This is a genomic window from Endozoicomonas sp. 2B-B (assembly GCF_053470045.1).
Window position 1 is genome coordinate 1,916,885 of record NZ_JBLZMU010000001.1, and the last position, 115,343, is coordinate 2,032,227.

Below are 115,343 nucleotides of genomic sequence, written 5' to 3' on the forward strand. Positions count from 1 at the left end.
CTGAAAGTAGCAGAGTTGGTCGCGGCTATCTCCAAGTCCCATCGTCTCTCAAAAGGTAGATTCTCCACCAATCGGCAGTGGCAACTTTTACCCGGGTGCCACTGGTGTCTAACCACGGGTGGTCGCTATCACCGGTTTTCGCTACAGCTGCAACGACCCGATCCTTAAGGTAAATAGTAGCTTTTGCTTCCTCTGATCCATCGGCTCGCAGACAATAGATTGTCACGCTGTTGTCATAAATGCCAGTACCGATAGCAGCCCTTGGGCCGAAAGCACCTTGTTGTGCGTTTTGCGGAGCTTGTTGTGAGGTTGACTCTGAAAACCCAAAAGCGCCGGTAGTGGTGTTATTATTTACGTTATGCATATTAAGTTCCTCTAATTAAATAAGTATCATCCTTGATTGCAAGGGCTTTGATTTGAAGGACATTCAATACTGATGTCCTATGATAGGTTAGAACGGGTTTCAGATTGAAAGTTCATAACATGGATGGCAGCGTGACTAACAAGAAAACAGGACCCTGATAAACCGCGTTGAGCCTGTTATTTTGCTGAAGTAGAGATTTTGAGTATGCAGCAAATAACCCCCGAAGCTCTGAATGAATCCTCGCTATGGAGGCTTTAGTCCGAAAGGCTCCAAAGAGCTGCATCATGGTCGATATGCTGCCGTCTGCAGGGCAGCCATTATGGACAAAATACGCCTCCGACTCAGCCGGAGGCCATTGAACAATCCCTTCTTAGTTCAGTGATTTTCAACGTTTTTCGCCACTTGCAGTAAACAGATGGCAGTCACCGCAATGAAGAAGCGTAGTTGATCACCTCTCCATAGAAGTGTCTTGTAAGAACCATAACCCATCAGCATCCTTAGCGTAGGTTTTCGCCACTCCATCAGTGGTGATCTCCGCTCGGGTGCCATCGTCCCTTAAGTCGGCCGGAGCAATCGAATCCTGTAAGAACCATACTCCATCAGCGTCCTTAATGTAGATTTTCGCCACTCCATCGCGATTGTTAATCACCGCCCGGTTGCCATCGGCACTTAAGTTGTCTGGAGTGATATGATCCTGTAAGAACCAGAAGCTATTAGCAGACTTAACGTAGGTACTCGCCACTCCATCGCGAGTGTTAACCACCGCCCGGGTGTCATCGGCACTTAATTTGGCTGAAGTGATCATATCATCCGTGCTAAAGGTGACTTTTATTTCGCCTCCTTCTAAGATTGACGCACTGTTACCAAAATTGTCATGTTTATTAATGACGATAACACTCCTCCCAAAACAGGTACCTTCTGGTGTGTTTTCCGGAGCTTGTGGCGTGGGTGAATACCCAGTAGCGCCGCTAATGTTGCCATTATTTACGTTCATATTATGTTCCTCGAATTAAATAGGTATTTTCCTTGATTGCAAGGATTACGGTTTGAAGGGCATTCAACATTGATGTCCTTTGATGGGTTAGAACGGGTTTCTGGTTGAAAGTTCATAACATTGTTGTCAGCATAACTAACAAGAAAACAGGACTCTGATGTAAGCTTTTTTGAGCCAGTCATTTAACGAAATACGCCTCCGACTCAGCCGGAGGCTATTGAACAATCCCTTCTTGGTTCAGTGATTTTCAACGTTTTGTCGCTACTTAAGTACTCAGCCATACGGAATCGAATATTTCTGGCTTATTGGGCAGGTGCTCTGCAAGGCGCAACGACTGGAACATAGCAAGCTATGTGGCCAGAGTTGCAACGCAGTCAGAGTGCCTGAACAATAAGCCAGAAAATATGATTTCGTATGGTTGAGTACTTACAGTGCACTGATGGCAGTCACCGCACTGAAGAAGCGTAGTTGATCACCAATCCCCAACCCTGGAAGAGTGATGAAAGAGCCATATCCCCTCAGCATCCTTGGTGTAGGTTCTCGCCACTCCATCGTCAGTGACCACCGCCCGGGTGCCATTGTCCCTTAGGTCAGCTTGAGTGATCGAATCCTGTATGTACCAGAACCCGTCAGTCTTAGAGCAGACTCGCGACACTCCATCGCGAGTATTAATCATCGCTCGGGTGCCATCGGCAGTTATTTCGGCTGAAGTGATCATATCATCCGTGTGAAAGGTGGCTTTTATTTTACCTCCTTCTAAGATTGACGCACTGTTATCAAAATTGTCATGTTTATCAATGACGATAACACTCCTCCCAAAACAAGTACCTTCTGGTGTGTTTTCCGGAGCTTGTGGCGCGGGTGAATACCCGGTAGCGCCGCTAATGTTACCATTATTTACGTTCATATTATGTTCCTCGAATTAAATAGGTATTTTCCTTGATTGCAAGGATTTCGGTTTGAAGGGCATTCAATATTGATGTCCTACGATGGGTTAGAACGGGTTTCAGACTGAAAGTTCATAACATTGTTGTAAGCGTAACTAACAAGAAAACAGGACTCTGATGAAAGCTTTTTTGAGCCAGTCATTTAACGATGAAGCAGAGACCTTCAGCATGCAGCAAAAAATCCCCGAGGCTCTGAAACAATCTCAACGACTGTTCATGCCGGTTGAGATGCTGCCATCTGCGACACCCTCTTTACGGCGGCGAGGGTGTCAATAATCCGATTCATTGCAGGTGGGATACCAGTACTGCGTCAGTTACCGAGGGAGAATATACGTCTGGCATTGTCGGTGGTTGCAGCGGCAATCTCTTCGCCATCCACGCCAAGCACCTGGCTCAGCGCATGGATCACATAGGGCAGATTAGCCGGTTCATTATCATTTCTTCTTCTGCCACCCCGACGATGTTCTAACCGCTCTGGCATGACCAGATAAGGCTTTAAAAACGGTGCATCGGTCTCAACCATCAGGCGCTCACGCAGAGTCTCCCAACCGACAGAGCGCAGTGCCTTAACCAGATCTTCGTTACGTCTGTCGCCGATATAACCGGTAATTCCGATGGAACAGCCCAGATCAAGATAGGCCTGCAGTTGCTCACTGTTCCCCGTGAAGCAGTGAACGCAAGCCATGTCTGGTGAAGGCAACTGATTTATGTGATCTTTCAGAATGCCGATGAAGTCATCATGGGCAAGTCGCTCATGCAAAAACAGTGGTTTTTTCAGCTCTGCAGCCAGCTCCAATTGTTCCGTGAACACGGTTCGTTGCACATCAGGAAACGACCATTCGCGATCGTAATCCAATCCACACTCACCCACCGCAATGCAGTGACGATCCCCCTGTTTAAGTATTTTTCTCAGTTCCCGTATGCCACCATCTCGGCGGAAATTCTTGGCATCGTGTGGATGGCATCCCACTGTATAGTACAAAGAGCATGGGGGGGAATCTGAAAATCCACAAGCTTCGGTGGCTTTCGCCGATGGCTCCGACCATTGCTCCACCAGTTTCTGAGCCTTTTTAGACGCAGAAATGGAAGTGCCCGTTATCATGATGCTACCAAGCCCTGCCCGGGAAGCTTCTGCAAGAACCTGGGGCAAGTCAAAGCAGTCTTTAACAAGATTGGCTCCAATATCAACAAGTGGCGTCGTGTATTGAGGCCTGAACCACGGGCGAGTCAGATTTACCTTGCCCGACTCTGGCCGGGCAGCAAACTGGAAACCAGAAGCTTCATCATCCCTGGCAGGCGCATCAGGTGATGCAGCGGCCTCGCTTGAGCGCTGGCAATATCGGGACTCCAGGCCCTGATCCATGACCTGCCGACCCTGAACGGCATGGTAGTTCGTGTTGCCAGAGTATCGGAATGCAACGGGACAAACGCCTGAAGAAGGCTTGTCAGCAGAACCTGAAGATCTCTTCTTTTTTTTCATTTTCCGTGGCTTTGAACGGCCTTCTTGCCAGACTTTTAGATCCGCTTCGTCTGCGGCCCATTGCGTACCTTTGCTGCTAACGTCATGAGGGGACACTGAATTGGGTGACGTGATATTGGGAAGTATCGCTTTTTCATCGACATTATCAACTTTCACAAATCTGCCATCAGGGCCGGAGGTGGTTGATCTGCCCGTTTGAGAATGAGAAAAGTCGGGTGTTCTTACTGAAAGTATATTGTTGCTATCACCAGTACTGACAGTCCTACCGAAACGAGCAGCTTCTTCAACCTCTTGCGGTTGAGGTTGAACAGGTTGTGACGTGATTGGGTTTGAACCGCCAACAGCGCCGCTAGTGTGATCCGGGTTAATCATATTAAGCTCCTTCAGTTAAATGAGTATTATCCTTGATTACAAGGATATAGGGTTGAAGGGCATTCAACAGCGATGTCCTCCGATAAGTCAGAGTGGTTCTTAGATTGAAAGTTCAGAACATTGACGTAAGCATAACTAACAAGAAAACAGGACACTGATATAAACTGCGTTGAGCCAGTCATTTAACGACGCAGTAGAGACTTTCAGCATGCAGCAAAAAATCCCTGAAGCTTTGAACTTTCACAGGCAATCCCAACGACTGGAGTTGAAATACAGCACCGATGAGACTTATCAGCTCAGCAGTGAGATGCTTCGTGTCCACAGTCCTTCTGCCGAGGTCAGGGGACATGGTAATCCAGTGCTGCAAACCGGAAAAAAGCAGGTTCAGGTCACCAATATAGAAAAGGTGGGCCACTATGCGATTAAAATTCACTTTAATGACGGTCATGACAGTGGCATTTACGACTGGGGCTATCTCTACGATCTTTGTGTCAACCAGGAAGTGTACTGGGAGGCCTATCTGGAGAAGCTGCACCAGGCGGGTGAAAGCCGGGAGCCCGATGCTGATGTTGTCAAACTGATGATCAGTTAAATCGTTAGTTGAACAGTGTCCCTCTGGGTTTCCACAAATAGACTGCTGTACTCCAGGGGCATTCATAGAGCTGCATCAGGGTTCTCTCATTGTGAGAGACGACGATCTGGTAAGTGACCGATTCTCTCTGAGGCCTGCTGGTCAGGATAACGGTGGCAGGTCTACTGATAAGAACAGGGGTTCCGCCCAGGTTAAGGGTCTGTTGGTAAAGCCTGTTCATGATGGTTGAGATGCTGCCATCTTCGGGATCGTAGGAAAAATTTTCGGCAAATGAAACTCTGTAAGTGCGCTTGTCAGCAGGCAGGTCGCCAATGTTCTTGCTAATACTGCAGTTGTTGAGATCGAGATAGCCAGAAGGGGGGCGGTTACTTTTTATAGCGGAGAGTAGCCAGCGATGCCCCATGATTTTAGCGTCAGGAAGTGCCATAGATGTGACCGGCAGGGTCATAGCCATCAGGGACACAGCCATTATGGATAGTACCTTAATGGATAGTACCTTTGTGAATAGTACTTTTGCATTGTATGGCCATCTCATATCTGCTTCTCTCTGGAATGGGTGTTCTGGAGACTTTATCGGCCAAGGGATTAAGAAATTTCATCGTTGTGAGTTAATCCTGATTACCCGGGCGATGGGCACAGGGAGGGTTAGAATTTTCCTGTATCAACTTGTAACCCAGTGGCTCTGTGTATATCCTTTGTGCCTTTTAAAATCGTCATGGCAAGGCTCAAATACTGGGACTTGTCAGACAGGAGCCTGTTCATGAGAGTGATTCTGTTGGGTGCCCCGGGTGCCGGTAAAGGTACGCAAGCCCAGTTCATCATGGAAGAGTTTGGTATCCCCCAGATCTCTACCGGCGATATGCTGCGCGCAGCGATCAAGGACGGTACCGAGCTGGGCCTTAAAGTAAAAGCGGTTATGGATTCCGGCGCCCTGGTTTCAGATGAAATCATCATTGAGCTGGTTAAAGAACGTATTGCCAGGGATGACTGTGCCAATGGATTCCTGTTTGATGGCTTTCCCAGAACCATTCCCCAGGCTGAAGCACTTCGTGATGCCGGCGTCGACATTGACCATGTGATCGAAATTGCCGTTGAAGATGAAGAGATTGTTCAACGCATGGCAGGAAGGCGTGTTCACCCCGACAGTGGCCGAACCTATCACGTTATCTACAACCCGCCGAAGGTTGAAGGTAAAGATGATGTTACGGGTGAAGACCTGATTCAGCGTGATGACGATACGGAAGAGACCGTTCGCAAGCGTCTGGGCGTTTACCATGACCAGACGGCCCCTCTGGTCAGCTTCTATAAGTCTATTGAAGGCCATACCCGTTATAGCCGTGTAGAGGGTGTAGGCAGTGTTGATGATATCAAGGCTAAAGTGATCAGTGCCCTGAAGCCTGGGGCTGCCTGATAAGCTCTGCTGTCTGGCATCTCATGATGCTGATCGTAAAAAAAGGACGACTGTTCGTCCTTTTTTTACGTTTTCAGGAGACTTTCTCATGAGCTGGCAACGATATAATACACCGTTAGCCGCATGAGTTACCCCTATTAGAGATACGCTGATGAAAATTCTGGCTCTAGATAGCGCTACAGAAGCCTGTTCAGTGGCACTGAATCTGGATGGTGAAATTGTTGAACATTTTGAGTTATTACCCAGAAGGCACAGCCGTGAGCTTTTGGGAATGGTCGACAATCTACTGAAAAAACAGGCAGTCAGCCTATCTGATCTGGACGCTTTGGCTTTTGGTTGCGGGCCAGGTGCTTTCACCGGTGTCAGAATAGCGGTTGCCATGGTGCAGGGGCTGGCATTTGCCATCGATAAGCCGGTTGTTGCTGTGTCAACTCTTAGAGCACTGGCGCAGGAAGGCTTCAGAGTGCATCAGTCAAATGCCGTACTGGCTGCTATTGATGCCCGTATGGGAGAAGTTTACTGGGGGGCCTTCAAGGAAGAGAATGGACTGATGCAGCCAGAGATAGAAGAGCGCGTTATCGTTCCCGAAAAAGTTGTCCTGCCCGATGGCAAAGAGAATTGGCTGGGAATGGGGACGGGTTGGCAGTTCGAAGATCAGCTGGCAGCAAAAGCGGTGAAATGTTTCCCTGAGGCATATCCCAGGGCGGCTGATATCGCCATTCTGGCTGCGGCTGATTTCAACGAAGGACTCAGTGTCCCTGCTGAACAAGCCAGGCCAGTCTATCTCAGAGATAAAGTGGCTCTCAAGAAAAGTGAACGATAAAACTCGTTTTCTCCTTTAACAATTAAAGCCTGATGGGAAGTGCTTTCTTCCTTTGTGAGATGACATAGAAGTCAGCATGGGCTGATATTACCCGTCAGGGGAGGGAAGCTATCGTGGATAGCCTTCAGATAATGATTCTTGCTCTGCTTCAGGGCCTGACAGAGTTTCTGCCGATTTCCAGTTCTGCTCATTTGATATTGCCTGCGCAATTGTTGGGCTGGAAGGATCAGGGTCTGGCATTTGATGTGGCGGTTCATATTGGCACATTGATCGCGGTTGTAGGATATTTTCGTAAAGACTTGATCAGAATTACTCAGGATTGGCTGGGCTCTCTGATGGGTAAAGGCTCATCGGTCAACAGTCGTCTGGGTTGGTACCTGATTTTTGCTACCTTGCCAGCGGTTGTGTTTGGTTTTGTCCTGAAGTCCATGGGCCTGGACGAGGCTATGCGTAGTATTGCCGTCATTGCCGGGACAACCATGATATTTGGTGCGCTCCTCGGTTGGGCTGATTACAAGGGGAAAAAAATACAACCTATCGAAAAGTTAAACTTTCGTCAGGCCATGTTAATTGGTTTTGCCCAGGCTATCGCCTTGATTCCGGGCACCTCTCGCTCAGGCATAACCATGACCGCTGGCCTTATGCTCGGTTTGACCCGGGAGGCAGCAGCCCGCTTTTCGTTTTTGCTTTCTATTCCGGTCATATTGGGAGCAGGACTGCTTCTGACACTGGACCTTGTTAAAGCGACAGAGCCGGTGGACTGGAGCGTACTCTTCTCTGGTGCCCTGCTGGCAGGCGTCAGTGCCTGGGTTTGCATATACTTCTTCCTGTCGTTTATCAACCGAATCGGATTGATGCCTTTTGTGATCTATCGCTTTATTCTCGGCGCCCTACTGATTGCTGTGATGGTGTTCCAGGTAAACGCTTAAAGCATCGCTACCCATCCTGTCCGGATGGGTAATTTCATCTTCAAACTGTAAATTCCGGTTGATCATTTGCATAAACAGGCTTTACTTCTCATAGGTTGTAATTCGGGACGGGTCGGGTAAGACTCTATCTGTTTCAGGCTGATCTTAATGAGAACTCTTTTTCATAGATGGTGCTGAGATATTGGCTTTTGACCCGAGATTGATCCCCGAGGAATTGACATGACTCTGAGAATTAATGACGTTGCCCCTGATTTCACAGCTCAAACCACCCAAGGCTCTATTCGGTTTCATGACTGGATAGGTGATTCCTGGGCTATTTTATTCTCCCATCCGAAAGACTTTACACCTGTCTGTACGACAGAGCTTGGCTATATGGCCCGGCTGCAACCAGAGTTCGAACGACGCAACTGTAAGCTCATTGGTTTGAGTGTGGACCCTGTAGATGATCATGAACGCTGGGCCAGAGACATTGAGGAAACTCAGGGGCACCTGCCCCTGTACCCCATGATTGGTGACACGGACCTGAACGTAGCAAAGCTGTATAACATGCTGCCTGCTGACGCAGGTGATAGCTCAGAAGGGAGAACAGCTGCCACCAATGCTACGGTCAGAACCGTATTTATCATCGGCCCTGACAAACAGGTCAAATTGATGATGACCTATCCAATGACCACCGGCAGGAATTTTGACGAGATCCTTCGTTCTCTGGATTCTATTCAGCTGACCAGCCGATGCACCGTGGCTACTCCAGTGAACTGGCAGCCTGGTGAGGATGTGATTATTCCACCTGCGGTTTCAGAGGAAGAAGCTAAAAAGAAATTCCCGCAGGGTTGGAAGACTCTGAAGCCTTACCTGAGGGTGGTTGCTCAGCCTGATTAATGCTCGAACTAATATCTGAAACTTCCTCTATTAACAGAAACAGCAGGCCAAATGTCTGCTGTTTTTTTATGGTGCACAGTTACAGAATAGCGGTCTGGAACCAGCCCGGGAGGCCCCCTTTAGAAATGATTCGAGGTTTTCAAACAGCTCCCCGGTGATAAAATCCGATCTAACTAAACGCGTTGTGAGCAATAGGTGAATGGCCAGTTCTGTCGTAGTACAAATTCATCCGGATCCTGATAAGCAAGCCTATCTTGAGACGCTGCTGAGTTCCATGGATGGAGCCACTTACATTGAGAATCCGGCTGGCTGCCGGGAAAATCAACTTATTCTGGGTTTCGAAGATGATCGCCTTTCTCTGACACGGGCTTGTGGAAAAGAAAAACCCATCAGTGTTGATTTTGTGGGCGGCAAGGCAGGTCACAGAAGAAAGTTCGGCGGCGGGAAAGGTCAGGGCATAGCCAAAGCTGTGGGTTTGAATAAAGGTGTCAAACCTCATGTTCTGGATGCCACAGGTGGGCTGGGTCGAGATGCCTTCGTGCTGGCCTCTCTTGGCTGCAAGGTGACGGTCATTGAGCGCTCTCCCGTCATCGCCGCTTTGTTGGAAGACGGCATCAGAAGAGCGATAGCAGATCCGGAGGTCTCAGAGATTGCCGGACGTATGCTGCTGATCAAAGAAGACAGTCGTCATGCTATGGCGTCGAGTCTGTCCCTTGGAAAACAGTTTGATGTCGTTTATCTCGATCCCATGTTTCCGCATAAAGAGAGGTCTGCAGAGGTCAAAAAGGAAATGAAAATCTTTCAGGCACTATTATCAGGTGATCCCGATGCCGATGAGTTGCTTGAGCCTGCCCTGAAACTGGCCCAATACCGGGTGGTGATTAAAAGACCCCGGTTATCACCGGAGTTGGGCAATACCTCACCTACCTACAAACTGGAAGGAAAGGCATGCAGGTATGATATCCACGCTCTTAAAGCATTTTAGTGAAAGGTTCAGGACTAGCGGTTCCCTCTTTCATCATCCAATCATCCGACGATGAAAGAGGGTTCCCGAACCGTAAGCGAGTTAATGCTCTTCGACAGGAGCAGGTTGGGTTTTGGTGGTTTGCAGTATGCTATGACGGACTTCGCTGGTCAGGACCTTAAAGGCTTCGTCCGCGACCATTTTGACTTCATCGCCGTAGTTGAGCTTGTTAGTCCGGGTGATCTCCACGACGTTATTGAGTCTTAACTGCTCGATAAAGTTTTTGAACAGCGCCTTGTCAAAGAACTCAGGGGCATTCAACCCGTGGATAATGGACAGTCTTTGAGCCAGAACACGACTCTGGTTTTCCAGGGTTTCCTGTTCAATGTTGCCACTGTCATTACTGATCAGCAGGCTAATGACCATGAAGAAGCGCTCAAGGGTCTGGGCAATGGCACGGGAAAGCACCGTCAGAGTGACAAACTGTGCTGAGCTGTAATCAGGCTGGCGGTAATAGCCGTCATGGTCACTGATGATAAGCCCTTCACTTGCCAATGTTTCCAGCCACTGGGTGACCACTTTCAGAAATCCTCTTTTACTCCATTTGAGAAAGAGTTCGGATTGAAGATAAGGGTATAAAATGGAACAGACCCGGAAAATTTCTCTTTGTGTCATGGCACTGTTGTTAATAAACAGACAGCTGAGCAGGGAAGGCACGGCAAACATATGCAGTACGTTATTCCGGTAATAGGTCATCATTACCGCTGTTTTTTCATCCAGACTGTAGACCTCACCCAGGGAATCACTGAATTTATTGAGTAAATCCAGCTTCTCTGCATAGCGAATGACGCTGTAGCCATCCATGTCAGTAATAACTGTTTTGTCGCTGTAGGGAGATTTTCTGAGCAGTCGCTGATAAATCTCTACCAGTAGTACCAGCTCCTGTTCACCCAGAGCATGACGAGGCGATGAAAGCAGGGCCATGGCAATCAGGTTAACCGGGTTGATGATAGCTGCTGAGTTAATCTCACTGGCAATGTTGAAAGCAAGTGTATTGGTTGCTTTCTTTAGCCACTGTTGTTTAAAGCCTTCAGATTGCTCTTGCTGCCATTGAGGTACTTCCTTATCCAGGAATTCACCCATACTGACCGGGTTACCAAAGTTAATCCAGGCTTTGCCAAACTGATCCTTGAGGGCTGCCAGTGTGCGCACAACGTCAAGAGGGGACTCTTTTTTCTTGCTCTTGCCTCGCAGCTCACTCATGTAAGTGCTGACTTCCAGTAACTTCTCATAACCGATATAAACCGGCACAAACAATATGGGTCGTCGGTTATCTCTCAGGTAGCTTCTCAGACTGATAGAGAGCATGCCGGTTTTCGGGTTCAGGGTTCGACCGGTTCTGGAGCGGCCACCTTCAACAAAATATTCAATGGGGAATCCACGACTGGACAGGGTATGCATGTATTCATGAAAGACTGCACTGTAGAGAGGGTTGCCTCTGAAGGTTCTTCTCATAAAGAAAGCGCCGCCTTTACGGAGAATGGTGCCAACGACAGGCATATTCAGGTTGATACCGGCAGCAATATGGGGAGGTGTCAGTCCTTCATTGTAAAGAGCATAGGAAAGCAACAGATAGTCAATATGGCTGCGGTGACAGGGTACGTAAACAACGCTGTACTTCTGGGAAAGTGCTTTGATCGGTTCGATGTTATTGATCGACAGGCCGTCGTAGAGCTTGTTCCAGAACCAGGTCAAGACAATGTCCAGAAACCTGAGGACCGGATAAGAGTAGTCAGAGGCGATTTCATTGGCGTACTGTCGAGCCTTGTTCTCGGCCTCGATCAGGGTGATTTCCCGGGCAGCGGCTTCAGCTTCTATGGCTTTGCGAATCTGTGGTGTATGGATCAGGCCATTGACCAGTATTCTTCGGTGAGAGAGATCAGGACCAATGACAGACTCTCTGAGCTGACGAAAGTGCACCCTGAGAATACGACCCACCTTTCGGAGAGTGCGGCAGTGTTCCTGGCCTTCATCCACCATTTCTCTCAGGGACATGGCTGGATTAAAGTGAACCATGGTCTGTCTGCCATGGAGCAGAATGGCCATAAACTTCCTGAACCGTCCTCCCAGGCTGAAGTTCCAGTCAAAAAGGAGCTTCAGGGCGGACTGCTCTTTATCCGGGGCCCGTCCCCAGAAAATACTGACAGGAACCAGCTGAACGTCGTGGTCAGGATGCTCCTCGGTTTCCCTGAGAAGATTTGCCAGTGTATCTGCCGTTTCCGGATGCTCTCTTTGAAGCAGAACGCCTCGCTGCTGAGTCAGATAAAAATAGGCCTGATCACCGTTCTTGTGACCACTGTGAATAAACGCATAGGGTCGTGGCAGACCGGCTTTTCGACACTCCTGCTCAACTACCATCAGATCGGACAGGGAGCGGTTACGAAGTACGTAGCAGACAGGCTTGTCTGGCTGAATCCCAAGGCTTTGTGCAGTGTTGTTATGAACCGTTGTTCTAACCCAGATGAATAACAGCTTTCTCAAGCTATGAAACAAAAAGCGACTGAGAGTATTGGGTTTGTGCATGGAATTGGTCGCGGCCTGAAATCAAGAGGGTGAATGGCTGTCGGTGGATTCTAGCTTGAATAGAGGCCGTGGCGCAAAGAGGAAAGTGACTATTTCCCGGATTGAAAACAGGTTCCCGGAGTGAAGGCACGCCAGTAAGGGTTTTGTTCTTTCCTGGCGAGCAAAAGCAATGGGGAAAAACCAGCAGCCTGTCGGACTTAAGCGTCCGTAGCGAGGATTGCAAGAAATTGAGGATAAAAATCTCTGTTTCTGAGGAGAATAGCGAGCTATTTGACGAAGAAACAGAGATTTTTAGACCAATTTATTGCAACCGCAGTAGGACAGTCTTAAGTCCGACAGGCTGCCAGGAGCGCTTAATAGCTTCTCTGGCAGCAATAAGTTTTCAAAGAGCATTAGGCCAGGAGACCGTGCTTTCTTCGCCTGTTTCCGTCATCTGCCACCATTCATCCATATCTTCACCGTCTGACCAGGGGGCTGCATTGGCCCTCACCCGGCACCTGGCAAACTGGTTCAGGCTTCTGGCGCAGGCCATATCATCACTCCAGGGGGTTTTATTGGCTTTGAACCAGATGCTGGTCCAGGCTTTGCCAACCGCACACTCAACAATCATCACCGGCGCTGAGTCTTTCTCGCTGTGCAGCAGAAAGTCGTGGACTTTCTTGCCGCTACTAAGAACTTCAACGCTATCAAAATTAACCGTGAGCCATTTCCGGATCATCTCCAGGCTCAGGTCTTTGACATAAATTTCTAGATCTTCAACCTTGTTCATAGGGTCTGTATGTCTGAGAGTAGAGGATGAATTTAGGTCAACAGTCGCTTCAGGATGCCCTGATAAATCCGGCCCAGATCATCAAGGTCGCTGGCTTTGATACATTCATTCACTTTATGGATGGTTTTGTTGACCGGACCCAGCTCAACCACCTGGGCACCGGTTGGCGCTATAAACCGGCCATCGGAGGTGCCACCAGAGGTCGACAGCTCTGAATCTATGCCGGTTTCAGCCTTGATGGATGCCAGGGCTGCATTAACCAGCGCACCAGGGCGGGTGAGGAATGGCTGGCCGCTGACATGCCATTCAATATCGTATTCAAGGTTATGTCGATCCAGAATGGCCAGCACTCTTTCCTGCAGCGCTTTGTCAGTGACTTCAGGGGAGAAACGGAAGTTAAAGTTGACTTCGCAGTTTCCGGGAATCACATTGCTGGCACCTTCTCCGGCATGAATGTGCCAGATCTGGAAGCTGGTGGGCGGGAAGAACTCATTGCCCTGATCCCACTCTTCGCCGGTCAACTCTGATAAAGCCAGTGCCACTTCATGAACCGGATTTCTGGCCAGATGCGGATAGGCGACGTGCCCCTGAATCCCATGAATCAGCAAGTGGCCGTGCATAGAGCCCCGGCGTCCATTCTTGATGATATCGCCTACCTGATGAGTACTGGATGGCTCGCCTACGATGCACCAGTCTATCTTTTCGTGACGGGCTTCCAGGTGCTCAATGACTTTAACGGTTCCATGCCGGGCCGGACCTTCTTCATCGCTGGTGATCAGGAAAGCAATGGAGCCTTTATGGTCAGGGTTCGCGGCCAGAAAGGTTTCGCAAGCTGTCACCATGGCAGCCAGACTGCCTTTCATATCTGCCGCGCCGCGGCCCTGCAGCATACCGTTTTCATCGACAAAAGGAGAAAAAGGAGGGTTATCCCATTTTTCTACAGGACCTGTGGGTACAACGTCGGTATGACCGGCAAATGCCAGAACCGGCGCAGAGTCTCCTCTGCGGAGCCAGATGTTTTCCACTTCACCAAACCGCAGTTTCTCTACTTTGAAGCCCAGGGGTTCCAGACGGCTGATCATCAGATCCTGGCAGCCCTCATCTTCAGGAGTGACTGAGGGACGCTGAATCAGATCTATGGCAAGTTCAATCGTAGGGGTCATGTGCAGTTTATCTGTTCTATGGTTTACAGTTTTTCACTTTGAAAAGTGATTGTACCACGTGATGTACTTGCCAGCCGAGCCAACAAAGTCTTCAGAATGCCAGGGTTTTCTGTCCAGGACCTTGAAGAAATTCACTCAGCCCAAGATCAAGACCGAAGGCTTAATCGGTCTTGATCTTGGCGGGCTCGGTCAGATCCGATAACGCTTTTAGCGTCTCTGATTTCTCTAATTCATCGGTTGCAGACTGCTTCAGTTTTTCACAGGCATTCTCGAAAGCCTTTGGCTCAAGGTAACACCCCTTAAAAATTCTTTTCAGCCGTTGTGCCAGTTCAATTTTTTCCCCACGAACACAAAAATCAATGAGCGGGTTGAGCAAGAACAATCTGCCTTCGACCGGTTTAGAAAGCAGGCAGATATAAGACCGGATAAAACTCTCGAAATTTACAATCTCATGAGGTGGCATGCGATCAACATCGACCAGAGCTTGTTGCAAAATATCCAGAACGGTTTCTTTAGTTCTCTTTTGGCCAGCAGCCCCGGGATTTGCCAGCTCAAACAGTTGCTTGACAGAATCTTGGTGAAAATGATCCCTGAGGGCTTTGCAAAGGTCCTCGTCGGTAATGCGGATACCGTCCGATGCAACTTTCTTTGCCGACTCGTAATCACCCCTGATAAAGAAGAGATTCAGGAAGGGGTAGGCCAGCTCCTCATCCTTGATGCCGAATTTGTAAAATTCCCAAAAACACCTCTCTATCTCAGTAAAATCTTGTGGGGGCAAGCCTCGCACCCATTGGGTGTCTCTCAAACATTTTTCCAGCCCGTCAGCGAACGTTTTCCTGGCAATCTCCATGGTTTGATGATCTTGCTGATCCGCCAGGGCCAGTAGCGCTTTGCTGTGGCTATGGAGGAAGCGTGGGTAAGAGTCGTCGGTATGTTTAACGTATGGCGCGTAATTCTGGACCTCCTTATCGAGGGCTACCTGAAGATGATCTGCTTCCAGAATTGCCTGATGTTTATCTCTAACAGACTGGGCATGTGGAAAATCTCCCCGAACGACAAAAAGGTTCAGAGCTGAATTCGCCAGTGCATAACCACCATTGCCACAGTTGGCCAGCAAACAGTCGATAAGCTTTTTCAGCTTTATGTAATCATTTTGGGGTATTTTACGAGCAGATGGGAAATAATCCTGCAAAATGGTTTTAAGGTTATCCTCGGCTACTTGCGCAGCTTGATTCGGGGATGTCAGTTTCAGTGATGCCAGCAGTGATTTTACCCGGGCGGCATCTTTTGCACTTATGGCCTCTGCCAGAGCAGGTAAAACCTCTGTGAGTTCCATCGGAGTGGCTGGTTGTGGATCGGCTGCCGGGATGGAGCCTGTGTGTGCAGAGCTGCCGGAGACAGAAGCAGCGATTGTCCTGTCGGAAAGAGCTGAAGCAGTGTCTGTACCGGTTTCTCCGTAGCCAATAGCGCGGAAGAAACCGTTATAGATAGCGCCAAACCAGCTGTTTACTGCCCTTCCGTTATCAGCCCTTCCTGAGGTGTCTGTTAACTGGTCAGATTGCTCCTGCCTGATTGAGTTGTCTAGTGGCAGTGATGATGGGGATTTTACAGGTTGCATAATTAAGTACCTCTCTGGATTTAATGTTGTCGATATCTATTTGGACAACAGAAAGTGCAACTAGTTCCAGACAATCAAATAAGAAGAGTCAGCACTGTTTTCTATTTCAATCGTTGCAGGAACCTTATGGCCTTAAATTCAGACCCGGTGCGCTTTAGCTCAGAATAAACAAGCTGATTCTGAGCAGGCACACGGCGATTCTGCTAACAATAGTGTCCATTTCACTAACTCATATAGGAATTCTTCGGAGCCTTCTGTCATCTAATTAATAGCGGGTTGTATCGCAATACCTGACGAGCTGATTAAGGTTTTTTTTGGAGAAAAAGTACTATGGACCGCTTACACCCTTTATTACTGACGAGTTTGCTATTTTTTTCTGTTCAGGTTTTAGGCGGGGTATTTTCACCCGGCTATCCGTCGGCCTACCGCTACTTCCCGGAGCTGGCAGGTGCCCTTGATAAAGACTTTGATGGCCTGCTCTCCTACGATGAGCTGATTGAGGGCTACCATGCACCCTATCTGAACAAAGACCTTTACCAGACCATCAGACTTTATCTTGTTAATTTCGAGTCATGGCAAAACCCTGTCACTGCCTCATTAAGCAGAGAAAGCATTGAGTTGGCTGAACTGTCGGGGCGAGTCGCAAAGTATCACCACGAGCAGGACAACACCTTCTGGGATGCCTGGCTTGTAAAACCCGAACGGCAACCGTTTGCCGACGGCTACAGACGACTTTTTCCTCAAGGTCTGACGAGTGTTACTCCGGATAATCTCCTGCAGGGGTATTTTCCAGATTGTGTTCTGATCGCTACGCTTGCCTCAATAGTCAGCTCAGAAACGGGAAAAAGGCTCGCATTCAATTACTTTTATCCCTTCGATGAACAGACATTTGAAATTGTTTTTCCCGGGATTGCTAAACGCGAAGTGATTCAATTCAGAGAAGTTGAGCGTTACTCACACTTTGCCGAAACACGCGATGGCGGTATCTGGCTGGCCATGCTGGAAGCCGCTTATGCGCATCTGTCGAAAAAATATTATAATGTACGGGGACGAAATGATCAGGCGCGATTCGAGTATCATCAATATTCTGAGCTGGTCCAAGTACAACCTCCATTAGCCAATGAGGCACTCATGAATTCACCTTCCGGGCACATCAACCCGCAGTTTGAATCTCAGGATCTTTTAAAGATGCTACTCAACTCTTTTGTGGTTGATGAAAAAGCAGCAATTTTTTTTATTACCTCAGTGTTGTCAGCCCCCTTGAAGCTAAGGCCATTTGAGGGAATCGGACCCCGGCATGCCTATAGTCTGATCGGTTATGACAAAGAAAAAGAGATTGTTTATATTCGTGACCCTCATGGTCGTTCTGATGCGGTTGAAAGTCTCCTTACCATTAATAGACATATTCAACCTGCTTCTTCAGAAAATAAAGTAATATATGAATACATGGCGAGTAATCCCAGTTCCCCTGACTATGGTTTCGCATTAGGCCTGACAGAGTCTCTGATTACCGCTATTGTTAATCAAACTTTTCCGAAGGCATTGGCTGCAGGGCAGGGCGTCATTCCTTTAAATATTGCAAGATCGAAGCCTACAGCAGAGAGAAGCCCTGCCAGGACCGGCATCATTGAAATGACTATACAACAGGTGATTGATACCTTTAATTTCATGTACGTCAGCATTTGCGGACCTTACCAATGTCCAAATGACGAGTGAGACTAAACCGATAAAAAAATACATCGCATAAATACCGTCTATACTTTCTTGCCCTATCTACCAGTAAACATAGAGTTGTTATGACTACGTTAATGCCGACTTTATTCAGCTGCCCGAAATGGAGTTTCAAAGAGTATTGGCAGTCTCTCAGGTCTAATACACGACATGGTTTTTTTAAAAAAATCTATCGCGCCACATTTTTTGCTCTGGCTCTGATATTTCTCAGTCCCGTTGTTTTATCAGACACGCTGAAAATTGCGGTTGCATCCAACTTTTACCCGACGGCTGTTGAGTTGAGAAAAACCTTTAACAAACTCCATCCGGACATTGAGCTTACGCTGGTAAAAGGCGTAAGTGATGATTTGTTTGATCGTATTATGAATGACGAGGCCTTCGACGTCTTTCTCAGCGCAGATGAAACCCACCCGGCGACGCTGGTGCGGCTACAAAAAGCCAAACCGAAGTCCCGGAAAACCTATGCGTATGGTCGGCTTGCGTTCTTGCACAAGATGGGTAACCAGACCGAAGATCATGGTCACGGTCATGGAAAAGAGACTATTACAGTGAAGGAGTTGGGTGACTTTATCTCCAAGCATCGCAATGAGACAGTCTATATTCCGGATCCTAAGGATTCTCCCTATGGCAAGAGGGCGGAGGATCTGCTTGAGGCTGCGGGGTTATACTATCCCTTGAATAGAATGAGGAGAATCAAGATCGAAAACAGTACCCATGATGTCTGGAACAACAACATAAACAAAACAGAGCTATTTGCTCTGCTCCCGGCCTCATTAGTGTTTCATGAAGAAGATGATCACTCCAGGGATTCACATCATGTTAGGCACAATTATCCCAAAGATGACGAGGTGTCCCTGTTAAAAGACAATGATTTTCATCGTCTCAGGCAGGAAATGGTAATAATAGAGGGTTCTACCAGCACCAAAGCAGCTGAAACCTTTGCAACGTTTATGCTATCACCCACCACTCAAGCCTATATTGGAGCTCATGGTTACTACCCTGCGAGTTATACAGAGGTTTGCGATCCGGCTAACACTTCGTCCGCTGTCAGTTATTTTTCAGCGATTCCTTATGCTGGAATTCTGTCCGCTGTTACTTCCGCAGCTGTTGCCGCCTGGATTAACAGAGGTTATTGCCGTTTCTGAAGCACTATACTCTATTCGCTTCGTCCGGAGCTTGTCGAAATGTGGAGCCATCATTCTTCGACAAGCTCAGGACGGAGTCTCGGTGCCTGGTCAGGTACTAATAGGTCAGGAAGTCTTTTTCTTGAATTCACACAAATCTTCAATAATGCAGCTGCCGCACTGAGGTTTTCTGGCCTTGCAGACGTAGCGACCATGAAGAATGAGCCAGTGGTGAGCGTCCAGAAGAAATTCTTTGGGAACCAGTCTGACCAGTTTTTTTTCCACTTCCAGAACATTCTTGCCCGGAGCGATTCCGGTCCGGTTGGAAACTCTGAATATATGAGTGTCTACAGCCATAGCAGGTTGCTTGAAAGCGGTATTCAGCACAACGTTTGCAGTTTTTCTGCCCACACCGGGTAATGCTTCGAGGGCTTCGCGGGTATCAGGGACTTGGCCGCCGTGGTGTTCGAGCAACATTCCACAGGTCTTTATGACATTTTCGGCTTTGGCATTGAACAGGCCAATGGTTTTGATGAACTCCTTCAGACCTTCAAGACCCAGATCCAAAATGGCCCGGGGTGTATTGGCCACCGGGAATAATTTATCTGTCGCTTTGTTAACGCCAACATCCGTTGCCTGAGCTGAAAGAATCACGGCGATCAAAAGCTCAAAGGATGAGGAGTAATTGAGTTCTGTCGTCGGGTTAGGGTTCTGGTCCCGTAACCGGGTAAAAATTCGGGTCCTTTTTTCCTTATTCATTAGATATTCCCAGTTACTCGAACACGTTTACTGCCCACTTCTGATAACGGTTCCTGAGCCTTTCTGGTTGCTTCCAGCTTTTTGTCGATGACATTCTTGATGGCGATAAGAAAGCCCATGAATACGAAGGCTCCGGGAGGAAGAATGGCGAACAGAAACTGTTTGTAGTCCTGAAAAACGACAATTGTCCAGTTTTGTGCGACAGGGCCCAGCAGCAGGTCCATACTTGAGAATAGTGTTCCCTGACCGATCAGTTCCCGAAGCGCTCCCAGCAGAACCAGAATGGCAGCAAAGCCTGCTCCCATCATAAACCCATCAAAAGCGGCAGGAATCACGGGTTGCCTGGAGGCATAGGCATCTGCACGGCCCAAAATAATGCAGTTGGTGACAATCAGGGGAATGAAGATACCCAGAATCCTGTACAGTTCATAAGTGTAGGCCTGCATCAAAAGCTCTATGCAGGTGGTAAAGGAGGCGATGACCATAACAAAAACGGGGAGGCGAATCGCGTCAGTCACCTGATGTCGAATCAGGGAAACAACGATGTTTGAGCCCATGACAACCAGCATGGTCGCAACGCCCAGTCCCAGAGCGTTAACTACAGTGTTGGATACACCCAGCAGGGGGCAAAGACCCAGCAGTTGGACCAGGGCCGGGTTATTTTTCCAGAGTCCGTCCCAGGCAATCTTGGCGGCAGATTGATCGGCAAATAATGATTTTTTCTGCAGCGCTGAATCAGTAGCAACGTCATTGGTCATTTTTCTGCACCTCTTTCTTCGCGCAAGGCTGTCTCTCCTTTCAAGTCAGTCTCTTCGCTTAGAGCAGTTTCTCCGTTCATGGCTGCCTCGCCCTCTTTAAAGAGTGCTTGCCTGTGAGCGTCAAAATAGTTCAGGGTTCGATAAACGGAACCGACAACAGCCCTGGGGGTTATAGTAGCTCCGGTGAACTGGTCAAACTGGCCGCCATCTTTCTTGACACCCCAATCTTCAGGGGCAGGGTCCAGCAGCGATTTACCCTGGAACTGCAAAATCCAGTCAGAGACTTTTGTGTCTATTTTATCACCGAGTCCGGGTGTTTCCTTATGTTGGGTAGCTCTGACACCAGCCAGGGTTCCGTCGGCATAAATACCCACCAGCAGATCGATTTTTCCGGCATAGCCGTCGGGGGCTACGGCGGGGAGAATAACTGCCACAGGCTTGTCATTCTTGAAAGCTACGTAGCCATACTTTTCGCTAGAGGTTGCCAGTAAATCATTGGCCGGAATGGTAATTCGGGCATCCAGAATGTTGTTGTCGTGTGTGTTATCCGGAAGAATTTCTTTCAGCGCCCTGGCTTCAAAGGCACGAACCTGAGCATGAATCTTCTTTTCTGTCAAAACAAAAGTCAGAGCGATAAGGCCCACAGTGAGAATGGCAAACAAACCCAGTGTCAGACTATTACGGACGATGCTGCTGGCCAGACCGACAAAAGGTGTCGTTTGTTCGGCAGACGACTCTGGTTCATTTTGACTTTCTTTCTCTATGGGCATTCGTAAGTCACTCATTTCGCATTCATTCACTCAGGGCTGTTTTGGCAAACCCTTGTTGGGCTTCTTATGACCATAGGTTCTGGGCTGGGTGTAATAATCAATCATGGGTGCAGCCATATTCATTAACAGTGTGGCGAAGGCGACACCGTCAGGATACCCGCCCCAGACTCGGATAACGTAAACAAGAATTCCTATGCCAGCGCCAAAGATCAGCCTGCCCTTGTTACTGGTAGCACTGCTGACGGGATCGGTAATGATGAAAAAGGCGCCGAGCATAGTGGCACCACTGAATAAATGGAACAGTGGTGAGCCGTGGCTGCCAGATCCGGTGCCACCCCAGAACAGGGTAGACATCACCAGCAGGGCTGCCAGCATTCCCACTGGTGCGTGCCAGGTGAAAACTTTTTTGTAGAGCAGGAAAAGTCCACCCAACAGATAAGCAAGGTTGATCCAGAGCCAACCTCTGCCAGCAAAATATTGCAAGGCTGTATTCTCTGACCAGAGTTCTTTCATGGTCAGAGATGTATTCTCCCGAACAATATCCAGCGGCGTTGCCATGCTGATGGCATCAACATTAACGGGTTGGCCGAACAATGGAAAAATGGTGAAAAGCGCATCGCTGAAACTTTTCACTGCAGCCTGACCCTCTGCGCCTGTTGCTGAACCCAGTGGAGGTAACCACTGTGTCATTTCCTGAGGGAAAGAGATCAGTAGCAGCACATAGCCTAACATGGCCGGGTTAAATGGATTGTTGCCCAACCCCCCATAGAGCTGCTTGCCAATGATAATAGCGAAGGAGGTCCCTATCAGGGTTAGCCACCATGGAGACAGAGGTGGAAGTGCCAGGGCCAGCAGCACGGCAGTGACAATCGCAGAACCATCAGAGAGATAAAAGCCGATAGGGCGTTGTCGTATTTTCAGCACCAAGGCTTCCGAGCCCAGTGCAATGAATACGCACCAGACGAGATTGATCAGCGTTCCCCAGCCAAAAAAGACTGTCTGCATGGCCAGACCCGGCATTGCTGCCAGTAGGACCCATTTCATTACCTGCTGCGTGCTGTTCGGGCTGCGAGCATGGGGGGATGTCTGCCTTACCAGGGTCATCGTAAATTCCGACTGTTTATTAAATGAGATTTAACCTGCTGCGGTCAGAGCATTTTCAGCTTCAGCTGCTTTGGCTTGTGCTTCCATCAGCGCAGCTTCCAGGGCATGAGTATCGCCTTCGGCGTTATCCAGTGCCCTTTGGGCTTTCTTGAGAGCGGCTCTGGCCATGGCGTTCTCAATTTTCAATTTCTTAAGGTCGTCGCTGGCTTCTACTTTTGCCGGGGATGATGGTCTGGTCGTCTCCGGTTCGCTATCAGCAACGGATGCTTTTCCAGATTCCAGCTGTTCAAGCTTTTGCCGACATTCGTCTATTTTTTCCTGAAGGGGTACTGTGTCAATGGAGCCCGATTCCCGGGCTTTAGCCATTTCGCGCTCAGCCTTCTTCAAAGCTGCTTTGGCCATTGCACGCTCAACTTTCAGTTTTTTGTCATCCGCTGCGGGTTTTGCAGGCTTTTCTATATCGGCGTTAGCACATTCTTTGGCCAGACGCTCTGCTTTCTGGCGGCACTCTTCTACAGTGTCCTTGAGGGCTTCTGTTTCAGAGCTACCTTCTTCGAGTGCTGAGGCCAAAGCTCTTTCTGCTTTTTTCAAGGCCGCTTTAGCCATAGCGGATTCTATTTTCAGCTTTTTGGCGGCTTCTTCATCAAGGGCTTTTTCAGTTTTCGGCGGCTGTTTTATAGCTGAAGACTGTCTTATAGCTGAAGGCTGTTTTATAGCTGAAGGCTCTGAAACGGCTGCAGCATCAAAATCTTTCTGCAGTTTTGCCACCTGGTTCTCCAGCATACTGACGTCAGCACTTAGCTTGTCAACGTCGCCTTCTGCTTTCTCTTGAGCCTGAATCAGAGCTCTGCGGGTTTTCTTCAGCTGGGCGTTGGCCAGAGACAATTGGATCCTGAGCTCTTTCTGATCTCCTGACAGTGTCGCTTTTGCCGGCTTGCTGGTAGCTGTGCCAGTGGCTGCTTTTTTGGCTTTGGCCCTTTCAATGGCGGCCTGGACAGGGTCCGGGGCTGCTGATGAAACTTTATTGCCTGAAGCCGCCTTCTCAGCTTTTAACCTGGCAGCGCGTTCAGCATTAGCCTTACGCCTGGCTTCTTTTTCAGCCTGCTCTTTTTCCAGACGGGCCTGGCGATTTTCGTAGCGAACTTTAGAGCGCTCTGCTTTGGCATGTCTGGCTTCCTGAGCCCGAATTTCACCTTTTGAGGCGCGGTAATATTGAACCAGTGGAATACTGCTCGGGCAAACATAGGAGCAGGCACCGCATTCGATACAGTCAAACAGGTTATGATGCTTCAGCTGCTCATGATTTTCTGATTTCGCATGCCAGTAAAGCTGTTGAGGCAGCAAAGAGGAAGGACAGGCTTCTGCGCACATACCACAGCGAATACAGGCCTGAGCGGGCATAGCCGGAGGGAATTCTTCCCGGGTTCCGGCAATCAGGCAGTTGCTGGTTTTGGTGACAGGGACATCCTGCTCATTGAGCGTGAAACCCATCATGGGGCCACCCATAATCAATGTTTCCAGCTCCTGATCATTGATGCCTGCACAGGAGAGAAGATGTCTGGCAGGTGTGCCCAGAAGAACTTCGAGATTACCCGGGCTTGAGAGGGCTTTGCCGGTCATGGTGGTGATTCTGGAAATCAGGGGCTTTCCATGCTGGACAGCCTCGTAGACAGCCACCGTCGTGCCGATATTCTGAACAGCAATACCCAAATCAGAAGGCAGTTTCCCGGAGGGTATCTCAAGACCTGTCAGTATTTGAATCAGCTGCTTTTCACCACCGGAAGGGTATTTGGTTGGGAAGACGACCACTTTCATCCTGTGACCGTTGTCGCACAGAGCAACGGCTTTTTTAACAGCTTCAATCGCTTCTGGCTTGTTGTCTTCAATGCCGATCAGGCAGCGTTCGGCATTGAGAAGGTGTTGCAAAATCTCTGCGCCGGCAATAATGCTGTCGGCACGTTCTCTCATCAGCATGTCATCAGCCGTGATATACGGCTCACATTCCGAGCCATTCAGGATCAGGGTGTGTACCGGGCTCTTTGGCGATAGCTTGACTGCGGTTGGGAAGCCTGCTCCGCCCATACCCGCAATACCAGACTGGCGGATAAGTTCAACCAGGGTGGCTGGCTCAACAGAAGTATAATCGTTGACGGGCTTTAGCTCACACCATTGATCTTTTCCATCCGGAACCAATGTAATGCACTCGTCGTGCATCCCGGAGGGATGGGGAATAGCTTGCGAACTTATTGCAGTTACAGTGCCTGAGGTAGGTGCGTGAACGGGCACACTGACAAAGCCGGTCGCTTTGGCAATCATCTGTCCCTTCAATACGATGTCGCCAACAGAAACAATGGGTTGGGCAGGAGATCCCGCGTGCTGTGACAATGGCAGAATCAACTTCTCCGGCATGGGAGTCGGCCTGATTGGCGTGCGGTTGGACTGGTGCTTGTTTTCTTCAGGATGAACACCACCCGTCAGAGGCCAAACTTTGCCTCTGGACAAGTGCCCGGATTCAGTAATGTCCCTGAGAGGCAAATTCATAGGGCTTGACCTCTCATGTCAGTGGCTATCAGGTCGGGTTCTGCTCTGGAGGGCAGGTTCCAGCTCCAGGTACGGGTGGTTGTTTCGATGGTTACCATGTCTATGCAATCAACAGGACAGGGTTCAACACAGAGATCACAGCCGGTGCATTCATCTTTCATAACCGTATGCATCTGCTTGGCAGCGCCGAGAATGGCATCAACCGGGCAAGCCTGTAGACATTTGGTGCAACCGATACACTCATCTTCCCGGATATAAGCGACCATGGGTGGTTTTTCGGCGCCGTGCTCTTCGTCCAGTGGCTCTGGCTCTACATCCAGAAGGTCAGCCAGTGCATTGATAGTGGACTGACCACCGGGAGGGCAACGATTAATGGATTCACCGCTGACAATTGCTTCTGCATAGGGACGACAGCCCGGAAAACCACATTGACCGCACTGGGTCTGGGGCAGTAGTTCATTCACCTGGTCGATAATAGGGTTGCCTTCCACCTTGAAGCGAACGCTGGCAAAACCCAGTATGGCGCCAAAAACGAGCGCCAGGGCAAGAAGGGCGATAATGGCGAAAATGACGATTTCCATAAACCTTGACAGCTCTCCCTTACAGTTTGATCAGGCCGGTGAAACCCATAAAGGCCAGTGACATCAGGCCAGCACTGATCATTCCGATGGCCGCTCCCCTGAAAGGAGTTGGGACATCGGCAGCAGCAATTCGTTCACGCATGGCAGAGAACAAAACCAGCACCAGCGAGAAACCGGCAGCAGCGCCGAAGCCGTAGGTCGCAGAATCAACCAGTGAGCTGTTTAATCGATTGCTGTTCAGCAGAGCCACACCCAAAACAGCACAGTTACTGGTGATCAGAGGCAGGAATACGCCAAGGACACGGTGCAGCAGGGGGCTGACTTTTCTGACCACCATCTCGGTAAACTGAACCACTACTGCGATGACAAGGATGAAGGCAATGGTTTTGAGAAATTCCAGACCCAGGGGAATCAGTAGGTACCGATAAGTGAGATAGCTGCAGATAGAGGCCAGAGTGAGAACAAACGTGGTGGCCAGAGACATACCCATGGCTGACTCCAGCTTGTTGGAGACACCCATAAACGGACAGAGGCCCAGAAACTGAACCAGTACAAAGTTGTTGACCAGGATGGCACTGATCATAATCAGTACCAGTTCGCTCATCTGTTCCATTTTGACTCTACCGAGAGTGTTCTGGGGGCAGGCTGACCATGGAGTGCCTTATCCAGGTGTCAGCATCGTCAATACCCGAATGCGGCCGCTCATTATATATGTCCAAAAAATGCAGTTAAATGCACTTTAAGATCTAAAAGAAATAAATATAAAACGGTTCACACCACCGCCTGACCACATTTCATGTTGAAAACTGCGGGATTATAGCGGGATTGGAACATTGATGCATCGTGGAAATTTCCCAAGTCACCCAGTTCGAGAGACTGTTTGGAAAGTAAGTGGATTGGTTGAAAATCCAGAAATAATGGCCTAGCTTTCCGGTCAATTCGATAAAACAGTTCACTTTTTAGCGCAAGTTGACTGAAAAACGTTGAGTGTAAAGTTTGACTTGCGCAACTGAATTTTATGCTCAAGCGTAATTCCCGTTCGACTCTTGGAAACTATGAGAGGTCTAAGGGGGCCTGCGCTTGCCAATCCTTCCTCTTCTGACGAAGGCATAGAGTTCAGATTAGCGTTTTTAGGATGTGCGTTTGTATTAGCAAGCGCTCTGCCATTGATTGCCTGGGATAACTGTTAACTTCAAATCCGTTAATAAAGGTGCTGATCATGCTGGAGTGGGGTTTAATTCAAAAGTCATTTATTAAGGCTATGCTATTTCGCGCTCTGATAATCTTTGCCTCTGCCCAATCAGAGGCTAGCGAAGAGAAAGGAGTTATTATCGGTATTGATCTGGGGACCACCTACTCCTGTGTGGGTATTCGTCGCAATGGGCGAACGGAAATCATCGCCAATGATCAGGGAAATAGAATAACGCCATCGTTTATCGCATGGACGCCGGAAAATGAGCGTCTTGTTGGAGACGCTGCGAAGAACCAGGCTTCCAGAAATCCGGAGCTTACGGTGTTTGATGTCAAGCGCATTATTGGTCGAAGTTATGATGACCCGCAATTGCAGGCGGATATCAAGCACTTCCCTTTCAGTGTCATCAATGTCAATGGTCAGCCCAAGGTGGAAATGACAACCCAGCGGGAACATTTTTCATTTACTCCGGAAGAGTTAAGCGCAATGGTGCTGAGCAAAATGAAGGTAACTGCTGAAGAGTATCTTGGGCATAAAGTTACCCGTGCGATTGTTACTGTACCTGCCTATTTCAATGACGCCCAGCGCCAGGCTACCAAGGATGCTGGCACAATAGCAGGGTTGACTGTGGAGCGAATCATCAATGAACCGACGGCAGCGGCACTGGCTTATGGTTTGGATGCAAGGCTCAAGGGTGAAGAAAACATACTGGTATTTGACCTTGGTGGTGGCACTTTTGATGTATCAATACTGACGATTGATGGCGGTGTGTTTGAGGTACTGGCTACTGCTGGCGACACCCACCTTGGGGGGGAGGACTTTGACCAGCGACTGGTTAATCACTTCAGTAAAATTGCCAAACGTAAATACGGTCTTGATCTGACCCATAACAAACGCGCTCAGCAAAAATTACGCCGTGAGGTGGAGAAGGCCAAGCGCACTTTGTCAGCGTCCCATCAGGCCCGGATTGAAGTTGAGTCACTGGCAGATGAAAAGGACTTCAGCGAGCCACTGTCCAGAGCGAAATTTGAAGAGATCAATATTGACCTGTTCCGAAAAACACTGACTTCCGTGAAGAAGGCTCTGGAAGACGCCGGACTTGAACGCGGGGATATCCACGAGATTATTCTGGTTGGTGGCTCCACCCGAATCCCTAAAGTTCGGGAGCTGCTAAGCAATTTCTTTGAAGGTAAAGTTTTAAATCATAGTATCAATCCGGATGAGGCCGTCGCCTATGGTGCTGCTGTTCAGGGAGCGGTGCTCAGTGGGGATAAGTCAACCAGCGACATACTTCTGCTTGATGTCATCCCACTTTCCCTGGGGATTGAGACAGTAGGCGGGGTTTTCGCAAAAATACTGACCCGCAATACGGTAATCCCCACCAAGAAACACCAGATATTCAGCACTGCCAGCGATAGCCAGACCACAGTGACTATCCAGGTCTACGAGGGGGAGCGTCCTATGACGAAGGACAATCACCTGTTGGGTAAGTTTGATCTTACCGGTATTCCACCTGCTCCCAGGGGCACTCCTCAAATAGATGTGACTTTCTCTGTGGACGAGAACAGCATATTGACGGTGAAGGCCGAGGAAAAATCCAGTGGCAGTAACAATATCGTTATTAACAAAGATACTGGCCGACTGAGCGAAGAGGAAATTGAAAAAATGGTTCAGGATGCCGAGAAATTCGCGGAGCAGGATCAGCAGACACAAAAAAGAGCTGAGGCCCGTAACAAGTTGGAATCAATTGTTTATTCGCAACGCGCCCAATTGACGGATGACAGTAACGGCTGGGTAAGTAAACTCTCTGATGAAGACAAGAGCCTTCTTGATAATAACGTTCAGGATGCCATTGCCTGGCTTGATGACAATGCGGAAGCCACTGCAGAACAGTTAGAGGAAAAATATCAGGAACTCAGCGACGCCTTTCAGTCTATAGCTGCCCGGGCCACTGATACATCCAAGGATAAAGACGAGTTGTAAGTCACTAACCAGATAATTAGCAAATCCGGCGTAAATCACCGCCAATTGAGGCTGTTGCAAAACTCTGGTTCCCATGCTTTCAGGCCCTTTGGGTCCTGGCGTGGGAACGAGTTGTTGGAGTTTTGCCATGGTCTCTGATTTCGAAGGGAGATTTCTGAGTGTTAATTTTCCCATAAAGGGTGTTTGCCCATGATTTGCAAAAACAGCCCGGATTCAAGAAAGCGCTTCAGCCATTGATGCACTCTCTGGTAAGGCGTTGAATAGAACCAGTCTCTGTCTACATGGGCAAACTGTCGTATAAAAGGAGCAATTGCCATATCCGCCAGGGTGACTTTATCGGACATTAATCCGTTCTGACTGCTGAGTTTGTTGTCCAGAAGCGCTATAAACTCTTCACCCTGAGTACGGTAAAACTCCATGGGATGCTCAGGGTGTCGATCGGCATACTTATAGCGATCCAGTCGTGGCTTAAACTCGACATCACTTTTGCGGATCAGTGCCATGATTTCAGCTCTGTCATCAGGATTCTCAGGTAACCAGTTTTCAGGATCATTGACAGCCAGTGCCCAGAGCATGATATCAAGACTTTCATCAATGACTCTGCCTCCAGGAAGTACCAAAACAGGAACAGTGCCTTTTGGTGAGACACTAAGCATCGCCTGAGGTTTGTTTTTCAGTAATATCTCTCTGTGCTCAAGGGTAATACCTGCGTAAGTCAGAGCCAGTCTGGCACGCATGGCGTAAGGGCATCGACGAAAAGAATAAAGAATGGGTGTATTGCTATGGTTCACGGAGGTTCCCGGGCAGGTTAAGTCATCTGAAACTATTCTTCAGGCGGCGGACAAGGCACAAAAATAATACAGTAGTTCTTGCCAGGAATTGAAACTCTTTTACAAGTTTTGATCTCACATAACATTTTTCAGGCATTGATATTCGCTGCAGGGCATCCAGGTAGGCCTGTAGATAATAAAAACTCATTGATGTCCAAACCAAAAGGTATTTCTGCAAGAGGTGAGTCTGAAGGTAGAGTATCGCTCAATTCTGATTGGTTACGAACTCATGCCAGGTACGATTTAAGTTCGATTGGTATTAACAGGAATTCCTCCCATGACAAAACCATTGGTAGTGATTACAGGTGCCAGTTCCGGTATTGGTGAAGCCATCGCCCGTCAGTTCAGTGCCCAGGGCCATGCACTGTTACTGCTGGCAAGAAGAATTGAAAAGCTGGATGCTCTGGGCCTGCCCAACACGCTGTGCAGAAAAGTCGATGTGACTGATCGCGAAGCTTTTTATGCCGCAGTGGATGAAGCGGAATCTGTTTACGGTGAGACTGATTGTCTGGTCAATAATGCAGGTGTGATGTTGCTGGGTAATGCGAATGAACAAGATCCAGCCGAGTGGGATCAAATGATCCGCGTTAACGTGAACGGTGTTCTTAATGGTATTGGAGCTGTTATTGGCAAAATGAAAAAGCGCAAGGGTGGCACTATTATTAACCTGAGTTCCATTGCTGGTATCAAAGGCTTTCCTAATCATATGGCCTACTGTGGCACCAAATTTGCGGTTCATGGCTTGTCAGAAACCCTGCGTGAAGAAGTTGCAGACGACAATGTAAGGGTGATTACCCTTGCTCCCGGTGCAGTAGAGACCGAGCTGCTGAGTCACACCACGTCCAGTGATATCAGGGAAGGTTATGAAAGCTGGAAAGACAGCATGGGTGGCGTTATTCATCCAGAAGACATCGCCAGCTGCGTGAACTTTGTTTACAGCCAGCCTCAAAATGTTTGTGTGCGTGAAATTGTGGTTTCTGCTACACGTCAGCAGCCTTAAGACTCAGAGGATCGGTTTATTGATCTGCTCTCGCAACAAAATGCCATTATCAGGGTGATTATCTTGAAGCACTCCCTCGGGATGGCTCCTGCAGGCGCCACCCTGTATATAAAGCAAACCAGAACAAACTGTCCAGATGGGGCAGTGGCAGGGTGCCGGAGTCAGTACCCAGATTTGGTCCTTTGGCTCTGGATGAACGAAGAAACCCCTGATCGGTAAAGTTCTCTTCGTCTGGGTTCAAATGTTCACGGTTAAAGCTTTGATCCGGATGATCCGGGTATAGCTCAACAGGAAAACGACCTGATTTGATATCCTGTACATAGCGGAGTTTCGGGTCACACCAGTAACCACACTCATGTGCAGCCCGACGCAGCGATTCTGCCGGGAATTCTTGAGATATCCTTGCTTTCATAGCCTCCGTGCACATCTTATAGGCACTACCAAACAGATCAGCGGCAATCGTCACCAGCTCTTCCTGCAATTGCTTCATCTGCACGCTGTCTTCGTAATCCAGATTGTCGGTGTCATGGCGCACTCTCAACCAGTTGATCACCAGCCCGTAAAACGCTTTTCCAAGCTCAGTAATCCGCAATTCGCCCTGTCTCTCACAATCAGTTACACAATAAATTTTGCTCATACCAAAGCTGGAGAAGGTTTGCTCTGCAAATGAGCGGATATCAGCCCAGTCTCTCATCCCCACTGGGGCTGGTGCTATGTTTGGGTAATCTTGGGCATTCCACTCTCCCAGTGTGCCTGGAAGACACTGGTTTCCAAAAAAGGGTGTGGGGACCCAGCATCTTTCATCAGCAGCATTATGAAATGAGCTTAATGTATCCGGTGCCTGAAAATTGTGTTGCCAGAGACGACCCGCGTCTCTGGCAAACAGCCTGAGACCATCAAAGGATGCCTGCACTGAGAGGCCGTCCACTCTTCCAGCTTCATAAGGATAGTGGTGATACAGTTGGGTATTTTTTTCATCATCAAAGACTTGCAGCAGTGCCGATCCATCGGGCTCCAGGGCAATGATTGCCAGGGTTTCTTCACGTAATCCCCAAGCATTGAACTTATTCAGGGCATCGGACAGACGATAAATGCCTCTTGGTTTCAGCAGTGCGCTTTCGAGGCCAAGCTTATCCTTATGGGTTCGAAAAAAATCCAGTTGCGGCTGCTCGCGGACAAAATCATGCCAGCCTTCTGTGGCGCCAGGTTGTTGTTTCAGGAACTTGAAACGGCGATACCCCTGAGGTACCTCTGCAGAAGGAAAAGCCAGACTGCGACCGTAAGTTTCAATATTCCCGCTGTTGATTAATAACTCTGCTTCCCAAAGCCCGGAAATTTCCGGAACAGACTCTTTCGGATGTTTTCTGCCAAATTCAGCAACCTCATGGCAGAAACGTTCGCTGTAAAACATGTCTGGATCAAGTGCACACCCACCACCCACACCAAGGCCAATCAGATGCCATGGATAGTAATAAGGTTTCCCGTCATAAGATACATCGTAGCGTCGTTCAATAAACAGTGAGTTGCGATCATCAGCTGTTGCCGACAGGTGCCCAAGGAGTTTTTTTTGCATGTCCCCAGTGGTAAACCGGAGCACCTGCGCAGAATATTCAACCGGCAATCCGATCCGGTGTATTAACTTTATCAGTTCCAGTGTTTGCTGCTCATCCCTTAAAGTGTCAGGGTGAAGTTCAAAATAGTTGATAACTGACTGAAGTAACTCTCTTGCATGGGGCCGGGGTTTGTCTATTAGCTGTTCGTACAATGAATACTCAGTAGAGCGTAAGCTGATTGCTCTATAAGTGGATGCTGGCAGGTATCTGTGAAGCAGAAGGAACTCAAAAAACCAGTTGACATTCAAAGGGAATTTTCCGTCTAAATGATCCTGCATACAATCAATGAGATGACCTGAATGGGTTAGCTTGATCAGAGCGCTGCGGCGGGCTCTGGCCAGCTGACGGTCTTCCGCTCCGGACATGGCCGCCGACGCTAATTGCGGGCATTGATGACGGTACAAAAGCAACAGCGGAGTTGCGCCCTTGTTGTCCCGTTGGTTGGCCAGAGTCTCTGCGGGCAGATATTGAAACAACTTGTCATAGCGGGGAGTATAAGTATTCAGACAGCGATAGCTGCGTATGCTGAGGCCAGATTTTAAGCTCGGAATGGCTGTCGCCATAAGGTGTAGAATGTTACTGCCGTTAGCAAACGTCTGGTTTAGAATTGCGGCTGATGAGCCCGACAGCAAGCGCTTAAACAGTTCCCACTGGCCTAATATAAAAGCACATGCCAGCATGCGCTCCCGCCCCCTCTCGTCCAGCTTTTCCAGTGCTTCCAGGATCAGTTTTTCATGCCTCTGGGCATTAACTTCCAGCAAACAAAGCTGGAAAATAAAAGCCTCTGAAGCCATTGCAGTGGTGATTGTCTGGCAGAAATCCTGCGACGTTTGAGGGTTGCCATGCCTGATGCCCGGTGAGTTGAAAATAGCTTTTATCAGGTACGGTGCCGAACCATCGGAAAGTCGAAGAAGTTGGTTGAGTTCCGCCAGAAAATGGCAATCTCTTGCCAGATAATTCACAAGCTCCCGGGCAGCCCAGCGAAGTTGTAACGGGCTCAGGTAGTGTTCCAATATTTCCATAAAGCCCGGATCAGCCCTAAACATCATTGTTTTGGCGTGCTCGCCAAGAATTCCCAGTACTGCTTCACGGTGTGTGTTATCAAAGAGTTGTTTTAATAATTGCGGCGGTATCCGTATTTCATTACCCACCGACTCATTCGGGAGTCCCAACCCCAAATCAGCCAGCGTCTGTAGAACGGAAATATTTTCAGGAAGGGTGGGTCGGCAAGCAAGGTTGAAGATCAGTTTTAGCAAGTGCGGCGAATAGAATTTTTCATCCTCTGTGGAATTGTTCTTACTCACCCTGTCAAGATCCTGTTGGGCATTTTCTACCAGCTCTCGCAAAAACCTGTTATCAAGTGGAATATCAATATTTCTTAATGCATTGTGAACATGGGTTACCCATTCATGACGCTGGCCAGAAGTAGAACTGATCTGTCGCAAGTGTATGGAGCGACCAGAAGAGGGCCCGTCAGCCCCGGCTGTTTTGTTGCTCAAACCTGTAGTGAAAACAGGGGGGGAAGTATTTGTCCCCGGAACGGTCCAGCTGGATAAGTTTGAGGTGGTGGTATCGGTCGTCCGTGGCAACATGATTCACTCCATCAATAAATTGATTTTTTTGTAACGTCTTGGTTTCTAGACCAGCAAAGGTTGATTTGGTTCAAAAAATAGAAAGTTCGATTGATATAAAAAGGCCATTAACAGGATGACTATCTTGAAACACTCTGCCGGGATGGCTCCTGCTGTTGCCAACCCGTATAAAGTGCAAACCAGAACAAACTGTCGAGATGGGGCATTGGCAGGGTGCCGCTGTTAATACCCAGATTTGGCCCTTTGGCTCCGGATGAGCGCCGAATTCCCAGATCGGTCAGGTTCTCTGTTTTTGGACCTAATAGGTCTGGGTTAAAGCTCTGATCCGGATGATCCGGATAAACCTCATCAGGAAAACGGCCTGATTTGATATCCTCTACATAGCGGAGTTTCGGGTCACACCAGTAACCACACTCAAGTGCAGCCCGGCTCAGCGACTCTGCCGGGAATTCCTGGCATATCCTTGCTTTCATGGCCTCCGTATCCATTTTGTACGCACTGGCAAACAGGTCAGCGGCAATGGTCACCAGCTCATCCTGCAACTGGTTCATTTGCACGGGGTTTTTGCAATCCAGACTGTCGGTGTCATGGCGCACCCTGAGCCAGTTAATCACCAGCCCGTAAAAGGCTTTCCCAAGCTCAGTGATCCGCAATTCGCCCTGTCTCTCACGATCGGTTATAAAGTAGAGCTTTGCCAAACCAAAGCTGTAGGAGGTTTGCTCAGCAAATGAGCGGATATCAGCCCAGTCCCTCATCCCCACCGGAGCAGGTGCTACGTTTGGGTAATGCTGGGCATTCCACTCTCCCATCGTGCCGGGAACACCCTGGGCTCCAAAAAAGGCTGTTGGTACCCAGCATCTGCCATCAGCAGAATTATGGAATGAAGTTAGTGTATCCGGTGCCTGAAAATTGTGATGCCAGAGACGCCCCGCGTCTCTGGCAAAGAGTCTGAGGCCATCAAAGGATGCCTGCATCGAGAGACCGGTCACGTCTCCGGTATCATAAGGATAGTGATGATACAGTTGGGTATTTTTTTCATCATCAAAGACTTGCAGCAGTGCCGAACCATCAGGCTCCAGGGCAATGCTAGCCAGGGTTTCTTCACGTAATCCACAGGCTTTGAACTTATTCAGGGCATCAAACAGACGATAGATGCCTCTTGGTTTCAGCAGAGCGCTTTCAAGGCCCAGCTTATCCTTATGGGTTCGAAAAAATTCCAGTTGTGACTGCTCGCGGACAAAATCATGCCAGTCTTCTGTGGAGCAATGTTGCTGTTTCAGGAACTTGAAACGGCGATACCCCTGAGGTACCTCCGTGGATGGAAAAGCCAGGCTGCGACCGTAAGTTATAATACTACTTCTGCAGTTGACTAACTCTGTTTCCCAAAGCCCGGGTATTCGCGGAACCGTCTCTTTTGGGTGTTTCCTGTCAAATTCAGCAACCGCATGGCGAAAAGCCTGACAATAATATCTGTCAGGATCAGGTGCACACCCGCCACCAATCCCAAGGCCAATCAGATGCCATGGATAGAAACGTGGCCTTAAATGGATTAAGTCGTAGTTTCGTTCAATAAAGAGTGAATCGCGATCATCAGGTGTTGCTGACAGGTGCTCAAGTAGTTTTTTTTGCATGCCCGCAGTGGCAGCCCGAAGCACCTGCGCAGAAAATTCAACCGGCAACTCGTTCTGATGCATTAACCTCATTAATTCCAGTGTCTGCTGCTCATCCCTTAAAACGTCCGGGTGATGCTGAAAATAATTGATAACAGGCTGTAGTAACCTGGTTGCACCGGGCAAGGGGTTGTGTAACAACTGTTCTTTGTATGAATACTCAGAAGAACTTAAGCGGACGGCCTTAAAAGTAGATGACGGCAGGGATTTAAAGAGTTGCAGGAACTCAAGAAACCAGTTGACATTCAACGGGAATTTTCCGTCTAAATGATACTGCATACAACCAATGAGATGAGCAGAAGCCGTTAGCTTGATCAGAGCGCTGCGCTGGGCTCTGGCCAGTTGACGGTCTTCCGCTTTGGATATGGGCGCTGATGCTAACTGCTCGCGGTGATGTCGGTATAAAAGCAACAGTGGAGTTGCGCCGCTGTTGTCCCGTTGATTGGCCAGAGTCTCGGCGGGCAGATATTGAAACAACTGGTCATAGCGGGGGGGATAAGCTTCCAGACAGCCATATCTGCATACCTCCTTGTAAGAGCCCACGCTCTGCAGTGCTGTCACCATAAGGTGAAGAATATTCCCGCCGTTATTAAACTCCCGAAGAAGAATTGTGAGAGAGGAGCCTGCCAGCAATCGCCTGAACAGTTCCCACTGGCCTAATATAAAGGTTGATACCAGAAGCTGTTCCCGCTCCTTATCATCCAGCTTTTTCAGTTCTTCCAGGATCAGTTTTTCATGCCTTTGTACATTCACTTCCAGCATAGAAAGCTGAGATATAAAATACTCTGAATTCAGTGCAGTGGTGATACTCTGGCAGAAATCCTCTGATGCTCCGGGGTTGCCATGCCTGATGCCCAGCGATTCGAAAATGGCTGTTATCAGATAGCTTGCTGAAAGATCGGAAAACTGTAGAGATGGATTAATTATTGTGACTATTGAGCAGAACATTCTCGGCGTAAGCATACGCTCTCTGGCAGCCTTCTCTATCTGCGTCCGGGTCAGGTATTTTTCCAATATTTCCATATAGCCCGAATCAGGCTTAAAAATTATATTTTTGGCATCTTCGGCAAGAATTTTCAGTACTGCATCATGGTCTGTGTTATTCAGGAGTTGTTCTAATAATCGGGGGGAGGTGTTTATTTTAAGAGACATCGAGATGCCTTCAAGACCCAACCCCAAATCCGCCAGCGTTTTCAGAACGGAAATATTTTCAGGAAATATAGGTTCCTTGGCAAGGCAGTTGATCAGTTCTTGTAATGACTGCGGATAGAGTTTTTCATCCTCCCCGGGATGAATCGGACTCATCGTTTCAAGATCATGATGGGCATCTTCTACCTTGTCTCGCAATAATTTATTACCTATTGGAATATCTATTTTGCCTATTGCATTCTGAACATGGGATATCCATTCACGATGCTGGTCAGCAGTAGAAGTGATTTGTCGCAGGTGTACAGGGCGACTTGAGGGTCCATTAGACCCGGCTGTTACGTTGCTCAAACCTGCAGAAACAGTGGCAGAAACATTTGTTTCCGGAACGGTCCAACCGGACAAGTTTGAGGCGATAGTGTTGGTCATCCGTGGCAACATGATTTACTCCATCAATAACTTGAATTTTTTGTAGCGTCTTTATTTTTAGACCAGCAAAGGTTGATTTGGTTCAAAAAATGGAATGTTCGATGGGTATAAAAAAGGCCATTAACAGGATGGTTATCTTGAAACACTCTGCCGGGATGGCTCCAGCTGTTGCCACCCCGTATAAAGTGCAAACCAGAACAAACTGTCGAGATGGGGCATTGGCAGGGTGCCAGTGTTAACACCCAGATTTGGTCCTTTGGCTCTGGATGAGCGCCGAATTCCCAGATCGGTCAGGTTCTTTGTGTCTGGATTTAATCGGCCAGGGTTAAAGCTCTGACGCGGATGATCCGGATAAACCTCATCAGGAAAACGGCCTGATTTGATATCCTTTACATAGCGAAGTTCCGGGTCACACCAGTAACCACACTCAAGTGCAGCCCGGCTCAGCGACTCTGTCGGGAATTTCTGGCATATCCTTGCTTTCATGGCCTGCGTGTCCATTTGGTAAGCACTACCAAACAGGTCAGCGGCAATGGTCACCAGCTCATCCTGCAACTGGTTCATCTGCTCCGTGTTTTTGTAATCGAGACTGTTGGTGTCATGGCGCACCCTGAGCCAGTTAATCACCAGTCCGTAAAAGACTTTCCCAAGCTCAGTGATCCGCAATTCGCCCATCCCCTCACGATCGGTTATAAGGTAGAGTTTTGGCAAACCAAAGCTGTAGGAGGTTTGCTCGGCAAATGAGCGGATATCAGCCCAGTCTCTCATCCCCACCGGGGCAGGTGCTACGTTTGGGTAGTGCTGGGCATTCCACTCTCCCATCGTGCCGGGAACACTCTGAGTTCCAAAAAAGGGTGTTGGTACCCAGCGTCTGCCATTAGCGGTATTATGGAATGAAGTTAGTGTATCCGGTGCCTGAAAATTGTGATGCCAGAGACGCCCCGCATCTCTGGCAAATAGTCTCAGGCCATCAAAGGATGCCTGCACCGAGAGGCCGGTCACGTCTCCGGTTTCATAAGGATAGTGGTGATACAGTTGGGTATTTTTTTCATCATCAAAGACCTGTAGCAGTGCTGAACCATCGGGCTCCAGGGCAATGCTTGCCAGGGTTTCTTCAGTTAATCTACAGGCTTTGAGCTTGTCCAGGGCATCGTTCAGACGATAAATGCCCCGTGGTTTAAGCAGGGCGCTTTCAAGGCCCAGCTTATCCTTATGGGTTCGAAAAAATTCCAGCTGTGGCTGCTCGCGGACAAAATCATGCCAGTCTTCTGTGGAGCAATGTTGCTGTTTCAGGAACTTGAAACGGCGATACCCCTCAGGTACCTCTTGTGATGGAAAAGCCAGGCTGCGACCGTAAGTTATAATACTCCCGCAGTTGACGTTGAGTAGCTCTGCTTCCCAAAGCCCGGGAATTCGTGGAACCGTCTCTTTTGGGTGTTCCCTGTCAAATTCAGCAACCGCATGGCGAAACCTCTGACAATAAAATCTGTCTGGATCAGGCGCACACCCGCCGCCAACCCCAAGGCCAATCAGATGCCATGGGTAGAAACGTCTCCTCTGGGCTACGTCGTAGTTTCGTTCAATAAAGAGTGAATTGCGATCATCAGGTGCTGCTGACAGGTGCTCAAGTAGTTTTTTTTGTATGTCCTCGCTGGCAGCCCGGAGCACCTGCGCAGAAAATTCAACCGGCAACCGGTTCTGATGTATTAACCTCATTAATTCCAGTGTCTGCTGCTCATCCCGCAAAACGTCAGGGTGAAGGTGAAAATAATTGATAACAGGCTGTAGTAACCTGGTTGCACCGGGCAAGGGTTTGTGTAACAAGTGTCCTTTGTATGAATAGTCAGAAGAACCTAAGCGATCGGCCTTAAAGGTAGATGACGGCAGGGATTTAAAGAGTTGCAGGAACTCAAAAAACCAGTTGACATTGAACGGGAATTTTCCGTCTAAATGATCCTGCATACAATCAATGAGGTGAGCAGAAGCGGTTATCTTGATCAGAGCGCTGCGCCGGGCTTTGGCCAGTTGACGGTCTTCCACTTTGGATATGGGCACTGATGCTAACTGCTCGCGGTGATGTCGGTATAAAAGCAACAGCGGAGTTGCGCCGCTGTTGTCCCGTTGATTGGCCAGAGTCTCGGCGGGCAGATATTGAAACAACTGGTCATAGCGGGGGGGATAAGCTTCCAGACAGGAATAGCTGCATATCCCATCGAAAGAGTTCACGCTCTGCAGTGCTGTCACCATAAGGTGAAGAATATTCCCGCCCTTATTAAACTCCCGATTAAGAATTGTCGGAGAAGAGTCGGCCAGCAACCGCCTGAACAGCTCCCACTGGCCTAATGTAAAGCTGGATACCAGAAGCTGTTCCCGCTCCGTATCATCCAGCTTTTTCAGTTCTTCCAGGATCAGTTTTTCATGCCTTTGTACATTCACTTCCAGCATAGAAAGCTGAGATACAAAGTACTCTGAATTCAGTGCAGTGGTGATACTCTGGCAGAAATCCTCTGATGCTTCGGGGTTGCCATGCCTGATGCTCAGCGATTCGAAAATAGCTGTTATCAGATAGCTTGCTGAAAGATCGGAAAACTGTAGAGATGGATTAATTTTTGTGACCATTTGGCAAAGTTTTGCCAGCGCAAGCATAAGTTCTCTGGCAGCCTCCTTTATTAGCGTCCGGGTCAGGTATTTTTCCAATATTTCCATATAGCCCGGATCAGCCATAAAGATTATTTTTCTGGCATGTTTGTCAAGAATTTTCAGCACTTCTTTATGGCGTGTGTTACTCAGTAACTGTTCTAATAACCGGGGGGGGATCTTTATTTCACAATTCATCGACATGCCTTCAAGTCCCAGCCCCAAATCAGCCAGCGTTTGAAGAACGGAAATATTTTCAGGATATATAGGCTCCTCGGCAAGGCAGCAGATCAGTTCCTGCAATGACTGCGAATAGAGTTTTTCATCCTTCCCGGGATGGATCGGACTCATCCTTTCAAGATCATGATTGGCATTTTCTACTTTTTCTCGCAAAAATTTATTATCAATTGGAATATCAATTCTACTTATTGCACTCTGAACATGGGATATCCATTCACTATGCTGGTCAGCAGTAGAAGTGATCTGTCGCAGGTGTACAGAGCGAGTTGAGGGTCCATCAGACCCGGCTGTAGTGTTGCTCAAATCTGGAGTGGAAGCAGGCGCGGAAACATTTGTTTCCGGAAGGGCCCAGCTGGACAAGTTTGAGGCGGTAGTATTGGCTATCCCTGTTAACATGATTTACTCCATCTATAGTCTGATTTTTTTTTAAATCTTTTAATTAATGGACCAGCAAAGTTTGATTTGGTTCAAAAAATGGAAAGTTATCTCCGGTTCGGGAGACTCCAGATCGTTAGACATACGGGTCTGAAGAAGCTTGAGCACTCCTGAGACCTGACTGGCTGAAAAAACCATGGATGTGTTAGTCTCTGCCTTTATTAACCTTTATCAGACAGACAGATTGTTAATGAGTGATTCTGTAGACCCCAATGAGCTGAACAAAGCCAAACTCAACCTGGAAACCGCAAAAATTGCCTGGGAAGATCTCCAGCGCTACTTTGCTTCCGGCCACCTGCTGGCGGTGGCTCCCGATTTGGATATTGTTGCCGTCGCTCACAGTATCTCCATTGATGATAAAGCGACGGTAGAAATCTGGTTGAATGACAGGAAACTGGGACCGGTCAGTGATGATCAGGCGAGGAACTGGCATGAACAAAAAGCGGATTTATGGGCGGTAGTTGTGCGCCCGTGGGTGCTTGTTCAGGATAGAAACTGAATTCTATGCTGAAGATTTCCAATGCCGTTACCATTCCTTCGGATGAAATTGAGTTTAATTTTATCCGTGCCCAGGGGGCTGGGGGACAGAACGTTAATAAAGTCTCTTCGGCGGTCCACTTAAGGTTTGATATCAGGGCTTCTTCCCTTCCGGACTTTTATAAAGAACAGCTGCTGGCTTTCAGTGATCAGAGGATTTCTTCTGAGGGCGTCATTGTTATCAAGGCGCAGTCCTTCAGAACTCAGGAGAAAAATCGTGAAGATGCTCTGAATCGGTTACTGGGCCTGATTCAAAAAGCGACAGCGGTGACTAAAAAAAGAAAGGCCACCAAACCCACCCGTTCTTCACAGAAAAAACGCATGGATCGAAAGCATCAGCGAGGCCAGACAAAAGCACTGAGAGGTCAGGTCAAGGGCTGGTGATCAAAACTCGGTTATTATTAGAAAAATTAATTAACAGTCCCACTGCCACGGACTATAAAGCTAACGGAAGTGAAAGAGTCAGGAGACTCCAGATACCGATACCGCCAACAGATGGATCTGTGCCCCCACCTTCGGGTGACGGGGCGCCGGACTAAACCGACAATCAGTGCCTCCAATGGTATACTGAACCCTCTACAGTCCTCCGAGGAGCTTTGTGGAGAAACAAAGAGATCTCCTCAGGCTGAATGAATTGAGACCTGATTTAAGTACCTAACTTATTTCATTGATTAATGCGGTTTTTTTATGGAATGACTTGCAATAAATCTGGCTCTCCATAGGATTAAGGCCCATGGGTATTGGAAACAAGAGACTCTCGGATTCATGATAAAACGATTTGCTTCTTTTATGGCCATCATCATGGCCTTCAGCTTCGTCTTCAACGTACCAGTGGCGGATGCTAAAAAGTTTGGAGGAGGCAAGAGCTTTGGTCGTTCTTATAACACGGCTCCCGCTCCCAAACAACCGGCTGCCGCACCTCAACAGGGTAGCAAACAGACAGCTGCTCAAGGCTCCCGCAAGGGTATGCTGGGCGGGTTGTTGGGTGGCCTGCTGGCAGGTGGACTGATTGCCTCTCTGTTTGGTGGTGCTTTCACTGGTCTGCAGATGATGGATATTCTGATTATCGCTTTGCTGGCTTTTGTGCTCTTCAAGGTGTTCCGCAGTATGAACCGTGCCAAAGCTACGGCAGCGGGTCATGGTGGCAATCATGCTCACTTCACCCCGGAACAGTCAGGGCAGAACCAGCCATCCCCTTCATTAGATCAGCTGTTTGGCCAGAACAGGGAACAGCGCGAAGATGACTTCGGTCAGGCTGACCAAACAAGCTTGCCTCAAACCGGTTTTGGAACCAGTGATGTCCCGATGAATCTGCCAGAAGGCTTTAACCTGAGTGCATTCATGAATGGTGCCAGAGACCATTACCGCACGCTTCAGGAAGCATGGAATAAAAACGATCTGGACATCATTCGTGAGTATCTGGACCCTGAACTGTTTTTACAGTTAAAAGCGGAAAGAGCCACTTTGGGTGGCGATCAGCACACCGAAGTGATCTTTGTGGACGCTGAGTTGGGCAGAGCTGATTACAACGACACTGTTGCCGAGATCAGCGTGCGCTTCACCGGTAAATATCGCGATACCGTTGAAGGTGTTGAAGAAGATATTACCGATATCTGGCATCTGCAACGTAGCTTGAAAGAGCCCGATGCTCCCTGGCTGATTGTGGGTATTGAAGCCTGATGTAAGTACTCAACCATACGAAATCATATTTTCTGACTTATTGTTCAGGCACTCTGACTGCGTTGCAACTCTGGTCACATAGCTTACTATGCTCCCGTCGTTGCGCCTTGCAGAGCGCCTGCCCAATAAGCCAGAAATATTCGATTCCGTATGGCTGAGTACTTAGAGCCGAAGGGAAAGGTGTTTTGCCTTTCCCTGACTGGGCTCTATTGTCAATGATCTTCATATGATTTACTGAAAACTTCTGGTAGCAATATCAAATGTGACGGTAACTGGCCCTTTTTTGGTTTTAGTGACATTAACTGGGTCAACATCAAAAAAATCCCGTACTTTATCATCAGCATTAGGGCCACACAAATAGCTGGTTCCAGGCGTTTCTTGCACGAATTCTTTCCAGGTTTTTACTCTGTCGTCAGAAGCTTCAGCTTCTAAGCGGCTGTTCACCCCGAGTATATCTCGTAACTCTGGCTTGAATATATTATGCAAATCCATCCCGGAAATATACCAGGCTTTGTAGGCCTGACCCTGATCAGGAACATGAACAAGGAATAAACTATTAACAAGCCTGAGTGCTTGAACGTTTTTGTCCATATCAACCCATTCACGATCATCCGAAAACAGTTTTAAAATTCCGCTTTTACTGCCTTCAAGATACTCGTCCAGCAGTTTTGAAAAATCATCATCACTGTCTTCAGATTCATCGTCTGAAGACTCAATAGAATATGAAGCCAATGGCCTGGCTGCACCATGGGATGTTGGATTATCAAGGCCAGATGTTTTTTGGGCGTCAACAGCCGTAGCTCTGGCCGTTTCTGGCTGATCCGGCTCTGTTGTCGGTTTGCCAGAACCAGTAACCAATAAAGGTGGTTTAGTTGAATTAGATGGAATCATAAGTCACTCCGTTAATTGCTTACTTAAATTAGACAAGAAGAAACAGGGGAAGTTCATAAACACGTGCTGTAAGCAGGAAAAGGACAAAGCGAGAGGGTATAGCCTTGCAGTCAGAAACCTCCCGCAGCCACCAGGACGGTGTTGAGTTGGGGAGGTTTTTATAATGACGGTCTTGCCGGGATCAGCTTGCGTTTCACAGGTATGTAGCGTGATACCGCTGAGGAAGCCGGGGACTAACTGCTGGCTAGCCCCTGACCATTGACCATGACCTGTTCGTACTTTTGGGTCAACACCTGCATTTTCTTGAGAATGGATTCTGTGGTCACAGAGATGGCTGTAGGCATATAGCGTCCCTGTTTATATTGCGTAAACCCTGATTTGGAAAAAAACCATTGAGCTTTAACCTTGGAGAGCAGCTTTTTGATTTCAGGGGTATTCACGGGGGACTGGTCGAGTTCATTCAGTGAGCTTTCAAACAGAGCCATGGATTCCTCAAAACCTTTCTCATAGATATTGCCACCGACGCCCCAGGCCAGAGCCTGGTAATACATAGCTATTCTCTGGCTGAGCGCGCGCTGTCGACCTGAAACATTGACCAGTCTGGCTTTGCTGGTGGCAGAGTGCTTTTCAATCAATGTAACCAGGTCATTGCTGCTGTTGAATACCCTCAGAGCCTTTTGAATGAGGTCAGCTGCAGCTTCTCTGTCGGGTTCTGACAGTGCCATTTTTTTGTAAGTTTCCCAGTCTTTCGCAACCACATTCAGCTGATGTTTGATTGCATCGTTGGGCGCATAATCTGATAAAGCCTGAAAGTTATTTTCAAACAGCGTAATGCTTTTATCGAGCTGCTCTCTGGCGTCTTCTGAGTTAATGTCGGCTCCGATCATCAGGTAGCTTTTAGCGACTCGCTGAGACAGCATCCGTTGCAAACCGGATGTGTTAACCGCTTCGGCATCGTTCAGGGCGGCTGAAGTTTCTCCTGAGTAAGCGATTAAATACGCCATAATAAAGCCCAGGAATTTATAACAGAATAAAAGTGGGCGGAAGTCGGGAAGTATTCTGGAAATTTGCACTGTTATTGTTCGCTCTCTGCGCTATCCGGGGGCATCCTGATGAGTTTTTGGTTCAACAGGTTATGTTGCAAAGCTATGTGCAGAATATATGCCAGAGCTGAATAGTTCTCAGACGATTATTCCGGCCTCGGTCAGAAAGGCGCTGGAATTGAACAAGCAGGAGAAGCTTCAGTATGAGATTCGCTCAGATGGCAGCGTCCTGCTTTCCAAGTGCCAGAGTGACGAAGGAGACCCTGTAATAGCAGGATTCCTGGATTTTCTTGAGCGGGATATGAAAATCACCCCTGAACACTGAAGCCGTTTTCCCCGGAGCTTGCCCGAAATCTCAGTGATCTGGTTGGGGAGATTGATATCGATCTCGACTTTCAAAAGAAAAACGCCACAAAACGACTGGCGGCAATCAACCAGTTGGCATTTGAACGGGTTTCAGGCAATCCCTCTAATCCTGCATATCCTCGAAAGTCATCATTTGTGCAGAGCCGTTGCCGGAAAAACGACTTTATGGTTTGTCTGACAAGGAATTGTCGGAAAAACCAGCTTATGCTTCAACCGACACCAACAGTGGTGAGGAGTACGAAGGACAGTCCACCAAATGATCATTCACCATCCCCATAGCCTGCATGTATGCATAACAGATAGTGCTGCCTGCGAATGAAAAACCTCTTTTTTTCAGGTCTTTACTCATGGCATTGGATTCCGGGGTGGTGACCGGCACCTCAGACATGGTTTTCCACTGGTTCCGGATTGGAGTGTGATTCACAAAGGACCAGATATATTGATTAAAGCTGCCAAACTCTTCCTGAATGTTCAGAAAGGCCCGGGCGTTGTTGATGGCACTGTTTACTTTCAGCCGGTTTCTGACAATACCTTCATCCTGGAGCAGTCTTTCTACATCTTGCCCGGTGAATTGGGCGACGGCTGTCGGATCAAAGCCTGCAAAGGCTCTGCGGTAGCCCTCCCGGCGTTTGAGTATGGTGATCCAGCTGAGACCAGCCTGGGCCCCTTCCAGAATCAGAAATTCGAACAGCTTCTGATCGTCGTGACAGGGAATGCCCCACTCTTCATCATGATATCGAATGTAGTCCGGGTCTTCTGTGCACCAGGCACATCGTTGATTTGTCAAAAGGATGACTCCCATACTGGTTGCCGTGAAGAGTAAAGCATTAGAAAACAGGTCAATGGCACTCTTGAGCTGTTGGCAGTGATTTTGGCTAAGCTGAAACAGTAACAACTTCATGGGAGGAAGTCATGCCATCCAAAGTGTCATCATCCGGTTCAGTGTTGCCACCTGTGCCTCCTCATTTGCCGGATGAGCCTTCATCAAAAAACACCGTTTCATCAGGCTTTCGAGATGTTTCTGTTGCGGATGGAGAGGAAGGATTAACGTTCCCGCAGGAAGGATGGCACACTGCTCCTCAAAGTCTGGATTCCCGACACCCCAGAGTGGTCGATGCCCAGCCACTGATTCAGATTGATGATATACCTGCAACCTCGGAAGCAGCCTTTCCCGCCCTGCCAAAAATTAGATCAAGCGTGTTCGAGAGACTATTGGCTTCGGTCATAATCTGGGTGCTGGACTTGAAAAAAGTTCGGTCAAAAGTCAGCTTTCGCAGGGCGGCCGTCGTCAGACAACTGAACAAACAGTTGAAAAGGGTCAGGGAGGCGATACACAGCAAGCCTTTAAAGAAAACGCTTGATGAACGCCGGATTCTGAAAAAAAAGCAGATGCTGTTGCGTAAACAGAAAAAGCAGGCAAGAGTGGCCAGGGATAATGAGATTCGTAGTTACCTCAGGCTGTTGCGATCTTTCAAAGCTATGCATAGAGGAGAGTTAAAGGAGCATACTGTTCATCTGGACGAACTGTCACTGGGAGGTGGCAAAGCCACTTTGAAGCATGTTGAGTTAAGGGTCCACAAAGTGGAGCTGTTGGATTCGGACACGGGCCAGACCTACCCCAAAATTACCCTGGATGTTAAGGGCTCTGTTAATGTTGATGTGCCCGGTCAGCCTCCCCTTAAGATGGATATCAAAATCAAGGATATGGATGTCAGTATTCAGGGCAGAGTGGTAGCAGGAATTAATGCCTATATTAGTGGAAAGGGCATTGCAGGCTTTTTCAGGGCACTTCACCGTATTCGCAGGCAGAAAGGCACCTTCTTCGAGCTTAACCGGACAGGGGTCACCATTGGAAAAATAAAGGCTTCTCTGGATGAACCGGACCCGGCAGCCCTGTTTGCATTTACAGGGGGGTTAAGTATCGGGGTGAAAGAAAGCATCAGCAAGATGTTTTCTCTGCTCGAGCATCCATTTGATCTGATGGTTCATGATCTTGAGATAGCCAGAAAAGGTCTGCCTCATCCACTGAGCAGGGTGGAAGGACTTAAGGTGGCTAGTGAACTCAAGCCTTTTGAGTGCACACAGGGTGAGACGGAGAGAAGGCTGGCCGTCAGTGTGAAAACCATGGAAGTGGATACAGGAGGGCTTTCGGATGCCCTGTATGGTATTGCCCGCGAGAAAAAGCTCAAGCCTATGGATTTAATAACCTCTGATAAAGAGGAAGATTTTGACTGGGTCTCTGAACTGGAAAAACAGTCCTCCGGTCTCAGGGCCAGAGCCAGCGACCTTAATCTGCAGTTGAAGGCGCAGTTATCAAAAGAAAAAGTTCAAAGTGGGTCTGGAGATTTCGATCTGGAACTCGATGCGGGCCATCTGGAGCTGGAAAATAGCGGAGCAGCACAAGCGCATCTGGATCTGAATAAGGTTCATATGGAGGGCAAACTGGATGGAGGTGCAACAGATTTTAGCGGTCGTGCAAAAACCTTTTCAGCCGGGCTGAGGCTCAATCAGAAGCTGGGAGCGGATTCTGGTAACAGTGTTAATTGTCATGCTGATGTCAGAGGTGAAGATTTAAAGCTTGCAAGGGCTCTGCATCAGGGGCAGGTTCAAACCGAAATTGAAACAAACCGGCTGATCGTTGATACCCATGGCCAGCCATCCTCGATTCATTGGCGTGATACCCGCATTGAGCTGCCCCAAAACCTGGGTGGGCAGATACAGAAGCTCTCTGCTCATCTCAAAGACAGTGAAAAAGGAGATGCTGAACTCAAGTTCAGTGTCGGTAAAACACACTTATCAGGTGAGGGGCTGGTGGCCGTTAAGACTCAGGCCAGCAAGTTTTCTGTTCCAGTCAGGGGCAATGTGGCTGTGGATCAGTGTGAGGTCTCTAATACGAAGTTCAAAGAAGGGGATTTAAGGCAATCTTCAGCGATTACGGCAGTCACTCCAGGAAATATCAGTATCGATGGCGTCAGAGCCGGCTCTGTCAAGGTTGGAAACCTGACTACAAAGCTGGATGAAGAAGGCACTGGATACGTTTATCTCAACGATGTTTTTTTGAGTGGTGATGACCTTATCGAGGATTTCGAGCAGCTTCCCCAAGCTATCCGACAAAACATACCCACAGGTTTTCTTAAGGGCAGAAAGCTGAAGGCGTCAGTCAAAGTAAAGGTGGAGAAGGGGCTGGTGGACCTGAAAACAGCCGAGTTTCTCTCTTTCGATCTGGATGAAAAGGATGTGGATAAATCCGCCTGGACACAATGGTCTTCATGGGATCAATGGTTCAGAAGTGGTCTGATCGGTGCAGCCGGTTGGGTTTCGTTCAAGGGTATGAATGTGGCCGACGAACAGCTCTGTATTTCATTGGGTATTGGTCCACTGAGTTACCCCATTCCGATCATGAAAGCACCGCAAGAGGCTGTTCGGGGCGAAAAGCTCTCTCTTCCGGTTTTGCTGCATCATTACACCGGTGTCTGTTGGGGTGATGCTTTAACAGACGACAAAGATTTTATACATAAGATCAATATGGGCGATCTGCAGGCTCTCTCAACACTGGAGAGCTATTGTCGACAGGTCGGATCTGATCGGGCTGAGCGTCTGCTGAAAACGTTGCAGCTTCAACCCTGGATAGAGAGGTCGAAGGGTGGGGATCAACTGTCCTTCAGCTATTTGAAAACATTAGCTGGATTATTTTTTCAGTATCCGGGTACAGCTGGTCGGGGCATCCTGTTATTCAGGAGCCTTCAGTGGCCTGTTACCCCGCCTCTGGCCCAAGCCATACTGAAACAGCCCTTCCGCTCACAGATTGATCCTGTAGCTTTGGCTCTTTCCGCTTCGCAGGCAGGGCTGATCAAAGAAGCTTATGAAGTGTTGGCAGAAGCACTCAAGAAGAAGCCGGAAGATTCCAGACTGAATTACTATGCAAGTGTCGTTTTAAGAGACGGGCTCCATGCCATCAGGCCGGATCAGATGAGCGAGGACGAGAAAGAGCATCGGAGTATTGAGTCGGCCCGCAGGTTATCGCTTGCTGCCAGGAAAAAATACCCTGCAGCGATAGCGCTTCAGAAGCAACTCTGTGAAGAACGGGAGCCTTATGCGTTGCTGGCTGAAGCCGGAGATTTGTTGACCCATGTTCATAAACCTTCTGCTTTCTACAAAGCCCTGAACCAGCTTGAGGGAATAGCTGCACAGGGAGAGGGAGTCAAAGGGAGAGTAGCAAAAACTATTCTGGCTAACAGAATAGAAAACGGTCGGAAGATTTTCATACATCCTACTGCCAGGGTTGAAAAGAGTATTCATGCTCTGGAAAAGCGAATGAAACACAAAGGATTATACGATGTCAGGCCGGACGAACTCTACCAGCTCGGTATACGTTACCTTTACGGTGTTGAAGGTAAGGTTTCCAATCCGGCCAGAGCGGTTGAGTTGTTGCAACAGGCAGGCAAAGAGGGAGAAAACAGGGCACAGCTTCACCTTGAGTTGGCAGAGTCAGCACGTTCCGGGATGATGTCTGAATAGAGGGTGATTTTAACCGGAAAAAGAACTGTTCGTTTTTCAGACAGACAGGTATTCTGTTCTTTCATTTTCATTCATTCCAGAGAATTTCAATTCATGAACATTACCGACAAAACAGTCGCGCTGATCCACTACACCCTGAAAAATGCCGGGGGTGAAGTTCTGGACAGTTCCGAAGGTCATGACCCTCTGGCCTATCTGCACGGTGCGGGTAATATTATCGCCGGTCTGGAAAGTGCTCTGGAAGGAAAAACGGCGGGTGACAAGCTGGACGTCTCTGTAGAAGCTGCGCAAGCCTATGGCGAATACGATGAAAGTCTGGTGCAGCCCATTCCCCGTGCCCAGTTTGGTGAACACGACGTAGAAGTAGGTATGCAGTTCCATGCAGATACAGCTATCGGCCCACGCATTGTCACCATTACGGCCATTGAAGGCGATGAAGTTGTGATTGATGCCAACCATCATCTGGCAGGGGAAGACCTGAACTTTGCCGTTGAGGTGGTTGAAGTTCGTGATGCGACAGAAGAAGAGCTGGATCATGGTCATGTACATGGACCCGGTGGTCACGAGCATTGAATCAGTCATAAAAAACCGGGTGAATAGCCCGGTTTTTTTTATGACGGTAAAAAGCATTAGCTTCTTTTGAACAAGATCTTGTTTTTTCTGAAAGTTTTTTCTGGCAATTTGGTCAAAAATACACCGAGCATCAGAAACAGAGTCAGGAACAGAGACTCATGGCTGAGCATTGTTCCGTTCAACAGGCTGTCCAGACAGAGTGCAATCACCGGGAAGATCAGAAAACAGATGGAAGCCTGGAATGGGCTGGCCAGTTTGTTTAACTGGAAGTAAGCCATAATGCCGCCAATCCCTGCTACGGAACCCAGATAGATCACTGCGCTGAGTGAGAGCGCCGAGAAACTGTTTATATCCGGCGTTTCCATGAAGTAGCCCGTAATCATCAGAAATACCGCTGCCATCAGACAGGGGAGGGCATTGTAGGTCAGCACATGAATACCCTCACAACGAGTCTGGACACTGGTGTAAATCAGGGCATGCATGAGCACGGCAACGACCAGTGCAATCACACCCATCAGGCTGCCGTTACTGTTGACCGACATTTCGTTACCAATAATAGTCACCAGGCTGCCCAGGGCTATGACCAGACCCGCCAGCTGGTGCATAGCCACCTTATGGCGCTGGAGTAATACCGAAAAGATCAGAACGACGACCGGCATATTGGCGAAGATGATAGACGCCAGTCCCGATGAAATATATTGTTCGCCAAAAATCATCAGGGTAAAGGGGATGGCAAAGTAAAACAGACTGATCAGGAAAAACTCCAGACTTTTATTCTTTGGGAACCAGATCGTAACGCCTTTCAATCTGGCCAGCAGAAGAATCAGGGGTGCTGCAACAGCAAAACGAATGCCGGTAGCGGTAATGGGCGGAATAGTAGCAACAGCCAGTTCCATAGCCAGCCATGTCGTCCCCCAAATGAAGCAGACAGTAACAAACAAAAGGCTGACCCGGGTCTTTGTGCTCATGCCAACATCCTCGTAATACGTTCAATGGCTGAAAAACAGTTGTTGCTAATTATTACCTATGATGAAAAGTTTAAATGACAAAGCTGGAAAAATGTTGTCAAAGTCGTCATGATTTAAAAAGTTTTGGGAAAAATAATTCTCTATTATGCTTGATAAAAAGGATAAACTGATTCTTGACTGCCTTCAGCGGGATGCATCCATTCCAGTGGCTGATATTGCCGACAGGGTAGGGTTAACCGTCTCACCCTGCTGGAAGCGGTTGAAAAGGCTGGAAGAAGAGGGCTATATCACTCAGCGGGTGGCGCTGCTGGACAGTGAAAAACTGGGTTTACACCTCACTGCTTTTGTGAATATCAAAACCCAAAATCACAGCAATGAATGGTATGAGGCTTTTGTCTCGGAAGTCAGTGACTTTGCCGAAGTGATTGAGTTCTTCCGGATGGCTGGAGAGTACGACTATATGATGAAAGTGCTGGTCAGGGATATGGCAGCCTTTGACGTATTCTATAAGCGACTGGTAAACAGTGTGACCGGACTCAGTGAAGTGACCTCTTCCTTTGCTATGGAGAAGCTGAAAAATACCACTTACCTGCCATTGGGTTGACTATGAGACTCATCGAAATCATGTACTAGACTGGTTTCACCCTCATATCTTTAGTTGTTCCGGTTGTATGCGACACATCACTTCTCCGTTAGCGGGTTGTCTGCTGGCGGCTTCTGTTCTGGCAGGGCGGCATTATTTTCCCGATTATTTTCAGGCCATCGTCCGGTTTGAATCAGCACTGCTGTTCCTGAGTGGACTGATTACCGGTATTCGATTGCCGGATATTGATCTGGCTTTACCAGGGCTGAGTCACCGTTCAGGAATTACTCATTCGTGCCTTCTGGCGGTATTGCCCTTGATGCTTGATCTGCCCTTCGTTGCAGGCGGTCTGGCAATGGGGATTGCGCTGCATTTGTCGTCCGATATCCAGCCAAAAACATGGACCGGTGGAGCATTGATCAGGTTTCCAATACTGGGCAGTATCGGGATGCTCTCGCCACTCTGGATTTTGTTCAATATTGTGGGTTGTTTTGTGGTGCTGTTCCACACCATGCCGCAGAAGCATGAGGTTGGCCATTGGGCCATTCTGGCTGTGATGCTGTTGGGAGGTGGCTGGTATTTCTTAAGTGAAGAGAAAAAGCGGCTTCTTCCGTTGATAACACTGGCCTTTTGTATGTTGCTGGTGCACCAATATAATAAGGGTCGGCTCAATGTTGAGATAGTGATTCGATATTTTGCCTGAAGACAGCCGACTTTGCCTCCCGGGTGAGCCAACGACAAGCACAAATCAATCGCTTGACTTTGAGTCGCCAAGCTTTCGTTTCCGGTGTTGACTTTTGTGTTCCGTCAGGGCTTTCGCGTTTGGCAGGGTCTTCTGGCACTCAGGGCAGGTTTGCACTCCGGTGTGATCTTTGCTTTTGTGAGCCCACAGGGCTTGAGAGTTTGGCAGGGTCTTCTGGCACTCAGGGCAGGTCCGCACTCCGGTGTGATAACGCCTTTTGTGATTCGACAGGGCTTTTGCATTTGGCAGGGCCTTCTGGCACTCAGGGCAGGTCTGCACTCCGGTGTGATAACGCCTTTTGTGATGCGACAGGGCTTGAGCATTTGGCAAGGTCTTCTGGCATTCAGGGCAGGTTTGCACTCCGCTGTGATCTTTCCTTTTGTGATCCGACAGGGCTTGAGCGTTTCGCAGGGTCTTCTGGCACTCAGGGCAGGTTCGCACACCGCTGTGATCTTTTCTTTTATGATCCGACAGGGCTTTCGCGTTTGGCAGGGTCTTCTGGCACTCAGGGCAGCTTTGCACTCCGGTGTGATCTTTCCTTTTGTGATCCGACAAGGCTCTCGTGTTTGGCAGGGTCTTCTGACACTGAGGGCAGGTTTGCACTCCGGTGTGATAGTGACTTTTGTGTTCCGAGAGGGATTGAGCGTTTGGCAGGGTCCTTTGGCAGTCAGGGCAGGTTTGCACTCCGCTGTGATCTTTTCTTTTGTGATCCGACAGGGCTTTCGAGTTTGGCAGCGTCTTCTGGCAATGGGGGCAGGTTTTCACTCCGCTGTGACTTTTTTTTCTGTGATCCCACAGGGCTTGATTGTTGCGCAAGGTCTTTAGACACTCAGAACAGGTTCTCTCTCCAGTATGATATTGCCTTTTGTGACTCGCAAGGGACTTTGCGTCTGACAGGGTTCTCTGACTCTCAGGACAGGTTCGAGCTCCGGTATCATCTTTCCTTTTGTGATTTGACAGGGGTTTCGTGTGGCCATCCGCTCCGACCAGGGGGGCATTGCAGGTTTTTTGTCTGGTTTTGTCGTCTTTTCGGGCTTGTACTGTGCTTCCCTGGGTAAGTGCAATGGAAATCCCGACTGCTTCGGGAGGGCCCGGGACAGTGAACGAGTCATTAATGACAGCAAAACCATCAGTGGTGGTAGACAGGCCAGAAGCACCCTGGGGCTGAATGCCCGGATCGGCCAGTATTTCGAAAGGCACATTGTGTTGGGGGAGTAAGGTCTCCAGAGACTCAAATTGACCCATACAAATAAAACAGTCGCCATCGGCTAAATGGGAGTATGAGTCTTGTTCGTGTGTTGCTTCTGTCTTGCCTGTCCAACTCTCTTCAAAATTCAGCAGCCATTGCCCTGGCTCGATGCTGTCGGGTGATGGTCGCAGTTGACAAAGGCCATGGCAGGGAGAGGTATAACAGTTTAAATCCAAAGTATGCAGGTGTTGTTGAGGGCCTCCGTTACCGTCGTCATTATCAGTGTTCAGCGGGCTGGTAAAAGAGTCCCCGGAGTGGCTGGTGACTGATGAGGTTTGTTGGCCGGATGATGATGTTGATGGCCGGTATTGTGATGGGTCATGCCCAGAGTTAAATAGCACAGTAGTGATCGCAAATCCGACAACCACTTCGACAGGTATCCAAAAAAATTGGCTGCCTGGCCGGGCCGGTCGGTCTCGTTTTATAGAAAAGCACGGGTTTGGATTATCTGTATTGTGTGCAGGCTTGAAAATAAAATCTCTTTCCGACGGCTCGGCAAGAAAGAAGACAGACAATGATAGTAATAGCAGTACTGTAAAGAGTAAGTATTTAATAATTCTATCCTTGTTCTGGTTTACAGATAGGAAGGATAGATCAAGAAGATAAGTGTGTTTTTAAAAGGGCCGTTGAGCATACCTTAACGCAGGGGCATGATGCAGACCGATGGGGCATTCTGGTTGTGTTTAGGTGATCCAATGACAAGCACAAATCAATCACTTGACTTTGAGTCATCAAGCTTTCGTTTCCGGTGTTGACTTTTGTGATACGTCAGAGCTTTCGCGTTTGGCAGGGTCTTCTGGCACTCAGGGCAGGTTTGCACTCCGGTGTGTACTTTGCTTTTGTGATTCGACAGGGCTTTTGCATTTGGCAGGGTCTTCTGGCACTCAGGGCAGGTTTGCACTCCAGTATGACATTTTTTGTGATACGACAAGGCTTGAGCATTTGGCAGGGTCTTCTGGCATTCAGGGCAGGTTTGCACTCCGCTGTGATCTTTTCTTTTGTGATCCAACAGGGCTTGAGCGTTTCGCAGGGGCTTCTGGCACTCAGGGCAGATTCGCACTGGGCTGTGATCTTTTCTTTTATGATACGATAGGGCTTTCGCGTTTGGCAAAGTCTTCTGGCACTCAGGGCAGGTTTGCACTCCGGTGTGATCTTTTTTTTTGTGAACCGACAGGGCTCTCGAGTTTGGCAGGGCCTTCTGACACAGAGGGCAGGTTTGCACTCCGGTGTGATAGTGACTTTTGTGATCCGCGAGGGATTGAGTGTTTGACAGGGTCCTCTGGCAGTCAGGGCAGGTTTGCACTCCGGTGTGATCTTTTCTTTTGTGAATCCACAGGGCTTTCGTGTTTGGCAGGGTCTTCTGGCACTGGGGGCAGGTTTTTACTCCGCTGTGATTTTTTTTTCTGTGATCCCGCAGGGCTTGAGTGTTGCGCAAGGTCTTTAGACACTTAGAACAGGTTTTCTCTCCACTATGATATTGCCTTTTGTGACTCGAAAGGGCCTTCGCGTCTGACAGGGTCTTCTGGCACTCAGGACAGGTTTGAGCTTCGCTGTCATCTTTCCTTTTGTGATTTGACAGGGCTTTCGTGTGGCCATCCGCCCCGACCAGGGGTGCGTCGCAGGTTTTTTGTCTGGTTTTATCCTCTTTCCGGGCTTGTAACGTGCCTCTCTGGATAAGAGCAATGGAAATCCCGACCGCTTCGGGAGGGCCCGGGACAGTGAACGAGTCATTAATGACAGCAAAACCATCAGCGGTGGCAGAAAGGCCAGAAGTACCCTGGGGCTGAATGCCCGGTTCGGCCAGTGTTTCGATAGGCGCATTGTATTGGGGGAGTTGGGCCTCTGGAAAATCAAGATGACCCATACAAATAAAACAGTCATCGGCTAAATGGGAGTATGAGTCTTGTTCGTGTGTTGCTTCTGTCTGGTCTGTCCAACTCTCTTCAAAATTCGGCAACCATTGCCCTGGCTCGGTGCTGTCGGGTAATGGTCGCCGTTGACAAAGGCCATGGCAGGGAGAGGTATAACAGTTTAAATCGAAAGTATGCAGGTGTTGTTGAGGGTCTCCGTTACCGTCGTCATTATCAGTGTTCAGTGGGCTGGTAAAAGAGCCCCCGGAGTGGCTGGTGGCTGGTGAGGTTTGTTGGCCGGATGATGATGTTGATGGCCGGTATTGTGATGGGTCATGCCCAGAGTTAAATAGCACAGTAGTGATCGCAAATCCGACAACCACTTCGTCAGGTACCCAAAAAAAATGGCTGCCTGGTCGGACCGTTCGGTCTCGTTTTATAGAAAAGCACGGGTTTGGATTATCTGTATTCTGTGCAGGCCTGACAATAAAATCTCTTCCCGACGGCTCGGCCTGAAAGACGACAGACAATGACAGTAATAGCAGTGCTGTAAAGAGTAAGTATTTAATAATTCTATCCTTGCTCTGGTTTACCGATAGGAAGGATAGATCAAGAAGATAAGTGTGTTTTTAAAAGGGCCGTTGAGCATACCTTGACGCAGGGGCATGATGCAGATCGATGGGCCATCCTGTTTGTGATGCTGTTGGGAGGTGGCTGGTATTTCTTGTGAGCATGGAGATTTGAGCCTTAGCTATGGCGACGATCGCCAACGCAGGATTAAGGCTCAAATCTTCAGCGCAATTGGGAGTTAGAAAGTTTGATTGGTATTACTGCTTTGTGGCTGCCAGAGCGCGTTGTTGTTCACGAAAAGCCTGTTTGGCTTTTCTTCGATTCAAAACGGTATTGCCGACCTCACCTCCGAGGTGAGCTTCTCCACGTCGTCTTGCCAGCTGAATCTGGTGTTCACGTTCACGGAAACGTTGCTTCTGATCCGGTGTGTGCCTGTCATAGCAGTGAGGGCAACTGACGCCCTGTTCAAAGTGTTCGCTGAGCTGGTCCTGAACGGTTATAGGAAGACGACAAGCGTTGCATTGATCGTACTGACCTTTTTCAAGCTGATGATTGACGGTGACACGATCATCAAAAACAAAGCATTCGCCTTCCCAGGTGGATTCTTCCTGGGGTATTTCTTCCAGGTATTTGAGAATCCCGCCTTTCAGGTGGTAGACCTCTTCAAAACCCTGTTCTTTCAGATAGGCCGTCGACTTTTCGCAGCGAATGCCACCAGTGCAGAACATGGCAATTTTCTTGTGTTGCCCGGGGTTGAGGTGATCCCTGACGTATTCAGGAAACTCCCTGAAGGTCTCAGTGTTGGGATTGATCGCATTTTTGAAGGTGCCTACCTGGACTTCATAATCGTTGCGGGTATCAACCACCAGAACTTCCGGATCATTGATCAAATCGTTCCATGACTTGGCATCGACATAGGTTCCGACAACATGGTTGGGATCAATACCTTCCACACCCATGGTGACGATCTCTTTCTTGAGTTTGACCTTGGTACGTTTGAAAGGCATCGCCTCGGTGTAGGATAACTTATACTCAATTTCAGCGAGACGGGGGTCGCTTTTCAGCCAGACCAGGAGCTGGTCTATGGCATTTCGGGTACCGGCAACGGTGCCATTAATACCTTCCCGGGCAAGCAGCAGAGTGCCATGAACGCCATGGCCCTCCATGACTTTCAGAAGTTCAGGCTTAATGGTTTCAAAGTTATCCAGAGTAACAAATTTATAGAGCGCACAAACGACGATTGACATATAGGGTCCTGTTGCTGGCCGGAGCGTAAATCCGGTGCAGTGTGTTACAGCCTCCTTCAGGCGAAAGACGACTAACTTTCTGGTCAGGAATCAGACCAGCCGATAAGCATAGCAAAGAGAAAGCACCGGCTGCCAGTGCAGTTAATACTCACACACACTCTGTTGGTTGGTCTGGTTTTATTACATAAACTAGCTTTGCAGCCAGACATCTTTAGCCCAGTGCCAGACCGAAGGCCAGGTGGTTTCCGAGAGGTCGCCTGCTGTCCAAAGGCCTACTTCACCTTCCGCAGACACGCAATAAAAGTCGCCATTATGCTCACAGAGCGGCAGCAGATCTCTGGGCATTCCCTGGTCCCAGGCGATGGCCGCAACTTCAGGCAGGTAGGTGTGAGAGCAGGGGTCTTTAATGGTAACGGGTTCCATGGAGCCATAAACAAGGTCACTGACTTGCAGCAGAAACTCCCGGAAGTCGGAAGGAATCGGAAGCAGCAGCTGCTCTTCAGCTTCGATGATCTCATCTTCGTCAGGAAGCTCCAATGGTGTAGGTACCTCGACGGCACCTTCCCGGAGTTCATCAATGACATCTTCCATAGCGATAACCTGTGACTGGGGCTGTGGCGGTAGAAAAGCCCCTCATGGATAAGGGGCTGTCATGAGGCTCAATGGAGCCGGTTTTCCTGATTATCTGCGACCTTTGACCGGTCTGCCAGATTGGGAAGGTTTTTTTCGAGTGTTGCCGGAGCCTGATTTGAATGCTGGCCTGTTTTTATTACCAGCAGGCTTTTTTCCCGGATGAGCTGAAGTTGAGCGCGGCTTGCCAGACTTTTTGGAGGGCGCCTCGTCACTCAAAGTAACCTTAACACCGTCCTCAAAATAAGGCACTGGCTCAACGTTCAGGGGCTTGTTAATAAGCTTACGAATGGCTTCCAGCAGTTTTTTCTCTTCCGGGTTCATCAGGGAGATTGCTCGCCCCGGGCTGCCAGCACGACCGGTTCGACCAATACGGTGCACATAATCCTGCGGCACTTTAGGCAGGTCGTAGTTTACCACCAGTGGCAACTGATCCATATCCAGCCCTCTGGAAGCAACATCAGTGGCTACCAGAACCCGGTAAGCACCCGCCTGAAACTCAACCAGCGTTCTGCTGCGAACAGGCTGGCTCTTGTCACTGTGCAGTGCCGTGGCGCTGATACCTTCGTCAGAGAGCAGGTCGGCAACTTTTTCGGCGGCTTTTTTGGTGCGCACGAAAACCAGTACCTGCTCCCACTTGCCACCTTCAATGATATAGCTGAGGATTTCCGGTTTATCCTGTTGATCCACAGGATAGACCGACTGTTTGACTGTGCTGGCAGCAGAGTTTGGATTCTCTATTTCAATTTTGACCGGATGACGCTGGAACTCATGGGCCAGCGCCTTGATCTGCTTGGAGAAGGTTGCAGAGAAAAGCAGATTCTGACGTTTGGCGGGCAGAACCTCAAGAATCTGATCCAGCTCATTTTTAAAGCCGAGGTCCAACATTCTGTCGGCTTCATCCAGAACCAGGATTTTCAGGTGGTCCAGGGTCACATGTTGTTTCCGGATCAGGTCCAGCAGTCGCCCCGGTGTTGCCGTCAGCACATCCACTCCAGCCTGAAGCGCTGCCACCTGAGGCTCTATATCAACACCGCCGTATGCGACTGCTGAGCGAAGAGAGAGGTTTGAACCATAGCGAACGACGCTTTCGCCAACCTGAATAGCCAGCTCGCGGGTAGGTACCAGGATCAGGGCGCGAACAGGATGGTTCTTGAGCGTCCGCATTTCTGACAGACGGTGCAGCAGCGGCAAGGTGAAGCCAGCTGTTTTGCCCGTTCCGGTCTGGGCGGATGCCATGACATCGCGGCCGGTCAGAACCATAGGAATAGCTTTGGCCTGAATCGGGGAGGCTTTTTTATAACCCTGTTCGGTGACTGCCTGAAGGAGAGGTTTACACAAACCAAGGGATGAAAAATCAGTCATTTTGATCTGCAGACCTCTAAGACATGAAATGGGCAGAGGATTGTACAGCAGTCTTTGGCGTTGTGCATTGGGGTTTACCCGCTCTCACTGGAGCGGGAGTGCAACTCAGATCTGCTTGCGCAGGCGCAAGGGCAGTCTGCGAAAATCTATCTCGTACTTACCTTCGGATCCAATCATTGATCCGGCACTGTCATAGAGCCATTGAGCCACGCCATAAAGACCTTCTTCATAAGTATTGATAGCCCCTGTGATGGTGATTTCTCCCAGGCTCTGATTAATGTTCATCACCTTGAGAAAACCCTCGATCTCAGGGCCTTTCAGCTTGTAAGTTGCGCCAGAGCTGCAACCACTCAACGTGAAATACTCATTTTTGATCAGGTTATGATGGAGTGTGCCTGAAGAGTCCATATCCAGCTCATACAGCTTGATATAGCCGAAGCTGTTATTGTCGGAGCCGATTTTCAGTTCCACTTGAAACTGTTCCACCTTGTCGGTCGAGCGATCAAGCGTAACTTTAGACATGCCCGAGTAGTTCCCTGAGGGCAGGTTACATAAGTTTCCGGCATTGACGAAGCTGGCCAGGCAAACAAGCACGCTGAATAGCTTAATTTTTATTAGATTTTTCATTCCCTTCCTCCAATTTTTTAATGGCTTATATTGTTATTAGACAAGGAATGTGCAGTTAAGTTCTCAGTAGGAAGGGATTTGTTGAGGTTAAAGCGGTTTTTTCTAGACTAAAGTCTGAGAAAACCCGCTCTCATAACGGTTCAGGAAGGATTAGTTTTTCTTGCGTTTTAAAGGCTCAAAACCGGCATCAACCGATTCAGTGGTGTCCTGACTGGCGGGTTTACGGCGCTTACCCAGGTTCTTTTTGTTGCGCTGCCGTGTTTTTCCAGCATTAGTCTTGTCGGAGACCTTCTTTTTCTTGCTGCCGACGGCTTTTCCCGAAGCCTTCAGCTTTTTAGGGCCTTTCCAGCTGCCTCTCAGCTCCTTGATTGAGCGTTTTTCAAAGCGTGTTTTCAGATAACGCTCTATGCCTGACATCAGGTTCCATTCGTTGGGGCCAATCAGGGAGATGGCCAGACCTTTTTCACCGGCTCGTCCAGTGCGGCCGACGCGGTGAACATAGTCATCGCCATTGCGAGCCATATCGAAATTAATGACCAGCTCAATCCCTTTGATATCCAGACCTCTGGCTGCGACATCGGTAGCCACCAGAATATTGATCTGGCCTGAAGCCAGCATGGCCATCATCTTTTTTCGTTCCTGGTGATCCATCTCACCATGCAGAACACCGGCTTTCAGGTCACTGTAGCGAAGGAAACCGCACAGCTGGTCAGCCAGGTTACGGGTATTGGTGAAAACAATGGCTTTCTCGAAAGGCTCGTTTTCCAACAGCCAGCGAGTCAGCTTTTCCTTATGCTTTTGATCATCGCTCAGTACGATCTGCTGGTGGATGTTCTCATGCTTTTCTCTGGCCGTATTTAAGGTCAGGGTTTCAGGTTCTCGCAAAACCAAGTCAATCAGTACACCCATCCCTTTTTGTTGCAGGGTGGCAGAGAACAGCATGGTTTGTCGATCCTGACGACATTCAGAGGCAATTTTCAGCATGTCTGGACTGAAACCAAAATCCAGCATACGGTCAGCCTCATCCAGAATCAGGTATTCCAGATCATTAAAGTCGGTATTGTTGTTCTCCATATGCTCAAGCAGACGGCCCGGCGTGGCGATCAGAATTTCCGGATTCTTTCTCAATGTATTGACCTGGTGACGAAACGGGTCGCCACCGGTAATCAGTCCGGCTTTGATCTGGGTAAAACGGGCCAGGGCTTCCGTCTCTTTCAGAATCTGTCGGGCCAGCTCCCGGGTGGGCACCAGAATCAGCATTCGGGTGCCGGAGCGGGGGGCTGGAGTGTTCTCGAAATGATTCAGGGCAGGCAGCAGGAATGCCGCCGTCTTGCCACTGCCGGTTTCGGAGCTGACCAGCAGATCTTTGCCATCCAGCGCTCTGGGAATCACTGCCACCTGGACGGGGGTGGCCTCGCTGAAATTTCTTTCAGTCAGGGCTTTTTGCAGCCGTTCGTGCAGAGCCAGGTCAGAAAAAAGCAAGCGATACTCCTTATGAGAATTCCCACCGAATCAGCTCGGTGGGGAGGGGGAGGGTTTTAACAGGGTATGATTGGGGATTACATGACACGCATTCCGGGTTGAGCACCTTCATGGGGCTCAAGAATCCAGAGATCTTTACCGCCGGGGCCGGCGGCCAGAACCATCCCTTCACTCACGCCAAACTTCATTTTACGAGGTGCCAGGTTGGCGACTATAACCGTATACTTGCCGGTCAGGGCTTCCGGGGCATAGGCAGACTTTATGCCGGCGAATACGTTGCGAGGCTCTGCTTCGCCAATATCCAGAGTTAATCGCAGTAGTTTACCAGCGCCTTCTACCAGCTCGGCATTGACAATTTTGGCAATGCGCAGATCCACCCTGGCAAAGTCATCGAAAGTAATCTGCTCAGCCACAGGCTCTTTTTCCAGCCATTCGTTGCAGGCAGAGGTTTCAGCAGGTTTTTGCTCAGACATTTTGGCAAGTACCTCTTTGCTGGCTTCAATCATGGCTTCGACTTTATTCAACTCGACACGGGTCATCAGAGGCTTGAAATTGTTCACCCCGTGATCCAGAAGCAGGGTCTGGCTGTCGGTCCAGCGCAGAGGCTCTATGTTCAGGAAGGCTTCTGCCCTGGTTGCCATAGCAGGCAGAACCGGCTTCAGGTAGATCATCAGCAAACGGAACAGGTTAATACCGGCTGAACAGATGTCGTGCAGTTCCTGATCCTTGCCTTCTTCTTTAGCAACAACCCAGGGCTTCACTTCGTCAATCCAGGCATTGGCTTTGTCAGCCAGAGCCATGATTTCACGCATGGCTTTGCCGAATTCACGGCCTTCATAGAGTTCTGCGATGCGCTCTCCGGTCTTCTGGAAGTCGGCTGTCAGCTCCGGGATCATGTTGTTGGTAGACAATTTTCCAGTAAAACGCTTCTTGATAAAGCCGGCGTTACGACTGGCAATGTTAACCACTTTGCCGACCAGGTCAGAGTTTACCCGCTGAACCAGGTCTTCTGTGTTCAGGTCCAGGTCATCGATGCGACTGGACAGTTTGGCGGCGTAATAATAACGCAGATACTCCGGGTCCAGGTGCTCCAGATAAGTCCGGGCGGTAATAAAGGTGCCACGGGACTTGGACATTTTTTCGCCGTTCACTGTCAGGTAACCATGAACATTGACGAAGGTCGGTGTGCGATAACCCGTACCTTCCAGCATGGCAGGCCAGAACAGGCAATGGAAGTTGACAATGTCCTTGCCGATGAAGTGATGCACTTCACAGTCACTGTCTTTTTTCCAGTAATCGTCAAAGTTCAGGTCGTCTCTTTTCTGGCACAGGTTCTCGAAAGACGCCATATAGCCGATGGGAGCGTCCAGCCAGACGTAGAAGTATTTACCGGGCTCACCGGGAATTTCGAAGCCGAAGTAAGGCGCGTCGCGGGAAATATCCCAGTCCTGCAGGCCAGCGTCCAGCCACTCGGCCAACTTGTTGGCAATCTCGTCGGAAATGGTGCCGGAACGGGTCCACTCTTTCAGGAAGCCATCAAAATCTGAAAGTCTGAAGAAAAAGTGCTCACTCTCTTTTTCTACCGGAACCGCACCGGAAATAGCCGACCTGGGATTTTTCAGGTCGGTGGGAGAATAGGTGGCGCCACATTTTTCACAGTTATCACCGTACTGGTCGTCTGCCCCGCACTTTGGACATTCCCCCTTGATATAACGATCCGCCAGAAACATCTGCTTCTCAGGGTCATACGCCTGTGTGATGTTGCGGCTGGCGATATGGCCATTTTCCTTCAGCTTCAGGTAAATGGCTTCAGACAGTTTGCGATTTTCTTCAGAGTGGGTGGAGTGGTAATTATCAAACTCCACCAGGAAATCACCAAAGTCACGAATGCGCTCTTTGTTGATCAGGGCGACAGACTCTTCTGGCGAAATGCCCTGCTTTTCAGCATGCAGGCTGATGGCGGTGCCATGGGCATCGTCGGCGCAGACGTAAGTGCATTGGTTGCCGAACAGCTTCTGAAAACGAACCCAGATATCGGTTTGAATGTATTCCACCAGGTGTCCCATATGCAGAGGACCATTGGCATAGGGCAGGGCACTGGTGACAAGTATTTTACGTTGGCTCATTCGAGTACTGTGTTGCTGGAAAATTGAAAGAGGGTAAAGGGGGGCAGTATACGATAATTCTTATTGCTTAGGCTAAGACTTAAGTAAAGAGGCCGCTATTGAAGTACTTTAACTCCTCCATATCCAGAGATATTCTGGTCGACCCGGAAACCCTTTATCAGCGGCAAAGCTTACTTCGAACTAACAGCTACTGAAAGTTTACTTAGGTTGAATGCCTGCACGAGTCCATAAGGGTTCCTTTTCCCAGTTAGCCGGAAACCCCATATGTACTCTTGAAATCGCTGGATTTCTTGAGATCAACCCGTTAAGCCTGGTGGCCCAGCCACTTCCGGGGCTAATTCTGCTCAATAGCGTTTCGATAATAACCAGCTGATAGTTAAGCCGTCGCCGTGGATTAATGGTTTGTGCAGGTGATGAGGGAACCGTAATTTTCTCAGGGATATATATCCAATTTGCTGGTGCTTTTCTTGGCCATACGGGGCTGGTACCAGACTCTCTATTCCAGATTCTTGAATGATGAGCACAGTGATTACGTAAATCAGACAGTGAACGAAACCAGGTTTTAAGTACTGTAAATTGAAAACCAAAATGCTTTGTAAGAGGTTTCTGATCTTCCGGGGAGCGAAGATTGGCAAAGAGTTATGAAATTTGTTTGAAGCTTAAAAGTTCCAGTGCCATCCATAACGGTGGTTGTACTGGTGAATCAGGGTACTTTCGTTGATAGCTTTCCAGATATACCTCCATCTTCCTCCTCTCAGACTTGCTTTTCAGCTCACTAATCAGCCATTGGTGATTGTAATGGCTATTAAAAATGTTTGGGTCAAGATACCCATGAGGACCGTGTCGTGTAGCGAGAACTTGTGTTAATTGAGCACGCAGTGCAACTTCTATTCGTTCAATGGCATCTAAAAGGAGAAGTCTCAACTCTCTGTCGAAAATATACAGTTCCAGGACATCTTCAAATGATGTGCCTGAAATGAACTGATGACCATCACCCGATCTGGGGATGTAGAACGGGCGGGTATAGGCACTTAAACGGAAGTAACTAATATTCTTTAAGTAGCGTTTGGCTCTGACAGGGCCAGCAACTACCAAGCCTCTGGCAATCAAAGTTTCAATCTGCTCGTTGAGGCTTAATGCGTGTTTGCTGAAAGTAACCATTTGTTTTTATTGTCGAAAATGTGCTTTCTATTATTAACTGGCAATAAAAAAAACCGCCAGAGTGTGCTTCGTCGAGAGGCATGGCGGGTGTGTCAGGGTAAAACCAGGTGTTAGTGGGTGATATGTCAATAGGTGCCTGTTTTTATCTCCAATTCGCGTAGCATACGATGCAACGGACAATAGTGCTTGCAAGGAGTTAACCGAACGACCAAAAGATCTTGATCGGGTACCGATTTAAAAATCGGTGATGTGTGGGGCTACCTCAGCGAAGAAGAACAAAGTGCTGCTATGAGAGGCCTTGAAGAGGGTTATTTTGGCAACACAGCTTACTTTAAATCAATAGCCACTGAAATTTATCTCGTGTTCAGATGAAATTTTTGTCCCTGTGAAAAAAGTAAGATCACTTAAAAGCTACAAAGGAAAAGTCGCCAGCGCATGACAGATCTGGTCTGGGTGAAAACGTCAGAAGAAAGTAAAAATACCGCTATTCAATCCGGCTTTACTGGCGTTAGAATAATCGGCTTCCCGTTACAAATATGGGAAAATTCCGGGAGTAAATGGGCTCTGTCCAGTCTGGCTTCAGACTTGCGAAGGGATTTACTCACCACAAAATCTTAAGACAGGTATCTGCTTCCTTATCGGAGGAATGGGCCTGTTTCTGGCTGGCGTCTACGCCTGTGGCCTTATCTGAAAGCCAGGGCTGTTTCATTATTACAACCGGTAGACCGAAGCCGGGAAGGCAGGTATTGTTAAATTCATGACTGACGAAGAACGCCAGAAGCAAAAACTGCGAAGAGAGTGGGCTTCCGGAGACAGGTCTCCATTTCAGGATTTTGCTCAGGAACGTGGAGAAGAACATCCGGTGTTTGCCCGACAGACGACTGGATCGGCAGCCGCTCAGTCAAACACGCTTGCGGAGGGCGCCAGGGTTCAGCCTCTGCCTGAGGATTTTACGCCTGATGCAGTTTACATAGAGTTTCTTGAGGCGCACCACGGTATTCCGGCAGACTTTACCCTTGCCCAACTTCCGGAATTCAAGCTCTACTGGCTGGAGACCGGTGAAGCTCGCAAAGCCTGGCAGAATAAGTTCAAGAACCATGTGATCTACCAGTGGAAGCGGGGTCAAAGTGAAGAAGGGCAACGAACTCATAAATCAACTGTCGAAAAACTTACAGACACCAGCTGGGCAGATGGACTCCAGTTCGACTTCGACGAGTCAGACGACCAGTCGTGAAACCTTGCAAAGAGCTCAACAGACAAAGTATGCCATTAATACTCTGTTTACCATGCTGGAAGCCGCCTTCCCGTTAAAGTTTAAAAAAGCCTTCCCAACCGATGCTTCATTGGTAGAAGCGAAGAAAGTCTGGATTCAGGGGCTCGGAGAATTCAAGCCTGCCAGGATTGTCAGGGCTGGTCAAAAAGTTCTGGATACCACTAAATTTTTTCCTGATCTCAGCGAGATACGCGAACATTGTAAGCTGCATCATGATGAGATGGGCTTGAAAAAGCCTCTGCAAGCTTATTACGAAGCCTGCTATGCGCCTGAGCAGAGCCGCGACTCTCGTTGGTCTCACATTGCCGTCTATCTGGCAGCACGGGAAACGGGCTGGATGACCCTGCGAAGTGAAGAGCAAAGAGTCGCCTTTCCCATCTTTGAGCGAAATTACAACATACTCTGTAACCGGGTTCTTGATGGTGAGGATCTTGAGGCTTCAATCATGAAAGGTATTGAAGACAGTCGCTCGAAAGAAGCCGTGAGGGTTGCGGATGAGCAGGCTGAGCAGGCGCTGCGAAAAACCATGGCAAAGCAGGGCATTGATCCTGACTCGGGCCGCTCTGCTTTTGAGAAGTTGAAAAAGTCGCTGTCCAATGGTCAGTAAATTCGTTTTTTACTGGCAGAATAACAACGAAATCATTAGTCTATCTGCCATTCAAACGGTTGGAGTCTGACGCCCATGAGTGTCCCAGATCGTGCTGCGGTTGAAGCCGCTGTTCAAGGCTATCACGATCCTTTTCTGAAACAGGACCTGGTCACGGCAGGTTGTATCAAAGAGCTTTCCATTGAGTCGGGCAAAGTCACCCTGAAGGTCGAACTGGGCTACCCGGCAGAAGGCTTGAAGGGGGGCATTGAGCAGTTACTGGCTGCCAAGATCGAGAACCTTCCCGGTGTTGAAAGTGCCAGAGTCTCTGTCGGCTGGCGTGTGTCCAGTGCGCCGGTTCAGGGTGAGCTGGAAGCTCTGTCCGGTGTCAAAAACATTATTGCAGTGGCTTCCGGAAAAGGCGGTGTGGGTAAGTCGACCACCACTGTCAATCTGGCATTGGCGATGGCCGCAGAAGGTGCCAGAGTTGGTGTTCTGGATGCCGATATTTATGGTCCCAGTATCGGGATGTTGTTGGGCCTGCCTGATGGTACCCGTCCGGAAGTCAAAAATGAAAAGTTCTTTATTCCCATTGAGGCTCACGGCATTCAGGCCATGTCCATGGCGTTTCTGGTGACAGAAGATACTCCGGTGGTTTGGCGCGGTCCCATGGTCAGTGGTGCTCTGCAGCAACTGTTGACCCAGACATTGTGGAATGATCTTGATTACCTGTTTATCGATATGCCTCCGGGCACCGGGGACATCCAGCTGACACTGGCTCAGAAAGTACCCGTCACTGGCAGTGTTATTGTGACTACACCGCAGGATCTGGCGTTGATCGATGCTAAAAAAGGCATCGAAATGTTCAATAAGGTCAATATCCCGGTGCTGGGTGTGGTTGAAAATATGGCTATGCATGTCTGCTCTGAATGCGGTCACACCGAGCATCTCTTCGGCGAAGGGGGAGGAACCCGCATTGCTGACCAGTTTGGTGTTGATCTGCTGGCTGCACTGCCTTTGTCCATGATGATTCGTGAACAGTCTGATGCAGGAGAGCCGACTGTGGTTTCTGAGCCGGACTCACAGATCACCATGATCTACAGGGATATGGCTAAACGGATGGCTGCGGAACTGGCATTAAAAAATACTGAGAAGCCCGAAGCGCCAACCATCTCATTCAGTGACGACTAACTAAAACGGGGAGAGGCTGCTCTCCCGTTTTTCAGAAGCCTTGCAGGTGCTTAATGACTTTTTTCATAAACTGCTTTCGATCTTCCTCTGTTTTTTTGTCCATACCGTAAAGCGCCAGCCACTTTATATCTTTGCAGCGGGATACCACTTTCAGTGAGAGCCTGAACATTTTCCTGGGCGGATTGCCTATCAGAGCCATCCGCCAGCGGGATGACCCCTGGGTAGTAATGATCAGGAACTTTTTAATACGGGTCAGGCCCGGTTCCAGACCTTTAGGTCCATAGGTTGCCACAACTCCGGGTAGCCAGACCCGGTCAAGCCAGCCCTTTAAAATCGCCGGAGGGCCCATCCACCAGGTGGGGTAGATAAAGACCACTGCTTCTGCCCATTTCAGTTTGGCAACCTGGTTTTCGATCCCGTCAGTGTTGTTACGGGTCATGTAGTTCAGTCTCTCTTCACGGGACATTCGTGCTTCAAATTCAATCTCATAAAGATCCAGTGGGTGTACATTGTGCCCGGCCAGAGTCAACTGTTCACAGATCATTCTGAACAGTGCTCCATTGTAGCTTTCCGGGTTCGGGTGGGCATAAACGACTAAAACATTCATTCTGATCTTATTTGCTGGCAACAATCAGGGCTATTTTAGTGGCTTTTAGCAACAAAAGCAGGTGCAGCAGAGAAAGCGGGGAGAGAGCTACCGCCTTTGATTGTCGGGCACGTATAATAGCGTTTAATAACATTCTGGGGGTTGTGGTTGAGACACTCCCTTCTTGCTGCTGGAAAAATAGACCATGAGACTTTGTGATCGGGATATAGAAGCTTGCCTCGACAGTGGAAAAATCATTATTGAGCCCCGTCCCGGCTCTGGCAAGATCAGTGGGGTTAGTGTTGACCTGACTCTGGGAAACAGTTTCAGGGTCTTCAACGATCATGCAGCCCCTTTTGTGGACATCAGTGGTCCCAGGGAAGAGATTAATCGCGTGTTGGACTCCATTATGAGCAAGGAGATAACCCTGAATGATGGCGAAGCTTTTTTCCTTCATCCGGGCGAGTTGGCTTTGGCAGTTACCCGTGAATCCATTACCTTGCCCGATGATATTGTTGGCTGGCTGGATGGTCGATCTTCTCTGGCGAGACTGGGTTTGATGGTGCATGTCACCGCTCACCGGATTGACCCGGGCTGGAGTGGTCAGATTGTGCTGGAGTTTTTTAACGGTGGGAAACTGCCACTGGCTCTGAGACCGGGAATGGGCATAGGTGCTATTAATTTCGAGACCATGAGTGGTACCGCAGCCCGTCCCTACAACAAACGAAAAGACGCAAAATACAAGGAACAGAAGAGTGCAGTAGCCAGTCGAATTGCTGAGGATCAATGAGGTAGAGCTCCCGGTCTGATGACAAAAAAGTAAACCCCGGGCAAGCCGGGGTTTTAGCTGTCAGGCCGGTATCATTTCAGCATGATTTCAACACGACGGTTTTCCTGTCTCATCTCTTCTGTATCATTCCCGCGTAGTGGGTGATCTGCACCTTTGCCTCTGACGTTCATGTTTTCTTCTGGAATCCCTTTGCTCACCAGGTAGTCTTTAACGGCCTCAGCTCTTCTTTCAGAAAGCTTCTGGTTGTATAAGCGGGAACCTATCTCACAGGCGTGGCCGACTATTTCGATGTGGCTGTCATGATCCAGCTGACCAATCAGCGTGTTCAGCATTTCCAGATCGCCCGATCTCAGTCTGGAAGAGTCAAAGTCAAAGTTAACGGTGGACATCTCTTCTACACCATTAGTAACCATTGGACCCTCAGGCTCAGTAACAGGGTCTGCCATGGCGCAGGCTGTGCCACCGATCAGTGCTCCTGCCACCAGGGCAGCACCACCGGTTGCCATATTGTAAGCCGCTCCGGGGATCCCCATAAGTACCCCCCCTTGGGCCATACAGGTCGACCAGTGAGGCTTCTGAGGTTGAGTCTGTGAAGAGGTGGTGGAACAACCTGCCGTGAACAGCAGAGGGAAAACGATAGCTAACGTGCTCAGCATCCTTGCAGACATGGTACTACTCCTATCCATGGTTTAGAGTCTGGTCTGCAAGAGAATGAATGCAGACCATTTGTGTTGATTATAGGGAGCGTTGAATCCTGCTCCAGATGACTGTTTTCCGGTGGTTTGGTTTTATTGTGAGAGGCAGGCTGAGATCAGGCTGTTTTTTTGACAACAACTGGCGTCAGAGAGGCGTCAGAGGGATGATTTGCTGGAAGAGTGGTCACTTTTCAGAGGTTTCACTTTTCGAGATTCAAAATGTCATGAAAGCTACCGGATTTTGTCGATAGTCATTAGCCGATAAGGGGTAGAAATTAATCGATCAAAGTCGCTTATCTTACAGGATGGCCATTCCGTTCGATAGGCCTGATAGAAGAAACCAGTCGACTGACCAGAACCTCAAATAAAGTTTATAAGGCTTTGGCCAGAAATGGACTGGTTTATTCATTTAGTAGTCCGAATTGTTCAGAGCGCTGGAAGCCCTGACTTATCAATTATGAGCGTGCAGGTCTTCGTTAAGAGCGATAGCCGACTTATTGGTCAGGCATTCAATGGCACCGGAAATTGAGTTGCGACGGAACAGCAGGTCAGACTGGCCACTCAACTGGCTGGCTTTAACGGTTTCAACCACGTTTCTCTGATCGTCCAGGACATTGACTTTGCTGCCAGCCGTCAGGTACAGACCGGCTTCGATGGTGCAACGGTCGCCCAGTGGAATATTGATTCCTGCATTGGCGCCGATCAGGCAGTTTTCGCCCAGGGAAACGACGATGTCGTTACCACCCGAGAGGGTACCCATGGTGCTGCAACCACCGCCCAGGTCAGAACCTTCACCAATCATAATACCGGCAGAGATACGACCTTCAATCATGCTCTTACCCTGGGTGCCGGCATTAAAGTTAATAAAGCCTTCGTGCATGATCGTGGTGCCTTCACCAACATAAGCGCCCAGACGAACCCTGGCCGCATCGGCGATACGCACTCCGGCAGGGACCACGTAATCGGTCATTTTCGGGAACTTATCCACTGAGTCTACGCTGATGTAGCGGCCTTCAGCACGAGCTTTCAGCTGGCGCTCAGGCAGTTCTGTCAGGTCGATAGCTCCTTCACTGGTCCAGGCAACGTTGGGCAACAGAGGGAAGATCCCTTGCAGTTTGACACCATGGGGCTTAACCAGACGATGTGAGAGCAGATGCAGCTTCAGGTAAGCTTCAGGCGTGCTGTTCAGGGTGTCGTCCGTTTCCAGAAAAGTAATGACACGGGGCTGATCACTTTCTTCAAGGCTCAGCATCATTTTCGCCAGAGCTTCCTCACCCAGATTGACGAAAGACTCTTCAAGCGCATGACAGGTTGTACTGTCCAGCTCAACGCAGGTGTTGCCGCCAGTGTAATCAACGAGCTCGATAATCGCTGCAACCAGCTTTTCCGATGGGTTCAGCAGAGGCATAGGATAGAATACTTCCAGCCAGTCGCCTTTCGTGTTTTTACTGCCTACACCAATCGCAAGACTGAAAAGAGTTTGGTTCATAAATTACTTCCCCTGATATTCAAATCAAATTGGAGACAGCCCTCTGCAGCGATTGCAAGGGGCTTTGTTATTCTGCCTGCTTGAAAAGAGTCAGGCGTTTCACTGAAAAAGTGTTTGATATTGCTTGTCTGAAAAGCCCAGAACTCTTTTGTAGCCTGTGTCGAGCAAGGGTCGCCTGATTATAGCGGGTTGCTCCAGCATTAACTCAATGGCTGAGGCTTCATCGACAGACGCTTTTTGCTGCTCTGGTAGCTGTCGCCAGGTTGTGCCACGACGATTCAGCAGTGCTTCCCAGCCTAGTTCATTGGACCAGGTTTGCAGAGAAGCCTTGTCCAGACCGTCTTTGCGGTAGTCATGGAAGCGGTATTCAATACCGGCAGCAGCAAGCCACTTACGGGCTTTTCGAACGGTGTCGCAGTTGCTGATTCCGTAGAGGGTGATCACGAGGCTACCTTTGTGTCCGCTGTATTCGCCATATGCAATAAAACCATCATTTGTCTCACTGGGAGATGGAAGATATTCAAGTAATAGTTTCAAACGGCTAAGCATACACGTCTGGGTGTTGAATTGCATGAGCCGGTCAGGTAATTCACCAAAGCAAATGGTAAACACTTCTGATTATTTTGCCGACACAGTAATGGAGCACTTATTCAAAAAGGTTGGGCTATTTTTTCATGCCGATTAAAGATGACCATCAATGCCGTTATATTGGCGAGCGATCCGGCCCCTGTAATGAGTCGGTTTTAGAAGGCAGTGACTATTGCTTTTGGCATGACAGGGAAGTTGATAAAACCGGCGCCGATGTCAGAGCATTATTGGAAGAGCGGGCTCACAAAGGTACCACGATGGAGGGGTTTTATCTGAAAGGCGCTCATCTCGATAATCTGAATCTTGTCTGTCCTGAGGGTGAAGTCTATCACTTGATCAGTAGTGACTTGAGTCGTTGCAGCCTTGTTAAAGCTCATCTTTATCGAGCAGATCTTTCCGGTTGTAATTTACTGAAGGCGGACTTAAGTGGGGCAAATCTACATCGTACCCTTTTAATCGGAGCAAACCTTCTGGGTGTTAATTTTAAGTCGGCCCGAATTGAGCATGTTGATTTGGGCGATACTTTTCTGCAGGAAGAAAAAGCTCATCAGGCCAGCCGGGAAGGCGATAAACGCCAGTCCAGCGAGTTATTTGAGGAGGCTGAAGAAGTAGCCAGAAATATTCGCAAACATTGTGAAGCGCAGGGACTGTTTCATAATGCTGGTGAGTTTTTTTACCGGGAAAGGACCTTCAACCGATACCGGTTTCCCCTCATCTCCCGGCAGAGGGTGGTTTCAAAGATTGTCGATCTGCTCAGCGGCTATGGCGAAAAGCCCGAAAGAGTGGTTCTGTTTTCAGTGTCATTTATTGTCTTCTTTTCCCTTTTTTATTTCTTTTTGGGTATTGAGGATAGCGGGACAATGGTTCAGTACCAGTCGGGCCAGCCTTTTTATAATAATCTGATTAATTGGCTGGAGACACTTTACTTCAGTGTCGTGACCTTTACCACACTGGGCTACGGAGATCTGGCTCCCGTGGGTCTTTCAAGATTGTTTGCAGCCATTGAGGCCTTTATCGGCAGTTTCACACTGGCACTCTTTGTGGTGGTTTTTGTAAAAAAAATGACCCGCTGAAGAGAGCCGTCACTGGCTACATAGTCTTCAGCGGTTATCGACTCTCAGCTGTTTTTTTCACGTGCAATAGGCTTCCATTTCGTCTGGGTCGCAACTGATGGCAGCATGGGTTTCCCCCTGAAGTAATGCCTTGAACTGATTACGGTTCATATGAATCAGCTCCCTGTGGTTACCAGACTCCAGATACAGGTCCTGTAATGAATTCAACTCGTCATCCCAGCAGGTGGTCATGCCATAAGCGGTGCCGATAGCCGGAATCGAACCATCCTCACAGTCTGGAAAAAGGTGTTTCAATTCCTGCTCTGAAACCAGATTCAGATGGCGATCCAGCTTGGCGTTGATCCAGCGCAGCATGAGTTTGTTCATTGAGGGCATGACAGCGATGACATAACCCCTGTTGTCCCTGAGAACGACAGCTTTCGTCATATTCTTGACTGGAATACAGGCGGAGTGTGCCGTATTCATCGCTCTTTCTGAGTATGGGTGGGAAACAAGTTCGTATTCCGCATTATGTTGGTTTAGAAACATGTGCAGTTTCCGGGCGATGCTCATCTTCACGTCCCCGCACGAAGGTTAGAAAAGTCGTAATTAAAGAGACTACGCCCAAGTGTATATGGATTATTTCAGAGTGCTGTGCCCTCAGGCCTAAATAGTAAGATGAAAATTGTATATAAAAGTCGATTGTAATCTGTTTCTACTCTTTAACCGACGCTTCATACCCTGCATGTCTGAGCAGATTTCACAAAAAATATTTTATATCGAAAGTAAATAGTCAGGGTGTCGATTTATTAGACAGGAATCCACTGAAATGAGTTGGGCTGGCTCAAATTGGATCTCACAGGCGGTTGGCTTATCGTTATTCAATCAGTATCATTTGCGCGTTTTTGGACCCTGACTCATTTAAAAATTAAAGGAAATCATTGTGAATTTCTCTGGACTGAGAAGGCCTTCCCTGCTTGCCGGGGCAGGTTTGTTTGCTCTTCCGCAGAACTCTTTTGCGGCAGAGGAGTTGTTGAGGATGACAACTCACCCCATCGCCTGGTTGTGTATTGTCATTTTTACTCTGGCTTATATTGCCGTGATGGCGGAAGAGAAGTTACATCTCAGTAAGTCAAAACCGGTCATTCTGGCTGCCGGTATCATCTGGGCCCTCATTGCCTGGCTGGCCGTCGGAGAGGGAGTATCCCACGAAAGCTTATCCAGAGCGGTCATGCATGACCTGGAAGAATATTCGGCCATGTTCTTGTTTCTGCTGGTGGCGATGACCTACATCAATGCCATGGAAGAGCGTCAGGTATTCGATTCACTTCGCAGTTGGCTGATCCGAAAGGGGTTCAGTTATCGTCAACTCTTCTGGGTAACCGGAGTGCTGGCCTTCTTTATTTCACCGATTGCCGATAACCTGACGACGGCTCTGTTGATGGGTGCCGTCATTATGTCCGTCGGACAGGGAAACCCTGCTTTTGTCACCCTGGCAATGATCAATGTGGTTGTAGCGTCCAATGCCGGTGGAGCTTTCAGTCCTTTTGGTGATATCACAACCTTGATGGTTTGGCAGGCTGACAAGGTTGAGTTTTTCACATTCTTTGCTTTATTTGTTCCCTCGGTTGTGAATTTTATTATCCCGGCGACCATCATGAATTTCTTTATTGATAGTGGTCGCCCGGCAGCCCTTGAAGACCATTCTGGTATTCGCCGGGGTGGGTGGGCTATCTGTGTGCTGTTCCTGATCACGATTGTACTGGCCGTTTGTTTTGAGAGCTTCTTCGGACTGCCCCCTTTTATGGGCATGATGACCGGACTTTCGCTGTTGATGTTCTATACCTATTTCCTGCGATTGAAAGGGCTGACCGCCAGTCAGATTATGCCTTCGATGGACGACGAGAAAAAAGAAGATCTGGATATTTTCAAACGGATTGCCCACGCCGAGTGGGACACCCTGCTGTTCTTTTTTGGTGTCATTTTCTCTGTAGGGGGCTTGCGTTATCTGGGTTACCTGGAGCTGATTTCCGAAAGCATGTACACCGGTATAGGTGCCACCTGGACGAACATTGCAGCCGGAGTCTTCTCTGCGATTCTGGATAACATTCCAGTCATGTTTGCCATTCTGGGAATGAACCCTGAAATGGATACATTCCAGTGGCTGCTGATTACCCTGACCGCAGGGGTAGGCGGCAGTTTACTGTCAATAGGCTCCGCTGCAGGCGTCGGTCTGATGGGAACGGCCAAAGGCCAATATACCTTCCTGGGCCATTTGAAGTGGAGCTGGGCCATTGCCCTGGGATATGCCGCCAGTATTGCAACCCACTTCCTGGTGAACGGTTGAAGTGAAAGGCAGGGGATAATTCCTGTTCTCATTGCGCCAGAACAGGTTCTCCCTGATAAACAATATAGGGTGAGCAGCTGCCTGAAGTAAGGATATTAACAATCGCCTTGTGACGGCTAGAAGGTTTTGGCGCTCGCCCAACATTGCTGATAGGCATCACAAGACCTTCAGGTTCAATATCGTGCTTCCTGAACCATACCAGATCCTGCTTTGTATCGGGAAAGAAGTCCAGTTCAGCAAGGTCTCCCTTCACTTCATTAATCAGCATCGTTCCCCTGACAGGCTGGTAGTAACAGCTGATTGATTCCAGAGGACTGGCACAGCCAGCCAACAGAATGGATGGGAGTATCCATGCTGCGATGGGAAGAGATGTTCTGGAATGATCAGATCTTTTCAAACCTGAAGCTCCTTGTTCTCTTTACCAGGAGCATTCCCTTTCTTCCAGAGAAGCTCCCGCAGTTCTGGTTTCGTGAAATACGTTGAGTCTTTGCGATCATTGATCATAAAGCCGTTTTGACTTGATTGAGGAGCTTGAGGCTTTAAGAAACTTCCGGATCAATCTGTCAATTATTACACCAGCTTAATGGCTTTGAAAACTTCGTTTAGCTTTTTCAGGAGTGAGGTCATTGTTCTGCTCCACATCAACAGATTTGCGCTTACGATGTCCTCTTTTGTGATCCATCAGGATTTGATCATTCTTGCAGATCACCCTGCATGGCCAGGACCGACCATCCTCTGTGATCACGGTTTCATCACAAGTTTTTTGTTTGCTGTGGATTTTGCTTTTATGAACTGATAGCGATGGAATATTCCTGAAGACCTTTCCGCATTGCTGCAGTTGACCATCTTCCCCGATCAGGCGCACGTAGCAGATTTGTTGGCCGGTGTGTTCTTTGTTTTTGTGCTCAATCAGGTCTTGAGTACTTCTGCAGACTTTCCCGCATGACTGCTGTCGGCCATCCTCGCCGATCACGGTCACGTCACAGGTTCGTAGCCCGGTGTGGTATTTTCTTTTGTGATACGACAGGGCCATTGAATTATTACAGACTTTTCCGCATGGTCGCGGCTGGCCATCCTCTCCGATGACTGTCTTATCGCAGATTTTTTGTTGTCCTTTGTGAGCGCTTCTTTTGTGAGATATCAGGGCTCTGGCATCCTCGCAGACTGTTCCGCATCTTTGCAGCTGGCCATCTTCTCTGACTAAGGTTACGCCACAGGTTTGTTGTCTGATGTGGGCTCTGGCTTTGTGAGCCGCCAGGGCTTGAGAATGATTAAAGACCTTTTCGCATGGCAGCAGCTGGCCATCCTTTCCGACTTCTGTCAGGTCACAGGTTTTTTGCCCGCTGTGGTATCTGCTCTTGTGCGAGGATAGAGATCGGGCATTCTTGAAGATCACCCCACATGGCCGTGTCTGGCCATCCTTCCCGACCAAAGTCATTGCGCAGATTTGTTGCCCGCCACCGTTTCTCCTTATGGGATTAGGCCAGTCTTGTTGACAACGGGTGGAACCATTGGGGGGAAGATAACCTGAAGGTGAAGTCCGAGCCAATTCAGGTTCGCCAGCTTGAGAGGTTTTTTGGTTTGATGTCGCGAATATAATTTTACAAGATGCTGTCGGCGCCTTTATTGAACCTATCTGAATAAGCTGAGTTGGGCTTTGAACCCATTGGGGTGATTCTGTTGTTTTTTGTGGTGTTTCTGAAGTTCCCATTGAGGATGTGAAGTCGGTAAAGGCACAAGAGGTCCCGATTTTTTCGAGAAGGATTTGATTACCTAAATTGAGTAACCCGTTGATTACAATCAAGTCATCATTGGAGACAGGAAATTTCTCAAGTACTTGGGCGTCATTTCTGACTGGCCCGGTTGAGTGACTGTCTGTTGACCCAGGACTCATGGAGTATGCTAGCTTGCAGCTACTTGCCCGGTTGTTGTTAAGGCCACGGGGTTGCATCTGATCGAACTGTGTCTGAGAAGGTTGAACAGAAGTACATTGGAGTTGAATGGCAGGATTACTCAATATTTGGAAAAGCCAGTTTTGCTGGGAATATAGAGTCTGTAGAAAATTAAAGCGATCTATACGGTTATGGTTGTGTTTATTGACTGGATCGGGGCATGTGCTCTGTCCTGCTCCCTTCTGGACTGCTGAACTTTCTGCCGATTTCAGTGGCCATCCACTGGGCAATCCGCTGTCGGGTGACCTTCGGAATTGACAAACGCCATGACAGGGAAGGATGAAACAATTTAAACCGAAAGTGTGCAGGTGTTGTTGAGGATCTCCGTTACCGCCGCCAGAGTCAGAGTTCACGGGGTTAGTGAAAGAGCCTGCAGGGAGGGTCCTGGCTTCCGATACTGTCTGAATGGATGATTCTGATGACTGTTGTGATTGCTGGTTATCTCCAGAGCCAAACATCATAGTGATGGTCGCAAACGAATGTTTCTGGCTGACCTCTTGTAGTTTAATCGGTTTAAACAGAGGTGAATCGGGGGTCCAATCGCTTTTTAAAAGCCAACAGACAGTGATAACCACTTTTAAGGGGAGCCATGAATAGGGATTCGAGCCTGAAGGAGAATCTTTGGTTGTCAGGATCAGTTGGTAGGCAATCAGCAGAGGAGCGGTGAAAAAACATTGCTGCGCTATCAACTCAATAAGGGTAGGGGGCATCCCGTAAATGTCAGGTATGTGTTGTTTGATATCAGGCGGCGAATCTTGTTCTGTACAGTCGTTTGTGTCGGAAATGTATGATGGGCTGCAAGGCCATGTGTGCCGGTTACGCTTTATAGAGAGGCTCTGGTTTGGAAAAACTGCATTCGGTTCAAGCTCGACAACAAAAAAACCTGTCAACGGTTGAGCCTGACAGACGATAGACATCGACAGCAGCAGCCACAGCGCCGCTACAAAGAGTGAGTGTTTAATAATTCTGTTCTAGCATTCTGGCATTCAGAGAGGAAGGATAGATTACCTCATGCAAGTGGGAGCAAAAAACTCTGGTTCTCAAGCTGGCGCACGGTAGCGAGAGGCAGGCTGGACACAAAAAAGCCCCTTTAGACAGGGGCTTTATGTTGATCAGCTGTTCGCTTTATCTGAATCAAAATGCTCACGCATTTTTTGCAGGAGATAATAGAACAATGGGATCATTATCGTGCCGAACAGGGTGGCAGCGATCATTCCAGACATTACTGTCGTACCAATTATCCTTCGGCTGGCAGCACCGGCACCACTGGCAAATACCAGAGGTAGTACCCCAAGTACGAAAGACAGGGCTGTCATCAATACGGCGCGAAAGCGCAGTTCGGCAGCGTTGATGGCAGCATCGAAGATACTCTTGCCTGACTGTCTTTGAACCATGGCAAATTCTACGATAAGAATCGCCGTCTTTGCAGCAATACCAATCAATAGCACCATACCTATCTGGGCGTAGATATCATTGGCCATCGAGGGTATCAATAACCGGAACAGGTTGATTCCGACAATGGCACCGAAAGCCGCTATGGGCACTGCCACGATGATTGCCAGCGGCATGGTCCAGCTTTCATACTGTGCCACCAGGAACAGGTAGACAAACAGGAATGCCAGGGCAAATAGCAGTGGAGCCAGACTACCGGCTTCAATTTCCTGCAGTGACTGTCCAGACCACTCGAAGGTGTAGCCATCGGGCAATGTTTTGGCCAGATCTTCCATGGCTGTGATGGCATCACCGGAACTAAAACCCTGATTAGCCTTGCCACTTATGCTGGCTGAGCGGTACAGGTTGTAATGGTCAATGCTGTTGGGGCCGAGAATCGGTTTCAATGAGGCAACGGTAGTCAGAGGCACCATCTGGTTATTCAGGTTTCTGACAAAGAACTTGCTCAGGTCTGAAGGATTGGCGCGATACTCGCTTTCTGCCTGAAGCTTAACCTGGTAGGTTCTACCGAATTTACTGAAGTCATTGACATACAGGGAGCCCAGCTGGGTTTGCAGGGTCATGAAAATTTCAGACAGCGGAATACCCTGTGCCTTAGCCTTGTTGCGATCTACTTCGAGGAAGTATTGAGGCACATTAGCACGGAAAGTACTGAATACCTGAGTCATTTCGGGGCGCTGGTTTGCCTGATAGATCAGCCCATTCAACACCTGACCAAGCTCCTGAGGGGTGCGGCCAAGCGTATCCTGAAGCCTGAAGTCAAAACCACCTGAAGATCCAAGGCCTGGAATGGGCGGGAAGGCAAACGCCATGACCTGGGCTTCCGGTAACGTCCAGAGCTTGCCCTGTATCTTTCTCAGTACCGCCTGCTGGTGTTGTAGAGGGTCCGGGCGATCTTTCCAGTCGTTGAGGACAACGATAGCCATGGCGTTGTTGGAGTTGGATCCACCCATGATGCTGAAGCCGGAAACACTGATAACACTGTCTACATCGGGTTCGGTTCGAATGATGTTGGTGATGTTCTCCATAGTGGCTTCGGTTCTGTTCAGGGATGCTGCGTCAGGAAGCTGAACATCAACCACGAAGAATCCCTGATCCTCATCCGGAACAAAGCCGGAGGGCGTGCTGTTGAACAGGAAGCCGGTGGAGGCCATCATGATTGCAAACAGTCCAATTCCCAGAATGCTTCTTCTAATCAACAGGGTAACCCAGCTCTTGTAGCCGCCGGTCAGTCGCTTGATAAAGTTATCAAGAGGAACCAGCCAGTTGATGTGTCCCATCTTGCCTTTTTTCAGCAAAGTGGCACACAGGGCCGGACTTAATGTCAGAGCGTTGATGGAAGAGATTACAACGGCTACCGATATGGTGACCGCAAACTGTGAATAAAGTCCACCGGTAATACCCGGCATAAAGCCTACAGGTACAAATACCGCCAGCAATACCAGGGTGGTCGCCACAATAGGACCCGATACTTCCTTCATGGCCTGACCGGTGGCTTCAGCCGGGCTCATCCCTTCCCTGGTGATTAATCGCTCAACGTTTTCAATAACAACAATGGCGTCGTCCACGACCACCCCTATCGCCAACACCAGGCCGAAAAGCGTAATAGTGTTAATGGAAAACCCGAGAGCTTTCATGATAGCGAAGGTACCAATCAGGGAGACCGGTATTGCGATTGCGGGGATCAGTGTTGCCCGCCAGTTTTGCAGGAACAGGAATACAACCAATACCACCAGAGCGACTGCCTGGAGCAAAGTGATGATTACTTCCTTGATGGACTGATCAATAAACTGGGTTGTATCGAACTTGATTTCATACTCGATACCTTCCGGCATACGGGCAGACAGCTCTTCCATGGTCATTTTTACACCTTTCGCCACATCCATAGCGTTGGCATCAGGCTGCTGATAGATAACCAGGAAAGCCGTGTCATCATTGTTAAACTTGGCAACACCATCGTAACTCTGGGAACCCATTTCAACCCGGGCGATATCCTTGATGCGAACATAGGAGCCATCAGGGTCGGCCTTGATAATGACGTTGCCGAATTCCTCAGGGTTGCTCAGACGTCCCTGGGTTTTTATGGTGTAAGTGAACTGCTGGTCTGGCTGGTTTGGCGCCTGACCCAGCTTACCGGCTGCAACAATAACGTTTTGCTCATTCAGTGCGTTGGATACGTCTGAGGTTGTGATATCAAGAGATGCCATGCGTTCAGGATCAAGCCAGATACGCATGCTATAAACCAGTGAACCCAAAATGTCGGCGGAAGCGACCCCGTCAATACGAGCCATGGGTTCTTTCAGGTAATTGTTGGCGTAATTATTGAGGTAAACGCCGTCGTACTCACTCTTATTGGAAACCAGGTTGATGCCCAACAGCATGCTTGAAGACTTTTTGCTGACCGTCACCCCCGTTCTTCTGACGTCTTCGGGAAGTGATGGTTCAGCTACAGCAACACGGTTCTGGACGTTTACCAGAGCCATATCCTGGTCGACACCGGAATCAAAGGTCACGGTGATGCTGGCGCTGCCATCGTTACCAGCAGAAGAGTTGATATAGATCATGTCCTCTACACCGTTGACCTGTTCTTCAATCGGTCGGATGACGGCTTCTTCTATGGTTTCTGCATCGGCTCCCGGGAATACCGCACTGATGTTAACCTGGGGAGGGGTGATTTCAGGAAACTGAGCCACAGGCAGGGTCAGCATGGAAATCATACCCACCAGGGTTATGACGATCGATAGAACAAAGGCAAACTTGGGCCTGTGAATAAAAAACTGACTGATCATCGCAGTTACCCTTGTTTGTTAGCCTGGCTGCCCTGCTCTTGATCAGACTTTGGCTGGGCTTCAATTCCGCCTGTCTCTGGATCAATTGTGACGCTGGTGGGAGTGACTTTGACACCCGGACGAACTTTCTGGAGGCCTTCAACGATGATTTTTTCACCGGCTTTAAGTCCAGAGTCTACAACCCACATTGGGCCCAGGCGACGTCCAAGTTCTACCTGACGGGTTTCAACTGCGTTATTAGCATCTACGACCAATACAAAGCGGCCCGATTGGTTTTCCTGAACGGCAGACTGCGGGATGATCGGATGTTCGGTTTTGTTCTTGCCTTCCACGATCAGGGTGACGTAAAGGCCCGGAACTATGATGCCCTGAGGATTCGGGAATTCAGCCCGCAGGGTTAGGGTTCCCGTGGTTTCATCGACTCTGGTGTCTGCGAAATTGAAGGTGCCCTTGTGATCGTAATCGCTGCCATTGGGTAAACGCAGGCTCATTTCAAAGTCCTGCTTTTCGGATGTCCGGCTGCCAGAACTTTCCTGCAAGCGGCTGATGAATAGTTGTTCGTCGACCTGGAAGTTGACATAGATAGGGTCAATCGAATTCAGAGTTGCCAGAGGTTCACTATTGGGACCTACCAGGTTACCCACGCTGTAATTGGTGCGGCCGATCTGACCTTTAAAGGGGGCTATGATTTTGGTGTAGCTAAGATCCAGTTTGGCAGTATCCAGCTGCGCTTCAGCAGCTTGAACAGAGGCTTCTGCCTGAGCTTCTTTGCTGGTCTGGGTGTCCAGGTCAGCCTGACTGATATAGCCTTTTTTATGAAGATCCTTGCTGCGTTGAAGGTCTTTTTTCGACTTGTTCAACTCTGCGTTAGCACTGGCCAGATCAGCTTCAGCCTTTTTAAGGTTGGCGATATACGGTTTCGGGTCTATAACGAATAGCAGCTGATCTTTCTCGACGGTTTGCCCTTCAATGAAGTCTCTCTTTGCGAGAAAGCCTTCTACTCTCGCTCTCAGGTCGACAGTATTAACAGCTTCTGTACGAGCGACATATTCTTTGTAATCGCCAACAGGCTGCTCCGTAACACTGATAACTGAAACAGCAGGGGGAGGCATTTTTCTTTGTTCCTGCTCTTGATTACAGCCTGACAGGGCTAACAGAGATGCGACAAGCAAGCCGAAAGGGAGCAGGGGGCGTTGTCTATTTCTGATGATTGATTTCATCGATGGCTCCGAGAGAAAGAGTCTCAAGTTCAGATTTCCAGCCCACGGTCAGAGTCTTGTGGTATGAGTGTGCCGGTCAGGAGATCTCTCCGCCAGGCAATACACCGGCAAGTCTAGCAGCCTGTCGGACTTAAGACTGTCCTACACGGCAACTGCTCCTGCGTTGCTCTAGCTCCTGCATCCATGCAGTCGTGCGGTTGCAATAAATTGGTCTAAAAATCTCTGTTTCTTCGTCAAATAGCTCGCTATTCTCCTCAGAAACAGAGATTTTTATCCTCAATTTCTTGCAATCCTCGCTACGGACGCTTAAGTCCGACAGGCTGCTAGTCTGTAAATAGTCTTAGCTGCTTGCACAAGAGTATATTCAGGCATGATTACAGTTAGTTTTCACCTGTCTTTTATTCTGTGCAACCGCCACCATTGAGTGCCGGAGAAGGTGAATACAAACATTAATTATTGAGCGTTTATACTCAAAGTCACCCGTTTTTCTATAGTTGGCGCAGTATTCTGCAGAGCTGAGCATACTCGTGCTGGAAAAGTAGTGAGTATTGTACTCAGCTAAAGGCTGATTCCTACCACTAAATTAAAAATAAAGCATTTGTTTACAGGACGCTTACTTCAGATGCGAGTAAATCTTTTTACAGAGTGCTTACTGACTCTAACCCCAGTGTATATACGGGCTTCAATACACTGTGGCCATTGTTTAAACGCTGAAGTTTTTGAACAAAGAAGGGGGCGCTTGAAACGAAGGTCTTCCGGAATGTTGAGCTCTGTTTGTTTGCAACAAGACAATTTGTTGTTTCGTGACGCTTTCCGGGGTCGTGTTGGATAAGTCAGCTGACAGACTCTCTGTAAATTTTGTGCCCTGTGCTGTACCTTTAACCCCGCCTTGCCCCTGCGGGGTCTTTTTTTATTGAGGAGCTGCCAATGAGTAATGAAAATCTAGAGCTTCTGTTGATAGATGATGATATTGAACTCTGTGAATTGTTGATTGAGTACCTGGCCACAGAAGGGTACTCTGTCAATGCAGTTCATGATGGTGAGTCAGGTGCCCATGCTGCCCTCTCTGGCGAGTATCAGCTGGTATTGCTCGATGTTACCCTGCCAAAACTGAACGGTTTCGAAGTCCTGAAAAAAATCCGTCAGACGTCTGATATCCCGGTATTGATGTTAACGGCTCGTGGCGATGATGTAGATCGCATCATTGGGCTGGAAATCGGAGCAGATGATTATCTGCCCAAGCCCTATAACCACCGCGAACTGGTAGCCAGGATCAAGGCCATTCTGAGAAGGGGAAGGTCACCGGGGACCGAGGTCGGTAATAAAGTCCTTTCTATTGATGATATCACTCTCAATCTGGCAAACCGTGAAGCCAAGATGGGTGAAACACTGCTTGAGCTGACGGCCACTGAGTTTATGGTTCTCAAGGCACTGATTGAAAAAGCTGGCGAATTGATCTCCAGAGATGAACTGACCCAAATCGCATTGAACCGTCGTCTGACACTTTATGATCGCGCGATTGATATGCATGTGAGCAATGTACGCAAGAAAATTGGCACACGACCGGATGGCTCACCCAGAATTAAAACCGTCCGTGGTGCCGGCTACTTCTATATACGACCATGATTAAACAAGTCCGGAGAATGTTGGTCTGGCCATTTCAGCGTCTGTTCTGGAAGTTGTTCCTGTGGTTCTGGCTTACCATGTTGTCGATGATGGCTGCCATGGTTATAGCGGTGGCCATAACGGTGAATCCCTCGGATTTTCTGTCAGAACGCAGAGAGCTGTTTCGTGAACTGGAGATCGTTTCCAGAAAAGTCGAACGCATGGCTTCTGGTTGGGCTCCCCACACTCCTTTCCCTCAGTTCAGCGGAAGTTATTTTTACCTTTTTGATCCTGCCGGTGAAGTGATGGGTAGAAGAGCCATTCCGGACGAACTGATGTCCGCTTATGATCGAACCCATGATCGCACTGAGCCTACCATTACTTTCAGAAGTGGAGTGGTAGTTGTAGGCCCCAGGAAAGTCTGGATTGGACGAGTGCCTTATGATCTGTTTCTGACCAAGGAAATGCCCAGATTGGTTCACTGGCGAGTGACCAAAGTGCTTTCTCAGCAATGGCATCTGGTCATCATTGCTCTGGCGGTCAGTTTTCTGCTCTGCATCATGCTGGCGCGCTATCTGGTAGTCCCCATCAGGCGATTGCAGATAACCTCCAGAAAGTTGGCGAAAGGAGAGCTCTCTGCCCGGGTGGAAGCCACTGTTCGACAAAGAGGCGACGAGCTGGGAGAATTTGCCCGCGACTTTGATCACATGGCAGAGCAGTTAGAGACGCTGATCAATAACAAGGAAATCTTACTCAGAAACGTCTCTCATGAGTTACGTTCCCCGTTAACCCGGTTGCAGATTTCTCTGGCGCTGGCTCGAAGAAAAACGCCAGAAGCTGAGGCAGAACATGGGCGTATAGAGAGGGAAATTGAGCGCCTTGATGAGCTGATTGGTGAGATTATTCGTTTCTCCCGTATTCAGCATGGTCTGAGTGAAGTGGCCTGTGAGCAGGTCAATCTGGAGCAGCTTATCAAGGAATTGGTGGATGACGGCAATTTTGAAGCTCAGGCGCGGAATAAAGGTGTTGATCTGATTAAGAGCCAGCCTGTTGAGATTGTTGGAGTGCGTGACTGGCTGAGCAGCGCCGCTGAAAACATCATTCGTAATGCCATCCGATTTACTCCGCAAGGCAGTAACGTTGAAGTGACACTGGAAGAATTTCGGCGAAATGTGATCATCAAAGTACGGGACAAAGGTCCGGGTGTTCCTGAAGAGGTGCTGGAGTCCATGTTCGAACCTTTCTTCAGGGTGGATGAAACCCGAGGCAAGGAGAATGATGGATTTGGACTGGGGACTGCCATAGCAATGGGTGCTATAGCCAATCACGATGGGTCAATCTGCGCCAGAAATGCCCACCCTGGTCTTGAAGTAACGATCAGGATACCTCTGGACAATAAGCGCAAGTTATGACCGGCATCTGCCAGAAATCAGGGAGAACGCCGCGATGAATTGAAGCGCTGGCAAAGCTGAAGACTCCTCGCTCAGCATTTACGTTAGAGACCAGCGCCAGTTGATCAGCGGTATGCGCTTCCAGACAGGAATAGTGAAAAAGTACAGACCTGTTCCGGCCAGGTCAGCCATCAGGTCAGCCAGTGAAAAAAAGCGATATTCCGTTTGTAATTGCAGCAATTCAATGAGAAAGCCGTAGGCCATTAAAGCACTGACTTTCCATAAGTTGAATGGCTGGTTTGGAAAGCTGGCATCCATCAGAAAAGCTAACAGTAGAAAAGCTGCAAGATGTTGAAGCTTATCGTTTACAGCACTGAGGGGGACTTTTTCTATTGGCAATAGGGACAAAACCATAATAGATGCCATGGCCAGCAGGAGGGCAGTCCGGGCCAGTTTTGTGTAATGAGTCTTGAATAATGCTATCAAGCTGTCCTTCCTGTCGATTCCTGAAAATGATCAGATATTTATTTTCTATGACGTTTTGTAAAACCTTTTCGAGCCAGTTTATTGGCGCTGGAACGATTTCTGGTAATACTGTTTTGTTTTAATTGTACCTTTAAAGCATCTGGTATCTCTATCTCGCACCAGTTTCCCGGTTTGAGTTCGTCCAGTGCCCAATCACCTATACGGTATCGTATTAGTCTCAGGGTAGGGTGGCCAACTGCTGCGGTCATGCGTCGAACTTGTCTGTTTCGTCCCTCTCGAATAGTCAGCTCCAACCAGCAGTCAGGGATGAACTTTCTTTCCCTTATGGGCGGTGTCCTTGGCCAGACTGCTGGAGCCTCTATGATTCTGGCTTTTGCAGGAAGTGTCTTGCCGTCTTTGAGCTCAATGCCTTTTCTCAGTTTCTCCAATGCCCGTTCATTGGGTATGCCTTCCACCTGAACCCAGTAGGTTTTATCCATCTTGTGAAGGGGAGAACTGACCTGATGTTGAATCTGTCCATTGTTAGTGAGCAGCACCAGCCCTTCACTATCCCTGTCCAGGCGACCAGCAGGATAAACACCTGGAATGGGCAGGTAATCCTTAAGCGTAGGGCGCCCTTCTGAATCGGTGAATTGAGTCAGTACATTGAAAGGCTTGTTAAACAGAATCAGTCGGGGAGCGGGAGTCTTTTCTGTTTTCTTCTCGGGAGAACCGGGGGGGTGGAGGGGGCGACCTGACATCGGGCTCAGTCTCATTGGCTTTGGCTGATATTATAAAGTGATTGAGACAGAACAAAAGCCCTGAAGTCTAATCTGAATAATGGGCGAGACTCTGCAAACGTTCGACAGGATTACGCTGTTTTGAGTGGTAAGTGCGTGTTCAATCGTCGCAGAGTCAGGCAAAAGGCCTTAACCACCAATCGTTTTCATCAAAACACCTTTCAGGACAAACCCCAGTACACCCAGGCATAAAGCGCCAAAAAGAATAAATGTACCAAACTTTCCCGCTTTCGACTTTTTAGCCAGATCGTAAACAATGAAACCCATGAACAACACCAGAGCTGTCAGGAGGGCTTTCATCATCAGGCTTTCAAAACTGTCTATATCCATACTTCACTCCAGCGAATAGGGCTACTCATTCTATCGCCGGTGAATTCTATGTCTACACTGAAATAAGAAGAACTGGCTGATGTCATCGGAAAGTAAGGTTGAGCTGGAAAGAATACAAAGTGCCAAAGCGATAATGGGCCATTGACTGGTGAGTAAATGGCCGCTTACTTCGCTAAAAGGAGAGAACCCTATGGCCTCCCGTATCAGATTGATTGATGTCACCAAGCTTAAGAAATCGTCCTGGCTTGTTCAGCAGGAATCCGAAGCTGCAGTAAAGACCGCCAAAGCAGGCATTAACCAACAGAAAGACTTTATGGATTCTGTTGGTATGGATAAAAAGAAACTCCGTGAGTTTATCAATAGCGATGCCTGGCCCACCCATTTCAAGCATAAAGCCCGTCAGGAGCTGATCAAGTTCAATGATGAGCTGAAGAGTGACCTTTCTCAAGAAGCATCACTGAAACGAAAAGAACTCAGAATGGCTAATCGACTGCTGAAACCTAAGACAAAATCAGGATCCTCCGGCAGAAGGCATCGGACCGGATTTGTCTGATGGTCCGAACGGAACAGCCGGATCGGGCAGAAAACAGTGTTTTTTTACTGAATATTCATGTGGATGACAGGGGCGGTTTTTCATGGCTACCGTTAATGGAGTTAACAGTAATAATAATGTTAATGTTGTTGATTCTTCCAAGCTCAGTCAGCAGGACTTTGTCTCGGCTGTCTACCTTGAGCGCGGGAACATGCTGGACTCAGAAGTCCGCAGACTTCTCAGTGAGATAGAAACTTCTAATAAGCTATTGGGTAACGTCAATACTCTGATCAACAAATCCAACATAGCCCAGTATGGCACCAGTCAATACAAGCAGACGACCTGGACCACTAACGGTAATAACATTGTACTGGATAATGGTTATGGTATTGCTATTCAGCCGGATGCTAATGGCAAAACTACCTTCACTCTGGTGGATGCTGAAGGCAATCAACTCAATTATCAAAACCAGGCACTGGTGCCGGTTGCCAAGGGCTCCATATCGGATGCCAAACAGGTGGGCATTCCGGTTATGAATGATATGACTATGGTGTTGGATGATGGTACTGAGATTACTTTTCAAACATCTGCTCCCGGAACTCCCTTTGATCCTTCCAATTTGTCAGGAGGTCTCGCGGATATCACCGGAATCACCATCACCAGAGGCAATCAGGGGCTTACAGTAACTGACTTGAATACGGCAAAGCCTGTTATAGGTACACCAAATCTCAATGGCACCGCCCTGGATGCTGCCAGTAACGATGGTTATGTTCTACTTGAGGCGGGTGGGCTTCATTCCTGGGAGTTTGACGGAGTGAATACCAACCAGATGTCTCGTAAGGACCCGAACGATTCCAGTCAAACTCTCAGTGGCTATGCAGCCCGTAAAGTCGCCTTCCAGAATAGTTTTACTAATGAAGTGACTGGTGGTATGCCAGCATTGACTCAGGAAGAGCGTGATGTTCTCAGTAATCTGCTGAAGATCAATTACACTGACGCCAGTGGAAAAGGCCAGCTCACACCAGAGGAATGGGCTTCGCTGAAGACATCACTGAACGCGGCAAAAGAAAATCTGACGGGGAGTAACCAGTTGCAGACTGTCCAGTTGCAGCGTGCGATGACTACTTACAATCAGAACTTTGATACGATGTCGAACTCTCAGAGTAAAATATATACATTGCTGAAAGATATCATCAGTAATTCGAAATGATAAATCACTCAAGACTGATACCAATGTGGCTGATTCCTTCATTCCTGGCCAAAGCCCTGATCTGTTTCATAACATCGGGGCTTTGCTTGCTTCTGCTGATTTGATCCAGCAGTTCTTCAATAAACGCAATCTGTTGCTGATAAAGCTCATGCTGTTCAACATACTGTTGGAGTTCAGTCCCTTTAAGCTCTTCAGCTTCTGTATACTTAACGAATTTACCAATGGTGCTCAGTGAGAGTGTCAAGGCACTGGCTGTCTCTCCAGCATCAGGTTCCATAGCACAGTTAACGGCACATATCGTACTGATAACACTGTCGTAAGCTGGAATGGCGCCAAACATCTCCCACTCATCAAGGTCGGGTACATTCGGCTCAAGCTTCTCCAGAAGACGCTCAAAGTTTTTGGCTGATTGATAGCCTGCGACGTTATCCCAGAGCATATTAAGAGAGTGTCGAACGTCTTCGGGAAGTCCAAACTCTGTCAGTTCGGCAAACAGGGCAAAGTTGGGCCAGCTTCTTTCACAGACAGCAGTTGTGACTGCTACGAGCTTCCAGGCTGGAAGTTTATGCAGTTGACGCAAGAACTGAGCGTATTGTCGATGTGTGTTCAAGGTGAAACCTCAGGCCAGAATATCTGGACAGGGATTCTAACGGGATTATACCGGGAAGGCACTGCTTGGAAGAAGTTCCTGAGTCAGTTAGAGCTTTAGCTACAAATCATAACCCTTTAATTAGATCTGCCATTTGAAGTTAACAGTGAAAGAATCCAGATCATAATCAGAATTGAGCTCAATTGTAGAATTATCGAACATGCAGGTTTCTGCTTTGACGTTACTGCTGAATTGGACCTTACCACAGTCGCCGAATTCGAACTGTGTTTTTTCCTTGATGAAGTCCATGCCTTCTTTGATGGGTCTGGCAACACCAATGTAGTCAAGCCCGAGAAATGCAGCACTGGCGGCAGCCTGTTCGGCCAGCTTTTTGGGATCGCTAACAGCTTTGTATACAAAAGAGCTGACTTTTTTCTGGTTTACTTTGGATTTTTCCCGGATAGACAACTCAGGCATTCTATTGACGTTTTTTGATCGCTTAGTAGTTATGGTGGAGAACGGGTCAATCATCGAAACATCACGAGAGTAGACAGTGCTGTAATGAGGGGACCCTGAAAGATAATGACCTTCCGAGTCCGACAGTGCTACAACCGGGAACAAAGTCATGAAAAAGCACGACCCCCATTTGCAACATGCACTAGAGCTGTTTAAAGATTTGCTTCCATCCATGGTGCTAACCCTTAGTTAGCGCTGAATGCGCTTCCATCCAAATTATATTGCCAGTCTATACGACATGCTGGCAATAGAAAAACCCCTACTATTCAGTTAAGCATGTTCAGGCTGAAGTGCCTTGAATTTCCTGCTCAATATAGCAACATAATATATATGTTTTTTCGTTATTATATTGTGAAATAATTTCTCAGGATGGCCGTGATGAATGGTACAAAAAGAGAAAAACACCTCGTTTTCCATTCGTTGTGTATTGGGACCATATAGTTAGTTATATTCCTTCGTATTTATTTCACTTATTACTGGTTTTTTCCTTGAGCTATGAAATCTACAAGAAAACTCTGGTATCTGACCTTATCGGCCACGGGGTTGCTATCTTGACCCTTTTGCAGGCTCTGGGCTGTGAATGACCAATACTATCTGGTCATAATGCCCTGACATTAGGTGACCGAGCGAATGTATTGACTCCAATGGCGATCGTTTTTAACAGCGCACTCAAGTGCACTGTTGAAGGTTTAAATCGCAGAAGGTTTGAAGAGCCAAAAAGGTATGATCCGACTTTATGCTCTGGACATGAATTTGCCTGTCTCTGTATTAATCTTGATGATTTCTCCGGTACTCAGGTATTCTGGAACCTGAACTTCAAGACCGGTAGTCAATCGTGCTGTTTTGGTTCGAGCAGCTGCAGAAGCACCTTTAATCGCGGGAGAGGTATCAATAATTTCCAGAGCGATAGATGACGGTAGTTCAATAGCCAGTAACTGACCATCGACCAAGAGAGCGATCAGTCCTTCCATGCCATCAGACATATAGGGAAGTTGCTCTTGAATGGTGCTTGAGTTAACCAGATATTGGCTGTAGTCCTCACTGTCCATAAAGGTAAATTCATCACCTTCACGATAGAGAAGCGAAACTGTTCGGCGGAGTAAGTCGACATCAGCAAACTGATCGTCACCTGTGCAGGTCATCTCCAGCTTTTGGCCATCGGGAATGGAGCTGAAACGAAACTTGTAGAGGGTTGAGGCACCGCGAGCGGACGGACTCTTGGTTTCCTGCTGTCGAACGATGCAATACTGGTTTTCAATTTGAACAATCTGACCTTTCTTCAGATCTTTGGCATGGGCCATTTGTTTTAACCTCGGTTCAAAGGGGGCAGGCAAATTCTATCACAGGACAGAAATTGCCATCGGCTCGTTAATCATTTGTATATTGGGTCTGAATGTTTGGGCTAAAACGATGTACTAGGAGCCTTATATGGTCCGCCCCGTTTTGCAAGAGCCTGTTTTGTTAATTAGCAAACAAAGATAACTGCAATCATATATACGGCCTATTCATGAGGTCTAACCCTCTGGCCCTGATGGGTATCCGCGCAACCTGGCCTTATCAGTCCGACGGCCTCAAGGGTCAAGGCTCCTATCAGGTTTCAGGTTGCCGGTTTTTACCTGTTTGCCATCAACTGTACATGCTCATCGCAATCTGCGGGGGGGTCCCCTTTGATTAAGCTTATGCTTTACTTTGCCGCTGCCGCCTTTACTTCATTATGCAGCCTTGTAAACTTCATTTCGGGTCATGATGACCCAGACAATCCGAGCCATTTTATTAGCCAGACCAACGGCGGCAACGTTGTGATTGCTGCGCTCATTAAGTTGGCTAACCCATTTTTTACAGCGGTCATCCTTATTTTTGAGGCAGTGGAGTACCGAACGTGCGCCGTGTATCAATAATGTGCGCAGGTATTTATCACCCCGTTTACTGATGCCCAGCAGGACTGACTTACCGCCTGTGGAATGCTGTCTTGGAACTAATCCCATCCATGCGGCAAGGTGTCGACCAGATTTAAAATACGTCGCATCACCAATGGCTGCCTTCAATGCTGTGGCAGTGATGGCTCCGATACCCGGCATAGTCATCATTCGACGACATTCGTCGTCGTTTTTTGCTAGCTCCTGAATTTTCTGGTCATACTGTTGAATACGCTTGTCAAGACTGGCCAACTCTTCTGATAAACCATGTAGCAGCTCACGAGTCAGCGAATGGAGTCCATTTTCAGCATCTTCCAGAATTCGTGGAAGCTGTGCACGAACTTTACCAATACCCTGGGCAACTACAATACCTTCTTCCAATAGTGACCCCCGGATCTGGTTAACCAGGGCAGTTCTCTGATCAACCGCTTGTTGACGATAGCGGTGCAGAAGTTGCCAGGCCTGCTGCTCTGATGTTTTAACAGGTACAAAACGCATGCTGGGCCGTGAAGCTGCTTCTGCAATCGCTTCAGCATCGTTGTAGTCATTTTTGTTGGTCTTGACATAAGGCTTGACAAATTGAGGTGAAATCAGCTTGACAGTATGCTCATAGTTCTTGAATAACCGAGCCAAATAGTGAGCACCACCACAAGCTTCCATAGCGATAATGCATGGCTCCAGATTTGCCACGTACTCTAGAAGGTTCTTCCTGGACGACTTCTTTCTGATGACTTTGCTACCCTGCTCATCAACACCAAACAGGTGAAAGTTGTTCTTGCCAATATCGATACCAAGTACTGAAATAGTCATGGGTGGTTCGCTCCGGTTAATCCTGTTTAAATGGTTAACTCCATTTTGGCTCATTTGAAGCCGTTTAGGAGGGGCGGACCATCCCATTAGACCGAGAATAGCGCCCGTAGCGAGGACGGCAGAAAATTGAGGATGAAAATTCGGTTTTGTGAGGAGAATAGCGAGCTATTTGACGAACAAAAGCGGATTTTCAGACCAATTTGCTGCCGCCGCAGTAGGGCAGTCTATTCTCGGTCAGGCTCCTAGGAGCCTGACCGAGAATGGCGTAACTAGATCCCCAGAGGCTCTCTAAAATTTCAGGATGAGCAAAAAACATCCAATTTTTGGTGTAATTTTGCTCATTTTTGCAAATTTAGGCCTTTTCACAGCCTTTATGCCGCTTTTTTAACCCCTTTTAAATTCTCAAGACGGATTGATCCCGTTGAAGCGGCCTTCACAAATTTTTTGAAATTGTGTGCCGTGCATACCAGTGAGAACTCTGCTTCTACCTTCTCTTTACCACGAAGGCTAAAACTCCTGAACCCTGAGTTTTTTATATGACCAAACGGTGGCTCTGCAATGACCTTACGACGCTCATAGATTGCTTTCGCACTGGCTGTCTCCATTTTCTTGTTCATACGTTGCCGCGCGGGCTCAAACTTGTCTGTGCGGATGACCCTGCCAGCATCCTTTTTTGAGCCACTGCATTGTGAACGGTAAACACACTTCCTGCATGCGTCCTTGTTCGCCCGGTAACTCTGCCTCTTGGCCTTGCTGTCTGGGTTAGTTATCAGCTTCTCCCCAGCCGGACAGATAAACACATCCATTTCTGCATCGTAGTCAAAATCTGCTTTGACAAACTTACGCTCAGAGTCCTTAAGCTGGGTATCTGCTGGCTTCTCTTTTCTGTCGGTGGCTATGTAGCCATCTATTTCATGCTTATCCAGCACATGCAGGTTTGGCCCTGAGAAATAACCATTATCCATGCTCACCTTATCCACTACAGCACCATCGGTTGTCTCAGACAGTGCTTCCAAAGCAGGCTCTGCCTCCTGAACATCATTGGCTTGCTGGCTGATGTGCTGGCCGACGATGATCTGATTATCAGCATCTACGGTGATTTGAGCATTGTAGCTGTACTCACAGTAACTTTTCTTGCTCATGATCCGGGCATCATGGTCTGCAAAGCTTATCTGCCTTTTGTCGTCAATAGGCTCATCAGGGTTCAGGGCTTTTTCGCGTTCTTCAAGGGCTTCTTTGGCCGCTTTGATTTTTTTCAGACGCTCCTCTTTAAACTGGAGGTCTTCAGGAATGCTGTAGCCGTTGCTTGCTTTGTAGGCGTCGTCTTCTTCCTGGTCGCACTGACTGGCTTTTTTGATCAGCTCATCCACTTCTGCACTGAGTTCTGCCTCTTTAGCCTTGAGCCTTCCGTAGGTCATGGCCTTGTGCTTTGAGCTGTTGGCTTTGAACTTGGAGCCATCCAGGCTGATATGGCCCAGTGATGCCATTTTGAGCTCCATGGCCAGTTTGACGGACTGTTTGAAGCAGTCATGAAAAAACGACAGATTTTCCTTACGAAAATCTCCCAGAACCCTGAAATTTGGGCAGTTCATTTGTGAGATATACATGAACGCCAGATCTTGTCGACACCGTCGCTCAATCTGACGGGAGCTGAAAACACCATGGCTATAGGCGTAGATCAGAATAGCGACAATGAGCTTTGGAGGGTAAGCGTGCTGACCAAGGTGGTGATATTTTTTTTCAACCTCAGACGTATCGATGTTCTGAAAAATGCTTTCATAAACGAAACAATCATGGTCTTTGGGAAGCAGGTCGAAAATGTTGGTTGGGAACAGCAGATGCTGGTCAAACTCAACAGGGCTGTCCTTGAATTTTGGTGGTGGTGACATCTGGCATCATCGGAGTTGGTTTAAGGCTTATCATAACAGATAAGCCTATTCTCGGTCAGGCTCCTAGGGCTTCGTGTCCTGGTAGTTTGTCAGATCAACTGCATCAGATGGGTTGTTATTCTTGGGCTGAGTATCCTCTGAATACTCTGTAGACATGATCAGATTCGAAGTTTGCTGTTCTTCAAGGTTAGTGTATTGCAAATTCACTACCTGCAAGTATTGACCGAGCAAGCGTATATGACCCGGGTAACGCTGAATCCCATCGGGTGTAAATTCAAAACTGAAATCTCTGGCAAGGCGCATCTGACCGTCTGGACTGCGCTTGAAACGTGTAGAATAACGAACCACTGTCCCATCAAGAAGCTGTAAGTTCATTTCCTTGCAGGCACGTCTGCCATGCATGATCGCGATCTCTCTTGCTTTTGTTGTATCAGCCCAGTACCAGGCAAAAGCTGCTCCAAGTAGCATCCAGATGATAATATTCATAGGGGCATTTTATAGCCAAGCAAGATAGAAAAGCTATGTCTCAAGCGTTTCTTTACAAGTTGTGGCGTTTTTCTGAGTAATAAACCAGAAATCAGTTCAGATGTCTTGGATTGCTGGCTTTACCAATGGGCTTTCCATCACGGTCAATGATCTTTTCTCTGGGGTCGACTCTGTAAATTCTTCTGAAGTATTCCGCCGTCAGGGCTTTCTGATCAGCAAACTGCTTGATGTCTACGCCAACCCGGTTGAGATATTCAAGCATAAAAATGGTGTCGGGCACGTTAGCCTCCAACTATTGGCTCCATAAAGTGACTCTCTACTATCCAGATCATCCATTCCGGGTTCTGGTCGAACAAAGGTCTCACTGAAATTCGAAACCAGAATAGCAGCAATATGTTTCGTTTCTTTGACTTGGTACGTGCTTTCTCCAATCTTTAAAGCCTCCTTCTTGTTTCTATTGACTAACCTCTGGGAGTCTTTTTCCTCTTCGCTTGCGGTGAGGCAGTTGATTGCCTGAAAATTTCTGGAGTTGGTGATTTTATTTGTAGTGTTAGTTTTTTTGGTTGAATATTCTGAAAAAAATTTCAAATAAAAATAATTCACTAAACCGAAGGCCTTATACTAGTTTATAAGCGTAGATAAAGCTTGGGCCGGGGGAATATATGCTGGTAGGTGTGCCGAAAGAAATAAAAAATCATGAGTATCGAGTCGGGTTAACACCCGCTGCAGTTAAGGAACTCGTGGCACAGGGACATGAAGTTATTGTTGAAATGAATGCCGGAGCAGGTATTGGTTTCACCGATGATTGTTATGAGAATGCTGGAGCTACTATTGTTAAAAGTGCCGAGGCAGTTTTCAAAAAGGCTGAGCTGATTGTTAAGGTCAAGGAACCTCAGGCTATTGAAAGAGCAAGGCTGCGTCCTCACCATACTCTCTTTACTTACCTTCATCTGGCGCCAGACGTTCCTCAAACTCAGGATCTGATTGAATCAGGAGCTACCTGCATTGCTTATGAGACTGTAACAGATGCTAATGGTCGTCTGCCTTTGCTGGCACCTATGTCAGAAGTCGCTGGTCGTATGTCTATTCAGGCTGGCGCCCACTGTCTCGAGAAGTCCCAGTCAGGTCGTGGCGTACTCATGGGCGGTGTTCCGGGTGTAGATCCTGCGAAGGTTGTCATTATCGGTGGCGGTGTTGTTGGTCAAAATGCTGCAGCTATGGCTGTTGGCATGGGGGCAGACGTTGTTATTCTGGATCGCTCTGTGGACACTCTCAGACAGCTTGACGCCCGTTATGGCAACCGTATTAAAACCGTATTCTCTACTCATCACTCTATTGAAGAACATGTACTGAGAGCTGATCTGCTGGTAGGCGGAGTTCTGCTGCCAGGTGCTGCCGCACCCAAATTGGTGACTAGAGATCTTGTCAGCAGAATGAAGCGTGGCTCTGTTATTGTTGATGTTGCTATTGATCAGGGTGGTTGTGTTGAAACGTCCAGACCCACCACCCACGATGATCCTACCTTCATCGTGGATGGTGTTGTTCACTACTGTGTGGCCAACATGCCAGGTGCCGTGGCAAGAACTTCTACAGTGGCACTTACAAATGCAACGTTGCCATATGTTCTGGATATTGCCAATAAGGGGACTCGTAAAGCTCTTGAGGATAATCCACACCTGCTTGAAGGTCTTAACGTCTGCAAAGGCATAGTGACCTGTGAGAGCGTTGCCCAGGTACAAAACCTGACCTACAGACCTGCTGCTGAAATGCTGTCTGAAATCTGATTTAAGACTATCTGGGCCGAAAACTCTGGTTTGCTTTTGGAAGCCAGAGTTTTTTGTTTTTAATTCTTGAGAGATGGTCCGGTGAGCAGGATAATCTGTCGGGTTACCTGACAGTGGATAGATATTCACAAAGATTGATTAATTTTAGGTTGGATTCGGGTTTGATTAATTGGCAATGGTCCAGGTTTGAAGAACTTACCGGGCAGGAAGTATATAGCATTCTTAAAGCCCGACAGGATGTCTTTATCGTTGAGCAGGATTGCCCTTACCATGATGCGGATGGTGTTGATCAAAGGAGTCTGCACTTATCAGGCTGGGGGGAAGATGGAAATGATCTCGCGGCCTATCTGAGGATTATACCTCCATCCTCCCCCGAATCTGTTGTAGCTATTGGTCGTGTTATCACCACTTACTCTTATCGTGGTGGTGGGTTAGGCAAAGAGTTGATGAAACGAGCGGTAGAAAAAGTCACCGAACTCTTTCCTGAGTATGATCTTTATCTCAGTGGTCAGGCTCACCTTCAAACATTTTATGGCGCTTATGGCTTTAAAGCTGAAGGTGACATCTATGAGGAAGATGGTATCCCCCATATTGCTATGTTTTTAAGAAGATCTTGATGACCGGCGGCTCCTGTTGTCTCTGACAACTGATTCTGCTGTGTGCCAGCTTCTAATGTTCAGTGGCTATTCATTTCATGGTAGGAATGACAAACTCTGCGCCTGGTCTGATTCCGATTGGCCAACGAGAAGTAATAGCTTTGCGACGTGTATAAAACTTCACACCTTCCACGCCGTGCATATGCAGTGGACCAAACAGAGACCGCTTCCAGCCGCCAAAGCTGTGGAATGACATTGGGACTGGAATGGGTACATTAATACCGACCATGCCGATCTGGATGTCATGGGCAAACTGTCGGGCACTGTTGCCATCACGAGTGAATATGGCAGCACCGTTGCCGTATTCATGATCATTGATCAGGGTGACCGCTGTCTCATAATCAGGCACTCGTACTATCGACAGTACCGGTCCGAATATCTCTTCCCGGTAAATGGACATATCGGTGGTAACATTGTCGAACAGGCAGCCGCCCAGAAAGTAACCCTCTTCGTGGCCCTCAACGGAAAAATTTCTGCCGTCCACGACCAGTTTGGCACCCTGGGCAATACCGGCATCCACATAACCTGATACCTTGCTGCGGTGCTCCTGGCTGATGAGTGGACCCAGTTCAATACCAGACATCAGACCGTTACCCACCTTCAAGGCTTTCACTCTCGGAGTCAGGCGTTCAATCAGTGCATCCGCTACATCACCCACAGCAACTGCAATAGAAATAGCCATACAGCGTTCGCCCGCAGAACCATAGGCAGCACCTATCAGTGCGTCAACGGCCTGATCAAGATCAGCATCTGGCATAATAACCATGTGGTTTTTGGCTCCACCCAGAGCCTGAACGCGCTTTCCGTGGTGGCAGCCTTTCTGATAGATATACTCAGCAACAGCTGTAGAGCCAACAAAACTGACGGCCTGAACATCCCTTGAGGCGAGGATAGTATCAACAGCTTCCTTATCACCATTGACCACATTCAAAACACCATCGGGAAGACCGGCTTCTTTCATCAACTCGGCCAGACGGAAAGGAACTGAGGGGTCTTTTTCTGAAGGTTTGAGAATAAACGTGTTACCGCAGGCAATGGCCAGGGGGAACATCCACATGGGAACCATGGCCGGGAAGTTAAAAGGTGTGATTCCGGCCACTACGCCCAAGGGTTGGCTGACGGACCAGGCATCCACATCAGTTCCCACATTTTCTGTGTATTCCCCTTTCAGCAGGTGAGGAATACCACAAGCGAATTCTACGACTTCCAATCCACGGGTAATATCGCCATGAGCATCTTCCAGAACTTTTCCATGTTCTCTGGTCAGCATTTCAGCCAGCTCATTACGGTGTCTTTCAACCAGTTCCCTGTATTTGAAGAGAAGTCTTGCACGATTTAGTGGGGTGACATTTCGCCATTGTTCAAAAGCTTGTTTGGCTGTGGCTATGGCAACCTCGACCTCCATGGCACTGGCCAGAGAAACAGAAGCTTCCTGCTGTCCGGTAGCAGGGTTAAAAACGGGTAACTGTCGTGCGCTGGGTGCAGAGGGCAAGCCGGCGATGAAATGGTTGATTTGAGCACTCATGTCAGGGCTCCTTACAGTTCATTACTTTTATTGTTCAGAGTGAAACCATTACCTTTTTAAGGTTACGGGAATTCAGTCTCCGTATGAAGAGGCTGTCGCAAAACTCCAACAACTCCTTTGACTCAAGGACTTCTGGATTACGGCTGAGTGCAGTTATTCTGTGAACCTGCTCAAATGGTTGTTGAGCAGGTTGACTTGAATAGTGGCAAAATAAGGCATTGGAGCAACCTTTCGGAAATATTCTGTAAATAGAATAGATCCAGCTTTCAGAATGTGAGAGTGTTTTTATTCACTAGACTTCATGGAGGGCTGTCTATTCTCGAGCCCCGGGCTGAAATGTCTGAATGTCTTGAAGACCCCTTAAGTTTTCTTTCAGAGCTGGCATTTCATAATTAAGAAGAACAAGGGAGGGAGTGTGCTATGTCGCTGCCGATCAATAGACTTGTGAAGGATCATGAGCACCTTTTGCGGCTGCTCGATTGTTTGGATCACGCCGGAGACAAAGATGACAGCCCCTTAATCCTGAAGTTCTGGTCGTTTTCGGAAATACTCCAAAGCTTTCGGGTTCGCCAGGGCTTCGATATTGGCAACTGGTTTGTCATGGACAACATCCCTAACGGCCAGCTCAACAATCTTGCCATTGATGGTCCTGGGAATATCCGGTGTCTGTAGTACAACCGCAGGCACATGACGGGGCGTTGTATTGTCTCGAATGGCCTTTTTAATTTCGTGGATAAGTTCGTCATCCAGTGTGGCACCATCTCGTAACTTAACAAATAGAACAACCCTGATATCGCCTTTCCACTCCTGACCAATGGCAATGCTCTCAAGCACCTGCTCTACCCTTTCAACCTGTCGGTAAATTTCCGCAGTCCCGATTCTTACGCCACCCGGATTCAGGACAGCATCTGCCCGACCGTGAATGATCACCCCTTTATTTTCTGTCAGTTCACCAAAGTCTCCATGAGCCCAGACCCCAGGGAACTGGCTGAAATAGGCTTTATGATAGTTTTTATTTTCGGGATCATTCCAGAATCCAATGGGCATGGATGGGAAACTGCTCTGACAGGTCAGTTCACCCTTTTCTTCCAACAGAGGCTTGCCTTCAGGGCTGACAAACTGAACGTCCATTCCCAGTCCGCGGCACTGAATCTCCCCTTTATTAACCGGTAAGGCAGGGCAGCCCAAAGCAAAGCAGGAGATGATATCGGTGCCACCAGAAATAGAAGATAGGCAGAGATCCTTTTTGATGTGCCGGTATACATAATCAAAGCTCTCGTGAAGCAGAGGAGAGCCCGTAGACAGAAGAGTCTTCAGCTTTGGTAAAGAGTGAGATTCAGCCGGCTTAACCCCGGCCTTTTCCAATGCTGCAATGTATTTTGCACTGGTGCCGAAAACAGTAATGCCCTCTTCTTCCGCAATATCTATAAGACTTCGCGGCTCTGGGTAGAAAGGGGAACCATCATAAAGAACGACAGTGGTTCCCAAAGCAAGAGAGGAAACCAGCCAGTTCCACATCATCCAGCCGCAAGTAGAGAAGTAGAAGATAATGTCTTCGGATTTTAAATTCGTGTGTAAAGACAATTCCTTCAGGTGTTGCAGAAGGGTTCCACCATGTCCATGCACGATGCACTTTGGGGCTCCGGTCGTGCCGGAAGAGTACATAATGAACAAAGGATGATTAAAGTCCACCGCTACAAACTCAGGTGTATCAATATCTTGAATAATAAAATCGTCGTATAAGACCGATGAGGTTCGGGAACTGATATCGGCATCACCGCTCAGGAATGGCACAATGACGGTTTGTTCGATAGAAGGGATCTGTGCCTGAAGGGATTGAACCTTTTCCAGACACTGAATCGGCTTACCATTATAAAAATAGCCATCAATGCTGAGCAGTACTTTTGGTGTGATTTGCCCAAAACGGTCCAGAACGCCCTGAATACCAAAGTCTGGCGAACAGGACGACCAGATAGCTCCCAGGGCGGTAGTAGCCAGCATCATGATCAGGGCTTCAGGGCAGTTGGGCATAAAAGCTGCCACCCTGTCTCCTTTGCTGACCCCTGCCGCTTTCAGTCCTGCCTGAGCTGCCGCGACCGCTTTAGTCAGTTCGCCACAACTCAAGGTGGTACGGTGGCCGTCTTCGCGTCTGAAAACCAGCGCATCTTTTGTAGCCTTCTCAGCATCTTTGCCATGTCGCAGCATGTGTTCTGCATAGTTGAGAGTCGAGTCCGGGAACCACTCTGCTCCCGGCATTTGATCATGGTTGCAGATGGCAGAGGGTAGGGTGTGAAATTGAATATCGACAAATTTTGCCAGGTTTTCCCAGAAAGCATAACGATCGCTGACACTCCAGTCATAGAGGGAGTGGTAGTCAGTCAGTTTCTGAACGTTGCTTTCATTGACAGACTGAATGAATTTATGAAGATTTGATGATTGAATCCGGCTCTCGTCAGGTGTCCAGAGCTGTGTCATATGCGATCCTGTTTTATTCTTTCCAAAGCCAGTCCAGTGTTCGAGTGAGAACGAATACCCAGTTGATGACAGATGAAGGCAGCGGCCTTCAAAAGCTTGTCCATCTGCACGCCGGTTTTGATGTTCAGACCTTCCATCAGATAGAGCACATCTTCAGTCGCAATATTGCCAGAGGCTCCCGGTGCATAGGGGCAGCCACCCAGACCTGCAACCGCCGAATCTACTACCGCCAGACCTTCCTCAAGAGATGCGTAAATATTGGCTAATGCCTGTCCGTAAGTATTGTGATAGTGAGCAGCAAGGTGTTTGATAGACACTTCACGACAACAGGCTTCCAGAACTCTTTTAACCCGAAGAGGTGTTCCTGTGCCCAGGGTATCTCCAAGGGATACTTCGTAACATCCCATTTGATAGAGCGCTTTAGTCACTTCAGCCACTTGCCGAGGTGAGGTTGCACCATCATAAGGACAACTGATAATGCAAGAAACATAGCCTCTGACGGGCATATTATTCTGTCTGGCCAACTCCATAACCGGTTCAAAACGTTTAAGGCTCTCGGCAATGGAGCAGTTAATGTTTTTTTGACTGAAACCTTCGGAAGCTGAGGCAAACACTGCGGTCTGGTCCGCTCCTGCTTTCAGGGCATCTTCAATCCCCATGAGGTTGGGGGTCAAAGCCGTGTAAACAACGTTACTTTGTCGCTTAATGGTCTGGAATACCTGATCCGAGTTCGCCATCTGGGGAACATACCTGGAGGAAACGAAACTGCCTGTTTCTATGTGCTCAAGACCGGACTGAGACAGTAAGTTGACCAGTTCTACTCGTGTTTCCAAAGACGCTGGTGTTGGCAAATTCTGAAGCCCGTCACGGGGTCCAACTTCAACAATGCGGACAGATTCAGGCAGCATTTTCGTTGTCCTTTGTACCCTTGCTCAAGGTTTCCTGAAAACTCATGAGTGACGAACCAGCGTCCACTCTGTCGCCTTCCTTGTAAAAGATCGACTCAATCATTCCGCCGCAGGGAGCATGAATGGTATGTTCCATTTTCATGGCTTCCATAACCAGTAAAGGGGCTCCGGCACTGACCTGCTGTCCCTCTGAGACCATGACAGAGCTGACGGTTCCGTTCATTGGCGCCGACATGGCTTCAGAACCATCGTGAGCGGTCAGGCACTGTCCTGAAAGACACAGCTCGACACTGAAGTGCGGGAAGAATATTTTCAGCCTGGCTTCCGGTAGGGGAAGCACACGACATTGTGATGTTAATTGTGTCGAAGAGAACTCTGTGTGATCGCCAATCAACAGTTGTCCCGACAAACAACCAGACTCTGCCTCATACCAGTGAATATCAGCCTGACAATAGCTATCAGGCAGACTCACCCTGAATCCTTCAGACACTTTTTCCAGTGAAATCAGATAGGGTTGTTGGTTCAGAAAAAGAGTCATTTGAGACGGTGCTGAAGCAGCCGGTAACGACCCCTCGTATTGAGATTGATGGAATTGATAAAGGGCTCCTGCAATCAACGACATTCTTAGTTGATCATGATCCAGCTCTGTCTGAGGTGGATGTTGATCAATAAAATGCGTGGATAATTCAGCTTCTCTGAAAGCGGGCTCATTGACCAGATGCATCAGAAAATCACGGTTATCACTTAAGCCAGCCTGTTGATAGTCAGACAAAGCCCGGGACATTTTATCAATAGCAGATTCACGATCTTCAGCCCAGACCACCAGTTTTGCCAGCATCGGGTCATAGTGGCTGGAGATATAATCGCCCTGTTGTACACCCGTATCGATGCGGACGTGATCCACTGCCTGAGGCCATTGCAAGTCCATGATTTTCCCTGAAGAGGGTAAAAAGTCATGATCGGGGCTTTCGGCATAAATGCGAGCTTCAAGGGCATGACCATGACATTGCAGCTGATCCTGAGTCAGAGGTAAGGATGCACCTGCGGCAATAGCCAGTTGCCATTCAACCAGATCCTGTCCGGTAATAGCCTCAGTGACCGGGTGCTCGACCTGAAGTCGTGTATTCATTTCCATGAAATAGAAGCGTTCACCGTCAACCAGGAACTCAACTGTACCGGCTCCGCGATACTGTATAGCCTTACCCGCTGAGACTGCTGCCTCTCCCATACTTTTTCGCATGGCATCGGAAAGGTCAGGAGCGGGGGCTTCTTCGATGACTTTCTGATGACGTCGCTGCAAGGAGCAGTCACGGTCGAAGAGATAAACACCTTCATTGTTATGATCGAAAAAGATCTGAACTTCTACATGGCGAGGTTGGGTGATATACGACTCCAGAAGTAAGTGGTCATCGGCAAAACTTTTCAGGGCCTCTCTTCGGGCCGCCTGAAGGCCTTCCTGTAACTGGTCGTGATGCTCAATAATTCTCATCCCCTTGCCGCCACCACCCAGTGCGGCTTTGACCATCAGGGGGTAACCGATACGCTCCGCCTCCAGGATTAGGGTTTCATCAGACTGATCGGAACCGTGGTAACCGGGACAAATAGGAACACCGGCTTTTTCCATCAGGGTTTTGGCTTCACTTTTTGAACCCATTGCTCTGATGGCTTCGTGCCCGGGTCCAATGAAGTGAATACCGGCGTCATGACAGGCGAGGGCAAAGTCGGCATTCTCAGACAGAAAACCATAGCCGGGATGCACTGCCTGGGCACCGGATTGTTTTGCTACTTCAATCAGTTTGTCGCTGCACAGGTAGCTTTTCTGTGCAGCTGAAGGGCCAATATAATAAGCCTCATCGGCCAGGGTTTTGTGAAGGGCCTGGTAATCCGCATCAGAGTAGACTGCGACTGTTCTGACTCCCAGTTTTCTGGCGGTTCTTATTACCCTGCAGGCGATTTCACCCCGGTTGGCAATGAGGATTTTATGGAAATGCTTTACATTCTGGAGACTGTTGTCCGAGTTCATGGCGCTATTCTTGCTCATGGCTGACTCCATGAAGGTTTGCGTTTTTCAAGGAATGATGCCAGACCTTCCTGACCTTCCGGAGAAACTCTGATCCGGGCTATCTCCCGGCAAGCCAGTTCAACAAATTCATCATCAATCGGCTTGTTATGAACACTGTGCAACATGCTTTTTGCCAATCGGGTCGCTGCCGGAGCATTCCCCAGAAGCTGTTGGGTCAGTTCATCGGCTTTGGTATCAAGTTCTGATTCAGGCACCAGTTCATGCAGCAATTCCAGCTCAAGCGCTTTTTCTCCGGAAAAGACTTCCGCACTGAGGAAGTAACGACGAGCCTGACGGGTGCCAATGGCCTGTACAACGTATGCGCTGATGACGGCTGGAATCAGGCCAATCCTGACCTCACTCAGGCTGAATCGGGTGTTGTCGGCGCCAACTGCGATATCACAGGCACAAATCAGTCCTATGGCACCACCGAATGCAGCACCCTGAACCACCGCCATAGTTGGTGCAGGAAAGTGATTCAGGGTGTAGAGCAGTTCTGATAGTGTGCGTGCGTCGTCGTAGTTTTCCTGCTCACTGAGATGAATGGCGTTCTTCATCCAGTTAAGGTCACCTCCGGCAGAAAAATGTTTGCCGGAGCCCCTCAGTTGCAGGAGTCGAGTCTCTTCGCCAGACAGCTGTTTCAGGGCATCAATCAGTTCGCTGATCAGTTCGGCATTAAAGGCATTGCCCACTTCCGGACGATTCATGGTAATGGTGGCAACACCATTGCCGCTGGTTTCGATAATGAGAGAGTTGCTCATGGTATTACTTCCCTGGCTCACATTCTGAACACGCCGAAGCGAGTCTCTTCAATGGGCGCATTGAGGGTTGCAGAAAGGCTCTGTCCCAGAATGTCACGGGTATTGACGGGGTCAATAATGCCGTCGTCCCAGAGCCGGGCACTGGCATAAATCGGGTTGCCCTTGTGGTCATAGGTTTCGATGACCGGTGTTTTTATGGCGGCCTCTTCGTCAGCAGAAAGGGTTTTTCCTTTTCGGGCCAGGCTGTCTTTTTTAACCTGGGCCAGAACTTCGGCGGCCTGTTCACCGCCCATGACCGAAATTCTTGCATTGGGCCAGGTCCATAGAAATCTTGGATCATAAGCCCGGCCACACATACCGTAGTTGCCAGCACCAAAACTGCCGCCAATGATGACGGTGAGCTTTGGCACGGTTGCACAGGCTACTGCATTCACCATTTTGGCGCCGTCTTTCGCTATGCCTCGAGCTTCATATTTTGAACCCACCATAAAGCCCGTGATGTTTTGCAGGAAAATCAAAGGTATACGTCTTTGACAGCATAATTCAATAAAGTGAGCCCCTTTTTGGGCTGATTCCGAGAAAAGCACACCGTTGTTAGCCAGAATACCGACCGGATGACCATGAATTCTGGCAAAGCCGCAGACCAGAGTGTTGCCGTAGCGGGCCTTGAATTCATCAAACACGGAGCCATCGACGATTCGGGCAATGACTTCTCGAACGTCATAACTCTGTTTCAGATCAGAAGGGATCAGGCCATAGAGCTCGCCAGGATCAAAGACTGGAGGAACAGGCTTTTCTAAAGCAACGGAGTGGTTTTTCTTTTTGTTCAATCTGCCAATGGCGTGTCTTACAAGTTCAAGGGCATGGGCATCATTTTCCGCCATATGATCAGCCACCCCGGATTGTTCACAATGAACTCTGGCTCCACCCAGTTCTTCTGCCGTGACCTCTTCACCGGTAGCGGCTTTGACCAGCGGTGGTCCTGCCAGAAAAATGGTGCCCTGATTTCTGACGATAATGGTTTCGTCAGCCATAGCCGGCACATAGGCTCCCCCTGCTGTACAGGAGCCCATAACCGCTGCAATCTGAGGGATTCCTTTGGCAGACATATTGGCCTGGTTAAAGAAGATGCGACCGAAGTGTTCTCTGTCTGGGAATACTTCATCCTGATAGGGAAGGTTGGCCCCTCCGGAATCAACCAGATAAATGCAGGGAAGATGATTTTGTTCAGCAATGGTCTGGGCGCGCAGGTGTTTTTTAACCGTAAGCGGGAAGTAACTGCCGCCTTTTACAGTTGCATCGTTGGCCAGGATCATACATTCGATGCCAGCAACAAAACCTATACCTGCAACGACACCGGCGCAGGGAGCGTCATTATCATAGATGTCTGTGGCGGCAAAACGGCCTATTTCAAGAAAGGGAGAATTGGGATCAAGCAACTGGGCAATACGATCCCTGGCTAATAGTTTACCTCGGGCAATATGGTTTTCTCTGGATCTTTGACTGCCGCCCCGGGCAATGGTCTCAAAGCGTGTATTGATCTGGTCTACCAGGGCCTGCATATGTCGCCGGTTCTTGTGGAATTCGGGACTGTCGGGTGCCACTTTTGAAGATAATACGGGCATATTGATCGCCTCTGATGAAGCAGTTTCGTTTGCTCATAGTCTTGCAGTGTTGCGATAGAGGTCAGATCACATCCAACATGCCAAGGCCATGGCTGTTTGAGAACTTATTATTCTTGTTATGGCAACATGGTTCCCCGGAGAGGGCAATACTGCCTGTCGCAGTTAGCAAGACTCCTGGAACAGCTCCCTGCCAATCAGCATACGACGGATTTCCGATGTACCGGCGCCTATCTCGTAGAGTTTGGCGTCTCTGAGCAGACGACCTGTCGGGTATTCATTGATGTAGCCATTGCCTCCCAGAATCTGAATGGCATCCAGTGCCATCTGAGTTGCGCGTTCAGCACAATAAAGAATGACACCGGCTGCGTCTTTGCGGGTACTTTCACCACGATCACAGGCTGACGCAACCGCATAAAGGTAAGCTTTACTGGCATTCATCTGGCTGTATATGTCGGCCACTTTGCTCTGAATCAGCTGAAATTCACCAATGGATTTGCCAAACTGTTTACGATCGTGAATGTAGGGAATCACGATATCCATACAGGCTTGCATAATGCCGGTCGGACCACCGGACAGAACGACCCGTTCATAGTCCAGACCACTCATGAGTACAGCTACCCCTTCATTGACGTTGCCCAGTACATTTTCTGCAGGCACTTCGCAATCTTCAAACACCAGCTCACAGGTGTTCGAGCCTCTCATGCCCAGTTTGTCCAGTTTTTGTGCGCGGGAGAAACCCCTGGCGTCTCGTTCAACGATGAATGCGGTGATTCCCCGGGAACCTTTTTTGGGTTCGGTTTTGGCGTAAATGACGTAAATGTGGGCATCAGGGCCATTGGTGATCCACATTTTATTGCCATTCAGAATATATCTGTCGCCTTTTTTTTCGGCTTTCAGTTTCATACTGATAACATCAGACCCAGCGTTGGGTTCGCTCATGGCCAGAGCACCGATGTGCTCACCACTAATCAACTTGGGAAGGTATTTCTGCTTCTGTGCTCTGTTGCCGTTGCGACAGATCTGGTTTACGCACAGATTGGAGTGTGCGCCATAACTGAGTGCAACGGAGGCGGAAGCGCGGCTGATCTCTTCCATAGCGATGACATGCGCGAGATAACCCATGCCAGAGCCGCCAAACTCTTCTTCTGCTGTTATACCGAGCAAACCCATCTCTCCGAACTTCTGCCAGAGGTGCATGGGGAACTGGTTGTTCCTGTCGATTTCCTGTGCGAGTGGAGCAATTTCATGATCGCAAAACTGTCTGACCTGCTCTCTCAGCAGATCATTGGTTTCACCCAGATTGAAGTTGAATGTCAGGTAACTCATTGAAAGCATCTTTGTTTAAATTGTTCTTAGACTATAGGCATTGATTGGCTAAAGCATTTCAATTTGTGGCCACAGTCCCGAAGATCTTTCTGTACATCCATCTAAACGTCAGTTATCGGATAAATAACTTCAGAATATAATCTTAGTGTTCCACTTCTTGGAGTCAACGTAAATGCTTATTGTTGAAAGTTGAAAGTTGAAAGTTGTATACAGGGATTAAGGTGGGACCCGGATTTTTTGCCCATTCCAGCAGACGTTCTTATGTCCACCCATTTTGCTTGCAATGTCCTTAAGGCACATGTAATACCAGTCGAACTTTCTAACTCCCTATTGCGCTGAAGATTTGAGCCTTAATCCTGCGTTGCCGATCGTCGCCATAGCTAAGGCTATGACTCCTCACGCCGCCTTGTCTTAAGGCTCAAATCTCCATGCTCATCACGGGAGTTAGAAAGCACGATTGGTATAATTAGTCTTTCCTTTGCAGTTCAGTGATTCTCAGCTGATGAGATGCATTGATGGTCAACACATGTCGGCCATCGCTGCTGATGGTGGCTAACACGATCCTCGACTTGCGCCGAATAGTGGCTTTTTTGACCCAGGACCCATCGCCTCCGAGACCATAAATTTGAGCCTCTTTGTCTTTGTTGGCGATCGTCAATACATGGCAACCATCGGCACTAAAGGTGGCTGATCGGACCCAGCCCTTGTGGGTAATGGTGGTTTTTTTTACCCATGATCCGGGCGCCTTCTGGCCATAGATTGTCGCCGTGTGATCATCACTGGCGGTCACTAGATGACGGCCATCGGCGCTGAAGTCAGCTGATGTGACTGCCCCCTGTTGTTCAATGGTGGCTTCTTCTTCCCATGATCCGGGTGCCTTCCGGACATAGATTTTCGCCTTGCGATCAGCGCTGGCAGTCACCACACGGTTGCTATCGCTACTGAAGTTGGCTGAGTAGACCTTATCACGATGAGAAATCGTGGTTATTGCTTTCCATGATCCATCGTCCAGCAGGTCATAGATTTTTGCCGTACCATCCACGCTGGCGGTTGCCAGATGGTAGCCATCCGTGCTGAAGGTGGCAGAGCGGACATTATCCTCATGGTGAATGGCGGTTTTTACTTTCCATGATCCATCCTCTTCCTGACCATAGATTGTTATGGTGTTATCTGAATCGATAACTAACAGATGTCCGCCATCGAAGCTTAAACTGGCTGACACGATCGAACCAATATGGTTAATAGTTGCTTTTTGTTCCCAGGATCCATAGGTCTCCTGTCCATTGATTTTCACCACTCCATCCGAACTGGCGGTCATTACAAGGTGATCATCGGCGCTGAAGGTGGCAGAGAGGACAACACCTTTATGGCGAATAGTGACTATTTCTTGCCATGATCCATCGTCACCCTGACCACAGATTTTCGCTTTGCCATCATGAATACCGGCGCTCACCACATGACGACTATCGTGACTGAAGATGGCGAATCTGAGCCAGCAGTCATGGGGGATTTTGGCTTCTTGTACCCATGACCCATTGATCTTCTGGCCATAGATTCTCGCCTTTTTATCCATACCGGTGCTCACCAGATGGTAGCCATCGGCGCTGAAGGTAGCCTTGCAGATTGTATTACTGTGGCTAAATTTGTTTTTTTCCACTAATTCAAATTTTTCACATTGAGACATCAGTTTACTGTTGGTGAAAAGAAGGTCGGCAGGAAAATGAATCTCATTTCGTTGTTCTATAAGTGACTTGATGGTGTCCTCATATGCGAAAGGCTGCAGCCAATGACGGAGTTTTTCCTTATCTTTTTTTGTCGTAGCGATGGTATTGAGTTGACATTGGTGAGGTGAAGGAAACCGGCGATACCAGGCTCTTTCCACAATCTTATTTGTTTTAATAAATGTGTGAAAATGTTTGCATACCATTGCTAAACCGGTGACCTCTCGAAAATTTAAATGGCCAATAATCATCAATGTTGGTATGTGGGGCAAACTGAGGAATAAAGATTCATTTTTGTCACACACAGTGACGTCCCTACCTGCACTTATACCCCTTGGCGCTTCCTCTGATCAGGATTGCTTAAGTGTATGTGAGAGTGAATCGTTAATGCTGGGATTTCTTTCCACAGGGGAAAACATGTCTGGTTACTCCACAGTCAGTTTGTATTCTCTCCTTGAGAGGCTTTTCAAAATTGATTAATGAAGGTTGGAAACGGTTTTATAATGAAAGTTCATAACATTAAGGTAAGTGAAGCTAACTAAATTGCGAATAAGTCCCTCTAATCTACAATAATCTCTTCCAAACCAGGGAGCTGGCTTGGCTGTCCTTCACCCTGCCCATAGCATTCAGGAGAACACAGGCTGACAAGGAACACCCTCTTCAGGGCGGGGAGAATATGATACTCAGGAATTCGGGGGCATTTTCGCCAATCGAGATTTAATGAATTTTGCCCTGAATAGCTACTTCTGCGATGCCTGAAAGTAAGGTAACCAATATTATGATTGGTCAACATATGCTAACAGTGCCGAGTATGACCAACTTCTTTTAAGCTGCTCACGGCTCTTTATGCCTATCAATTTGGAAGCCATTTTTTAACCGGTGCAGCGGAATTAAGACTTCAGCTCTCACTGGGGTTCGCCCTCAAAGACTACAGGTGTTAAGCTTGCGTTCAATTTAAGAAGCTTTAAATACTGCTATTAAACGGCATTGAACAGGAAGTGCTGCCAGTGTCTCATCATTGAGAACGGCAAAAGGGTTTTATGATCGGCATTTCTCTGCCAGATAACGTAGGCGGTCTACGACAGCGGGCAGCCTTTATAACTGAGTTGGCTCGTTCTTTTTGAATGATATTAAAGTGAGTAATTAAGCTAGATAGCTTAACCTTTGTGGCAACACTATGAATGCAATTATACGTCTGACAGACGCTAAGGAAGCACTGATAAGAGCAGCGGAAAAGCTGATAGCCGAAAGAGGGCTCGATGCTGTTTCAGATCGTGAAATAGCCAGAGCTGCAGGACAGAAGAATAACTCTGCTGTTCAGTACCATTTTGGTGACCGGGCCGGATTGATTAATGCAATTCTGGATTTCCGGATGATCCCTCTCAACCAAAAACGTCACGAGATGCTGGATGAACTCCATAACCGCAAGGAACCTCCAACAACCAGAGATTTAGTTAAGGTTCTACTGCTTCCCTACATGGAAAACCTTACAGGCTCAAGAGAAGATAGCTCCTATACCAGTCTGGTCAGTCAGCTGTTCCAGCGTGGCAATCAACAGATCGTTGCCATGGATACCCCCAGAAGCAGCTCTCTGGTTCGTATGACTGAAGCATTTGCTACCACCTTGCCACACTTGAGTGTCAAAGAGCGCCATGCCCGGCTCACTTTCCTGGGTTCCATGGTCGTTCACACGGTAGCTCGCTGGGATCAGCAGTGCCGTCTGGACCCCGAGACCTGGACACCGGAACATATTGTTCAGCAGACCCGGTTCCTCATTGAGTTTCTGGCGGGCGGGATGGATCAGGATGCTCTGCAGAGAGAGCCGGAATCAAGGTCCTGAGTTTGCCGTTTGGAAAGACGCTTCCTCAGAAGTTGAACAGAGTTTTTCAAACTAAAAATGAATGTATATAAGTTCATGTTGTGAATTTATGCCATAATGAATGTATATGCACTCATAATTGATGAAAATGAATACTATTGGACAGCAATGTCGAGATCGCCGAAAAGCCAGGGGTTGGAATCAGGCCGAGGCTGCCAAACAGGCTAAAACTACCCGAAGTGTTATCTCAGCCATAGAAAACGATCGATACCGGGGAGCTTTGTGGGCTCTGAACAATTATCTTGGGTTGCTGGGTCTGGAGCTGACGGTCAAAGATGCTGAAAGACCCACATGGGATGATCTTGATGAGTTATTTAAATACGAATAGTGACAACGGGTAAGTACTCAGCCATACGGAATCGAATATTTCTGGCTTATTGGGCAGGTGCTCTGCAAGGCGCAACGACGGGAACATAGCAAGCTATGTGACCAGAGTTGCAACGCAGTCAGAGTGCCTGAACAATAAGTCAGAAAATATGATTTCGTATGGTTGAGTACTTAAATTCATGACTGGAGAGAAGGATTGAATCGCTTTGATGAATGGCCAGAAAAAATGAATCGGGTCCGGGTTCACACTCCGGCAGGGAAAGCTGGAGTGTTGGACTTTGACCGGGGTTCTTATTCCTTTTCTTATGCAGAATCCGGTGAAGACATCTCTTTGACGATGCCACAAAGAATAGCTTCTTATAATAGCGGGGCGCTTCATCCTGTTTTTCAGATGAATATCCCTGAAGGCTATGTCAGGGAAAGGCTAACTGAACGACTAAGGAGGTATATTAAGGTCAACGATGTGTTGTTTCTGGCACTTCAGCAGCATCGCGGAATTGGTCGACTCAGTTACGAAAGTGATCTGGTTCTGGAACCAGCAGGGCATGAAAGCCTTAATGCTCTTATAAATTGGGATCGTCGTGAAAGTGTCTTTGATTATCTTCTGGACAAATACCTTTTGAACACGGCAGCAGTATCGGGCGTTCAGCCAAAACTTCTGGTCAACACTCAGAAGTCCAGTGAAAGAGGAACTTTGGTTGAACCTGAACTGATCGTTAAAACCGGTGGGGATGAGTATGAGAATCTGGCACTGAATGAGTTCATCTGTATGAGTATCGCCCGAGAGTGTGGCATCAGTGTTCCAGAGTTTTGGCTGTCACAGAATGAAGAGCTATTTATCATGAAGCGCTTTGATCTTTTAAAGGGGCAGTCATTAGGCATGGAAGACTTTGCTGTATTGATGAAAAGATCGGGTGATGACAAGTATGTGGGCAGCTATGAACAGGTTGCTAAAGTTGTACAACTTTATACAAAAGATACGCAGCAGAGTGATCAGATTTTTGATTATGTAGCCATCAGTTGTTTATTAGGTAATGGCGATGCCCATTTGAAAAACTTTTCATTAGTTTATGGCAGTATTTGTCCGTTAATAGAGTTAAGGCTTTCTCCTCTTTATGACGTGGTCAACACGACGGTGTACAAAAGTGATGCCCATGATCTGGCTTTGAAGATGGAGCAGAGCCGGGAGTTTCCAGATCAGGACAAACTGGTGAGATTTGGCAAAGGTATTGGTGTTAAAAATCCTTCAAAACGATTGGAAGAGATGGCGGACATTGCCAGAGATTATATTAATGGCTTTGATCGGTGGGAGTCGTTTCCAGAACTCAGAACTGCCCTGGAGAAGTCCATTGCCAGAGCTATGTCGATAACAGGCTCTGGCGTTAGATACAACGTCAAAAGGAATAAAAAGAGAAAGACTGATCGTTATCTGTGAGGCAGGCATTCAGATCATCCAAACTCTATCTGAGATTAAACCGGCTCAGATAATATCAATATCCGCTACACAATCGAAAATATGGTTGGGCTTGTATGGAACCTGATCGATATCGGCGAGGCGGGATACACCGGATAAAACCAGTATGGTTTCAAGACCAGCCTGAAAGCCTGCAAGAATATCGGTGCGCAGGTTGTCACCCACAATAACGGTGTTGTCTGAGTGTGACCCCATCCTGTTCAGGGCGGCACGGATAATCCAGGCACTGGGTTTACCTACGTAGAATGGCTTTTTGCCCGTAATCCGCTCAATAGGAGCACAGAGTGCGCCGCAGGCAGGAGACATATTGGGACCGTGGGTATCAGGGTTTGTGGCAATAAAGCGTGCCCCTTCAGACACAAACCGGGCTCCGGTGTGGATCATGTTCCAGTTGTAGTTCCTGGTTTCACCCACGACGACAAAGTCCGGGTTGATATCGGTAATGGTAAAGCCTGCCTTATACAGTTCGTGAACCAGGGCACCTTCGCCGATAACATAAGCTTTCTGGCCTTCCTGTCGTTTAAGGAATTCTGCAGTAGCCATGGCAGAAGTGAAAAAGCAACTTTCCGGGATAGTGATACCAGCAGAAGCAAAGCGGTTTTGCAGATCTTTTTCGGTCTGGGAGGGGTAGTTGGTTAGCATGATCAGGGAGATGTCCCGCTCCTGCATGCTATGAATGAAATCATCGGCACCGGGGATCAGGGTGTTATCATGCAGGATTACGCCGTCAATGTCACAAATAACGCTTTTAGACATAATGCTATCTGATCAGGTTGAACTGTGGGAAGGGCATTATAAGGGGCTTGAAAGCCAGAAGGCCAGAAAGCTTTTCTTCCCGAAGTGTTGGCTTACCGTTACCGGATAGACACAGGTTGAATCAGAGGGTCCGGTATCTGCTTGCAAGATCGCCTGACTCAGTCTGTCTGCTGCATTATTCTGGCTTTCTTCATCACTTGCATGCAGTTGTGCAAAAGGCTGGTTTACCACAGATCCCGGATTAGCCCTTTTTGACAGTTCCAGGGAAGTCAGTCGTCGCACAGTAGAGATAAAAAAGCATCATAACTTTTGCAATCGAGCCGCGTCACACCTCATTGTGAACAAATGTTATCTGATTTTATTCAGAAAACTGTGATAGTCATCGGGGTTCAGTCCCAGTTTCTGCAAATATTGGACGGAATAGAGAAGCACTTCTCCAGCACTATAATTTTTGCTGGATCTAACATCGTTGGGGACAGGCTGAATCGGCTCGTTAAGCTTCCGACGTTCACGGATATATTCGAACCAGGCTTGTAAAAACTGATTCACCAATTTTAACTCCCTCAAATTTTCAGGACAGCGGAAAAAACGAAACTCTATTGTGCCATAGGGTTTGATCATCTTCGCTCCTGGAATATGTAACAAAGAGATAGCCATATATTTGTTTATCACCGCATCAGAAAGCTCACCAAACATTTGTTGCAGAGGCGTCACCTGTACAAAGTGACTGTATATTTTTGAAAACAGCTTAAGCTTCTCCAGTTTTTCTGAATCGGTTTGCCAATGGCCTGAAAGTTTTTTATGTCTGAACCCCGCCATTTTTTCATTGTACGTAGCAATCATCCAATTTATCCGTTCAATGGCTGAATCCCTCATATCAGAATAATCAGAAAACAATTTATACCACTGACTCTCATCATATTTAATGATTCGGTCATTATTTCCAAATGCTCTAAGTAAATAAGGATGGCTCTCAATCTCCCTCTGCAATTCCAAAAGAACACTGGGATCGCCATGGGTAGCACTCAGAGCATCCACATGCTTGTGACCGGAAGAATAACTTATAAGCCCATCTTTTATCATTGAATCAACCGTTTCAAAAACTTTTTCAAAACAATGGTCTACATTGGCTTCACCATCATGGTAAGGCTTACAATTCACCTCAAACCAGGCATCACAATCCATAGTAGGGGTTATGTAGAAAAAGCCATCAAAAGTTAAGGAATGGGTACCAACACTTGCCTTGTTGGCCCCAGACTGTTTCATACGATTTTCAAATATTGG

Annotated in this window: 96 protein-coding genes and 1 pseudogene (1 of these 97 cut by a window edge); 34 read left to right on the forward strand and 63 right to left on the reverse strand. The window is 48.3% G+C overall.

The genetic code is table 11. The features are described 5' to 3' along the window. Positions 1 to 25 precede the first annotated feature (25 nt). The 4 genes from ACOMHB_RS07700 to ACOMHB_RS07715 form a co-directional block, all read right to left on the reverse strand. On the reverse strand, positions 26 to 364 hold the full coding sequence (locus ACOMHB_RS07700) for a hypothetical protein (RefSeq protein ID WP_448216148.1): 339 nt from the start codon (positions 362 to 364) through the stop codon (positions 26 to 28). A 448-nt stretch (positions 365 to 812) separates the two neighbouring features. Then, the gene (locus tag ACOMHB_RS07705) at positions 813 to 1,358 is read right to left on the reverse strand and encodes a hypothetical protein (protein WP_448216149.1); all 546 of its coding nucleotides are present in this window, start codon (positions 1,356 to 1,358) and stop codon (positions 813 to 815) included. Between the two features lie 472 nt (positions 1,359 to 1,830). Further along, the gene (locus tag ACOMHB_RS07710) at positions 1,831 to 2,265 is read right to left on the reverse strand and encodes a hypothetical protein (protein WP_448216150.1); all 435 of its coding nucleotides are present in this window, start codon (positions 2,263 to 2,265) and stop codon (positions 1,831 to 1,833) included. A 350-nt stretch (positions 2,266 to 2,615) separates the two neighbouring features. Then, positions 2,616 to 4,157, reverse strand: coding sequence for a TatD family hydrolase (locus ACOMHB_RS07715; protein ID WP_448216151.1), 1,542 nt, complete (start codon positions 4,155 to 4,157; stop codon positions 2,616 to 2,618). A 208-nt stretch (positions 4,158 to 4,365) separates the two neighbouring features. Here ACOMHB_RS07715 and ACOMHB_RS07720 point away from each other — a divergent pair, with 208 nt between their 5' ends. After that, the gene (locus ACOMHB_RS07720; protein ID WP_448216152.1) at positions 4,366 to 4,749 is read left to right on the forward strand and encodes a gamma-butyrobetaine hydroxylase family protein; all 384 of its coding nucleotides are present in this window, start codon (positions 4,366 to 4,368) and stop codon (positions 4,747 to 4,749) included. A 4-nt stretch (positions 4,750 to 4,753) separates the two neighbouring features. On the opposite strand, the gene ACOMHB_RS07725 is transcribed toward ACOMHB_RS07720, so the two are convergent. After that, positions 4,754 to 5,218, reverse strand: a complete 465-nt coding sequence (locus ACOMHB_RS07725) for a hypothetical protein (RefSeq protein ID WP_448216153.1) — start codon at positions 5,216 to 5,218, stop codon at positions 4,754 to 4,756. Between the two features lie 291 nt (positions 5,219 to 5,509). Here ACOMHB_RS07725 and adk point away from each other — a divergent pair, with 291 nt between their 5' ends. The 5 genes from adk to ACOMHB_RS07750 all read left to right on the forward strand — a co-directional run bounded on the left by adk (position 5,510) and on the right by ACOMHB_RS07750 (position 9,776). Beyond that, the gene (gene adk, locus ACOMHB_RS07730; protein ID WP_448216154.1) at positions 5,510 to 6,160 is read left to right on the forward strand and encodes an adenylate kinase; all 651 of its coding nucleotides are present in this window, start codon (positions 5,510 to 5,512) and stop codon (positions 6,158 to 6,160) included. 151 nt (positions 6,161 to 6,311) lie between these two features. Beyond that, positions 6,312 to 6,983, forward strand: a complete 672-nt coding sequence (tsaB, locus tag ACOMHB_RS07735) for a tRNA (adenosine(37)-N6)-threonylcarbamoyltransferase complex dimerization subunit type 1 TsaB (RefSeq protein WP_448216155.1) — start codon at positions 6,312 to 6,314, stop codon at positions 6,981 to 6,983. A gap of 113 nt (positions 6,984 to 7,096) precedes the next feature. Then, positions 7,097 to 7,912 (forward strand): undecaprenyl-diphosphate phosphatase, encoded by an 816-nt coding sequence (locus ACOMHB_RS07740; RefSeq protein WP_448216156.1) that lies wholly within the window; start codon positions 7,097 to 7,099, stop codon positions 7,910 to 7,912. A gap of 219 nt (positions 7,913 to 8,131) precedes the next feature. Beyond that, positions 8,132 to 8,791: a peroxiredoxin gene (locus ACOMHB_RS07745; protein ID WP_422132759.1), complete on the forward strand. Its 660-nt coding sequence runs from the start codon at positions 8,132 to 8,134 to the stop codon at positions 8,789 to 8,791. A gap of 199 nt (positions 8,792 to 8,990) precedes the next feature. Continuing rightward, a complete protein-coding gene (locus ACOMHB_RS07750) occupies positions 8,991 to 9,776 on the forward strand; it encodes a class I SAM-dependent methyltransferase (RefSeq protein ID WP_448216157.1) in 786 nt (261 codons plus the stop codon). An 81-nt stretch (positions 9,777 to 9,857) separates the two neighbouring features. Here ACOMHB_RS07750 and plsB read toward each other — a convergent pair whose 3' ends face one another. The 4 genes from plsB to ACOMHB_RS07770 form a co-directional block, all read right to left on the reverse strand. Beyond that, the gene (gene plsB, locus ACOMHB_RS07755) at positions 9,858 to 12,338 is read right to left on the reverse strand and encodes a glycerol-3-phosphate 1-O-acyltransferase PlsB (protein WP_448216158.1); all 2,481 of its coding nucleotides are present in this window, start codon (positions 12,336 to 12,338) and stop codon (positions 9,858 to 9,860) included. A 382-nt stretch (positions 12,339 to 12,720) separates the two neighbouring features. Next, complete coding sequence (locus tag ACOMHB_RS07760) at positions 12,721 to 13,107, reverse strand: hypothetical protein (RefSeq protein ID WP_422132762.1); 387 nt, start codon at positions 13,105 to 13,107, stop codon at positions 12,721 to 12,723. 32 nt (positions 13,108 to 13,139) lie between these two features. Beyond that, entirely contained in the window at positions 13,140 to 14,270 is a 1,131-nt protein-coding gene (dapE, locus tag ACOMHB_RS07765) for a succinyl-diaminopimelate desuccinylase (protein WP_448216159.1), read from the reverse strand. Between the two features lie 160 nt (positions 14,271 to 14,430). Then, positions 14,431 to 15,888 (reverse strand): hypothetical protein, encoded by a 1,458-nt coding sequence (locus tag ACOMHB_RS07770; protein ID WP_448216160.1) that lies wholly within the window; start codon positions 15,886 to 15,888, stop codon positions 14,431 to 14,433. 330 nt (positions 15,889 to 16,218) lie between these two features. Between ACOMHB_RS07770 and ACOMHB_RS07775 the strand changes: the two genes are divergently transcribed. Both ACOMHB_RS07775 and ACOMHB_RS07780 read left to right on the forward strand, forming a co-directional pair. Then, on the forward strand, positions 16,219 to 17,604 hold the full coding sequence (locus tag ACOMHB_RS07775) for a hypothetical protein (RefSeq protein ID WP_448216161.1): 1,386 nt from the start codon (positions 16,219 to 16,221) through the stop codon (positions 17,602 to 17,604). An 80-nt stretch (positions 17,605 to 17,684) separates the two neighbouring features. Further along, positions 17,685 to 18,764, forward strand: coding sequence for a substrate-binding domain-containing protein (locus tag ACOMHB_RS07780; RefSeq protein WP_448216162.1), 1,080 nt, complete (start codon positions 17,685 to 17,687; stop codon positions 18,762 to 18,764). 105 nt (positions 18,765 to 18,869) lie between these two features. On the opposite strand, the gene nth is transcribed toward ACOMHB_RS07780, so the two are convergent. Genes nth through rsxA form a run of 7 tightly spaced genes read right to left on the reverse strand, consistent with a single transcriptional unit; the run spans position 18,870 to position 25,860 of the window. Beyond that, complete coding sequence (gene nth / locus ACOMHB_RS07785) at positions 18,870 to 19,502, reverse strand: endonuclease III (protein WP_448216163.1); 633 nt, start codon at positions 19,500 to 19,502, stop codon at positions 18,870 to 18,872. Further along, positions 19,502 to 20,260 carry an electron transport complex subunit E gene (locus ACOMHB_RS07790; RefSeq protein WP_448216164.1) on the reverse strand — a complete coding sequence of 253 codons (759 nt, stop codon included), beginning with the start codon at positions 20,258 to 20,260 and terminating at the stop codon, positions 19,502 to 19,504. Before ACOMHB_RS07790 ends, nth begins: the two co-directional genes overlap by 1 nt. Next, the gene (gene rsxG / locus ACOMHB_RS07795; protein WP_448216165.1) at positions 20,257 to 21,045 is read right to left on the reverse strand and encodes an electron transport complex subunit RsxG; all 789 of its coding nucleotides are present in this window, start codon (positions 21,043 to 21,045) and stop codon (positions 20,257 to 20,259) included. Before rsxG ends, ACOMHB_RS07790 begins: the two co-directional genes overlap by 4 nt. A 15-nt stretch (positions 21,046 to 21,060) precedes the next feature. Further along, positions 21,061 to 22,134: an electron transport complex subunit RsxD gene (rsxD, locus tag ACOMHB_RS07800; protein WP_422132770.1), complete on the reverse strand. Its 1,074-nt coding sequence runs from the start codon at positions 22,132 to 22,134 to the stop codon at positions 21,061 to 21,063. A 30-nt stretch (positions 22,135 to 22,164) separates the two neighbouring features. Continuing rightward, positions 22,165 to 24,675, reverse strand: a complete 2,511-nt coding sequence (rsxC, locus tag ACOMHB_RS07805) for an electron transport complex subunit RsxC (RefSeq protein ID WP_448216166.1) — start codon at positions 24,673 to 24,675, stop codon at positions 22,165 to 22,167. Beyond that, a complete protein-coding gene (rsxB, locus tag ACOMHB_RS07810) occupies positions 24,672 to 25,256 on the reverse strand; it encodes an electron transport complex subunit RsxB (RefSeq protein WP_422137371.1) in 585 nt (194 codons plus the stop codon). The genes rsxC and rsxB overlap by 4 nt, the downstream gene beginning before the upstream one ends. A gap of 19 nt (positions 25,257 to 25,275) precedes the next feature. Continuing rightward, positions 25,276 to 25,860, reverse strand: a complete 585-nt coding sequence (rsxA, locus tag ACOMHB_RS07815; RefSeq protein ID WP_448218615.1) for an electron transport complex subunit RsxA — start codon at positions 25,858 to 25,860, stop codon at positions 25,276 to 25,278. A gap of 615 nt (positions 25,861 to 26,475) precedes the next feature. Between rsxA and dnaK the strand changes: the two genes are divergently transcribed. Then, the gene (gene dnaK / locus ACOMHB_RS07820) at positions 26,476 to 28,431 is read left to right on the forward strand and encodes a molecular chaperone DnaK (RefSeq protein ID WP_448216167.1); all 1,956 of its coding nucleotides are present in this window, start codon (positions 26,476 to 26,478) and stop codon (positions 28,429 to 28,431) included. A 161-nt stretch (positions 28,432 to 28,592) separates the two neighbouring features. Here the strand turns inward: dnaK and ACOMHB_RS07825 are convergent, their stop codons facing one another. Continuing rightward, positions 28,593 to 29,222 (reverse strand): glutathione S-transferase, encoded by a 630-nt coding sequence (locus tag ACOMHB_RS07825; RefSeq protein ID WP_448216168.1) that lies wholly within the window; start codon positions 29,220 to 29,222, stop codon positions 28,593 to 28,595. 316 nt (positions 29,223 to 29,538) lie between these two features. Here ACOMHB_RS07825 and ACOMHB_RS07830 point away from each other — a divergent pair, with 316 nt between their 5' ends. Then, a complete protein-coding gene (locus ACOMHB_RS07830; protein WP_448216169.1) occupies positions 29,539 to 30,261 on the forward strand; it encodes an SDR family oxidoreductase in 723 nt (240 codons plus the stop codon). Between the two features lie 58 nt (positions 30,262 to 30,319). Here the strand turns inward: ACOMHB_RS07830 and ACOMHB_RS07835 are convergent, their stop codons facing one another. The 3 genes from ACOMHB_RS07835 to ACOMHB_RS07845 form a co-directional block, all read right to left on the reverse strand. Continuing rightward, on the reverse strand, positions 30,320 to 33,466 hold the full coding sequence (locus ACOMHB_RS07835; protein ID WP_448216170.1) for a hypothetical protein: 3,147 nt from the start codon (positions 33,464 to 33,466) through the stop codon (positions 30,320 to 30,322). 119 nt (positions 33,467 to 33,585) lie between these two features. Further along, positions 33,586 to 36,723 carry a hypothetical protein gene (locus tag ACOMHB_RS07840; protein ID WP_448216171.1) on the reverse strand — a complete coding sequence of 1,046 codons (3,138 nt, stop codon included), beginning with the start codon at positions 36,721 to 36,723 and terminating at the stop codon, positions 33,586 to 33,588. A 120-nt stretch (positions 36,724 to 36,843) separates the two neighbouring features. Then, positions 36,844 to 39,984, reverse strand: coding sequence for a hypothetical protein (locus ACOMHB_RS07845; protein WP_448216172.1), 3,141 nt, complete (start codon positions 39,982 to 39,984; stop codon positions 36,844 to 36,846). Between the two features lie 175 nt (positions 39,985 to 40,159). On the opposite strand from ACOMHB_RS07845, the gene ACOMHB_RS07850 reads away from it, so the two are divergent. The 3 genes from ACOMHB_RS07850 (at position 40,160) to ACOMHB_RS07860 (ending at position 42,240) form a co-directional block, all read left to right on the forward strand. Continuing rightward, on the forward strand, positions 40,160 to 40,522 hold the full coding sequence (locus ACOMHB_RS07850) for a DUF2288 domain-containing protein (RefSeq protein WP_422408815.1): 363 nt from the start codon (positions 40,160 to 40,162) through the stop codon (positions 40,520 to 40,522). Positions 40,523 to 40,527: 5 nt separating this feature from the next. Then, the gene (gene arfB, locus ACOMHB_RS07855; RefSeq protein WP_422132780.1) at positions 40,528 to 40,944 is read left to right on the forward strand and encodes an alternative ribosome rescue aminoacyl-tRNA hydrolase ArfB; all 417 of its coding nucleotides are present in this window, start codon (positions 40,528 to 40,530) and stop codon (positions 40,942 to 40,944) included. Between the two features lie 381 nt (positions 40,945 to 41,325). After that, positions 41,326 to 42,240: a Tim44 domain-containing protein gene (locus ACOMHB_RS07860; protein ID WP_448216173.1), complete on the forward strand. Its 915-nt coding sequence runs from the start codon at positions 41,326 to 41,328 to the stop codon at positions 42,238 to 42,240. Positions 42,241 to 42,471: 231 nt separating this feature from the next. On the opposite strand, the gene ACOMHB_RS07865 is transcribed toward ACOMHB_RS07860, so the two are convergent. Both ACOMHB_RS07865 and ACOMHB_RS07870 read right to left on the reverse strand, forming a co-directional pair. After that, positions 42,472 to 43,131, reverse strand: coding sequence for a hypothetical protein (locus ACOMHB_RS07865; RefSeq protein WP_448216174.1), 660 nt, complete (start codon positions 43,129 to 43,131; stop codon positions 42,472 to 42,474). A gap of 233 nt (positions 43,132 to 43,364) precedes the next feature. Continuing rightward, positions 43,365 to 44,135: a type IV pili methyl-accepting chemotaxis transducer N-terminal domain-containing protein gene (locus ACOMHB_RS07870; protein WP_448216175.1), complete on the reverse strand. Its 771-nt coding sequence runs from the start codon at positions 44,133 to 44,135 to the stop codon at positions 43,365 to 43,367. Between the two features lie 157 nt (positions 44,136 to 44,292). Between ACOMHB_RS07870 and ACOMHB_RS07875 the strand changes: the two genes are divergently transcribed. Beyond that, complete coding sequence (locus ACOMHB_RS07875; RefSeq protein WP_448216176.1) at positions 44,293 to 44,499, forward strand: type II toxin-antitoxin system PrlF family antitoxin; 207 nt, start codon at positions 44,293 to 44,295, stop codon at positions 44,497 to 44,499. A 243-nt stretch (positions 44,500 to 44,742) separates the two neighbouring features. Here the strand turns inward: ACOMHB_RS07875 and ACOMHB_RS07880 are convergent, their stop codons facing one another. After that, positions 44,743 to 45,327, reverse strand: a complete 585-nt coding sequence (locus tag ACOMHB_RS07880) for a DNA-3-methyladenine glycosylase I (RefSeq protein WP_448218616.1) — start codon at positions 45,325 to 45,327, stop codon at positions 44,743 to 44,745. 125 nt (positions 45,328 to 45,452) lie between these two features. Between ACOMHB_RS07880 and ACOMHB_RS07885 the strand changes: the two genes are divergently transcribed. Both ACOMHB_RS07885 and ACOMHB_RS07890 read left to right on the forward strand, forming a co-directional pair. Next, the gene (locus tag ACOMHB_RS07885; RefSeq protein ID WP_448216177.1) at positions 45,453 to 49,058 is read left to right on the forward strand and encodes a hypothetical protein; all 3,606 of its coding nucleotides are present in this window, start codon (positions 45,453 to 45,455) and stop codon (positions 49,056 to 49,058) included. A 93-nt stretch (positions 49,059 to 49,151) separates the two neighbouring features. Continuing rightward, complete coding sequence (locus ACOMHB_RS07890; RefSeq protein WP_422132813.1) at positions 49,152 to 49,631, forward strand: FKBP-type peptidyl-prolyl cis-trans isomerase; 480 nt, start codon at positions 49,152 to 49,154, stop codon at positions 49,629 to 49,631. 56 nt (positions 49,632 to 49,687) lie between these two features. Here ACOMHB_RS07890 and ACOMHB_RS07895 read toward each other — a convergent pair whose 3' ends face one another. Next, positions 49,688 to 50,599: a DMT family transporter gene (locus ACOMHB_RS07895; RefSeq protein ID WP_422132814.1), complete on the reverse strand. Its 912-nt coding sequence runs from the start codon at positions 50,597 to 50,599 to the stop codon at positions 49,688 to 49,690. Positions 50,600 to 50,744: 145 nt separating this feature from the next. On the opposite strand from ACOMHB_RS07895, the gene ACOMHB_RS07900 reads away from it, so the two are divergent. Further along, positions 50,745 to 51,203 carry an Lrp/AsnC family transcriptional regulator gene (locus tag ACOMHB_RS07900; protein WP_422132815.1) on the forward strand — a complete coding sequence of 153 codons (459 nt, stop codon included), beginning with the start codon at positions 50,745 to 50,747 and terminating at the stop codon, positions 51,201 to 51,203. A 67-nt stretch (positions 51,204 to 51,270) separates the two neighbouring features. Continuing rightward, the gene (locus ACOMHB_RS07905) at positions 51,271 to 51,885 is read left to right on the forward strand and encodes a hypothetical protein (RefSeq protein WP_448216178.1); all 615 of its coding nucleotides are present in this window, start codon (positions 51,271 to 51,273) and stop codon (positions 51,883 to 51,885) included. A 45-nt stretch (positions 51,886 to 51,930) separates the two neighbouring features. Here the strand turns inward: ACOMHB_RS07905 and ACOMHB_RS07910 are convergent, their stop codons facing one another. The 9 genes and pseudogenes from ACOMHB_RS07910 to ACOMHB_RS07950 all read right to left on the reverse strand — a co-directional run bounded on the left by ACOMHB_RS07910 (position 51,931) and on the right by ACOMHB_RS07950 (position 64,231). Then, positions 51,931 to 53,514: a C2H2-type zinc finger protein gene (locus ACOMHB_RS07910; protein WP_448216179.1), complete on the reverse strand. Its 1,584-nt coding sequence runs from the start codon at positions 53,512 to 53,514 to the stop codon at positions 51,931 to 51,933. Between the two features lie 368 nt (positions 53,515 to 53,882). Next, positions 53,883 to 55,379 carry a C2H2-type zinc finger protein gene (locus tag ACOMHB_RS07915; RefSeq protein ID WP_448216180.1) on the reverse strand — a complete coding sequence of 499 codons (1,497 nt, stop codon included), beginning with the start codon at positions 55,377 to 55,379 and terminating at the stop codon, positions 53,883 to 53,885. 471 nt (positions 55,380 to 55,850) lie between these two features. Continuing rightward, on the reverse strand, positions 55,851 to 56,840 hold the full coding sequence (trhO, locus tag ACOMHB_RS07920; RefSeq protein WP_422132819.1) for an oxygen-dependent tRNA uridine(34) hydroxylase TrhO: 990 nt from the start codon (positions 56,838 to 56,840) through the stop codon (positions 55,851 to 55,853). A gap of 189 nt (positions 56,841 to 57,029) precedes the next feature. Next, entirely contained in the window at positions 57,030 to 57,431 is a 402-nt protein-coding gene (locus tag ACOMHB_RS07925) for an SMI1/KNR4 family protein (RefSeq protein WP_422408832.1), read from the reverse strand. A gap of 90 nt (positions 57,432 to 57,521) precedes the next feature. After that, positions 57,522 to 58,835, reverse strand: coding sequence for a DEAD/DEAH box helicase (locus tag ACOMHB_RS07930; RefSeq protein WP_448216181.1), 1,314 nt, complete (start codon positions 58,833 to 58,835; stop codon positions 57,522 to 57,524). Between the two features lie 105 nt (positions 58,836 to 58,940). Continuing rightward, complete coding sequence (locus ACOMHB_RS07935; protein WP_448216182.1) at positions 58,941 to 59,462, reverse strand: hypothetical protein; 522 nt, start codon at positions 59,460 to 59,462, stop codon at positions 58,941 to 58,943. 150 nt (positions 59,463 to 59,612) lie between these two features. Further along, complete coding sequence (locus tag ACOMHB_RS07940; RefSeq protein ID WP_448216183.1) at positions 59,613 to 60,944, reverse strand: DEAD/DEAH box helicase; 1,332 nt, start codon at positions 60,942 to 60,944, stop codon at positions 59,613 to 59,615. A 77-nt stretch (positions 60,945 to 61,021) separates the two neighbouring features. Further along, on the reverse strand, positions 61,022 to 63,094 hold the full coding sequence (metG, locus tag ACOMHB_RS07945; RefSeq protein WP_448218617.1) for a methionine--tRNA ligase: 2,073 nt from the start codon (positions 63,092 to 63,094) through the stop codon (positions 61,022 to 61,024). A gap of 174 nt (positions 63,095 to 63,268) precedes the next feature. Next, positions 63,269 to 64,231 (reverse strand): annotated as a pseudogene (locus ACOMHB_RS07950) (Abi family protein). 435 nt (positions 64,232 to 64,666) lie between these two features. On the opposite strand from ACOMHB_RS07950, the gene ACOMHB_RS07955 reads away from it, so the two are divergent. The 4 genes from ACOMHB_RS07955 to apbC all read left to right on the forward strand — a co-directional run bounded on the left by ACOMHB_RS07955 (position 64,667) and on the right by apbC (position 67,281). Continuing rightward, a complete protein-coding gene (locus ACOMHB_RS07955; protein WP_448216184.1) occupies positions 64,667 to 64,849 on the forward strand; it encodes a hypothetical protein in 183 nt (60 codons plus the stop codon). Between the two features lie 139 nt (positions 64,850 to 64,988). After that, complete coding sequence (locus ACOMHB_RS07960) at positions 64,989 to 65,465, forward strand: DnaT-like ssDNA-binding domain-containing protein (protein ID WP_448216185.1); 477 nt, start codon at positions 64,989 to 64,991, stop codon at positions 65,463 to 65,465. Further along, positions 65,422 to 66,111, forward strand: coding sequence for a replication protein P (locus ACOMHB_RS07965; RefSeq protein ID WP_422132826.1), 690 nt, complete (start codon positions 65,422 to 65,424; stop codon positions 66,109 to 66,111). Before ACOMHB_RS07960 ends, ACOMHB_RS07965 begins: the two co-directional genes overlap by 44 nt. 75 nt (positions 66,112 to 66,186) lie before the next feature. After that, entirely contained in the window at positions 66,187 to 67,281 is a 1,095-nt protein-coding gene (gene apbC, locus ACOMHB_RS07970; RefSeq protein WP_422137389.1) for an iron-sulfur cluster carrier protein ApbC, read from the forward strand. A gap of 31 nt (positions 67,282 to 67,312) precedes the next feature. On the opposite strand, the gene ACOMHB_RS07975 is transcribed toward apbC, so the two are convergent. Then, positions 67,313 to 67,888 carry an NAD(P)H-dependent oxidoreductase gene (locus tag ACOMHB_RS07975; RefSeq protein ID WP_448216186.1) on the reverse strand — a complete coding sequence of 192 codons (576 nt, stop codon included), beginning with the start codon at positions 67,886 to 67,888 and terminating at the stop codon, positions 67,313 to 67,315. Between the two features lie 7 nt (positions 67,889 to 67,895). Next, complete coding sequence (locus tag ACOMHB_RS07980) at positions 67,896 to 68,021, reverse strand: hypothetical protein (protein WP_448216187.1); 126 nt, start codon at positions 68,019 to 68,021, stop codon at positions 67,896 to 67,898. 51 nt (positions 68,022 to 68,072) lie between these two features. Here ACOMHB_RS07980 and dcd point away from each other — a divergent pair, with 51 nt between their 5' ends. Further along, the gene (gene dcd / locus ACOMHB_RS07985; RefSeq protein ID WP_448216188.1) at positions 68,073 to 68,657 is read left to right on the forward strand and encodes a dCTP deaminase; all 585 of its coding nucleotides are present in this window, start codon (positions 68,073 to 68,075) and stop codon (positions 68,655 to 68,657) included. 71 nt (positions 68,658 to 68,728) lie between these two features. On the opposite strand, the gene ACOMHB_RS07990 is transcribed toward dcd, so the two are convergent. From ACOMHB_RS07990 to ACOMHB_RS08000, 3 genes are all read right to left on the reverse strand, one after another. Further along, a complete protein-coding gene (locus tag ACOMHB_RS07990) occupies positions 68,729 to 69,325 on the reverse strand; it encodes an OmpA family protein (RefSeq protein WP_448216189.1) in 597 nt (198 codons plus the stop codon). Between the two features lie 478 nt (positions 69,326 to 69,803). After that, a complete protein-coding gene (dapD, locus tag ACOMHB_RS07995; RefSeq protein WP_422132831.1) occupies positions 69,804 to 70,841 on the reverse strand; it encodes a 2,3,4,5-tetrahydropyridine-2,6-dicarboxylate N-succinyltransferase in 1,038 nt (345 codons plus the stop codon). A 99-nt stretch (positions 70,842 to 70,940) separates the two neighbouring features. Continuing rightward, positions 70,941 to 71,378: an ArsC family reductase gene (locus ACOMHB_RS08000; RefSeq protein WP_448216190.1), complete on the reverse strand. Its 438-nt coding sequence runs from the start codon at positions 71,376 to 71,378 to the stop codon at positions 70,941 to 70,943. 137 nt (positions 71,379 to 71,515) lie between these two features. Here ACOMHB_RS08000 and ACOMHB_RS08005 point away from each other — a divergent pair, with 137 nt between their 5' ends. Continuing rightward, positions 71,516 to 72,502: a DUF6435 family protein gene (locus tag ACOMHB_RS08005; RefSeq protein WP_448216191.1), complete on the forward strand. Its 987-nt coding sequence runs from the start codon at positions 71,516 to 71,518 to the stop codon at positions 72,500 to 72,502. 57 nt (positions 72,503 to 72,559) lie between these two features. Here the strand turns inward: ACOMHB_RS08005 and ACOMHB_RS08010 are convergent, their stop codons facing one another. Beyond that, positions 72,560 to 73,030 carry an aminoacyl-tRNA deacylase gene (locus ACOMHB_RS08010; RefSeq protein WP_317142759.1) on the reverse strand — a complete coding sequence of 157 codons (471 nt, stop codon included), beginning with the start codon at positions 73,028 to 73,030 and terminating at the stop codon, positions 72,560 to 72,562. 490 nt (positions 73,031 to 73,520) lie between these two features. Here ACOMHB_RS08010 and nhaD point away from each other — a divergent pair, with 490 nt between their 5' ends. Further along, positions 73,521 to 74,828, forward strand: coding sequence for a sodium:proton antiporter NhaD (gene nhaD, locus ACOMHB_RS08015; protein ID WP_448216192.1), 1,308 nt, complete (start codon positions 73,521 to 73,523; stop codon positions 74,826 to 74,828). A 28-nt stretch (positions 74,829 to 74,856) separates the two neighbouring features. On the opposite strand, the gene ACOMHB_RS08020 is transcribed toward nhaD, so the two are convergent. The 4 genes from ACOMHB_RS08020 to ACOMHB_RS08035 all read right to left on the reverse strand — a co-directional run bounded on the left by ACOMHB_RS08020 (position 74,857) and on the right by ACOMHB_RS08035 (position 82,241). Beyond that, the gene (locus ACOMHB_RS08020; RefSeq protein ID WP_448216193.1) at positions 74,857 to 75,225 is read right to left on the reverse strand and encodes a hypothetical protein; all 369 of its coding nucleotides are present in this window, start codon (positions 75,223 to 75,225) and stop codon (positions 74,857 to 74,859) included. Positions 75,226 to 75,408: 183 nt separating this feature from the next. Continuing rightward, a complete protein-coding gene (locus ACOMHB_RS08025; protein WP_448216194.1) occupies positions 75,409 to 77,490 on the reverse strand; it encodes a hypothetical protein in 2,082 nt (693 codons plus the stop codon). Between the two features lie 402 nt (positions 77,491 to 77,892). Beyond that, positions 77,893 to 81,021, reverse strand: coding sequence for an efflux RND transporter permease subunit (locus ACOMHB_RS08030; protein ID WP_448216195.1), 3,129 nt, complete (start codon positions 81,019 to 81,021; stop codon positions 77,893 to 77,895). 5 nt (positions 81,022 to 81,026) lie between these two features. Then, positions 81,027 to 82,241: an efflux RND transporter periplasmic adaptor subunit gene (locus ACOMHB_RS08035; RefSeq protein WP_422132842.1), complete on the reverse strand. Its 1,215-nt coding sequence runs from the start codon at positions 82,239 to 82,241 to the stop codon at positions 81,027 to 81,029. A gap of 927 nt (positions 82,242 to 83,168) precedes the next feature. Here ACOMHB_RS08035 and ACOMHB_RS08040 point away from each other — a divergent pair. Together ACOMHB_RS08040 and ACOMHB_RS08045 are read left to right on the forward strand one after the other, a co-directional pair. Then, positions 83,169 to 83,867 (forward strand): response regulator, encoded by a 699-nt coding sequence (locus tag ACOMHB_RS08040; RefSeq protein ID WP_422132843.1) that lies wholly within the window; start codon positions 83,169 to 83,171, stop codon positions 83,865 to 83,867. Continuing rightward, positions 83,864 to 85,258 (forward strand): ATP-binding protein, encoded by a 1,395-nt coding sequence (locus ACOMHB_RS08045; protein WP_448216196.1) that lies wholly within the window; start codon positions 83,864 to 83,866, stop codon positions 85,256 to 85,258. Before ACOMHB_RS08040 ends, ACOMHB_RS08045 begins: the two co-directional genes overlap by 4 nt. Positions 85,259 to 85,336: 78 nt before the next feature. Here ACOMHB_RS08045 and ACOMHB_RS08050 read toward each other — a convergent pair whose 3' ends face one another. The 3 genes from ACOMHB_RS08050 to ACOMHB_RS08060 form a co-directional block, all read right to left on the reverse strand. Continuing rightward, positions 85,337 to 85,723: a VanZ family protein gene (locus ACOMHB_RS08050; RefSeq protein WP_448216197.1), complete on the reverse strand. Its 387-nt coding sequence runs from the start codon at positions 85,721 to 85,723 to the stop codon at positions 85,337 to 85,339. 38 nt (positions 85,724 to 85,761) lie between these two features. Next, entirely contained in the window at positions 85,762 to 86,463 is a 702-nt protein-coding gene (locus ACOMHB_RS08055; protein ID WP_448216198.1) for a pseudouridine synthase, read from the reverse strand. A gap of 168 nt (positions 86,464 to 86,631) precedes the next feature. Further along, complete coding sequence (locus ACOMHB_RS08060) at positions 86,632 to 86,832, reverse strand: DUF2788 domain-containing protein (RefSeq protein WP_422132847.1); 201 nt, start codon at positions 86,830 to 86,832, stop codon at positions 86,632 to 86,634. Positions 86,833 to 87,022: 190 nt separating this feature from the next. Between ACOMHB_RS08060 and ACOMHB_RS08065 the strand changes: the two genes are divergently transcribed. Together ACOMHB_RS08065 and ACOMHB_RS08070 are read left to right on the forward strand one after the other, a co-directional pair. After that, complete coding sequence (locus tag ACOMHB_RS08065) at positions 87,023 to 87,385, forward strand: hypothetical protein (protein ID WP_422132848.1); 363 nt, start codon at positions 87,023 to 87,025, stop codon at positions 87,383 to 87,385. Between the two features lie 82 nt (positions 87,386 to 87,467). Then, complete coding sequence (locus tag ACOMHB_RS08070; RefSeq protein WP_422132849.1) at positions 87,468 to 88,574, forward strand: hypothetical protein; 1,107 nt, start codon at positions 87,468 to 87,470, stop codon at positions 88,572 to 88,574. Between the two features lie 4 nt (positions 88,575 to 88,578). On the opposite strand, the gene ACOMHB_RS08075 is transcribed toward ACOMHB_RS08070, so the two are convergent. The 7 genes from ACOMHB_RS08075 to ACOMHB_RS08105 form a co-directional block, all read right to left on the reverse strand. Further along, positions 88,579 to 89,184, reverse strand: a complete 606-nt coding sequence (locus tag ACOMHB_RS08075) for a DUF416 family protein (protein ID WP_448216199.1) — start codon at positions 89,182 to 89,184, stop codon at positions 88,579 to 88,581. Positions 89,185 to 89,304: 120 nt separating this feature from the next. After that, positions 89,305 to 89,790, reverse strand: a complete 486-nt coding sequence (locus tag ACOMHB_RS08080) for a hypothetical protein (RefSeq protein WP_422132851.1) — start codon at positions 89,788 to 89,790, stop codon at positions 89,305 to 89,307. 623 nt (positions 89,791 to 90,413) lie between these two features. Then, positions 90,414 to 90,980 carry an elongation factor P-like protein EfpL gene (efpL, locus tag ACOMHB_RS08085; protein ID WP_422132852.1) on the reverse strand — a complete coding sequence of 189 codons (567 nt, stop codon included), beginning with the start codon at positions 90,978 to 90,980 and terminating at the stop codon, positions 90,414 to 90,416. A gap of 411 nt (positions 90,981 to 91,391) precedes the next feature. After that, a complete protein-coding gene (locus tag ACOMHB_RS08090) occupies positions 91,392 to 92,405 on the reverse strand; it encodes an IS110 family RNA-guided transposase (protein ID WP_448215063.1) in 1,014 nt (337 codons plus the stop codon). Positions 92,406 to 92,776: 371 nt separating this feature from the next. Next, positions 92,777 to 94,294 carry an IS1182 family transposase gene (locus ACOMHB_RS08095; protein WP_448216038.1) on the reverse strand — a complete coding sequence of 506 codons (1,518 nt, stop codon included), beginning with the start codon at positions 94,292 to 94,294 and terminating at the stop codon, positions 92,777 to 92,779. Between the two features lie 63 nt (positions 94,295 to 94,357). Beyond that, positions 94,358 to 94,780 carry a DUF3301 domain-containing protein gene (locus ACOMHB_RS08100; RefSeq protein ID WP_448216200.1) on the reverse strand — a complete coding sequence of 141 codons (423 nt, stop codon included), beginning with the start codon at positions 94,778 to 94,780 and terminating at the stop codon, positions 94,358 to 94,360. A gap of 91 nt (positions 94,781 to 94,871) precedes the next feature. Beyond that, a complete protein-coding gene (locus tag ACOMHB_RS08105; RefSeq protein ID WP_448216201.1) occupies positions 94,872 to 95,060 on the reverse strand; it encodes a hypothetical protein in 189 nt (62 codons plus the stop codon). 382 nt (positions 95,061 to 95,442) lie between these two features. On the opposite strand from ACOMHB_RS08105, the gene ald reads away from it, so the two are divergent. Together ald and ACOMHB_RS08115 are read left to right on the forward strand one after the other, a co-directional pair. Continuing rightward, a complete protein-coding gene (gene ald, locus ACOMHB_RS08110) occupies positions 95,443 to 96,564 on the forward strand; it encodes an alanine dehydrogenase (RefSeq protein WP_448216202.1) in 1,122 nt (373 codons plus the stop codon). 53 nt (positions 96,565 to 96,617) lie between these two features. Next, positions 96,618 to 97,181 carry a GNAT family N-acetyltransferase gene (locus tag ACOMHB_RS08115; RefSeq protein WP_448216203.1) on the forward strand — a complete coding sequence of 188 codons (564 nt, stop codon included), beginning with the start codon at positions 96,618 to 96,620 and terminating at the stop codon, positions 97,179 to 97,181. Positions 97,182 to 97,251: 70 nt separating this feature from the next. Here ACOMHB_RS08115 and ACOMHB_RS08120 read toward each other — a convergent pair whose 3' ends face one another. The 8 genes from ACOMHB_RS08120 to ACOMHB_RS08155 form a co-directional block, all read right to left on the reverse strand. Next, the gene (locus tag ACOMHB_RS08120) at positions 97,252 to 98,745 is read right to left on the reverse strand and encodes a CoA-acylating methylmalonate-semialdehyde dehydrogenase (RefSeq protein WP_448216204.1); all 1,494 of its coding nucleotides are present in this window, start codon (positions 98,743 to 98,745) and stop codon (positions 97,252 to 97,254) included. Positions 98,746 to 99,261: 516 nt separating this feature from the next. Then, on the reverse strand, positions 99,262 to 101,220 hold the full coding sequence (locus tag ACOMHB_RS08125; protein ID WP_448216205.1) for an acetoacetate--CoA ligase: 1,959 nt from the start codon (positions 101,218 to 101,220) through the stop codon (positions 99,262 to 99,264). Then, on the reverse strand, positions 101,217 to 102,128 hold the full coding sequence (locus ACOMHB_RS08130; protein WP_448216206.1) for a hydroxymethylglutaryl-CoA lyase: 912 nt from the start codon (positions 102,126 to 102,128) through the stop codon (positions 101,217 to 101,219). Before ACOMHB_RS08130 ends, ACOMHB_RS08125 begins: the two co-directional genes overlap by 4 nt. Next, complete coding sequence (locus ACOMHB_RS08135) at positions 102,118 to 104,169, reverse strand: acetyl/propionyl/methylcrotonyl-CoA carboxylase subunit alpha (protein WP_448216207.1); 2,052 nt, start codon at positions 104,167 to 104,169, stop codon at positions 102,118 to 102,120. Before ACOMHB_RS08135 ends, ACOMHB_RS08130 begins: the two co-directional genes overlap by 11 nt. Next, on the reverse strand, positions 104,166 to 104,951 hold the full coding sequence (locus tag ACOMHB_RS08140; protein ID WP_448216208.1) for an enoyl-CoA hydratase-related protein: 786 nt from the start codon (positions 104,949 to 104,951) through the stop codon (positions 104,166 to 104,168). The genes ACOMHB_RS08135 and ACOMHB_RS08140 overlap by 4 nt, the downstream gene beginning before the upstream one ends. 17 nt (positions 104,952 to 104,968) lie before the next feature. After that, complete coding sequence (locus ACOMHB_RS08145; RefSeq protein WP_448216209.1) at positions 104,969 to 106,576, reverse strand: carboxyl transferase domain-containing protein; 1,608 nt, start codon at positions 106,574 to 106,576, stop codon at positions 104,969 to 104,971. 162 nt (positions 106,577 to 106,738) lie between these two features. Further along, positions 106,739 to 107,902 (reverse strand): isovaleryl-CoA dehydrogenase, encoded by a 1,164-nt coding sequence (locus ACOMHB_RS08150; RefSeq protein WP_448216210.1) that lies wholly within the window; start codon positions 107,900 to 107,902, stop codon positions 106,739 to 106,741. 466 nt (positions 107,903 to 108,368) lie between these two features. After that, on the reverse strand, positions 108,369 to 109,928 hold the full coding sequence (locus tag ACOMHB_RS08155; protein ID WP_448216211.1) for an F-box/WD repeat-containing protein: 1,560 nt from the start codon (positions 109,926 to 109,928) through the stop codon (positions 108,369 to 108,371). An 872-nt stretch (positions 109,929 to 110,800) separates the two neighbouring features. Here ACOMHB_RS08155 and ACOMHB_RS08160 point away from each other — a divergent pair. The 3 genes from ACOMHB_RS08160 to ACOMHB_RS08170 all read left to right on the forward strand — a co-directional run bounded on the left by ACOMHB_RS08160 (position 110,801) and on the right by ACOMHB_RS08170 (position 113,264). Beyond that, entirely contained in the window at positions 110,801 to 111,463 is a 663-nt protein-coding gene (locus ACOMHB_RS08160) for a TetR/AcrR family transcriptional regulator (RefSeq protein WP_448216212.1), read from the forward strand. 121 nt (positions 111,464 to 111,584) lie between these two features. After that, positions 111,585 to 111,830, forward strand: a complete 246-nt coding sequence (locus ACOMHB_RS08165; RefSeq protein ID WP_448216213.1) for a helix-turn-helix domain-containing protein — start codon at positions 111,585 to 111,587, stop codon at positions 111,828 to 111,830. Positions 111,831 to 112,025: 195 nt separating this feature from the next. After that, positions 112,026 to 113,264, forward strand: coding sequence for a type II toxin-antitoxin system HipA family toxin (locus tag ACOMHB_RS08170; protein ID WP_448216214.1), 1,239 nt, complete (start codon positions 112,026 to 112,028; stop codon positions 113,262 to 113,264). A 45-nt stretch (positions 113,265 to 113,309) separates the two neighbouring features. Here the strand turns inward: ACOMHB_RS08170 and ACOMHB_RS08175 are convergent, their stop codons facing one another. Further along, positions 113,310 to 114,059: an HAD-IIA family hydrolase gene (locus ACOMHB_RS08175; protein ID WP_448216215.1), complete on the reverse strand. Its 750-nt coding sequence runs from the start codon at positions 114,057 to 114,059 to the stop codon at positions 113,310 to 113,312. 348 nt (positions 114,060 to 114,407) lie between these two features. Next, positions 114,408 to 115,343 carry the final stretch of a hypothetical protein gene (locus tag ACOMHB_RS08180; protein ID WP_448216216.1) on the reverse strand. The gene runs 1,443 nt beyond the window's last position, so the window shows 936 of its 2,379 coding nt (coding positions 1,444-2,379); its start codon lies beyond the right edge, outside the window — the gene reads right to left on this strand; it ends in the stop codon at positions 114,408 to 114,410.

Excerpts from the sequence above, each read along its gene's own strand:
- ACOMHB_RS07700 (WP_448216148.1), bottom strand. The coding sequence starts at position 364 with ATGCATAACGTAAATAATAACACCACTACCGGCGCTTTTGGGTTTTCA.
- ACOMHB_RS07705 (WP_448216149.1), bottom strand. The coding sequence starts at position 1,358 with ATGAACGTAAATAATGGCAACATTAGCGGCGCTACTGGGTATTCACCC.
- ACOMHB_RS07710 (WP_448216150.1), bottom strand. The coding sequence starts at position 2,265 with ATGAACGTAAATAATGGTAACATTAGCGGCGCTACCGGGTATTCACCC.
- ACOMHB_RS07715 (WP_448216151.1), bottom strand. The coding sequence starts at position 4,157 with ATGATTAACCCGGATCACACTAGCGGCGCTGTTGGCGGTTCAAACCCA.
- ACOMHB_RS07720 (WP_448216152.1), top strand. The coding sequence starts at position 4,366 with ATGCAGCAAAAAATCCCTGAAGCTTTGAACTTTCACAGGCAATCCCAA.
- ACOMHB_RS07725 (WP_448216153.1), bottom strand. The coding sequence starts at position 5,218 with ATGGCTGTGTCCCTGATGGCTATGACCCTGCCGGTCACATCTATGGCA.
- adk (WP_448216154.1), top strand. The coding sequence starts at position 5,510 with ATGAGAGTGATTCTGTTGGGTGCCCCGGGTGCCGGTAAAGGTACGCAA.
- tsaB (WP_448216155.1), top strand. The coding sequence starts at position 6,312 with ATGAAAATTCTGGCTCTAGATAGCGCTACAGAAGCCTGTTCAGTGGCA.
- ACOMHB_RS07745 (WP_422132759.1), top strand. The coding sequence starts at position 8,132 with ATGACTCTGAGAATTAATGACGTTGCCCCTGATTTCACAGCTCAAACC.
- ACOMHB_RS07750 (WP_448216157.1), top strand. The coding sequence starts at position 8,991 with ATGGCCAGTTCTGTCGTAGTACAAATTCATCCGGATCCTGATAAGCAA.
- plsB (WP_448216158.1), bottom strand. The coding sequence starts at position 12,338 with ATGCACAAACCCAATACTCTCAGTCGCTTTTTGTTTCATAGCTTGAGA.
- ACOMHB_RS07760 (WP_422132762.1), bottom strand. The coding sequence starts at position 13,107 with ATGAACAAGGTTGAAGATCTAGAAATTTATGTCAAAGACCTGAGCCTG.
- dapE (WP_448216159.1), bottom strand. The coding sequence starts at position 14,270 with ATGACCCCTACGATTGAACTTGCCATAGATCTGATTCAGCGTCCCTCA.
- ACOMHB_RS07770 (WP_448216160.1), bottom strand. The coding sequence starts at position 15,888 with ATGCAACCTGTAAAATCCCCATCATCACTGCCACTAGACAACTCAATC.
- ACOMHB_RS07775 (WP_448216161.1), top strand. The coding sequence starts at position 16,219 with ATGGACCGCTTACACCCTTTATTACTGACGAGTTTGCTATTTTTTTCT.
- ACOMHB_RS07780 (WP_448216162.1), top strand. The coding sequence starts at position 17,685 with ATGACTACGTTAATGCCGACTTTATTCAGCTGCCCGAAATGGAGTTTC.
- nth (WP_448216163.1), bottom strand. The coding sequence starts at position 19,502 with ATGAATAAGGAAAAAAGGACCCGAATTTTTACCCGGTTACGGGACCAG.
- ACOMHB_RS07790 (WP_448216164.1), bottom strand. The coding sequence starts at position 20,260 with ATGACCAATGACGTTGCTACTGATTCAGCGCTGCAGAAAAAATCATTA.
- rsxG (WP_448216165.1), bottom strand. The coding sequence starts at position 21,045 with ATGAGTGACTTACGAATGCCCATAGAGAAAGAAAGTCAAAATGAACCA.
- rsxD (WP_422132770.1), bottom strand. The coding sequence starts at position 22,134 with ATGACCCTGGTAAGGCAGACATCCCCCCATGCTCGCAGCCCGAACAGC.
- rsxC (WP_448216166.1), bottom strand. The coding sequence starts at position 24,675 with ATGAATTTGCCTCTCAGGGACATTACTGAATCCGGGCACTTGTCCAGA.
- rsxB (WP_422137371.1), bottom strand. The coding sequence starts at position 25,256 with ATGGAAATCGTCATTTTCGCCATTATCGCCCTTCTTGCCCTGGCGCTC.
- rsxA (WP_448218615.1), bottom strand. The coding sequence starts at position 25,860 with ATGAGCGAACTGGTACTGATTATGATCAGTGCCATCCTGGTCAACAAC.
- dnaK (WP_448216167.1), top strand. The coding sequence starts at position 26,476 with ATGCTGGAGTGGGGTTTAATTCAAAAGTCATTTATTAAGGCTATGCTA.
- ACOMHB_RS07830 (WP_448216169.1), top strand. The coding sequence starts at position 29,539 with ATGACAAAACCATTGGTAGTGATTACAGGTGCCAGTTCCGGTATTGGT.
- ACOMHB_RS07835 (WP_448216170.1), bottom strand. The coding sequence starts at position 33,466 with ATGTTGCCACGGACGACCGATACCACCACCTCAAACTTATCCAGCTGG.
- ACOMHB_RS07840 (WP_448216171.1), bottom strand. The coding sequence starts at position 36,723 with ATGTTGCCACGGATGACCAACACTATCGCCTCAAACTTGTCCGGTTGG.
- ACOMHB_RS07845 (WP_448216172.1), bottom strand. The coding sequence starts at position 39,984 with ATGTTAACAGGGATAGCCAATACTACCGCCTCAAACTTGTCCAGCTGG.
- ACOMHB_RS07850 (WP_422408815.1), top strand. The coding sequence starts at position 40,160 with ATGGATGTGTTAGTCTCTGCCTTTATTAACCTTTATCAGACAGACAGA.
- arfB (WP_422132780.1), top strand. The coding sequence starts at position 40,528 with ATGCTGAAGATTTCCAATGCCGTTACCATTCCTTCGGATGAAATTGAG.
- ACOMHB_RS07860 (WP_448216173.1), top strand. The coding sequence starts at position 41,326 with ATGATAAAACGATTTGCTTCTTTTATGGCCATCATCATGGCCTTCAGC.
- ACOMHB_RS07865 (WP_448216174.1), bottom strand. The coding sequence starts at position 43,131 with ATGATTCCATCTAATTCAACTAAACCACCTTTATTGGTTACTGGTTCT.
- ACOMHB_RS07870 (WP_448216175.1), bottom strand. The coding sequence starts at position 44,135 with ATGGCGTATTTAATCGCTTACTCAGGAGAAACTTCAGCCGCCCTGAAC.
- ACOMHB_RS07875 (WP_448216176.1), top strand. The coding sequence starts at position 44,293 with ATGCCAGAGCTGAATAGTTCTCAGACGATTATTCCGGCCTCGGTCAGA.
- ACOMHB_RS07885 (WP_448216177.1), top strand. The coding sequence starts at position 45,453 with ATGCCATCCAAAGTGTCATCATCCGGTTCAGTGTTGCCACCTGTGCCT.
- ACOMHB_RS07890 (WP_422132813.1), top strand. The coding sequence starts at position 49,152 with ATGAACATTACCGACAAAACAGTCGCGCTGATCCACTACACCCTGAAA.
- ACOMHB_RS07895 (WP_422132814.1), bottom strand. The coding sequence starts at position 50,599 with ATGAGCACAAAGACCCGGGTCAGCCTTTTGTTTGTTACTGTCTGCTTC.
- ACOMHB_RS07900 (WP_422132815.1), top strand. The coding sequence starts at position 50,745 with ATGCTTGATAAAAAGGATAAACTGATTCTTGACTGCCTTCAGCGGGAT.
- ACOMHB_RS07905 (WP_448216178.1), top strand. The coding sequence starts at position 51,271 with ATGCGACACATCACTTCTCCGTTAGCGGGTTGTCTGCTGGCGGCTTCT.
- trhO (WP_422132819.1), bottom strand. The coding sequence starts at position 56,840 with ATGTCAATCGTCGTTTGTGCGCTCTATAAATTTGTTACTCTGGATAAC.
- ACOMHB_RS07925 (WP_422408832.1), bottom strand. The coding sequence starts at position 57,431 with ATGGAAGATGTCATTGATGAACTCCGGGAAGGTGCCGTCGAGGTACCT.
- ACOMHB_RS07930 (WP_448216181.1), bottom strand. The coding sequence starts at position 58,835 with ATGACTGATTTTTCATCCCTTGGTTTGTGTAAACCTCTCCTTCAGGCA.
- ACOMHB_RS07935 (WP_448216182.1), bottom strand. The coding sequence starts at position 59,462 with ATGAAAAATCTAATAAAAATTAAGCTATTCAGCGTGCTTGTTTGCCTG.
- ACOMHB_RS07955 (WP_448216184.1), top strand. The coding sequence starts at position 64,667 with ATGACAGATCTGGTCTGGGTGAAAACGTCAGAAGAAAGTAAAAATACC.
- ACOMHB_RS07960 (WP_448216185.1), top strand. The coding sequence starts at position 64,989 with ATGACTGACGAAGAACGCCAGAAGCAAAAACTGCGAAGAGAGTGGGCT.
- ACOMHB_RS07965 (WP_422132826.1), top strand. The coding sequence starts at position 65,422 with ATGGACTCCAGTTCGACTTCGACGAGTCAGACGACCAGTCGTGAAACC.
- apbC (WP_422137389.1), top strand. The coding sequence starts at position 66,187 with ATGAGTGTCCCAGATCGTGCTGCGGTTGAAGCCGCTGTTCAAGGCTAT.
- ACOMHB_RS07975 (WP_448216186.1), bottom strand. The coding sequence starts at position 67,888 with ATGAATGTTTTAGTCGTTTATGCCCACCCGAACCCGGAAAGCTACAAT.
- ACOMHB_RS07980 (WP_448216187.1), bottom strand. The coding sequence starts at position 68,021 with ATGTTATTAAACGCTATTATACGTGCCCGACAATCAAAGGCGGTAGCT.
- dcd (WP_448216188.1), top strand. The coding sequence starts at position 68,073 with ATGAGACTTTGTGATCGGGATATAGAAGCTTGCCTCGACAGTGGAAAA.
- ACOMHB_RS07990 (WP_448216189.1), bottom strand. The coding sequence starts at position 69,325 with ATGTCTGCAAGGATGCTGAGCACGTTAGCTATCGTTTTCCCTCTGCTG.
- dapD (WP_422132831.1), bottom strand. The coding sequence starts at position 70,841 with ATGAACCAAACTCTTTTCAGTCTTGCGATTGGTGTAGGCAGTAAAAAC.
- ACOMHB_RS08005 (WP_448216191.1), top strand. The coding sequence starts at position 71,516 with ATGCCGATTAAAGATGACCATCAATGCCGTTATATTGGCGAGCGATCC.
- ACOMHB_RS08010 (WP_317142759.1), bottom strand. The coding sequence starts at position 73,030 with ATGTTTCTAAACCAACATAATGCGGAATACGAACTTGTTTCCCACCCA.
- nhaD (WP_448216192.1), top strand. The coding sequence starts at position 73,521 with ATGACAACTCACCCCATCGCCTGGTTGTGTATTGTCATTTTTACTCTG.
- ACOMHB_RS08025 (WP_448216194.1), bottom strand. The coding sequence starts at position 77,490 with ATGCCCCCTACCCTTATTGAGTTGATAGCGCAGCAATGTTTTTTCACC.
- ACOMHB_RS08030 (WP_448216195.1), bottom strand. The coding sequence starts at position 81,021 with ATGATCAGTCAGTTTTTTATTCACAGGCCCAAGTTTGCCTTTGTTCTA.
- ACOMHB_RS08035 (WP_422132842.1), bottom strand. The coding sequence starts at position 82,241 with ATGAAATCAATCATCAGAAATAGACAACGCCCCCTGCTCCCTTTCGGC.
- ACOMHB_RS08040 (WP_422132843.1), top strand. The coding sequence starts at position 83,169 with ATGAGTAATGAAAATCTAGAGCTTCTGTTGATAGATGATGATATTGAA.
- ACOMHB_RS08045 (WP_448216196.1), top strand. The coding sequence starts at position 83,864 with ATGATTAAACAAGTCCGGAGAATGTTGGTCTGGCCATTTCAGCGTCTG.
- ACOMHB_RS08055 (WP_448216198.1), bottom strand. The coding sequence starts at position 86,463 with ATGTCAGGTCGCCCCCTCCACCCCCCCGGTTCTCCCGAGAAGAAAACA.
- ACOMHB_RS08060 (WP_422132847.1), bottom strand. The coding sequence starts at position 86,832 with ATGGATATAGACAGTTTTGAAAGCCTGATGATGAAAGCCCTCCTGACA.
- ACOMHB_RS08065 (WP_422132848.1), top strand. The coding sequence starts at position 87,023 with ATGGCCTCCCGTATCAGATTGATTGATGTCACCAAGCTTAAGAAATCG.
- ACOMHB_RS08070 (WP_422132849.1), top strand. The coding sequence starts at position 87,468 with ATGGCTACCGTTAATGGAGTTAACAGTAATAATAATGTTAATGTTGTT.
- ACOMHB_RS08080 (WP_422132851.1), bottom strand. The coding sequence starts at position 89,790 with ATGACTTTGTTCCCGGTTGTAGCACTGTCGGACTCGGAAGGTCATTAT.
- efpL (WP_422132852.1), bottom strand. The coding sequence starts at position 90,980 with ATGGCCCATGCCAAAGATCTGAAGAAAGGTCAGATTGTTCAAATTGAA.
- ACOMHB_RS08090 (WP_448215063.1), bottom strand. The coding sequence starts at position 92,405 with ATGACTATTTCAGTACTTGGTATCGATATTGGCAAGAACAACTTTCAC.
- ACOMHB_RS08095 (WP_448216038.1), bottom strand. The coding sequence starts at position 94,294 with ATGTCACCACCACCAAAATTCAAGGACAGCCCTGTTGAGTTTGACCAG.
- ACOMHB_RS08100 (WP_448216200.1), bottom strand. The coding sequence starts at position 94,780 with ATGAATATTATCATCTGGATGCTACTTGGAGCAGCTTTTGCCTGGTAC.
- ald (WP_448216202.1), top strand. The coding sequence starts at position 95,443 with ATGCTGGTAGGTGTGCCGAAAGAAATAAAAAATCATGAGTATCGAGTC.
- ACOMHB_RS08120 (WP_448216204.1), bottom strand. The coding sequence starts at position 98,745 with ATGAGTGCTCAAATCAACCATTTCATCGCCGGCTTGCCCTCTGCACCC.
- ACOMHB_RS08125 (WP_448216205.1), bottom strand. The coding sequence starts at position 101,220 with ATGACACAGCTCTGGACACCTGACGAGAGCCGGATTCAATCATCAAAT.
- ACOMHB_RS08130 (WP_448216206.1), bottom strand. The coding sequence starts at position 102,128 with ATGCTGCCTGAATCTGTCCGCATTGTTGAAGTTGGACCCCGTGACGGG.
- ACOMHB_RS08135 (WP_448216207.1), bottom strand. The coding sequence starts at position 104,169 with ATGAGCAAGAATAGCGCCATGAACTCGGACAACAGTCTCCAGAATGTA.
- ACOMHB_RS08140 (WP_448216208.1), bottom strand. The coding sequence starts at position 104,951 with ATGAGCAACTCTCTCATTATCGAAACCAGCGGCAATGGTGTTGCCACC.
- ACOMHB_RS08145 (WP_448216209.1), bottom strand. The coding sequence starts at position 106,576 with ATGCCCGTATTATCTTCAAAAGTGGCACCCGACAGTCCCGAATTCCAC.
- ACOMHB_RS08150 (WP_448216210.1), bottom strand. The coding sequence starts at position 107,902 with ATGAGTTACCTGACATTCAACTTCAATCTGGGTGAAACCAATGATCTG.
- ACOMHB_RS08160 (WP_448216212.1), top strand. The coding sequence starts at position 110,801 with ATGAATGCAATTATACGTCTGACAGACGCTAAGGAAGCACTGATAAGA.
- ACOMHB_RS08165 (WP_448216213.1), top strand. The coding sequence starts at position 111,585 with ATGAAAATGAATACTATTGGACAGCAATGTCGAGATCGCCGAAAAGCC.
- ACOMHB_RS08175 (WP_448216215.1), bottom strand. The coding sequence starts at position 114,059 with ATGTCTAAAAGCGTTATTTGTGACATTGACGGCGTAATCCTGCATGAT.